This window comes from Streptomyces sp. CA2R106 (assembly GCF_037034245.1).
Taxonomy (GTDB): Bacteria; Actinomycetota; Actinomycetes; order Streptomycetales; family Streptomycetaceae; genus Actinacidiphila.
Map to the genome: position 1 here is coordinate 1 of NZ_JBAGKC010000003.1, position 113,963 is coordinate 113,963.

Sequence of the window (113,963 nt, forward strand, 5' to 3'; positions counted from 1 at the left end):
GCAACCCGCGGCAAACCCGGTACGGCGAAGGCAGGCAAGCCCACCCGATCGGCATACGGCAAACCCCGTGCGACGGGGGCAAGGCAGCCGGGCCGGTCAGCGTACGGCAGGCCCGGCGCGGCGAGGGCGAGGCAACCTGCGGCGGCCCGCTGCGGCGAGGGCAGGCAGCCCGACCCGGTCAGCGTACGGCGGCCCCGGTGCGACGGGGGCAGGGCAGCCGGGCCGGTCAGCGTACGGCAAGCCCGGTACGGCGAGGGCAGGACAACCTGCGGCGGCCCGGTACGGCGGGCAGACTGGCCGATCTGGTCGGCGCACGGCGGCCCTGGCGGGCCCCGGTGCGGGGGGCGGCGTTGTGATTGACTTGGGCCATGTCCTTGTCCGCGCTGGTCTCCGCCCGGGTGTGCCGGTGAGCGCCGAGCCGGCCGCGGCCGCCCGGCCGCGCAACCGCAGGCAGCTCATCGTGGAGGCCGCCGGCCGGGTCTTCAGCGAACGCGGCTACCACGCGGCCTCGATGGAGGAGATCGCCGCCGGTGTGGGCATCACCGCGGCCGCGCTGTACCGGCACTTCCCGAACAAGTACACGCTCTTCGCGGAGTGCGCGGGCGGCCTGGCGGACGGGCTCGTCGCGGCGCTGGCAGCGGTCCCGGACGAGGCGGGCCTTGCGGAGGTGCTGACCGCGCTGGCCCGGGTGACGGTGGCGCACCGGGCCTCGGGCGGGGTGTACCGGTGGGAGGCGCGGTATCTGGCAGGCGAGGACCGGCGGCGGCTGCGGGCGAAGTTCGACGCCGTCGTCGGCCGGGTCGCCGGGGCGGTGCGGCGCGACCGGCCGCTGCCGGACGAGAAGCTGCGGGCGGTGGCGGCGCTGGGCGTGATCGGCTCGGTGACCACGCACCGCACCCCGATCGCCCAACGCCGGTTGGAGGACGCGCTGGTGCACTCCGCGCTCGGCGCGGCGCGCACCGATCCGCGCGCGGCCGTCGCGGGTGCGCGGCCGGTCAGCCTGCCGGTGCAGCCGGTGCCGCGCACCCGGCGCGCGGAGATCCTGGCGGCCGCGGTGCCGCTGTTCGCGCGGGACGGGTTCGCGGGCGTCTCCAACGGGCAGATCGGCCAGGCGGCGGGGCTCGCCCCGTCCGCGCTCTACCGCCACTACCCGGGCAAGGTCGACATCCTGGTGGCGGCGTGCCTCCAGGCGGCGGAGCTGCTGGCGCAGGCGGTCAACCACAACCTGCACGGTGTTCGCGAGCCGCGCGCGGCGGTGGCGGTGCTGGCGGCGACGTATGTGGCGTACAGCTTCGAGAACACCGAGCTGACCCGGGTCGCCGAGGCGGAGGTGCGCGGTCTGCCGGACGACGTGCGGGAGCCGGTGATCCTCGCGCAGCACGAGCACATCGCGGTGTGGGAGCGGCAGTTGCGGTCGGCGCGGCCGGAACTGGACCCGCGGCAGGCCCGGTTGCTGGTGCACGCGGGCCTGGGGGTGGTGGTCGAGGTGGGGCGGCTGCTGCGGTGGCGGGACACCCCGGAGCACCGGTCGGCGGTGACCGCGCTGGTGGTGGGCGCGCTGGGCGTGTGAGGCGGCGGGGGTGAAGCGGCCGGGGGTGAAGCGGCGAGTGTGAAGCGGCGAGCGCCCCGCGGCCGGGTGGCCCCTGGCCGCGGGGCGCCGCCTTCGCGGCCTTGCGTGTTGCGACGTGCGTGCTGCGGCGAGCGGCTCAGGACGGCCGGTTCGCCGACGGCAGCACGATCGGCGTCTGGGTCGCCGAGGTGCCGTTGTTGAGGAAGAGCATCGCGACGCCGCGGATGAACTGGTCGAACAGGTAGTAGTTCACCGGCGGGACGCCCGCGGTGCCCTCGCGGAAGGCGACGTACAGCGGCCAGCCGATCTCGATGATGCCGCGGGAGACCAGGTCGTGCGGCAGCTTGAGCCAGTTGGCGTAGGTGTCGCCGATGAGGTAGCGGACCATCTCGCTGACGAAGCCGGTGTCGACGCCGAGGACGGGCGTCTCGACGTATCCGAGCAGGGTGGACGCCAGGCTGTTGCCCTCGGTGGTGGCGGCGAGGTCGGGCCAGAGCATCTGCTCGGCCTGGGCGACGGCGTCGGACCAGGTCGCGGGGATGAACTGGTCCTGCACGCCGAGCAGGCTGAGGGCCACCTGCCAGGCGTGCAGGTCGGCGTTCTGCTCGGCGGTGGACAGCTTGATGTTCCACTTGGCCAGGTTCAGGTGGGTGAAGGTGCCGGTGGAGTGGAACGTGCGCAGGATGTCGCCGTTGCTGATGGGCGAGGGCTGGTCGGCGCTCGCCGCGAACTGCGGTGAGGTCGGCAGCAGGTTGCGTACGGTGGCGTGCACCAGGCGGGTCTTGTTCGCGGTGACGACGAAGTGGCCGTCCGGGCTCCATGCGTCGGCGGCGGCCATGTCGTAGCCGAAGGTGAAGGTCTTGGCGGCGCGGGCCTTCATGTCGGCGCCGCCGGCGGACCAGTAGACCGCGCGGGCCTCGCGCGGGATGACGGTGCTGAGGATGCCGCTGCCGAGGCTCAGTGACAGGAACAGGTACAGGCTGATCCGCTTGTAGAGCTCCTCGGACGCGGCGAGCAGGGTCGGGTCGGCCCACGAGGGGACCTTGTTGACGCCCTGCAGGTAGGACGTGACGTAACTCGGCATGCCGGACGGCAGTGCGTCGCTGTTGTCGACCCACTTCTGCCAGGCGGTGTTGACCGAGGCAGTCGCGCCGTCGGCCAGGATCTGGGCCGCCACCTGGTCCGCGGCGGGGTCCCACACGGTGAACGGGTCGGTGACGGTGTCGGTCTTGGCGATCGAGCCGGCGGACGACCACGACCACGCTCGGGGGACGTTGAGGCCCACGGCGGCCAGGCCCATGGCGGCACCGACTGAGAGCATGCGCCTTCTACTGAGATTCTCCATTTACTTACCAACCTCCAGGCAGCCAGGCAGTGCCTTGAACCGTGGCCGGTGAGCCGCTGACTCGGACGGAACCAGCGCACTTCAAGGTTGTCCGACGACGCGATTTTCGATTAACATAGCGAGCTGTGTCGGGGACGGCAAGATGTGTTTCGACGCTGTTTCCCGCAGTGGCGCGACGCACCGCCGCCCCACCGGTCCGGTACCTGAAGGAGCCCCGCATGAGTACGGAACAGGACCAGGTGGCCCCAGCGCCAGCGGACCGGGCGGCGCCCGGCGCGCGCCCCGCGTGGGTCGGCGACGAGCTGATCGCCCGGTGGACGGGGTGGGTCTGCCGGGACGGCGCGCGGCCCGGACGGGAGGCGGAGACCTGCGCGCCGGCCCTCGCGCCGTACGACCTGGCGCCGACCGCCGCCGTCCCCGCGTGCGATCCGCAGGACGTCGCGGCCGCCGTCACCGGGGCCCGGGCCGCACAGCACGCGTGGGCGGCCACTTCCCCGCGCCGCCGCCGCGGCCTGCTGCTCGCCTTCCACGACCTGCTGCTGGCCCGGCAGGAGGAGGTGCTCGACCTGATCCAGTGGGAGACCGGCAAGGCGCGGCTGCACGCCTGGCAGGAGGTCGCCCAGGTCGCGGCGATCGCCCGGCACTACGCGCGGCGCGGCGCGCGCTACCTGGCGCCGCGCCGGGTACGGGGGATGGTCCCCGGCCTGACCCGGGTCGTGGAGGCGCGGGTGCCCAAGGGGGTCGTCGGCATCGTCTCCCCCTGGAACTACCCGCTCTACCTCGGGGTCGGCGACGTGCTGCCCGCGCTGTGCGCGGGCAACGCGGTGGTCTCCAAGGCCGACGAGCAGACCGCGCTGACGATGCTGTGGACGCGCGCGCTGATGGCCGAGGCGGGGCTGCCGGCCGGTCTGTGGCAGGTCGTCACCGGCGACGGGCCCGTGGTCGGCTCGGCGCTGGTCGACCGCGCCGACTTCGTCTGCTTCACCGGTTCGACCGCGACCGGCCGCGTGGTCGCCGAGCGCGCGGCACGCCGGCTGGTCGGCGCCTCGCTGGAACTGGGCGGCAAGAACCCGCTGATCGTGCGCGCCGACGCCGACCTCGCCGCCGCGGCGGCCGGCACCGTCGCGTCCGCCTTCGCCAACAGCGGCCAGATGTGCATCCACACCGAGCGCGTCTATGTGCACGCCTGCGTCCACGCCGCCTTCCGCGACCTACTGGTGGCGGCGACGCGCGCGCTGCGGCTGGGCCAGGGCTACGACTACGGCGCCGATCTGGGGCCGCTGGTCTCCGCGGCGCAGCTGGCGTCCGTCACCGCCCACGTCGAGGAGGCCGTCGCCAAGGGCGCGACCGTCCTGACCGGCGGGCGGGCCCGGCCCGACGTCGGACCGCTCGCCTACGAGCCCACCGTCCTGGAGGGGGTCACACCCGCGATGGCCGTGTGCGCCGAGGAGACGTTCGGCCCCGTGCTGTCGCTGTACTCCTACGCCACCGACGCCGAGGCGGTGGAGCTGGCCAACCAGGGCGACTACGGGCTGTCGGCGTCGATCTGGTCCAGGGACACCCGCGCGGCCCGGCGGATGGCGCGGCTGGTGCGGTGCGGCGCGGTCAACATCAACGACGGCGCCGCCGCGGCGGCCGGCAGCATCGAGGCCGGCATGGGCGGCATGCGCGACAGCGGCGCCGGCCGGCGCCACGGCGCCGAGGGCATCCGCAAGTTCACCGACGGCCAGACGCTCGCCGAGCAGCGCCTGATGCCGCTCGGCCCGCCGCCGGGCAAGCCGGTGGCGGACTTCGTGCGCCGCACCAACGGCCGGCTCGCGCTGCTGCGCCGGCTGGGCGCGCGGTGAGCGGCGCCGAGCGCGCCGTCCGCGCACGCTGGCTCGCGCTGCGCGCCGCCACCGGTCCGATCCAGTTCCGGGAACTGGACGCGCTGTGGGCGCGGCTCGCGGTGGTGCGGGCCGAGGCGGTGCTCGGCGCGTGGCGGGGCTTCGTCTTCCCCACCGGCCACCCGGTGGAGGGCGTGCTGGAGCGCAGCCGCTGGCACGGCAAGCACTTCCTGGCGCTGGACGACGCCAAGCCGCTGATCTGCCGGGCCGGCGACGGCAGCCTGTACTCCGACACGGCCGGCGGCCGCGGCGAGGCCAGCTTGTGGAACGTGGAGTTCCGCGGCGAGGTGACCGCCACGATGGTCTACGACGGCATGCCGGTGCTCGACCACTTCAAGCAGCTCGACGAGGGCACCTTGATGGGTGTGATGAACGGCAAGCGAGCCGGGGCGCCCGCCGCCGGGCGGCTGCTGTACTTCGGGCTGGAACGCGAGTGGCACGCCCGGGCCTTCACCCCTCCGTCTCCCGTCTCCCGTCTCCCGGATCTGGAGTTCTGATGACCGATGTGATCACCGCCCGGCGCTCCCTGTACGACGACGACCACGAGGCCCTGCGGGAGACGGTGCGCGCCTTCGTCGACAAGCACGCCGTGCCCCACGCCGACCGGTGGCGGCAGGAGGGCCGCGTCGACCGCTGGCTGTTCAGGGAAGCCGCCAGGGCGGGCATCCTCGGCTTCTCCATCCCGGAGGAGTACGGCGGCGCCGGGGTCGGCGACTTCCGCTTCAACGCCGTGATCGGCGAGGAGTTCTCGCGGCACCCGGTCTCCGACGGCATGGCGGGGATCTCGCTGTCCAACGACATCGTCATCCCCTACTTCACCGACCTCACCGACGAGGAGCAGCGGGCCCGGTGGCTGCCGGGCATCGCCGCCGGGGACCTCGTCGTCGCGGTCGCGATGACCGAGCCCGGCACCGGCAGCGACCTGGCCGGCATCGCCACCACCGCGGTCCGCGACGGCGAGGAGTACGTGGTCAACGGCAGCAAGGTGTTCATCTCCAACGGGCAGAACGCCGACCTGGTCGTCACCGCGGTGCGCACCGGCCCGGACCGGCACCGCGGGATCAGCCTGCTGGTCGTGGAGAGCGACCGCCCCGGCTTTTCCCGCGGCCGCAACCTTGAGAAGGTCGGGCTGCACGCCCAGGACACCAGCGAGCTGTTCTTCTCCGACGTGCGGGTGCCCGCCGCCAACCTGCTCGGCGCGGAGGGCTCGGGCTTCAAGGCGCTGATGCGCAACCTCCCCCAGGAGCGGATCTCCATCGCCGCCGGCGCGGTCTCCTCGATGGAGGGCGTGCTGGAGCGCACCGTGGCGTACGTCAAGGAGCGCAAGGCGTTCGGCCAGGCGATCGGGTCCTTCCAGAACACCCGGTTCCAGCTCGCCGACATGGTGACGACCGCCCGGGTGGGCCGCGCCTACGTCGACGACCTGCTCGGGCGGCACTCCCGGGGCGAGCTGAGCGCGGTGGACGCCGCGGCGGCGAAGTTCTGGGCCACCGAGCGGTACGTCGACGTCGTCGGGCGCTGCCTTCAACTGCACGGCGCCTACGGCTACATGCTGGAGTACCGGATCGCGCACGACTACCTCGACTCGCGGATCTCCACCATCTACGGGGGCACCACGGAGATCATGAAGGAGATCGTGGGCCGCGACCTGGGCCTGTAGCACCGGCGCCCTTGCCGCCCCTTCGACCACTTCGACAGCTACCTAACGTTCGCTAGACTTCGTCGCGACGGGTCGGCCCGGCAGCGACGAGGAGCAGGCGCATGGCGACGAAGACGACCGGCGGCGGGTCCGGGGCGGACACGGCTTCGGCCCCTGCCGCGGACCCGGCCGGGCCCGTCGGCGACTGGCGGGAGTTCGCGCCGCTGGACCTGCATCCCGTGCTGGCGGCCGCGCTGGCGGAGTTCCGCGAGCACGGCTACCACGGCACCTCCGTGCGGGACGTCGCCCGCCGGGCGGGCATCACCGTGCCGACGATCTACTACCACTTCGCCAACAAGCAGGGGCTGCTCGTCGCGCTGCTGGAAGGCGCGGTGGGCGAGGTGCTGCAACGGGCCCGGCTCGCCGACGCGGAGGCGGGCGGACGGGTGCTGGAGCGGTTCTCCAACGTCGTCGAGTGCGTGGTGCTGCACATGACCCACCGGGTGGCGACGGCGGGGCTGGACTGCGAGCTGCGCTACCTGGAGCCGGCCAACCGCCGGAAGTACGCGGCGCTGCGCAAGGAGTTGGAGGACCTGCTGCGGGAGATCGTCGAGGAGGGCGTGGCGCAGGGGCTGTTCGAGGTGGACCGGGCGCCGGACACCACCCGGGCGCTGCTGGGCATGTGCCAGGCGGTGACGGGCTGGTACCGCGAGGGCGGTCCGCTGCCGCCGGCGGAGATCGCCGACCGCTACGCGGCGATCGCCCTGCGCACGGTGGGGGCGCGGGTGCGGCCGGTGCCGCGCGCCCGCACCGCACGGGCGATGTGAGGCCCGGCGGACGTGACGGCCGGTCAGAACACCAGGACCGGCTTGACCGCGGCGCCCGAGCGGGAGTCGGCCGCGGCCCGGTCGATGTCGGCGAAGGGGTAGGGCGTGACGATCTCCTCCAGCGGCAGGCGTCCGGCGGCCCGCAGCGCCAGCAGGCGCGGGATGAACTCCTGGGGGCGGGCGTCGCCCTCGACGCAGCCGCGCACGGTCTTGCCGCCCCACAGCAGGTCCTCGGCGTCCAGGGTCAGCCGCGGCTCGCCCAGGCCCACCAGGACCAGGGTGCCGGTGCGCGCCAGGGCCCGTACGGCCGGGGCGATCACATCGGGACTGCCGGTGGTGTCCAGCGCGTGGGTGGCTCCCCCGCCGGTCAGGTCCCGTACGGCGGCGACGACGTCGCAGCCGGCCGGGTCGAGCGCCGCGGTCGCGCCCAGCCGCAGCGCCAGGGCGCGCCGGCCCGGTACCGGGTCGACGGCGACGATCGTGCCGGCGTCGGCGGCGCGCGCGGCCATCAGCGCGGCGCAGCCCACCGCGCCGGCGCCGTAGACGGCGAGGCGGGCACCGGGCGCCGGGCGCAGCACGTTGAGCACCGCGCCCGCGCCGGTCTGCACCCCGCAGCCCAGCGGCGCGGCGGTCACCAGGTCGGTGCCGGGGGCGACGACCACCGTGTTGCCGGCGGACGCGAGCGCGTGGGTGGCGAAGCTGGACTGGCCGAAGAAGGCGCCCGCGACCGGGGTGCCGTCCTGGTGCAGCGTGGGGGTGCCGTCCGGGCGCGGGCCGGGCGCGTTGAGCCGGCCCAGGCGGGCGCAGTAGGCGGGGTGGCCGGCCCGGCAGGTGCCGCAGGCGCCGCAGTGCCGGTAGCTGAGCACCACCCGGTCGCCGGGGTGGATGCCGGTGACGCCGGCGCCGGTCTCCTCGACGACGCCGGCGCCCTCGTGCCCGAGGACGTAGGGGCCTTTCGCCGGCGGCAGCAGGGCGCGGTAGTGCAGGTCGGTGCGGCAGATGCCGCTGGCCGCCATGCGGACGAGCACTTCGCCCTCGCGGGGCGCGTCGAGCGTGACGGTCTCGAGGGAGAACGGCTGCTCGGGGTGGCGGGAGAGTGCGGCGGTGATCTCCATGCGGGGCTACTGCCTTCCTGGGGTGCCGTGCCGGGGTGCCGTGCCGGGGTGGTCCGGCGCCTTGGGGCCGTCCTACGGTCCGGCGCGGCGCGTGCGCGGGCCGGGTGCCGGTCACCGTCCGCGCCCGAGGGCGGCGCGTCCGGCCCGGACCAGGGCCGGCACCGACGCGCCCGCGCCGGCGAAGCCGTCGCCGACGGTGACGCCCTTGAGGTGGCGGGCGTGCACGCCCTCGGCGATCACCGCGATCTTGAAGTGGGCCAGGGCCCGGTAGAAGGGCAGCGCGCTGAGGTCGCGGCCGCGGCCTTCCAGCACCCATCCGGCGCCGGTGCGCCGGGCGGTGGTGGCCAGTTGGGCGGGGTCGGAGCCGGCGCCGGGCGCGGGTTCGGTCATCGCGAAGCAGGACCGTATCTCCCCCGCGGCCAGCGGTTTCAGGAAGCGGTCGCGCTGTCGGGGTCGGCGGCCTTCGCCAGCAGCAGCATGTTGCCCTCGTCGGGGGCGGCGCAGTGCAGGGCGAGCGGGCCGAGCAGGCTGTACCCGGCCTCCTCCAGGACCACGGACTGCCCGCGCAGGTCCAGGCCGAGGCCGCCCAGGTCCTTGGGCGCGGTCGGCGCGAAGAGCCCGGCGGCGCGGGCGGCCCGCTGGAGCCGGCGGCGCAGGGCGTCGTCGGGGAGGCCCGCCTGGCGCAGCAGCTCCTGCTCGGCGGGCAGGACCACCGCCCGGACGAAGTCGGCGGTGCGCTCGCGGAGTTCCACGAGATCGGGCTCAAGGGTGAAATCGATCGCCATACGGACCTCGCGGCTGTCGGAGGGGCATCTACCTAACGCTCGTTCAGCTCGTTCAGACGCTAGAAGCCGCTGGGGCGAGCGGTCAATACACCGGGGCCCGATCGCCCAGAGATCACGCGGGATATCACCGCAATACGGCTGATCGGCGCTCGGGATCTCCGCGCCGCGACCTGGTCGGTCGGCGAGCTCACCGTCCCGGACCTAACGATCGTTAAGCCAGGTGCCCCCGGCGGGGGGCCGCCGTACCCGGTGCGGTGTCAGCCGGCGCGGACGCCGTCGATGAAGCGGGCGGCGAGGTCCAGCCGCTCGGCGAGGGTGGCCGGGGTCTGCTGGAAATCGATGAACAGCTCGTGGACACCGGCCTGTTCGGCGGCGCGCGCGTAGGCGACGTACTGGCCGAGGGTGCCCTGCGAGGGGACCTGGTCCGGGTCGGCGGGCGTGCGGGTCAATGTCGGGTTGATACGCAGCGCCATCCGCAGGCCGGCGCCGTCCCGCCCGACCCGGTCCGCCTCGTCCAGGATGGCCGACCACTGCGCCGTGAGGCGAGGCAGCGGCATCCCCACCGGCAGCCAGCCATCGGCACGGCGCGCGAGCCGACGGATGCCGACGGGGCTGAACGCGGCCAGCAGGACCGGAGGCCGCGGGCGTTGGCGCGGGCGCAAGCCGACAACGGTCCCCGGCACGGTGAACAGCGGCCCGTCGTGCGCGAACTCGCCGCCGGCCCAGTAGGCGTCCAGGATGTCGAGCGTCTCGTCCAGCCGGGCGCCCCGGCCCCGCCAGGGCACGCCGACCGCGGTGTACTCCTCGGGCATCCAGCCCAGGCCCAGCCCGACGTCCAGCCGGCCGCCGCTGAGCAGGTCCAGGGTGGTCAGCGACCGGGCGAGCATGATCGGGGCGTGCCACAGCCCGTTGAGGGTGCTGGTGCCCAGGCGGACCCGGCCGGTGTGGGCGGCGGCGAGCGTCAGGCTCACCAGCGGGTCCATGAAGTTCTCGTAGGACCGCGGCATCACCGGGTCCTTGCCCGGGTAGGGCACGCTGGGCGTGCGGGGCGCGAGCACCCGGTCGCCGGTCCACAGCGAGTCGTACCCCAGCTCCTCGGCGGTACGGCTGACGGTGGTGATCGCCTCCGCGTGGGCGTCGGCGCCGAAGGTCGGGAGGGCCAGGCCCAGTCGCATGCGGGGTGTCCTTCGGGTCGGGGGTTGGCGAACATGTGCGGGAAGCGCCTTCCACACATGTTTCTCCCGGACGGCCGACAGCTCAAGGGCGTACTGGACGCCCTCCATGAGGGGACGTCCGCACGCGTGCAACCGCCTTGAGGGGTGGCTTTTCCACGACCTCCTTCGGCTCGGTTCGGGGACGGGCGCCGGTGGTCAGTTCAGGGGCGCCGCGTCGCCACGGGGGCCGTCGGGCGGCGGGGTGTCGGGGGGTGCGCCGCGTTCGAGGAAGCGGCGGAATCCGCGCCCGGCGAGGACCAGGAGGTGGCGTGAGGGGGTTCCGCCCGGGCCGCCGCTCCACGGCGGCTCGTGCCGGACGCCGGAGACACCGGCGCCGGGGGGTGCAGTCGGGTCACTCGGTGGTACGGCCGCGGGGGGCGGCACGAGTGCGGACATGCTGGTGGGGGTCCTTTGCTCGGCGGTGCGCGGGACCCACCTGCGCGGGAGGGGTGACGCGCAGGTGGGCCGGTCCGGGCGGGCGGGCGGCGGGTGCGGGAAAAGCGGGGGGGTAGCGGGGGAACGCGGGGAAAGCCATCGGCGAACGGCTTTCCCCGCACGGCCGCTTACGAGTCTGCCGAACGGGAAAGCCCGGCCCGCGCCGACACGTGCGAGATCCGTATACCTAGAATCGCGGGCGCTCCCCGCCGGATTCCCTCCTCGGTAGTCCAGGCGGCGCGGACCGGACCGGCCTCGGACGGTCCGCGGCGGGCCCGCATCGGCGCGTCGAGGGACCGTTTCGATCAGGGACGCTCGCCCGTCGGCGGATTGGCGCCATCTCCCCCGGCCCGGCAGCCGCACCCTCTAGCCTGGACCGAACGCAATGCGTCAGCGTCCGCGTACGCACCGCTTAAGGAGTACAGCAGCGTGAGCATGGCCACACGATTCGGCCAGATCCGGTCCGGGCTGCCGAGCGCGGTCACCTCCTTCGTCGGGCGGGACACCGAACTCGCCGACGTCCGGCGCCTGTTGGACGAGGTGCGGCTGGTCACCCTGATCGGCCCGGGCGGGGTCGGCAAGAGCCGGATCGCGCTGCGCGCGGCGGGCGACCGCGCCGGGGAGTACCCGGACGGCGTGTGCCTGGCGGAGCTGTCGGGCCTGCAGCAGGGCGAGCTGCTCCCGCAGACCCTGGCGGACCTGCTGGGCATCCGCGACCCGGGCGACCCGCTCGCGGCCGTCGTGGACCACCTGAGCACCCGCCGGATGCTGATGGTGCTGGACACCTGCGAGCACCTGGTCGACGAGTGCGCGCTGCTGGTCGACCTGATCCTGCGGGAGACCCCGCACGTCCAGGTGCTGGCCACCAGCCGCCAGCCGCTGGAGGTCCCCGGCGAGCACACCCTCACCGTCCCGCCGCTGGACGTGGAGTCCGGCGACGCGGCGCTGCTGTTCACCCAGCGGGCCGCGGCCATCGTCCCCGGTTTCCGGATCACCGACGACAACCGCGACGACGTCCAGGCGCTGTGCCGCCGGCTGGACGGCATCCCGCTGGCCATCGAGCTGGCGACGGTGCGGCTGCGCGCGATTCCGCTGGACCAGCTCGCCGCCCGGCTGGAGGACCGGTTCCGGGTGCTGACCGGCGGCCGCCGCACCGCGCTGCCCCGCCACCAGACGCTGCGCACCGCCATCGGCTGGAGCCACGAACTGTGCTCCCCCGAGGAGCGGTTGGTGTGGGCGCGGCTGTCGGTGTTCGCCGGCACCTTCGACCTTTCGGCCGCGGAGAAGGTGACCGCGGGCGGCGACATCTACCAGGAGGAGGTCATCGAGCTGCTGATCAGCCTGGTCGACAAGTCGATCGTGCTGCGGGTCGACGCCCCCTCGGGTGTCCGCTACCGGCTGCTGGACACGATGCGGGAGTACGGCGCGGAGTGGCTGGAGCGCACCGGCGAGCAGGAGGCCACCAGCAACCGGCACCTGGCCCACTACGCCGAGACGGCCGCGGCCTTCGAGCGCACCGCGTACACCGACCGCCAGGTCGACGAGGTGCAGCAGCTGGCCCGGGACTGGGCCAATGTGCGCACCGCGCTGGAGCGCGCGCACGGCGCCGGCCAGGGCGATCCGGTGGAGGCGCTGCGGCTGACGGTCCGGCTGGTCCCGTACTGGCTGTGCACGTCGCGCTTCAGCGAGGGCCGGCTGTGGTTGCAGCGCAGCCTGGAGCGGGTCGGCCGGCCGCTGCCGGAGCGGGCCGAGGCGCTCGCGCACCACGCCCACCTGTCGTTCGTGCAGGGCGACCGGCCCGCGGCGCAGGACGCGGTCCGGCAGGCGCTGGACCTGGCCGGCCGGCTCGGCGACGACCGGCTGCTGGGCTACGCGCACCAGGTCGCGGGCCTGGGCCACCTGCTGGCCGGCCAGGACGCGGAGGCCGACGGGCACTTCGCCCGCTCGCGCGAGCTGACGCTGCGCAGCGGGTACGAGCTGGGGATCGGTTTCGTGCACATGCACGACGCGATGATCGCCGCCTTCACCGGGGACTCCGAGCGGGCCATGGCCGCCGACCGCGCGTACCGCAAGGAGTTCGGGGCCAGCGGCGAGTCGTTCTTCCGGTCGTTCATCCAGGAGTTCATCGGGCTGGCGCTGTGGGTGCAGGGGCGGCCCGCGGAGTGCGGGCCGGTGATCCGCCGGGCGATCCGCCTCAAGGCCGAGCAGGACGAGGCCGACGGCATCGCGACCTGCCTGGAGGTGCTGGCGTGGGAGGCCGCGGCCGCCGGGCGCCCGGTGCGGGCGGCCTGGCTGCTGGGCGCGGCCGACGCCTACTTCCGGGCCGGCGACGTGATACTGATGTGGGGTCGGGAGAGCCTGGGCCGGGACCACCAGCGGATCGTCGCGCAGGTCACCGAGCAGCTCGGGCAGGCGCGGTTCAGCGAGCTGTTCCGCCAGGGCATGGAGCTGGACGACGAGCTGGCGGTGACGCTCGCCGCCGAGGACGCCGAGGAGCCGCTGCCGGAGCAGCCGGCCGGTCCGGGCGGGCCGGCCGGTGCGGACGCCCTCACCCGCCGGGAGCGGGAGATCGCCGAGCTGATCGGCACGGGCATGTCCAACCGCGAGATCGCCGAGCAGCTGGTCATCTCCAAGCGGACGGCGGACTCGCATGTGGAGCACATCCTCAACAAGCTGGGCTGTTCGCGCCGCGGCCAGATCGCCGCCTTCCTGGGCTCCGCGCCGGCCACCGCCGCCGCTCCGGCCACCGCCGCCGCGCCGGCCGCCGAGGGCGCGCTCCCCCGGCCGCCGGCCCCGCGCACGCCCGCGCAGGAGTCCGACGCGTCCGCGGCCGGGGGCGGCGCCCGGTAGCGACCGTTCCGGTCCGGGCCGGGCCGCCCCGGGCGGTGCGAAGTGGGCCCGTTTCCCGCCTGCGGGGCCGGTTCCGTGCCTGGTCTGGGCGCGGGGCGTGGCCGATACTTGGCGCGTGACCGACACGGTGCGCACCAGCGAACTGCCCACGCCTGTACGGGAGTTACTGACCGGCCGGTTCGCCTGGTTCCTCGCGGGGCGGACGGTGGACCTGGCCGGCTCCTCGATGACCACGGTGGCGCTGTCGCTCGCCGTGCTCCAGGCCACCGGCAGCGCCTCGGACCTGGGCGTGGTCCTCGCGGCGAACATCGTGCCGAACCTGACGCTGCTGCTGGTGGGCGGCACCGTCGCGGACCGGATGCGCCGAAGACGGCTGCTGGTCGCCGCGAACCTGATCTCGGGCGCGCTGCTGGCGGGGATGGCCGCGCTGCTGCTCGCGGGCGCCTACCACCTGCCCGCGCTCGCCCTGCTGTCCTTCGGCACCGGCGCCGTGTCCGCCTTCACCGCGCCGGCGCTGCGCGGGATCGTGCCCGAACTGGTGCCGCGCCACGACCTGTTCCGTGCGAACGCGCTGCTGGCCAGCAGCCAGAACACAGTACGGATCGTGGGGCCGGTCGTGGCGAGTGTGCTGGTGGCGACCGCGGGCGGCGGGTGGGCGCTGGCGGTGGACGGCCTGAGCTGCTGGATGGCGGCGCTGGCCTTCCTGCGCCTGCCCGGCGGGAGCCGGCCGCCGGCCTCGGGGCAGCGGCTCCTGCGGGAACTCGCCGACGGCTGGGCGGTCTTCAGGTCGCTGCGCTGGGTGGTGCTGATGGCCATGTCCTTCGCGCTGGTCAACGCCTTCAACGTCGGCCCGTGGAACGTGCTGGGGCCCGAGGTGGTGATGGGGCAGGACGGCGCCGTGGGGTGGGGGGCGGTGCAGGCCGTGCGGGCGGCGGGGCTGCTGGTGATGAGCGTGGTGGCGGTCCGGCTGGTCTTCCGGCGGCCGCTGCGGGACGGCCGGATCTGGGGCGCGCTCGCCGGGCTGCCGCTGCTGGCGCTGGGGTGGTCCGGCACGGCGTGGGTGGTGGCGCCCGCGGCGTTCGTGGGCGGGCTGGGGTTCTCGGTGGCGGCGATCACCTGGGAGAGCACGTTGCAGGAGGCGGTGCCGCAGCAGAGCCTGTCCCGGGTCACCGCCTACGACGACCTGCTGTCCTTCCTGGCCATTCCGCTCTCGCAGCTCCTGGCGGGGCCGCTGGGCCGGGCGGCCGGGGCGAGGGAGGTCTGCACGCTGTGCGGGATCGGCTGCATCGCCTCCTGCGTCCTGCCGCTGCTGGACCGGCAGGTGCGCACCATGGAGTCGTGAGCGGTGCCGCGGTCGGTGCCGCGGGCGGTTGCGAAGATCGGCGGGCAGCCGTCAGGCTGGAGCGAGTTCGGTGCGGGAGACCGCCGCGGGCCTCCACCGCGGCGGCGCCGCCGACCAGCGAAGGGCCCGCAGATGGTGAAGTCCGGCAACCCCTGGGTGCTGGCGTTCGACGAGCCGCCCGCGCACGCGCCGGTGCGGCTGTTCTGCCTGCCGTACGCGGGCGGCAGCCCGCACGCGTTCGGTGCGTGGGCCGCCGCGCTCGCCCCGCACGTCGAGGTGCTCGCGATCGCGCCGCCCGGCCAGGGCCACCGCGTCTACGAGGAGCCGTACGAGCAGTGGCCGGCGCTGCGGGACGACGCGTTCGCCGCGCTCGCACCGCTGCTGGACCGGCCGCACGCGTTCTACGGGCACAGCCTCGGCGCGCGGCTGGGCTACGAACTGGCCCGGCTGGCGGCCGAGAAGTGCCCGGGGGCGACCCGGCGGCTGTTCGTCAGCGGGTGCCGCAGCCCCCGGTGGCCGCAGCAGCGGCCGTATCTGCACGAGGAGCCGTACGACGGGTTCGTGGCCGGGCTGCGGGAGCTGGGCGGCACCCCGCAGGAGGTGCTGGACCACCCGGCCCTGATGCGGACGCTCTTCCCGTCGCTGCGCGCGCAGATCCGGCTCGCGGAGCTGTGGCAGGACGAGCACGACGGGCCGCTGCCCATGCCGGTCACCGCGATGTACGGGCGGCAGGACCGGACCGACGGCGAGGCCGCCATGCGCGGCTGGGCGCGGGTCGGCGGCCCAGGCAGCGAGGTGCTCGGCATGGACGGCGGGCACTTCTTCCTGGACACCGACCCGGCCAGTGTGCTGGCGGTCCTGGGGGCGCGGTTGCGCGAGGTGTGAGCCGGGGCCCGGCGCCCGGGTAGTGGGTCGGCGCCGGTGACGACGCGTCAGGCACTGCCGCCGGTGCGGCGGTTGCGCAGGCGGGGCACGAGGCGCAGGGCGGCCGCGGCGGCGAGTGCGGCCGCGGCCAGGATGCCCGCGATGAGGGCGGCCAGGTGCCCGCTGCTGCTGCCGGTCTTCGCGGTATCCGCGGCGGCGACGTCGGTCGCGGTGTCCGGGCGCTGTCCCGGGCCGCTCGTGCCCGGGGCGGCGCCGGACGCGGTGGCGGACGGGGTGCCGGAGGCGGCGGCCGTACTGGCGCCGGTGCTGGGTGAGGTGCTGGGGGTCCGGGTCGCCGTGGCGGGGACGGAGGTGCCCGGGTGCGCGGAGGCGCTGCTGCCGTGGCCGCCGGTGCCCGGGGCGGACGGGGAGCCGGGGGCGGCGGGCGGGGTGGTCTTCGTGGCGGACGGGGTGACGCGGAAGGCCGCCACGGCGCCGGACTGGCCTGCGTTCAGGGCGCAGGGCACGTCGACCTTGCCGACCGCAACGAGGTCGCCGCTTGCGTCCTCGGGGACCAGGTGCAGGGTGAAGTCGCCCGCGCTGACCGTGCCGTGGCCCGGTGCGGTGAAGCCGAGCGCGGGGGCGGTGCCGGTGGCGGGGATGGCGAAGGTGCCCGACGCGGGCACCGTGGTGGGCGTGATGGCCAGGTGGACGGACACGGTCCTGGTGCCCTGCGGCGCGGCGACGCTGGTCCGCGCGTCCACGCTGCCCTCGATGACGCGCACGCCGAGGACCTGGCGCAGCCCGGCGGTGAAGGCGCCGTCGACGTCGGCCGCGGCGTGTACGGCGAAGCGGGGGCTGGAGGTGCCGGCGGCGACCGACGACGGGAAGTCCGCCGAGATCCGCGCGGTGATCTGCTGACCCCCGATGTAGGGGAAGGTGCAGGTGTAGTGCAGGGTCGCGGCCACCGGTGCGGCGGCCGCGCTCCCGGCGCCCGGGCCGGCGACGGCGGCGCCGGCCGCGGTGAGCGCCGCGCCTGCCGCTAATCCGATCCGCCGCCGCGGACTGCCCGCGCCGTAGCTGGAATCCATGGGTCTGCCTCCTTATGAGACGCGTGGCCGTGGTCGTGTGCCTGCCCGGCGGCCGGGGGTGGGCGGGCGCGGGTCAGGCGCCCGGCGCCACCGCGGGTGCGGTGTCCGGCCGCCCTGGGCGCCGCTTCCCATGGTCTTCCCGGAAGGCGTGGCCGAGCTGGCTCTGGATGCGGCTGTGGCGGAACTGGTACACCGCGCCGACCTGGCGCAGCACGCCGCGCCGGTGGGCGTCGTCCAGGAAGGAGACCAGCGCCCAGGGCAGCCGTCCGGTCAGCGGCAGCCAGATGCGGGACAGCGCCACCCACTGGCCCCACGCCGTCATGCACACCCCGTATCCGAGTCCGGCGCCGAAGGCGGCCTCCAGGCCGAAGACGACGCCGACCTCCAGTCCGCGTACCGGCCCGTCGACGATCCCGTTGAGCAGGCCGGCGGCGGGGCCGATGGCCAGCGCCCACACCAGCAGGTGGTAGGCGACGTTGCGGCGGTCGATGCCGAGCAGGTCGGCGGGGCTGACCACGGACTCGGGGCGGACCGGGGCTTCGAGCACCGCGGTCAGCGCGAACACCAGCCCGGCGCCCAGGCCGAGTTCGGCGATGAACACCACCCGGGCCAGCGCTCCCCCGCCCTGCCCGTCGTCCAGCCCGAGCGGCCCGACGAGGCCCTGGTCGATGAGTTCCAGCGCGGCGGCGACCGACAGCCCGCACAGCAGGCCGACCGCGACGCGGACCCGGACCCTGCGGCCGGTGCGCCGCAGCCGCCCGCCGCGCCGGCCCCACCCGGTGAACCTGATCCGCACCGGCGACGGTTTGAGGCCGTCGCGCGCGGTCGCGTACCAGTAGACCAGCCCGAACAGCACCGCGGCCGCGAGGCCGTGCAGCACCCCGACGGCCAAGCCGCGCAGCAGCGCGAACACCGGGCCGTGGGAGGTCGCGACCAGGTCCACCGGGATGTTCCCGACACCGGCGGTCACCCCGAAGGCCGTGCCGGCCAGCAGTCCGACGATCACGGTCCGCGCCAGCCGGCTCATGCTGGTGCCCAGCTCCCACCACGCGATGTCCTGCCGCTCGCCGTCCAGGGCGGCCAGGTGGTGCGCGATGTAGCCCAACCAGCGCTGGGCGTCGGCCAGTTCCCACTGCCGCTCGGTGCCGCGGCGCGCCGCGGCCGGGCCGCCCGCGTCAGGGCGCTGCGGGGCGCGGCGCCGGTAGACGGTCGGTACGAAGCCGGCCAGCAGGTGGGCCTCGATCGCGGCGGCGTCGGGGAAGCGCGCGGTGTCGAGCAGTTCGGCCGGGTCGCGGTCGGGGTTGTCGCTGTACATCGTCCGCGCCAGCGCGATCATCAGCGGGGTGCTCAGCGCCTCGGTCAGGTGGGCGCCGGCCGGGCCCCCGGCCCGCGCCCGGTCCAGCACGTCGTTCCAGCCCCGCGGCGCGGCGGGGTCGAGCGGTCCGGGCGGCACCGGCACGGTGCGGGGCAGGTAGTCGCGCAGGTCCGAGGGTTCCAGGTCGCAAAGCTCGATGACGACGGCCGACGCGAGGGGCGCGCGGGCCGCGGCCACCGCCCCGGCGAACTCGTCGCGGCGGCTGGTGAGCACCAGCGGCAGCACCGTGCGGTTCAGTTCCTGGAGTGCCTCGCCGCGCAGTTCCTCCGCGATCTCGTCGAAGCCGTCGAGCACCGGCAGGATCAGGTCGGCGTCGAAGAGGTCGGCGGCGAGCGGCTTGCCGCTGGGCAGCACCCGGGCCAGGTGCGGGTGGTCGCGGACCAGCCGGTCGACCAGCCAGTCCCGCAGGGCGATCGCGGTCGGGTCCCAGGAGCCGAGGCTGAAGATCACCGGCACCCGCTGGGCGTCCTCGCGCGTGTCCAGCAGGTCCAGGGCGAACCGCACCGCCAGGATCGACTTGCCCGAGCCGGCCCGGCCCAGCACCACCAGCCGCCCGGAGCCGATCCGCCGGTAGACGCCCGCGACCCGGCGCAGGTCGCCGCTGAGGTCGATGTCCGGCAGGGCGTCGCCGGGGGCGGTGCCCTGCGCGTTCTCCGTCCGGTCGGCGAGGCCGGTCGCCACGTGCTGCCAGCGCACCGGCAGCGCGTAGGGGTGGTGCACCCGGCGCTGGGCCTCCTCCTCACGCCAGCGGCGCTTGCTCTCCCGGGCCAGCCCGTCCGCCTCGTCGGCCAGCGGGCCCGGCACCCGCGCCCCCGCGGGTGCGGCCTGCTGCGCCGGTACGGGCGGGGGTTCGTCGCCGGAGCCGATGGAGGCCGCCATCAGACGGCGGCGGTCCTCGGGGCCGGCCTCCAGCGCGTCGGCGAGGCGGGCGAAGGTGCCGCTGCGGTGGTCGAAGGGCTTGTCGTTCTCGATCCGGCCGATGGTCCGCTCGCCCAGCCCGGCGCGCTCGGCCAGCTGGAACTGCGTCATCCCCGCCTGCTTGCGCAGCCGACGCACCAGCGCTCCGAGTGTCTCCGCCACCACGTCGCCCTTCGTCTCCCCCCGTGACCTGGCCCCTCGCTCCGGGACGGTGAGCCTACCCCGACCGCCGCCCACCCGGGAGCAGGTGTTCCGGCCGCCCGTCGAAAGGGTGAACGGCCCTGGTAGGTATGGGCGTTGGACCGGCCCGGGCGCAGGTCGGGGGCGGCGGTCAGGGGCAGCGGTCGGGGGCGGCGGTCAGGGGGACGGCGGAGCCGCCGGGCGGCTGTCGCGGGTCGCGTCGCGGCAGGAGACCCCGGTGCGCATGTTGCCGGTCGCGCCGCCGATCACCGCGTCGAGCCGGTCCCGGGTGCGCAGCAGGTCGGTGACGCGCCGGTCGACCTCGGCGCGCTCCTGCGCGAGGCGGCCGAGCAGTTCGGGGGTGGCGCGGCCGTCGACCACGCACGGCAGGAGTTCCAGGATGGTGCGGCTGGACAGCCCGGCGGCGTACAGCTCCTGGATCAGCCGGACCCGGTCGACGGCGCTGTCGGGGTAGTGGCGCTGGCCGCTGGGGCTGCGCTCGGCGGTGAGCAGCTGCTGCTCCTCGTAGTAGCGCAGCGCCCGGACGCTGACACCGGTCCGGGCGGCGAGGTCTCCGACACGCATGGCTGCTCCTTCCGCGGCCGCGGGCGCGCCGGCGGCTTGCCTCTCACGCCGACGTCAGGTTTTAGCGTAACCACGCCTCGCCGCATTCCGTGCGCGGCCGGGGTCCGCACCGAGGAAAGGCCCTCCCATGCCCACGTACGCCGCGACCGGTCTGACCGGTCCCGCCCTGGTCCCGACCGTGTCGGTCAGCCCCGTCGCGCTGCCCGCGCCGCACCGCGGCGCGGACCTGCCGGTCCGCGTCACCGCGCCGGTCACCGGCAGCGGCCTGCCGGTGGTGCTGTTCGCCCACGGCTTCGGCTCCGACCTCGACGGCTACGCGCCGCTGGCCGCCCACTGGGCCGCGGGCGGCTTCGTGGTGGTCCAGCCGACCCACCTGGACGCACGGCGGTTGGGACTGGCGCCGGACGACCCGCGCCGCCCGGGCCTCTGGCGGCAGCGCGTGCAGGACATGCGGGTGGTGCTCGACGCGCTCGGCACCCTGGAGGCGGCGGTACCGGGCCTGCCCGGGCGGGTGGACCGCACCCGGATCGTGGCGGCCGGGCACTCCTTCGGCGGGCAGACCGCGGGCCTGCTCATGGGCCTGCGGGTGACCGACCCGCTGACCGGCGAGGTGCCGGACCTGTCCGACGCGCGGGTGACGGCCGGTATCCAGATCGCCACCGCCGGGCGCGGCGGCGACACGCTGACGCCCTACGCCCGCGAGCAGTTGCCGTGGCTGCGCGAGCAGGACTTCTCGGCGCTGGCCGCGCCCTCGCTGGTCGTCGCCGGCGACGCGGACGAGCTGCCGCTGTCCACCCTCGGCCCGGCCTGGACCACCGACCCGTACACGCTGGCCCCGGCCGGCCGCAGCCTGCTCACGGTGTACGGCGGGCGGCACTCGCTGGGCGGCATCTCCGGCTACGCGGCGGCCGAGACCACCGACGAGAACCCGGACCGGGTCGCGCTCGTGCAGCACGTCACCCTGGCCTACCTGCGGGAGGTGACCGGCGCCGGCCATGACGACTGGGCCGTGGCCCGGGCCGCCCTGGCCGGCGCGTCGCATCCGCTGGGCCGGCTGGAGTCCAAGTGACCCCGGGCCCGGCCCGCCCGCCTCACTCCTCGATCGGCCCGAGGTCGGCGGCCTCGCGCAGGGCGACGGTGGTCCGGGCGGCGGCGTGCAGTTCCAGCACCACGACCTCGTTGGCGCCCGCGCGCAGCACCGGCGCCGGCACGTAGAGGGTGGTCTGCGGACCGCGGGACCAGAAGCGGCCGAGCGGGAAGCCGTTGACCCACGCGTTGCCCTTGGTCCAGCCGGCCAGGTCGAGGTGGGTGTCGGCGGGGGTCTCCACGTCGAACACGCCGCGGTGGAAGGCCGGGCCGACGACCGGGCCGACGGCGGCGGCGAACTCCAGGCGCTCCAGGTCGGCGGGGGTGAGCGGCAGCGGGCGGCTGGTCCAGCCGCGCAGTACCTCGCCGTCCAGCCGGGCCTCGCCGAGCAGGCCCTTGCGGTCGTGCAGCGCCTGGCCGTAGTTGACCCGGCCCTGGTTCTCCACCAGCACCTCCAGGCGGGCGCCGGCCCGCGGCACCGTGAAGGCCAGGGCCGGTTCGTGGCCCTCGCGCTCCAGGACGCCGGCCGGCTGCCCGTCGACGAAGACCTGGGCGCGGTCGCGGACGGCGTCGAGCGTGAGCACCGCGGGGCCCGGCGCGGGCAGTTGCGCCTGGTAGAGCACGAAGCCGAAGTCCTGGCCGAGTTCCTCCATGGTCAGCGGGCGCGGGCCGGCCACCGCCTGGCCGAGCAGCGGCGCCTGCGCGAGCAGCGGGGCGGTGCGGTCCAGGGTGACGCCCAGGGCGCTGAGCTTCTTCGCCGGCAGCGGCGCCGGCTCGTCGGGGACGGGGGCGTGGCGGGCGATGACCTCGCGGAAGGCGGCGTACTTCGGCGTGGGGTCGCCCGCCTCGTCCAGCGGCGCGTCGTAGTCGTAGGAGGTGACGGTGGGCCGGTAGGTGTGCTTGTCGTTGGCGCCGTTGGTGAAGCCGAAGTTGGTGCCGCCGTGGAACATGTAGAGGTTCACCGAGGCGCCGGCGGCGAGGATCGCGTCGAGTTCGGCGGCGGCGCCGGCCGCGTCGCGTACGACGTGGACGCCGCCCCAGCGGTCGAACCAGCCGTTCCAGAACTCGGTGACCATCAGCGGGCCCTGGGGCTGGTGGGCGCGCAGCGCGGCCAGGCCGGTCGCGGCGCGGCTGCCGAGGTTGACGGTGGCGAGCACGCCGGGCAGGGCGCCGCGGGCGAGGTCGCCGGGCTGGTCGCAGGTGAACAGCGGCACGTCGATCCCGCCGGCCAGCAGCAGGTCGGCGATCCGGCGCAGGTGGCCGGTGTCGTCGCTGTAGGCGCCGTACTCGTTCTCGACCTGGACGGCGATGACCGGGCCGCCGCTGGTGGCCAGGTGGGGGGTGACGGCCGGCAGCAGCGCCTGGAAGAAGTGCTCGACGGCGGCCAGGTAGGCGGGGTCGTTGGTGCGCAGGCGGATGTCGGGCTCGGCCAGCAGCCAGGACGGCAGGCCGCCGCCCTCCCACTCGGCGCAGATGTACGGCCCGGGGCGCAGCAGGACGTGCAGGCCCTCGGCGGCGGCCAGGTCGAGGAAGCGGGGCAGGTCGAGGATGCCGGTCAGGTCCAGCTCGCCGCCCTTGCGGGGCTGGTGGAGGTTCCACGGCACATAGGTGTCGATGGTGTTCAGGCCCATCAGGCGGGCCTTGCGCAGCCGGTCCGCCCACTGCTCGGGGTGGACCCGGAAGTAGTGCAGGCCACCGGAGATGATGCGGAACGGTTCGCCGTCGAGGCGGAAGCCGTCGGGTTCGATCCGCAGTTCCTTGGGCATGGTGTCCTGCTCCTTCCGTGGAGCGTAGTCGAAGCAAGGGGGCGATGGTTGCGTAACCATCACCGGGGTGGGGCAGGCCGGGCGCGCACGGGGGCCGGGCGGCGCCTGCTGGGGGTGTCGGGGCGGTTCGGGGCGGGTGCGGCTCAGCAGGCGCTGGGCGGCGGGGCGGTGCTGGCGCGGGTGACCAGCCGGGTCGGCACCAGCGTGGTGCCGGTGGCCTCCCGGTCGTCCCGTATCTGCTTCAGCAGCTCCTCCACGCAGCGCCGCCCGACCTCGGAGAAGTCCTGGTGGACGGTGGTGAGCGGGGGCAGATAGGAGCCGGCCTCGGGCACGTCGTCGAAGCCGACGACGCTGATGTCCTCCGGCACCCGGCGGCCGTGCTCGTGCAGGGCGCGCAGGACGCCGAGGGCCATCTGGTCGTTGGAGACGAAGACGGCGGTGCAGTCCGGTTCCTGGGCGAGCTGGAGCCCGGCCTGGTAGCCGGAGTCGGCCGTCCAGTCGCCGCGCAGCGGCTCGGGCACCTGGCGGCGGCGGGACTGGAGGGCGGAGCGCCACGCCTCCACCCGGCGTTCGGCGGAGTAGGAGTAGGACGGGCCGGCGACGTGCCAGACGGTGTCGTGGCCGAGTTGCAGCAGGTGCTGGACGGCGGCCTGGGCGCCGCCGACCTGGTCGGTGTCGACGACCCGGTAGCGGTCGCCGGCGTTGGAGTCGGCGACGACGGCCAGCGCGCGCGGCGGCAGCGTCACCGTGGAGGCGTCCAGCAGGTGGGCCTCCATCAGCATGATGATGCCGTCGACGGCGAGTTCTCCCATCCGGGTGAACGCGCCGCGCACGCTGTCCTGGGTGGCGGCGGCGACCGGCAGGAGGGTGATGGCGTAGCCCTCGGCCGCCGCGGAGGTCGCGATGGCCTCCAGGGTGCGGGTGTTGCCGGTGGTGGAGATGTTGAACAGGATGACGCCGATGGTGTGGAACCGGCCGCTTTTGAGGGCGCGGGCAGCGGAGTTGGGCCGGTAGCCCAGCTCCTTCATCGCGGCCAGCACCTGCTCGCGGGTGGCGTCCACGACGCCGGGGGCGCCGTTGGACACCCGCGAGACGGTCTGCGCGGAGACCCCCGCGAGCCGGGCCACGTCCGCCATGGACGCGCTGCGGCGGCGCCGTCCGCCGGCCGCCGGCCCGGTCCGGAGCGGGGCGCTGCCGCCCTGCTCGGCTGTTTCGCTCTCGGTCACTTGCTGCCTGCACCTTCACCCGCTGGCCGGGCTCTTACGAATGGCCGATGTCACAGTCTACGGATGGCGCCGGCGCCCGGCCGGGGCGGCCGCCTTCGCGGGCCGCTCCGGCCGCTGCGGAGCCCGCCGTTCGGGCCGGGCTCCGCAGCACCGCTGCCGACGTGACGTCACTTCACGGTGAAGCCCTGCTCCTTGCCGTAGGCGATGGACTTGTTCTGCCATGCCTCGAGCGCGGACTTCAGCGGGGTGCCGGAGGTGTACGCCTTGCCGACGGAGTCGTTGAAGACGGAGTTGGCGTAGACCTGGTAGGGCAGGTAGGTCCAGCCGGACACCACGTTCTTCGCGGACTGGGCGAAGATCTTGTTCGCCTGCTGGCCGCCGAAGTACGGGAACTTCTGGTCCTGGAAGGACGCGGAGTTCAGGTCCGCGGTGGTGGCCGGGAAGGCGCCGGCGTCGATGCGGGTCTTCACCCCGGCGCCCTGGTTGGCGTACTGCAGGAAGGCGTAGGCCAGGTCCTTCTTGCTGCCGGCCTTCATCACCGCGAGCGAGCTGCCGCCGTTCTCCGCGCTGGCGTTGGCGCCGGACTGCCACTGCGGCAGCGCGGCGACCCGCCAGTCACCCGCGGCGTCCTTGACGCCGGAGGCGAAGTTGGCCGGCATCCAGGCGCCGGTCGCCAGGGTGGCGATGGTGCCGTCGCCCAGGCCCTTGTACCACTGGTCGGTCCAGCCGGTGGTGGGGGCGAGCAGGTGCTCGGAGATCAGCTGCTGCCACACCTTGGTGTAGGTGGCGGTGCCGGAGTCCTTGGAGAAGTCGACCGACACGTTGCTGCCGTCGACGGTGTACGGCTTGCCGCCGGCCTGCCAGATGAGGCTGGTGGTCTCGCCCGCGTCACCGGTGTCGTTGGCGATGTACGCCTTCGGGTTGGCCTTGTGCAGCTTGCGCGCGTCGTCGAGGTACTGCTGCCAGGTGGTGGGCACCGGCAGGTCGTACTTGTCGAAGACCTTCTTGTTGTAGAACAGCGCCATCGGGCCGGAGTCCATCGGCAGCGCGTAGACGCCACCGTCTACGTTGACCGAGTTCCACGGGCCGGTGGAGTAGGTGCTCTTGAGGTCCTTCGCACCGTAGCTGCTCAGGTCGGTGAGGGACTTCGACAGCGCGAACTGGCCGAGCGCGTAGTACTCGATCTGCGCGACGTCCGGGACGCCCTTGCCGGCCTCCACCGCGTTCTGCAGCGCGGTGTACTGGTCGTTGCCGGTACCGGCGTTGACCAGGTTGACGTGGACCTTGGGGTACTTCTTCTCGAAGTCGGTGACGACCTGCTTCAAGGTGGGCTCCCAGGCCCAGACCGTGATCGTCCCTCCCTTGGCCAGCGCGGACTTCACGTCCGAGGCGGACGTCTTGCCGCCGGACGAGCTGGAGCCGGACGAGCCGCAGGCGGCCAGGCCGACGGAGGCGGCGCAGACCAGGGCCACCGCCCCGGCGTAGCGGGAGAGCTTGGTTCTCATTGTTGTCACTCCGTTGTGCGTGATGAGGGTGCTGAGGCGTGAGGACGTGCTGGTCCTGGGGTGGCCCGGGCGGGTCACTCCTTGACGCTTCCGGCGGCCAGGCCGGACTGCCAGTAGCGCTGGAGGAGGAGGAAGGCCGCGATGAGCGGGATGATCGTCAGCAGCGAGCCGGTGATCACCAGGTTGAAGACGGGCTGGCCGCCGGCGGTGGCGGCCTGCGCGTTCCAGGCGTTGAGGCCGATGGTCAGCGGGTACCAGTGCGGGTTCTTGATCATGATCAGCGGCAGGAAGTAGTTGTTCCACGTCGCGACCACGGTGAACAGCAGCACCGTGACGATGCCGGGGGCCAGCAGCGGCAGGGCGATCCGGAAGAAGGTGCGGATCTCGCCCGAGCCGTCCATGCGGGCGGCCTCCAGCAGCTCGTCGGGGATCGCCTCGGAGGCGAACACCCACATCAGGTACAGGCCGAACGGCGAGATCAACGACGGGATGATCACCGCCCAGGGGGTGTCGGTCAGCCCGAGCTTGCTGAACATCAGGAAGGTGGGGACGGCCAGCGCCGCGCCGGGCACGGCGACCGCGCCGATGACGACGGCGAAGACCGCGCGCTTGCCGGTGAAGTCGAACTTCGCCAGGCCGTACCCGCCGAGCACCGCGAGGAACGTCGCGCCGCCCGCGCCGACCACCACGTACAGCAGGGTGTTCAGCAGCCAGCGGACGAAGATGTGGTGGTCGTAGGTGAGCGTCTGGTGGATGTTGTCCCACAGCGCGAAGTGGCCGCTGAACCACAGGCCGAAGGAGCTCATCAGCTTCGGCTGGGTCTTGCTGGCGTTGATGACCAGCCAGGCCAGCGGGACCAGCGTGTACAGCACCACCAGGGAGGTGAGCACCGTCATCAGCACGCTGCGCCGGGGCTTGTCGGAGGAGTAGCCGCGCCGCTTGGGGCGGGGTCGCACGCGCAGCGGGACCGGCTGGTCGCGGCGGGCGGGGGCGGTGTCGGCGGCCACGGTTCAGTTCTCCTTGCGCATGCCGCGCAGCTGCACGGCGTAGGCGACGATCATGGTGACGATCCCCATGAGGATCGCGACCGTAGCGGCGTAGTTGTGCTGGCGGCCGCCGAAGGACAGCGAGTACGTGTAGAGGTTCGGCGTGAAGAACGTGGTGATCGCGTTCGGCGCCAGGCTCTTGAGGATGCTCGGCTCGTTGAACAGCTGGAAGCTGCCGATGATCGAGAAGACGGTCGCGATCACCAGGGCGCCGCGGATCGCCGGGATCTTGATCGAGCGGATGACCCGCCACTGGCCGGCGCCGTCGATCGCGGCGGCCTCGTACAGGGAGGAGGGGACCACCCGCAGGGCCGCGTAGAAGATCAGCATGTTGTAGCCGACGAACTCCCACGTGACGATGTTGCCGATGCTCAGCAGCACCCAGTGCGGGCCGAGCGGGTCGGGGATCGAGGTGTGCAGGTGGTCGTTGATGCTCTGCACCAGGCCGAACTGCTTGCCGTACATGAAGCCCCACATCAAGGTGGCGACCACGGCCGGCACCGCGTAGGGCAGGAAGATCGAGATCCGGAAGAAGTTCTTGCCGTACAGCCGGCCGCTGTCCAGCGCCAGCGCCACCAGCAGGGCGATGCCGAGCATGATCGGCACCTGGACGACCAGGAACAGGCCCACCCGGCCCAGGCCCGACCAGAACTCGTGGTCGTGCAGCGCCTGGGTGTAGTTGTCCAGGCCGACGAAGTGGTTGCCGCCGATCAACTGGTTGCGGTACAGGCTCAGGTAGATCGAGTAGGCGATCGGGGCGAGGAAGACCAGCGCGAACACCGCGACGAACGGGGCCACGAAGCCCCAGCCGATCCAGCGCCTGCTGCGCGCCGGCCCCCGGGGGCGAGAACGCGCGGGCGCCGGGCCGCTCCGCGCCGTTGCGGGTGCACTACTGGCCATGTCGAAATCCCCTGACGTCTTAGCAGACGATCGTGTCCGTCGTCGCACGCCGATGGTTACGCAACCATTGCGCATCTGGCAACCCTTGGCGGGCATGAAATTTTCCACATTCGCTCCAAAGCGGACAAAATCTCGTGCGTTTTGCTCGTCGAGGGCGCCTCAGCACTCCCCCGAGGCGCCACCAGGCCCTCTTGACAAGGGGCTTCACCGGCGGTCCGAGCCCATCCGGGGCGCCGGGCGCGGCCCGGGTCCGCCATCGTCCTTGGGGTGTCGCGTGGCGGCGGAAGCGGCAACGTCCGAGGTCACAGGGTGCGGGGCCGCGCGGGCGGGCTCGGGGGCGAATGCGGCCCGGCCGTGATGGTTGCGTGATCATCGTGGAATGGCGGCAGCGGCGAGCACGGGCGAATGTCCGTTATATGACCGTGATAGAGCGGTGATACGACGGCGATACGACCTCGGCCGGGCACAGGGGGCGCCGCCGGAAGTGCGTTCCCGGGGCAGCACAAAGGCCCGACCGCTCCCCCGATCACCGCCCTGACGAGGGGCGTTGCCTCACCGGCGACCGGAGCCGGGGTGAAGTCGGGGATGCGGTCGAGCGGTTGACGAGAGGTGTTTACGCAATCATCCCTATTGCGGCCGCCGCGTCAGGTGCGGGCCGCGAGGATCGGTTCGCTGTACCTCAGTTGATGCTGTTCATCGGCGGAATCGGCGTCTGCGTGTGGTTGTACGGCAGCAGTGCGTCCCGGTCGGGCGCACCCCGCCGGTGGGCGTCCGGGTCGTCGTACTTCGCCATCCGCCGCCGCTGCGACATCATGTCCAGCACCCGGCTGCCCTTCCGCGCGAGCCACTCCTTCATGGTCCCCCCCGTTTCCTCGATGTGCCGATCACCCGCGTCATACCCGCCGCCGGCCCCGGCAACCCTGCGCGGCCGACCTCATGCGCGGGGCATGGTCGCGAACACCCAGCGGTTGCCCTCCAGCGCGTCGTTGGGCTCGGGGAGCGGGCCGCGGCCGTGCTCGCGGGTGAACTCGAACGGGGTGCGGACCGAGGTGTGCCAGCCCCTGGCCGCGAGCGCGCCGGCGGAGTCGGGGCGCTGCTCGCGGGCGAAGAGGCCGAGCAGGTCGATGCCGATCTGCCGGTGGGTGGCGACGTAGAGCGGGCTGGTGCGGTACTCCAGCAGGTCCGGTTCGAGCTTGACCTCGAAGGCGACCGCGCTGCCGGGGGCGGTCAGGTGGTCCACGGTCTCGATCAGGGCGGTCTCGGCGGCGCCGGGCAGGTAGAACAGCAGCCCTTCGGCGAGGAAGACGCTGGGGGCGGCGGGGTCGAAGCCCGCGGCGGTCAGCGCGCCGGCCCAGTCGCCGCGCAGGTCCGCCGGGACGGGGACGCGGGCGGCCCGCGGGGTGGCGGCGAGCCCCGCGAGCACCTCGTGCTTGAACGCGAGGACGCCCTCCCGGTCGAGTTCGTAGACGGTGCAGCCCTCCGGCCAGTCGAGCCGGTAGGCGCGCGAGTCCAGCCCGGCGCCGAGCAGCACCACCTGCCGGGCGCCGCCGGCGTGCACCGAGCTGAGCAGGAAGTCGTCCAGGACCCGGGTGCGCAGCCCGAAGTAGCGGGCGAAGCGGCCCCACAGCGGGTCGGCGTCGCCGTCGGGCACCTCACCGATGCGCAGCGGCCAGTCCGCGCAGGCGGGTGCGGCGCGCACGAAGTGCTCGGCGAAGACGTCCTGGGCGAGGCTGTCGCGGCGGTGGGTCTCGATCGCGCGGGAGGCGGCGACCAGGAGCGCGGTGCGGCCGACGCCTCCCTCGACGTCTCCCCCGGCGCTGTGCCGGAGTGCGGTGCTGGCCATATGGGTGCTCCTTAGGGGGTGAACGGACGGGCGGGCGGAGGTGCGGGCGGGGCGGGTGTACGGCGCTGCGGCCTGGGCGTACGGCGGCGGGCGCCGGGCGCGTACGGTTCAGCGGCCGCGGCCCTCCGGGATCAGCACGGGCTTGACCACGCGCCCCGCGTCGCAGTCGCGTTCGGCGTCGTTGACCGCGGCGAGCGGGTAGCGGCGGATGAGCCGGTCGAAGGGGAAGCGGCCGGCGCGCCACAGCCCGATCAGCCGCGGGATGAGCACCCCGGGCACCGCGTCGCCCTCGCAGATGTGGGAGATCCGCCGGCCGCGGTCCAGCGCGCCCACCTCCAACGGCAGGGTGCGGTGCAGCCGTGCCACCAGCCCGAGGTGGCCGGTCGGGCGCAGTGCCCACAGCGCGTTGTTGATCAGCCGGGCCGAGGCGGTGGTGTCCAGGGCGCAGCTCGCGCCGCCGCCGGTCAGCCGCCGGATGCGCCCGGCCAGGTCGGAGGCGGTGGCGGGCAGCGCGGTCGCGCCCAACTGCTCGGCGAGCGCGAGCCGTTCGGGGTGCCGGTCGACGGCGACCACATCCGCCCCGGCGGCGACCGCGGCCATCACCGCGGCCAGGCCGACCGCGCCCGCGCCGAGTACCGCGACGCTGTCGCCGGGTCCGGCCCGGAAGGTGTGGAAGACCGCGCCCGCGCCGGTGAGGAAGCCGCAGCCGAGCGGCCCGAGCAGTTCGACCGGCAGCGCGGGGTCGACGCGTACCGCGTTGCGGGCGGCGACCACCGCGTACTCGGCGAACGCGGACTGGCCGAACCAGCGGGGGGCGAGCGTGCCGCCGGCGGCGTCGGTGAAGCGCGTCGCGTGCTCGCGGCGGCCGCCGAAGAGGTTGAGCGCGGCGAAGGAGTCGCAGTAGGCCGGCGCGCCGCTGGCGCAACTGCGGCACCGGCCGCAGGAGTCGAAGCTGAGCACCACGTGGTCGCCGGGGTCCAGCCCGGTGTCGGGGCCGCCGGTCTCCACCACGACCCCGGCGCCTTCGTGGCCGAGTACGGCGGGCAGCGGGGAGCGGCCGGCCGATCCGCGCACGGCGAGGTCGGTGCGGCACATCCCGCACCCGGCGATCCGGACCAGGACCTCGCCGTCGGCGGGCCCGGACCGCAGCACCACCTCCTCCACGGCGAACCGGCTCTCGTACGAGCGCAGCACCGCGGCGTCGAACGTCAGCGCCACGCGGTCACCCCTCCCGCGCCGGGCGGTGCACGACGAACGGCTGGAGGTTGCCGTACAGCCCCCAGGGGCCGCCGGCCACCCCGACGCCGCTGTCCTTGGTGCCGGCGAAAGGCTGGGCCAGGGACAGTTCGGCGTGGTGGTTGATCCAGGCGGTGCCGCACTCCAGCCGCTCGGCGACCTGCTCGGCGCGGTCGGTGTCGGTGCCCCACACCGAGCCGCCGAGGCCGTACCCGGTGGCGTTGGCGGCCTCGACCGCCTCGTCCAGGTCGCGGTAGGCCAGCACCGGCAGCACCGGGCCGAACTGCTCCCCGGTCACCACCGGGCTGTCCGGCGGCACGTCGGCCAGCACCGTCGGGGCGTGGAACCAGCCCGGCCGGTCCAAGGGCCGCCCGCCGGCCGCCGCCCTGGCGCCATCGGCGAGCGCCCGGGCGGTGACCTGGTGGACGTGCGCCAGTTGCGCGGCGTTGTTCAGCGGTCCCAGCCGCACCGCGGGGTCGAGCCCGCTGCCGACGACGGCGGTACGGGCCCGCTCGGCGAGCGCGTCGACCACGCGGGGGTAGAGGCGGGCGGGGGCGTAGACGCGTTTGACGGCCATGCAGACCTGGCCGCAGTTGCGGAAGGCGGCCCAGAACAGCCGGTCGGCGATCGCGTCGACGTCCGCGTCGTCCAGCACGATCGCGGCGTCGTTGCCGCCGAGTTCCAGGGTGACCCGGGCCAGTGATCCGGCCGCGCCCGCGGCCACCGCCCGGCCGGTGGCGACCGAGCCGGTGAACGTGACGTGGCGGATGCCCTGGTGGGCGGCGAGCCGCGCGCCGAGCGGCTCGCGTCCGGTGACGACGGTGAGCACGTCCGGTGGCAGCACGCCGTCGAGCACGCTCGCCAGCAGCCGGGTCGAAAGCGGCGTGTACGGGGAGGGTTTGAGGATGACGGTGTTGCCCGCGGCGAGCGCGGGCGCCAGTTTCGCCGCGGCCAGCTGGATCGGGAAGTTCCACGGGACGATCGCGGCGACCGGCCCGAGCGGGCGCCACCGGAGCTGGCTGCGCACCGGGCGCCCGTCGCTGATCGGCTGCGGCTGGGGGGCGAGTTCGGCGAAGTAGCGCAGCCGCGCCACGGTGCGGGTGACCTCCGCGTACGCCTCCGCGAGCGGCTTGCCCTGCTCGCGGGTGAGCAGCGGGGCGAGGTCGGCGGCGGCGCCCTGCACCGCGTCGGCCGCGGCGCGCAGGGCCTGCGCGCGGGCGGCGGCGTCGGCCCGCCAGCCGGGCCAGGCCGCCCTGGACCGGGCCACGATCCGGTCCAGTTCCGCCGGGTGCTGGTCGGGCGCGTGGTCGAACACCTCTCCGGTCGCGGGGTCGTGGACGGCGAGGGTGCGGGGCCGCCGGGCGCGGGCCGCCAAGGGGGGTCCGTCTCCCGGCCCGGCGCCGGTACGGGCACCGGCCGCCGCAGCGGCCACCGGTTCGGATGCGGCGCAGGAGCAGGGTCCGGACGCGGATGCGGAGCCGGCGGGGGCGCCGGGCCCGGGCTCACCACCGGTCCCCGCCCCGGGAACGCCCTGGCCCGTCGCCCCACCACGGGCGCCGGTTGCGCGGAAGGCCTCGGCCGCAGGCTCGGGGCGGACCCCGGGACCGGATTCGGCGCCAACCGCGGGCGCCGCCCGGGTCCCCGCCACGGGATCGGGTGCGGGCTCGTGGCCGGGAGCGGGTGCGGCGGGGAGCAGGGTCGCCTCGTCGGGCGGGTGCGTCGCCATGGGCGCGGTCAGCTCGCCGCGGCGGCGGTGGTGGCGTGCTCGCGGGCGTGCCGGTTCATCTCGGCGCGGAAGGAGGCCACCAGGCGGGGCTGAATCCTTCCCGTGTTGCGGTCGCCGCCCTCGCACACGGCGCCGCGCACCCCGACGATGTCGGTGCCGATGCGGGTGAGGGCGCCGAGGTCGCCGGCCTTGACGCTGCCGGCGAGGGCGGCGAGCAGTCCGGCGTCGTGGGAGCGGCGGACGAACTCGGCGCAGGCTTCGTGCGGCAGGTGGTCGAACAGGCCGCGGCCGTCCTTGATCGCGGTGTCGAGCATGGCCGCGTCGCAGCCGGCGCGCCGGGCGACGTCGGGCAGCGCGAGCGGGTTGACGCAGCCGATCCGGTGGGCGTCGGCGTATCCGGAGGCGACCACGAGCGCGTCGGGGCGGTACTCCTTGACCGCGCGGACCACGCCGCTCATCACGTCGACGGCCTGCTCGGGCGTGGTGCAGCCGAAGAGGCCGACCTTGATGTAGGAGGCGCCGGAGACGACCGCGCCGAGTGCGGCCTGTGCGACGGTGCCGGGCTTGTAGGGCACGTCGCCCACGGTCGCGGAGACCGGCTTGTCGGCAGGCACGGCCTCGCGGATCTCCCGGATCACCCACGGGTAGTTCGCGCCGAGCGATCCCTCGTCGGGCTTCTTCACGTCGACGATGTCGAGGTGTTCGGCGGCCCTGGCGCAGTCGAGGGCCTCCTCGACGCTGTCCGGGGAGATGAGCAGCAGCAACGCGGACTCCTTGGCTCGCAGCGGTCATCCGCCGCGCAGCTGTCCGGCGCGGCCTGCTCATCATCACCGCGCCCCGGCCCGCTCCGGCAGAGCGCTCGGCACCTGTACGGGTCACTGCCCCGGCGGGCCCGCGCCCCCCGAACGCGCCGCCCACGCCGCCGGTCCGCGACCCGCCGCGCCGCGCCCGGGGCTGGTCAGGGCGGGTGGGCGGGCCGATGTTTCAGCCTCAGCCGAGTTCGGCGGTCGCGGCCCGCAGGTCCTCCAGCGCGGCGAGCGCGTAGGGCGCGAGTTCGGGCGCGTCGTCCTCGCGGCCGGTCTCCGACCAGCGGGCGTAGCCGCGCTTGAAGGCGAGGATGCCGACCTCGGCGGCGAGTTGGGCGGTGGTGTCGGGTATGCCGCGCCCGCGCAGCGCGGTGGCCATGGCGGCGGCCAGGCCGACGCTCTTGAGGGCGTCGCGCTCCTGGAGCTCGGTGCTGGCCGCGACGGCGGCCTTGATCCGGGGGCCGAGGTCGCGGTTGGCCGGTCCCATGGCGTCCGAGGCGCGGGCCAGGCCCGCGGCCACCGCCTGGAGCGGGGTGGCGTCGGCGGGGGCGTCGGTGATGCCGTCGGCCAGCAGCCGGCTGAGGGTCTCCTGCCCGGCGACCAGCAGTTCGCGCTTGTCGGCGAAGTGCCGGAAGAAGGTGCTCTTGGTGACGCCGGCGCGCTCGGCGATCTGCGCCACCGTCGTCGCGTCGTAGCCCTGCTCGCTGAACAGGTCCACGGCCGCGACGACGAGTCGCTGGGTCGCACCTGGTTGCCATCTAGCCATGACACCAGGATAAGGCGATGGGACTGTTGTCCCATCACGGTGTATCGTCGATGACGGGACAACGGTCCCATCACTTTGAGGGAGAGTTCATGCACGTCTTCGTCACCGGCGGCACCGGAACCATCGGGTCCGCCGTCGTCGCCGAACTGCTCGACCACGGGCACAGCGTCCTCGCGCTGGCCCGCTCCGACGCCTCCGCGCGCACCCTCCAGGACGCCGGCGCCTCGGTGCTGCGCGGGGAGCTGGCGGACCTCGACACCCTGCGCTCGGGCGCCGCGCAGTCGGAGGGGGTGATCAGCCTCGCCTTCGGGCGCGACTACGCCAGCCCCGAGGCGCTCACCCGCGGTATCGCCGAGGAGAGCGCCGCGGTGGCCGCGCTCGGGCAGGAGCTCCTCGGCAGCGACCGCCCGATCGTGGTGGTCTCGGGCACGCCGCTGGCCGCGGGGCGCCCTGCCACCGAGGCCGACCCGCTGCCGACCGACGGGCCGGTGGGCGGCCGCAGCCGCACCGTGAACGCGCTGCTCGACCTGGCCGAAAGCGGCCTGCGCAGCTCGGCGGTCCGCATGCCGCGCACGGTCCACAACAACGGCGCGGGCGGGTTCGCCGGGCTGCTGGTCCAGGCCGCCCGCCGCAGCGGCGTGGCCGGCTACCCCGGCGACGGCACCCAGCGCTGGCCGGCGGTGCACGCGCGCGACGCCGCCGCCCTGTTCCGGCTCGCCCTGGAGTCGGCGCCGCCCGGCACCGCCTGGCACGCGGTCGACGACGAGGGCGACGCCGTGCGGGACATCGCGGAGGTCATCGGCCGGCGCCTGGGGCTGCCGGTCCAGCCGGTGCCGCAGGAGACCTTCGGCCCGTTCGGCCCGATCTTCGCCGCCGACCAGCCGGCCTCCAGCGCCCACACCCGACAGGCCCTGGGCTGGGAGCCGAAGCACCCGAACCTGCTGGCCGACCTGGAGAACATCCAGCCCTGAGCCCCGCCCGCGCCCGCCCGCCCGGCCCGGTAGGCACCCCGGGCCGGGCGCCGCGCGCTACCCCTCGCCGCCGCGTGCGGCCAGGTACTCCGTCAGGCCCGCGCCGGTGAGCGGGTAGTAGTCAGACAGCCGCCCGCCCTCGTCGAGCCGGCGGCGGGCGAAGACCTCGCGGTCCTGGTGCGCGAGCGCGTCCTCCCCCAGCGGCACCGCGTTCGGCTGCGGCACCGCGACCGCCCCGTCCTCGTCGGCGACGATCACGTCCCCCGGGGTGACCAGCACCCCGCCCACGCCGACCGGCACATTGAACGCCGACGGGAACAGCTCCGTCTGCGAGGCGTAGTGCGGGGTCACCCCGGTGCACCACACGGGCACGCCCAGCGCGCGGATACGGGCCGCGTCGCGCACCCGCCCGTCCACCACGATCCCCGCGCCGCCGCGCAGCTTGAAGTAGCGCACCAGCATGTCGCCGAGGCAGCCGGTGAAGTGGCTGCCGTAGGCGGACACGACCAGCACGTCGCCGGGCTGGATCGACTCCAGCACCCCCCACAGCGCGGTCTTGCGCTCGATGTCCTCCTGCTCAGCGCCGGAGAAGACGTCCTCGCGCTGCGGCAGGAACTGCAGGGTGACCGCGCCCCCGACGACCGTGACGTCCGGCTCGCGGTGCAGCGGCACCGGGCCGTCGATGAAGGTCCGCGTGATGCCGCTCTGGTGGAGTTTCGCACAGGCGGTCGCGGCGCTCACCCCCTTCAGCGCCGTGAGCATCCGCTCGGTCGGCCGGACGTAGCTCGCGGTGTGCACCGGCGCCCGCATCGAGCCGTACGTCCGCATGTCCCCTGCTTCCGGCGCTCCCTGATCCCCTGTCGGGTTCATCCCGCCACGCCTTTCCGCGCACAGCTCTGCACGCAACCCTCAGTGACATTATCGCCTATCGATGGTAGATAACAGCCGACCGACAAGAGCTGTCAACCACGGCAGGAGACTTCAGTGCCCACGCCATCCATCGAGTGGTTCCGGGCCGCGCGCTTCGGACTCTTCGTCCATTTCGGGCTGTACAGCATGGCCGCCCGGCACGAGTGGGTGCGCAGCCGGGAGGCCATGTCCCAGCAGGCGTACGACCGCTACCTGGAGCACTTCGACCCGGACCTGTTCGACGCGGGCGAACTGGCGCGGGCCGCCCGCGAGACCGGGATGCGGTACGCGGTGCTGACCACCAAGCACCACGACGGCTTCTGCCTGTTCGACTCCGCGCTCACGGACTACACCTCCGCGCGGGCGGTCGGCCGGGACCTGGTGGCCGAGTTCGCCGACGCGATGCGGGCCGAGGGGCTGCGGGTGGGCCTGTACCACTCGCTGCTCGACTGGCACCACGGCGACTTCCCCGTCGACCGGCACCACCCGCTGCGCGGCACGCCCGCCGAGCGCGAGCCCCGCGACCTGGCCCGCTACCGCACCTACCTGCACGGCCAGGTGCGGGAGCTGCTGACCGGCTACGGCCCGATCGACCTGCTCTTCTTCGACTTCAGCTACCCCGGCATGGGGCCAGCCCAGTGGGGAGCCGAGGAACTGCTCGCCACCGTGCGGGAGTTGCAGCCGGGCATCGTGGTCAACGACCGGCTCGGCACCGGCGGCGACTACGTGACCCCCGAGCAGTACCAGCCGGACGCGCCGCTGGAGCGCGACGGCGTGCCGGTGATGTGGGAGGCGTGCCACACCCTCAACGGGTCGTGGGGGTACGACCGGGACAACCACGACTACAAGGACCCGGCGCTGCTGGTGCGGATGCTGGTGCAGTCGGTGGCGTGCGGCGGCAACATGCTGCTCAACGTCGGCCCGACCGGCCGCGGCGCACTGGACCCGCGGGCGCGGCGCACCCTGCGGGAGATCGCCGAGTGGATGCGGCCGCACGCCCGGGCCGTGCACGGCGCGGGCCCGAGCGCGTACGAACCCCCGCCGGGCGCGCTGTACACCCGGGCCGGCGACCGCCTCTACCTGCACCTGCCGGTGTGGCCGCTCAAGCACGTCCATCTGCGCGGGCTGGCCGGGCGGGTGCGCTACGCGCAGTTCCTGCACGACGGCTCGGAGGTCCGCTTCCAGCAGCTGGACGGCGCCCAGCACGAGCACAACAACCTCGCCCCGCCCGGCCGCAGCGCCGACACGCTCACGCTGACCGTCCCGGTCACCCGTCCTGACGTGCTGCTTCCGGTGATCGAGCTGGTCATGACGGAGGAGTCGTGACCGCGGCGGAACGGCCGGGCGTCCTGCGGGCAAGCGCTTGCCGCACGACTCTTGAACATGCGCGGCACCGCACCTAGCATCAGTAATCGATAGACGATAATCCTCGGGAGTGAGGGTTCCTGCGGCCCCATCCGGGCCGTCGGGCCACCGCCTCCCGCGGGCGCGGCCCGGACCTGACCCCGGCGCCGCGCCCCGGGCAGCGGAACGTCATCCGGGTCCCGTATCCGGGTCTTCCGCCGTTTGTCGACCCGCCGACCTCGTGTGCCCGCGATCTCGGCCGTTCGTGATCCATGACTACGCAACGGAGCGTGTCCCGAAATGAGAAAGATCTGGCGCCGCACCTGCGCTCTCGCCGCGGCCCCTCTGGTAATGGCATCGGCCGCGGCCTGCGGCGGCAGCGGTTCCGGGAGTTCCGCCGACGGCACGACGCTGCGCGTCATCGTCAACATCACCCCCAACCTCACCGAGCAGTACTGGAACACGCTCTTCGACCGGTACGAGAAGGCGCACCCGGGTACGAAGGTGAAGCTGGAGCTGACCGGCACCATCTCCGCGAACGCCAAGCTCACCCAGGACCTGGCCGCGGGCGACCCACCGGACATCGCCCAGCAGATCACCCCGACCGCCGACGACGCGGACCTGTACACCGACCTCAGCGACCAGCCCTGGACCGCCAAGACCCCGCTCGCCGACCAGTACGCGATCGGCGGCAAGCGCTATGTGGTGGGCGTCGGCGAGCAGATCCAGTCGCTGGTCTTCTACAACAAGGCCGCTTTCACCAAGGCAGGCGTGGACGCCTCCGCCATCAAGACGATGGCGCAGTTCACCGCCGCCATGGGCAAGTTGAAGGCCGCCGGCTACACCCCGCTCCAGACCGCCGGGCAGTGGGTGACCGGCGCCCAGTTCTCGATGATGGCCGACGCCGGGGTGATGACCGCCGACCCCGACTGGACCGTCGAGCGCAAGGACAAGAAGGTCAGCTTCGCCGACAGCGGCTACACCGCCTACTTCCAGGACTACAAGAACTGGATCGACGCCGGGTACCTCAACAAGAGCGCGCTCGGACTGACGTACGCGGACGGCCAGACGGCGTTCCTGAACGGCAAGTCGGCGATGTACATCATGGGTTCGTACTTCGTGCCGGCCGCGGACCAGGCGAAGAAGAGCGACGGGATCGGCGTGTTCACGATGCCGACCGACGGCGCCTACCCCTCCGGCCAGTTCGGCAACATCTCCGACCCGTACGTGGTGGTCAACCGCTCCAAGCACAAGGCGGCGGCGATCGACTTCGTCAAGTGGCTGGTCACCGACCCGGCCGCGGTCAAGAGCCAGCTGGCGGCCGACGGCAACCTGCGGCAGGGCTTCACGTACCCGATGTCGAGCCTGGGCACGGCGGTCCAGCAGATCCTGGACAAGGCGCCGTCGGTGATCGTGAAGTCCGGTGAGCGCCAGCCGCTCAGCGGCTACAGCGACCAGCTCAACACGACGGTCCAGTCGCTGTTCTCGGGCAAGTCCGCGAAGAGCGCGGCGTCCGGATTGGACAAGTGGTGGAACTCGCAGAGCTGACCCGGCGGGGGCAGCGCTCCGGCGCGCCCCCCGCCCCCGACGCGCCGGCCCCGAAGGGACCGGCGACCAGCCGGCAGGCCGCCCGGCTGAAGGCGGCGGCGGTCTCGCTGGCCATGATCGGCCCGGCGGTGGTGCTGTACACGGTGCTCACCGTCGTGCCGGTCGGCGTGGCGGTCTATCTGAGCCTGACGAACTGGAACGGCTTCTCCTCGGCCGACTTCATCGGCCTGGACAACTACCGGCACCTGTTCGACGACCCCAACTCCACCCAGTCCTGGTACGTCACGGCGCTGATCGCCGCGGTCGGCACCGTCTTCGAGGTGGGGCTCGGCCTGGCCTACGCGCTGATCCTCAAGGGCCGCTCGCGCGGCAACTCCTTCTTCCGCGCGGTGGCGTACTTCCCGCACGTGATCAGCGCGCTGATCCTGGGCTACCTGTGGGCGGCGATCCTCGGCACCAACGGCGCCATCAACAACACGCTGGCGAAGTTCGGGTTCGGCCCGGTCGGGTTCCTCTTCGACGAGCACATGGCGCTGATGTCGCTGATCGGCGTCATCGTGTGGGCCGGCTTCGGCTTCAACGTGGTGCTGTTCGTGGCGGCGCTCCAGACGGTGCCCGCCGAGCTGCTGGAGGCCGCCGCGATCGACGGCGCGAACCGGCGGCAGACGAACCTGCGGGTGGTGGTGCCGATGATCGCGCCGGTGGTCACCATCGCCACCGTGCTGAACCTGGTGGGGCTGATCCGCGCCTACGACATCGTGGTCAGCCTGACCGGGGGCGGTCCGGCCGGCTCCACCCAGACGTTCTCGTATCTCATTCTGGCCCGCTCCTTCGAGGGCACCAAGGTCGGTTACGCGACTGCTCAGGCGGTGTTCCTGATGGTCGTCTCCGCCGTGCTGGCCCTCGTGGTGACGGCACTGCGCAACCGCCAAGACCAAGCAGCGACAGGTTAGGAGGCGGCGATGGCCGTGCTGGAGGCGGCGACCGAGGAAAGGCGCAAGGGCCGGCGGGGCGGGGGCGGCACGCTGTCCCTGGCGGAGCGGCGGGAGGCGCGCTCCCCGCTGCGGTGGGTGCTGCTGGGCCTGCTGTTCGTGGTGATGGTGGTGCCGCTGTACCTGCTGGTGGTCAACAGCTTCAAGTCGCAGGACGACATCCTGAACAACCCGTTCTCGCTGGTACCGGGCCGGCTGACGCTGTCCCACCTGTCGGCGGCGGTGCACAGCCCGCAGTACAACGTCATCGGCGGCTACGGCTTCACGCTGTTCCTGGTCGTGGCGGTGGACGTGCTGTGCATCGCGCTGGCCGGGCCGGCGGCGTACGCGATCGCCCGCAGCCTGAAGCGGCGCACCCAGCTGGTGCTGCTGTACTTCCTGGCGGGCACCTTCATCCCGGGGGCGGCGGTGATCATCCCGGTGATCTACGTGCTGCGCGACCTCGGGCTCGCCAACACCGTCACCGGGCTGGTCGCCCACGACGTGGCGTCCACGCTGCCGGTGAGCATCTTCCTGTTCGTCGGGTTCATCCGCACCATCCCCGTCGACATCGACCACGCGGCGACCATCGACGGCGCGGGCCGCTACCGCACGTTCTGGACGATCATCTTCCCGCTGATGCGCCCGGCGGTGGTGACCGTGCTGATCCTCAACTCCATCGGGATCTGGAACGACTTCATCAGTCCGCAGATCCTGCTCAGCCCGTCGTCGGGCCACTACACGGTGACGACGGCCATCTACGCGGGGATCAGCCAGTACTCGACCGACCTCACGAAGGTCTTCCCGAACCTGCTGCTCGCCGTGGCCCCCGTGGTCATCTTCTTCCTCTACATGCAGCGCCACATCATCAGCGGTCTCACGGTCGGCGCGGTCAAGGGATGACGCCGCCCGTCCGGTTCCCATCGGTCCCGTCAGGAGTAAGGACAATGGAGTGCTGAACATCCTGTACAGATCACGTATATCGGGCACGAGGGCCCGCCGGGGCCTGCTGTCCGCCGCGGCCGGCGCCATCGCGGTGCTGTCGATGGCCGCGGCGGCCTCGCCGGCCGCCGCCCAAGGCCACCGGCACGCGGCCGCCACCGGCCAGACCTACTACGTCGCGCCGTCGGGCAGCGACACCGCCGACGGGCTGGCCGCCGCCACCGCGTTCCAGCACATCCAGAAGTGCGCGGACGTGATGGTCGCCGGCGACACCTGCCTGATCGAGTCGGGCACCTACCGCGAGACGGTCACCCCGGCGCACTCGGGCAGCTCGGGCCTGCCGATCACCTACCGCGCGGCCCCCGGCGCCGACGTGACGATCAGCGGGACCTCCGCGCTGAGCGGCTGGAGCCAGGTGACGGGCGCGGATGTCACCGCCATCGCCCAGAGCGACCCCTACGCGCAGGACTCGCTGTTCAGCGACGCGGTCGCCGCGGGCCATGTGTGGAGCACCGACGTGGACCTGGGCAGCGACCCGACCACGGTGCAGGTCTTCACCGACCAGGCGATGGACATCGAGGCGCAGTGGCCCTACCCGGGCCTGGACCTGCTGAACCCGGCCATCGAGCACGCCGGCGCCGGCAGCGCGGACGCCACCATCGACGACGCCGCGCTGACCCGGCCGGCCGGCTACTGGAACGGCGGCCGGGCGCTGACCGGCTACTGGTACGTCTCGGCGACCTCCACGGTGGCCGCCTCGGACACCGGCTCGGTGACGCTGTCCGCGGCGCCGCCGTGCGTGCACAAGGTGGTGCCGACCGACACCCGCTACGCGCTGTCCGGGAAGATCGGCGAACTGGCCAACCCCGGCGAGTGGTTCTACGACCCGGCCGCGCACCGGCTGTACCTGTACAGCACCGACAGCCCCGCGCAGCACACGGTGGAGGCGAAGGCCCGGCAGCGCGCCTTCGACCTGACGAACGCGTCCTACACCTCGGTGGTGGGCCTGAACCTGTTCGCGTCCACCATCACCACGGGCTCGACCAGCACCCACGACACGCTGGACACGCTCACCGGCACCTACCTGTCGCACTACACCGACATCACGCAGGGCGCCACGGACTGCGGGTCCAGCGTGGACCGCGGGGTCGGTGACACCGGGATCGTGCTCAACGGCACGTACAACACCATCGTGAACAGCGACCTGTCGCTGAGCGCCGGCAACGGCATCGCGCTGGCCGGGCAGAACAACACCGCGACCGACAACATCATCCACGACGTGGACTACATGGGCACCTACGCGGCGGGCATCGCCGTGATGGGCAACTCCCAGACGGTGCTGAACAACACCATCTACCGGGTCGGCCGCAGCGGCATCAACCTCCAGTGGGGCACCACCAGCGGGCTGACCGCCGGCAAGGACCGGATCGCGTACAACGACATCTCGCAGTACGCCCGGCTGAGCCTGGACACCGCGGGCATCTACACCTGCTGCGGCGCGGACATGATGGGCACCTCGGTGGACCACAACCTGCTGCACGACGGCACCCCGACCCCGGGCGTCACCCCGTTCGCGGTCGCGGGCGTCTACGCCGACAACGGGCAGAGCGACCTGGTGATCGCCGACAACGTCGGCTGGAACAACCTCCAGGGCACGGTGATGCTCAACGGCCTGGGCTCCGGGTCGTACAACAACGGCGTGTACAACAACACCGGCGGCATGACGATGATGTACGTCAAGGGCACGGACCAGTCGACCGGGACGAAGATCTACAACAACATCGGCCCGATCACCGGCTCCGACGGCGCCACGGACGGCGGGCTGGTGATGTCGAACAACCTCGACACCGCCACGACCGACCCGCTCTTCGTGGACGCGGCCGACCACGACTACGAACTGACGGCCGCCTCGCCGGCCCGCAACGCGGCGATCCCGCTGGCGGGCGTCAACGACGGCTCGACCGACGCCGTCCCGAGCCTGGGCGCCTACCAGTACGGGGCGGCCAAGTGGACGGCGGGCGCGCGCCGTTAGCAGGTCGCGCGGCTGAACCGACCGTGCCCGGGCCGCACTTCCGGCCCGGGCACGGTCGTGCTGCGGGCTGCGGCTGCGGCTGCGGCTGCGGCTGCGGGCATGCGTCGGCCCCGGGGCGCGCGTGCTCCCCGGGGCCGAACGTGCTGCTCAGGCGCGGGACTTGGCCGCGGACCTGCCGGACTTGGCGCCCGCGGGCTTGGCGGGTTGCTTGGCCGCGCGGGCGTCGGGGACCGGGCCGCGCCCGGCGGCGTGGTCGGCGAACGCCTCGGCGGCCGCCTCCGCGTCGCCGGCGCGCAGCAGGCCCACCAGCCGCCCGTGCTCGTCGGCCATCGCGTGCCAGTCGCCCTCGAAGAGCGGGTCGGCGATGGCCCGCAGGGTGCGCAGGCTGGGCTCGATGACCTCCCACATGCGGGCCAGGAACGGGTTTCCGGCGCTCTGGCTGATCAGCGTGTGGAACTCGATGTCGGCGTCGCGGAAGCGGCTGACGTCATTGGTGGCGACAGCGGCGTGCATCTGCTCGACCAGGGCGTCGAGCGCGGCGAGCTGCTCGGGTGTGACGTGCTGCGTGGCGAGCCGCGCGGCGAGCCGCTCCAGCGGTTCGCGGACCTGGCGGGCGTACTCCGCGTCCTGCGAGGAGATCTCGACGACGAAGTGGCCGCGGCGCGGCACGTGCATCAGCAGGCCCTCCCGGGCCAGCTGCTTGACCGCCTCGCGCACCGGCGCCTGGCTGACCCCGAGTCTGCGGGCGATCTCGGACTCGACCACCCGGTCGTTCGGCCCGAGTTCGCCGTCGACGATGGACTGGCGGAGCAGCCCGTAGACCTGGTCGGAGATCAGGGTCTTGCGGAACCGGTCCTTGTTGGTGGCCAGCGTGGAGACGAACTCAGCCGACGGGTTCGATGCCATGATTCCCAATCCTGCTTCGTGGGGGCGGGTCCGTCCAGGGTACGCGTTTTCATCGTCTATCGATGGAAAACCGCCCACTGCCGCGTAACCGCTGTGACACCCCGGAGCGATCGGCCCTCGCCGCACCATGCGCGCGGTGGAAGGGCGCCGGGGTGTTCATCTATCGCCTATCGATCAGTCAAATCGAATCAGGGGCGCCGGACACTGTCAACCGCCCAGCCCGTACACGCGTACGGCGGTGCCGTGCAGCACCTCGCGCCGCTCCCGGGCGGGCAGGTGGGCCAGCCCGGCGCGGGCGGCGGCCAGCGACTCCTGCCGGGTGCCGCGCGGCAGGCAGATCGGCCAGTCCGAGCCGGCCAGGCAGCGCGCCGGGCCGACGGCGTCGACGACCTGCCGGACCAGGCGGGAGACGCGGTCGGCGGGCACGCCGTGCTGCTGGGTGAGCAGGCCGGAGATCTTGACGTGCACGCCCGGGTGCGCGGCGGCGTACGCCAGGTCCTCGTACCAGGGCCCCGGGTCGGCGTCGAGGTGCGGCGGGTTGCCGAGGTGGTCGACGACCACGGCGAGCCCGGGGTGGCGCGCGGCCGCCTCGGCGGCGGTGCGCAGCGCCCGCTCGCCCAGGTTGAGTTCGAGCACGACGCCGGCCTCGGCGAGCACCGGGAGGAGGGCGCGGGCCTGCGGCGGGGTGTCCGCCCAGCTCCGGCCGCCCATCCGCATGCCGCCCGGGCCGCTCGCGCCCCACTCCTCCAGCAGGGCACGGAAGCGTTCGGGGCCGGCGCCGCCGTGCACATGGAGGTTGCCGACGTAGCCGGCGACCAGGTCCGGGCGGGCGGTGCGCAGGGCGCGCAGGGTATCGGTCTCCCCCGCGTCGCCGCGGGACGCCTCGACCAGCACGGTGCCCTGCACACCGGTGCCGGCGGCGGAGGCGGCCAGGTCGTCGGCGGTGAAGGGCCGGTGGTGCGGGGAGTCCGGCCGTATCCAGGGGAAGCCGCGGCGCGGGTCCCACAGGTGGGCGTGGCTGTCGATCATGGTGTGCTCCCTGGTCAGGCGGGTGGGCGGCGCTGCCGGCGGCCGGCGGTGGCAGCCCCCGAGGCGGTCTTCGCGGTGCCGCGGCGGCTCTTGACACGGCAGCCCCCGCAATGAAGTCTAGAAATCGGCTATCGATGAACGATTATGGGAGGTCGGGTGTACCCGATGCTCGGGGTTGAAGCAATCGACGGCGGGCCGGCCGCGCGGGCGGCGGGCCGATGACCGTACCCGGCGCCGCGCGCCAACCGGAGCTGACCGCCACCCGCCGCGTCACCGAGGTCCCCCGGTGGGCCGCGCTGGAGCGGGAGCTGTTCGCCGTACAGGACAAGGCGTGGCGGGTCTTCGCCGACCGCTACACCGAGGGCGACGGCCGCCTGGTCTTCCGCGACTCGCTCGGCGAGGGCCTGGACGACCGGGACGGCGTGGACGACTTCTACGAGCCGTTCTTCAACTGGCCGACGCTGTACCTGCTCGGCGGCAGCACCGACCTGCTGGCCGCCGCACGGCAGCACTGGCGCGGGGTGACCGCGCAGCTCACCGAGATGGGCCTGGTCACCGGCGGTCTGGAGCGCGGCTACGACTGGTTCCACCAGGGCGAGGGCATGCTGCTCTTCTACGGCCTGTGCCTGGCCGACCCCGGTGACGCCGAACTGCGCGAGCTGGCCTGCCGCTTCGCCGACGTCTACCTGCCCGGCGGCCCCAACTACGACCCGGTGCACCGGGTGATCGGGGCGCCGCACAACGGCGCCGGCGGCCCGCGCCCGGGCTTCAGCGACCACGACGTGTACTTCCCGTGGAGCCTGGCGCTGCGCCCGTACGGCCTGCCGCTGGACTGGGGCACGGGGGTGTCCTCCTTCGACGAGCTGGCCGCGGACCCCGCGCGGGCCCGCGCCTACGGGCGGGTGATGTGGGACCGGATGGGCCGCGGCGACACCCTGGTCAACCTCGCCTCCACCACGCTGGCCACCAACGCCTGGCTGCTGGGCGGCGGGCGGCGGTACGCCGACTGGGTCGCGGAGTACGCCGGAGTCTGGCGGGAGCGGCTGGCCGGGCGCGAGGTGCTCCCGGACAACGCCGGGCTCGACGGCGAGGTCGGCGCGTACCTGGAGGGCCGCTGGTACGGCGGTCACTACGGCTGGTCGTGGCCGCACGGGCTGTCGTCGGTCGCCTCGGCCGCGATCGTCGGCGCGGTCAACGCGGTGGCGGTGACCGGCGACGACTCCTACCTGGAGCTGGCCCGCAACCCGCTGGACGCGGTGCTGCGCCACGCCGAGCAGCGCACCGCCGACCAGATGGGCACCCTGGGCAAGCGGTGGCAGCCGCACCTGGCGACGATCCCGGGCGAGCGGACCTTGATGGTCCCGCAGCGGCACAACGACTCGGGCTGGTTCGACTTCACCGTGATGCCCACCCAACTCCCGCTGGCGCTGTGGCACTTCAGCCGCGACCCGGCGGACGCGGCGCGGATCGAGCAGCTGCGGGCGGGCGCGCGCTGGGACTGGGCGGAGGTGCACGTCCAGCGCACCAAGGACGAGTGCGGCCATGAGGAGCCCTGGCACGAGTTCCTCGGCGGGCGCAACGCGGACTTCCCCGAGCGGATGCTCGCCGGCGCGCTCCAGGTGTGCGCGCAGCGGCTGGCGCAGATCGAGGGCGACAGCGTGGACCCGGCGGTCGGCCCGGACGCGCTGGGCATCCACCACTGGCAGAACCTCAACCCGGTGGTCACCGAGGCGCTGCTGCAACTGACCACCGGCTCCCCGCAGGTGCTCTACAACGGCGGCCTCGCGCAGCTGCACGTGCGCTACCACGACGCGCAGGAGCAGCGGCCCGGGCTGCCTCGGGACGTCGCGGCGCTGGTGCGCGACATCCGCCCGGAGCACACCGTGGTGGAGCTGGTCAACACCGGTACGGCGCCGCGCACGCTGCTGGTGCAGGCGGGCTCGTTCGCCGAGCACGTGCTGCACTCGGTGCGCGCCGACGACGGCGACACGCTGCCGGTGCGGGGCCGCTACGTCAAGGTGGCGCTGCCCGGCGGCAGCCAGGTGCGGCTGACGCTGGCGATGACGCTGCGCGGCGCCGAGCCGGCCCGTACCTCCCCCTGGCAGGAGGCCCGGTGAGCGCCGCGACCGCGCCGCGCGGCGCCGGTACCTCGCTGCCGTTCGCGCTGCCCCCGCTCGGCCTGGGCACCGCCCCGCTGGGCGGGCTGTTCGAGGAGGTCGCCGAGCAGGACGCGGCCGACACGCTCCGGGCCGCCGCTCAGGCGGGCATCGGCTACTTCGACACCGCGCCGCGCTACGGGCACGGCCAGGCCGAGGACCGGCTCGGCCGGCTGCTGGCCCCGGCCGGGGTCACCGACCCGGTGATCTCCACCAAGACCGGCTGGCTGCTGCGCCCGCGGGCCGACGGCTCGGGCACCGACGTGGTCGCCGACTGGTCCGAGCGCGGCATCCGCGCCTCGCTGGAATCCAGCCTGGAGCGGTTGGGCCGTTCCTTCGTCGACATCCTCTACCTGCACGACCCGGACGACTACGCCGAGCAGGTCCGCGCGGAAGCGTACGCGGCCGTGCGCCGCCTGCGCGACGAGGGCCTGGTCAGGGCGATCGGGTTCGGCATGAACCACTGCGCGCCGCTGGCGGAGTACGTCGCCGGCTACGAGGTGGACGTGGTGCTGATCGCGGGCCGGTTCTCGCTGCTCGACCACGACGCGATGGACACGCTGCTGCCGCTGTGCGCGCAGCGGGGCACCGCCGTGGTGGTCGGCGGGGTCTTCAACACCGGGCTGCTCGCCGACCCCTCGGACGGCGCGATGTTCAACTACCGGCCGGTGCCGGCGCGGGAGCTGGCCCGCGCCCGGCGCTGCCAGGAGATCTGCGCGGACTTCGGGGTGCCGCTGTCCGCGGCGGCCGTGCAGTTCCCCTACCTGCACCGGGCGGTGACCTCGGTCGTCGTCGGCTGCCGCTCGGCCGCGGAGGTCGCCGCGAACGCCGGGGCGGCGCGGCTGCCGATCCCCGCCGAGCTGTGGGAGCGCCTGGCCGACGAGGGCTTCGTACCGCGGCAACTGCTGCCTTAGGCGCGGCCCGCAGGGTCCTCGCCGCCGCGGCGGCGAGGACCCTTCACAGCGCGATCAGGCCCGCGGCCGTGGGGGTGAAGCCGCAGGACCCGAGGTAGAACGGCGCCAACCGCTCCTCGAAGTCCACGTGCAGCCACCCGCACCCCGCCCCGCGCGCCCGCCGGACCGCCTCCTCGACCAGCCCCGCCCCGACCCCCGTCCGCTGCCGGCCCGGCGCCACGACCGTGTCGAGCACGAACGCGTGCTCCCCGCCGTCCCAGACCACGTTCACGAACCCCACCAGCTCCCCCGCCTCCCGCGCGCACACCCACCCCAGGCTGTGCCCGCACACCCGCCCCCACCAGTCCGTCGCCCCTGCCTCGTGCCCGAAACCGGCCGCGTGCAGCGCCTCGACCTCGCCGTTGCCGAACTGCCCGCGCCACTCGTATGCGATCCCCATCCCGTGAGCCTAAGCCGTGTCTGGCAAGGAGCGTCGTCCCGCCCAAGGGGCGGGGGCCGACGGGGCTGGTGCTCCCCCATGGCCTCCTGCACGGGAGGCCCCCGATCGCAAGGCGGAGGGTGGGGGTCCCTCCCGGGCGAAGCCCCGGGAGGGACAGAGCGCAGCGGGCCGCGCCGACGACCGGCAACGCTGGGGCCCCTCCCGCCGAAGGCAAGGGGAGAGCGCGTGTGCCAGGCCCCGCCGGCTGGGGGCGCCCCCATGCCCCCTGGCCATGGGGGCGGGATCGGTCGGACACGGTCCAGGGGCAGGCGGTCAGGCGGGGTCGGGGCGCAGGTGGGTGGCGGCTTCGCGCAGGGCGGCCAGCACCGGGCGGATCAGGGGGTGGTCCTCGGCGCCGCGGCGTACGGCGGCGAAGACGCGCCGGGTGGCGGGGCTGCCGGCGACCGGGCGGACCTGGACGTCGGGCAGGTGGACGCCGCGCAGCGCCGAGCGCGGCACCAGGGCGACCCCGGCGCCGACGCCGACCAGGGCGGCCACCGCCCGGAAGTCGTCGGAGGAGTGCGCCACGCGCGGCTGGAAGCCGGCCAGTTCGCAGGCGAGGGTGACCACGTCGTGGCAGGGGTTGCCCGGGTAGGGGCTGACCCAGTTCTCGTCGGCGAGGTCCTCCACCCGGACCCGTTCGCAGCCGCCGAGGCGGTGGCCGCGCGGCAGCACCGCGTCGAAGGGCTCCGCGTACAGCGCGACCCGGGACAGCCGCCGGTCGTCGTCGCGGGGCGCGCCGCGGTACTCCACGGCGACCGCCGCGTCCGCGTGGCCGTCCAGCACCATCGCCAGGCTCTCGTCGCCCTCCGCGTCGCGCACCCGGACCCGTATGCCTGGCGACGAGCCGGCCAGCGCGGCCATCGCCCCGGCGAGCACGGTGGCGATGCCGGTGGCGAAGGACGCCACGGTGACGGTGCCGGCCGCGCCGCCGGCGTAGGCGGCGAGTTCGGCCTCGGCCCGCTCCAGCTGGGCCAGGACGGTACTGCTGTGGGTGACGAGGATCTCCCCCGCCGCGGTCAGCCGGACCCCGCGCCCGTCGCGCACCAGCAGCTGGTGGCCGACCTCGGCCTCCAGCGTCGCGAGCTGCTGGGAGACCGCCGAGGGCGTCAGGTACAGCGCGGCGGCCGCGGCGGTCACCGTACGGTGGTCCGCCACGGCCCGCAGGGTACGCAGTCGGCGCGTGTCGATCACCTGGTCATCCTGCCAGGGCCGCCCGGGCGGCCACGAACGCGGTGACCGCGCGCTCGACGTCCTGCGCGGAGTGCGCCGCGGACAGCTGCACCCTGATCCGGGCCCTGCCGTGCGGTACCACGGGGTAGGAGAACCCGATCGCGTAGACGGAGTGCTCCAGGAGCAGGTCGGCGAGCTGTCCGGCGCGCTCGGCGTCGCCGATCATGACCGGCACGATCGGGTGGTCGCCGGGCGCGAGGTCGAAGCCCTCCTGGGTCATCCGGGCCCGGAACAGCGCGGTGTTCTCCTGGAGCCGGGCCCGCAGCGCGGGGCCGGGGCCGGCCGGCGAGTCGTCCTGGAGCAGGTCGAGCACCTTCAGGGAGGCGGCCGCGATGACCGGGGCGAGGGAGTTGGAGAACAGGTAGGGGCGGGAGCGCTGGCGCAGCAGCGCCACGATCTCGGCGCGGGCGGCGACATAGCCGCCGGAGGCGCCGCCGAGCGCCTTGCCGAGGGTGCCGGTGAGGATGTCGATCCGGTCGGTGACGCCGTGCAGTTCGGGGGTGCCGCGGCCGCCGGGGCCGACGAAGCCGACCGCGTGCGAGTCGTCGACCATGACCATCGCGCCGTAGCGGTCGGCGAGGTCGCAGATCTCGTCCAGCGGCGCCACGTAGCCGTCCATGGAGAACACGCCGTCGGTGACGATGAGTTTGCGGCGCGCGCCGTCGGCCTCCTTCAGCCGCTGCTCCAGCTCGGCCATGTCGCGGTTGGCGTAGCGCAGCCGGCGGGCCTTGGACAGCCGGATGCCGTCGATGATGCTGGCGTGGTTGAGGGCGTCGGAGATCACCGCGTCGTGCTCGTCGAGCAGCGTCTCGAAGACGCCGCCGTTGGCGTCGAAGCAGGAGCTGTACAGGATCGTGTCCTCGGCGCCGAGGAACTGCGACAGCCGTGCCTCCAGCTCCTTGTGCACCTCCTGGGTGCCGCAGATGAAGCGGACGGAGGCCATGCCGTAGCCCCAGCGGTCCAGGGCGTCCTTGGCGGCGGCCACCACGTCGGGGTGGTCGGCCAGGCCCAGGTAGTTGTTGGCGCAGAAGTTGAGCACCTCGCCCGGGCGGCCGCCGGCGGTGACGTCGACCGTGGCGCTCTGCGGGGTGCCGATGACGCGTTCGGGCTTGTGCAGGCCCGCGGCGCGGATCTCGTCGAGGGTGGCGCGCAGGTCGGCGCGGACGGAGTCGAACACGGGGGTCTCCTCGGGGCGTACGGCAGCGGACGTAAGGCAACATGTGTAAGAAAACGGGCGCGCCGCAACGGACGTACGGCAACAGGCGTAAGGGAACGGGTGTATCGAGGGGTCAGGCGGTCCAGTCGAGGATGACCTTGCCGCAGCGGCCGCTCGCCGCCTCGTCGAACGCCTCGTCGAAGTCCTGGTACGGGTAGCGGCCGGTGATCACCGGGCCGAGGTCGAGGCCGCCCTCCAGCAGCACGGACATCGCGTACCAGGTCTCGTACATCTCCCGCCCGTAGATCCCCTTGAGGGTGATCATCGAGGTGACGATGCGGGCGAAGTCGACCGGGAACTGCTCGGTGGGCAGGCCGAGCAGGGCGATCTTGCCGCCGTGCGTCATGTTCGCCACCATCGTCCGCAGCGCCTCGGGGCGGCCGGACATCTCCAGGCCCACGTCGAAGCCCTCGCGCAGCCCGAGGGCGCGCTGCCCCTCCTCCACGCTGGAGGTGCGCACGTCCACCGCCAGGCTCACCCCGACCCGCCGGGCCAGTTCCAGCCGGTAGGGGCTGACGTCGGTGATGACCACGTGGCGGGCCCCGGCGTGCCGGGCGACGGCCGCGGCCATGATGCCGATCGGGCCGGCGCCGGTGATCAGCACGTCCTCGCCGACCAGCGGGAAGGACAGCGCGGTGTGCACCGCGTTGCCGAACGGGTCGAAGATCGCGGCGACATCGGGGTCCACCGGGGTGCGGTGCACCCAGACGTTGGCCGCCGGCAGCGTGACGTACTCGGCGAAGGCGCCGTCCCGGCCGATACCCAGGCCCACGGTGGAGCGGCACAGGTGCCGCCGCCCGGCCAGGCAGTTGCGGCAGGTGCCGCACACCAGGTGCCCTTCGCCGCTGACCCGGTCGCCCGGGGCGATGCCGCTCACCCCCGGCGCCACCTCGACGACGTCCCCGACGAACTCGTGGCCGAGCACCAGCGGGGTGCGCACCGCCTGCCGCGCCCACCCGTCGTACGCGCGGATGTGCAGGTCGGTGCCGCAGATGCCGGTGCGCAGCACCCTGATCAGCACCTCGCCCGCGCCGAGCACGGGCTCGGGCACGTCCGTGAGCCACAGACCGGGCTCCGCCTTTGCTTTGACCAGTGCTTTCACGGCGGACTCCTGAGCCTCAAAAAGGGTTGCGGGGGTGCCATCGGCGCGGCGCGGCCGCGGTGGCGCTCCCACTGTTCCCCCGACGCGGCGCCGGGTCCATCGAGGGTTTCTTAAGCCCGCCCGAAGCTGGGCTTCATGATCGGCCCGCCGCACTGTGCAGCCGCCCGGCCGGCCGTCGACGCGCGGGCGGCGGCTGCCGGCGGCCGCCGCCCGCTCCCCGGGCGAGCGCCCCCGGGGAGGCGCGGGTGGCGCGAGCGGCGCAAGTGAAGATCGGCGCGCGGTCATTGACAGGCCATCAGGGTCCGCGTTCTACTCGTGCCTCGTGCAGATTGGCAACGTTGTCAGTTTGTCGGACCCACGACGCCGCTGTCGATCGAGGACGCCAGTCCCTGGCACACCCCTGTGTGACGCACGTATCGCGGAGGCAACCGATGGTCAGACGACGGCGCCCCGACGGGCCCCGTTTCACCAGCAGATTCCGTCATCGCCTCGCCGTGGTGTCCCTCCTGGGCATCGCGGCGCTCCCGTTCCAGTCCCTGGCCGGCGCCCAGGCGGCGTCCGGTCCGCAACTCGTCGCGGACCCGGCGGCGTTGATCAACCCGCTGATCGGCACCTCGGGCGCGGTCAACACCTTCCCCGGCCCGGACACGCCGTTCGGCATGATGCAGTGGAGCCCGGACACCACGCCCGACCGGACGCAGGGCGGCGGCTACGAGTACAAGGACAGCAAGATCTCGGGCTACAGCCTGACGCACGTCTCCGGCCCCGGCTGCGACGTCGCCGGCGACGTACCGATCCTGCCGGTCACCGGCGCCCTGTCGGGCAACCTGTCGAACACCTCGGCGCAGTTCAGCCACGACGACGAGCAGACCGGCGTCGGCTACTACGGCGTCACCGACGCGAGCGGGATCAAGACCGAGCTGACGGACACCACGCGCGCGGGTCTGGGCCGCTTCACCTTCCCGGCCGGCTCGACCCAGTCGAACCTGCTGCTGAAGCTGAGCAGCGGCGCCTCGCAGGTGGACGGCACCCGGGTGAAGGTGGTCAGCGACCACGAGGTGAGCGGGTCGGTCGACAGCGGCCACTTCTGCGGCGCCGCCAACCGCTACACGCTGCACTTCGACATCACCTTCGACCACCCGTTCACCGCCAGCGGCACCTGGGTGGGCAGCACCATCAACGCCGACGCCACGAAGCTGAGCGAGGGGCGGCCGGAGCAGAAGCTCGCCACCCACGCGAACACGCCGCTGCACGAGCAGCACTTCACGGTGCCGGGCACCACCGCGCCCAAGGTCCACCCCAGCGGCAGCTCCGCCTCCTCGTCCGCCGCGAAGGGCACGGCGTCGACCAAGGGCGCCGCCTCCGCCGCGGACGCCCCCGTGACCGGCGCCAACGGCATGTACCTCACTTTCGACACCGCGCGCGCCGCCACCGTGACCGCGGCCGTCGGCATCTCCTACACCAGCGACGACAACGCCGCCTCCAACCTCAAATCCGAGGTCAAGGGCTGGAACTTCGACGCCATGCGGCAGGCCAACCACACCGCGTGGAACAAGGTCCTGGACAAGGTGCGGATCGGCGGCGGCACCCACGACCAGCAGGTGCAGTTCTACACCGCGCTCTACCACGCGCTGCTGCACCCGAACGTCTTCTCCGACGACAACGGCCAGTACATGGGCATGGACGACCAGGTCCACACCCTCGCCAAGGGCCAGCAGGCGCAGTACGCCAACTACTCCGGCTGGGACACCTACCGCTCCCAGACGCAGCTGATGGCGATGGTCGCCCCCCAGCAGACCGGTGACATCGTCACCTCGATGCTCAACGGCTACGACCAGACCGGTCTGCTGCCCAAGTGGGCGTCGAACAACGGCGAGAGCTACGTCATGGTCGGCGACCCGGGCACCGCAATCATCGCCGACGCCTACGCCTTCGGGGTGCGCAACTTCGACACCGCGCACGCGCTGTCGGCGATGGAGCACGAGGCGACCGTGCCCAACCAGGACCGCCCCGGCGAGGCGGTGCGCGACGCGAAGGGCTACCTGCCGCTGGACGGCACGTACTCCTGCTGCAACTTCTACGGACCGGTCTCGACCCAACTGGAGTACGACAGCGCGGACTACGCGCTCGCGTCGTTCGCCAAGTCGCTGGGCAAGACCGCGGACTACACGAAGTTCGCCACCCGGGCGCAGGACTGGATGAACGTCTTCAACCCGCAGACCGGCTACCTCCAGGCGAAGAACTCCGACGGGCAGTTCGCCGGCGGCTTCACCCCGGGCACCTCGAACGGGTTCGTGGAGGGCACCTCGGCGCAGTACACCCCGATGGTGCCGTTCAACATCGAGCAGCTGGCCACCGCGCGCGGCGGCACCGCGGCGTACGGGTCGTACCTGGACAGCCTGCTCAGCGACATCGCGAACCCGTCGGGCACCAACGCCGATCTGAGCAACGAGCCGAGCCTGGAGATCCCCTGGGAGTACAACTACCTGGGCCAGCCGTGGAAGACGCAGGCGGCCGTGCGCACCGCGCAGCAGGACCTCTACTTCAACGCGCCGGTCGGGTCGTTCGGCAACGACGACCTGGGCGCGATGAGCTCCTGGTACGTGTGGTCGTCGCTGGGGATGTACCCGGAGGCGCCGGGCACCGACACGCTGGTGCTGGGCAGCCCGGTCTTCCCCGTCGCGAAGGTCACCGTCGGCGGCCGGCAGGTCACGATCGACGCGCCCCAGGCCGCGACCGACGCGCCGTACGTGCAGTCGCTGGACGTCAAGGGCAAGGCGTGGCAGAAGTCGTGGCTGACCTTCGGGCAGTTCGCGCAGGCCGGCACCCTGGACTACACGCTGGGCACCAAGGCGAACACCTCCTGGGGCGCGGCGGCCGCCGACGTCCCGCCGTCCGACACCACCGGCGGCGGCCGGGTGCTGGCGGCGACCGGGCCGAGCAGCGACGGGCTGATCGTCGCGCCGGGCGGGTCGGGTGACGCCACCCTCCAGCTGACCAACCTCGGCGACAAGGCGGTCACCGCCGACTGGAGTGCCTCCGCGCCCTCGGGGGTCACTCTCGGCGCGTCCTCGGGCACCGTCACGGTGCCGGCGGGCGGCAGCGCGCAGGCGAAGGTCGCGGTGAGCGCGGGTGACAAGGAAGGCACCTACGCCGTGGCGTTCGCGGTGACCGACCACGGCAGCGGCGCGGCCCTGACGAGCGCGTCCCTGCGGGTGTCGGTCGCGGCGCCCGGGGAGCTGTGGCCCTACGAGACGAACGAGGGCGTCTACCCCGACGGCACGCACTTCTCCGGCGGGTTCGACGACGGCGGCTGGGCGTACTCGCAGGACGCGCTCGCCGCGAACGGGGTGACCAGCGGCTCGACGGTCAGCGCCGACGGGCTCGACTACACCTGGCCGACCATCACCTCAGGGCAGCCGGACAACCTGGAGGTAGCCGGCCAGACCCTGCCGGAGCCGGCCGGCACGCAGGGCGCCTACCTCGGGCTGCTCGGCGCGGCCGCCAACGCCCCCACCGACGGCAGCGGCGTACCCGGCGACCTGACGGTCACCTACACCGACGGCAGCACCACGAAGGCGTCGGTCGCCTTCTCCGACTGGACCCTCAACGGCGGCGGCACCAAGCCGGTCGCCGGCGACACCACCGCTGTCACCACCGACTACCGCGACACCGGCAGCGGCGGCAAGGACACCGTGAAGGCGTATGTCTTCTCGGTCAAGGTCCCCATAGACGCCGCCAAGACCGTCGCCTCCGTCACCCTGCCGGTCACCTCCGCGTCCGGCACGGTCCACCTCTTCGCCCTCACCTTCGCGAAGTAGCCCTTCCCCTCCTCCAATCCCCCGGGCGCGCTCCCACCAGGAGCGCGCCCGGGCCGTGCCGGGGGCACCCAGGGGTCAGGGGAGCGCGGCGGTCAGGTCGACCTCAACCAGTTGTCCGGCGAAGCCGAGGCGGGTGACGCCGAGGAGGGTGCTCGCGGTGGTGAAGGCCGGGCCGAGCGCGGAAGCGGTCAGGCGCCGCCAGGCGGCGCCGAGGGCGTCGGCCTGTTCGGCGCACACGTAGACGACGGACCGGACGACGTCCTGGGGCCGGGCGCCGACGGCCGCGAGCGCGGTCAGCGCGTTGGCGGCGACCTGGTCGACCTGGGCGTCCAGGGAGCCGGCGCCGACCAGTGAGCCGTCGGGGGCGAGCGGGCACTGCCCGGCGAGGTAGGCGGTGCGGCCGGCTTCGGCCACGGTGACGTGGTGGTAGCCGGGGGTCGGGTGGAGCCGGTCGGGGTTGAGGCGGGTGATCTTCGCAGGCATGGCCGCGAGTCTGGCGAAGCCGCCCGCCGCGCGCACCTGGTTTCCCGCGGCGTACGGCCGGGCGCGAACGGTCGCGGCGGTGCGGCGGGGGCGGACGGGCTGCGGCCCGGCCGCGGTCCGCGGCCGGTGCGGCCCGGGCCGCGCCCTCGACCTCGAACTGCCGCTGGAGCAGGCCGCCGAGGGTTGCCGCACCCCTGGCGGGGGCGCTCCCGCCGGTGGGCGCGGGCGGCGAATCCGGTTGCGTCCGGCCCGCACCGCCCCGGCACACTACCGGCATGACGACCAGCCACCCGCCGTACCTGCCCGCGCAGCGGGCCCTGCGGCACGTCGCGGCGCGCTCGGCGGGCGGCCCGGTCGACCCGCGGCTGCGGGTGACGCTCAACTTCCACCCGGACCGGGTGCACCAGGGCCGGCACATCCTGTCCGGGCTGGCCGCCGACGGGGTCTACCGCTCGCAGTTCGCCACGGGCACCGGCAACGGCGGCCTCACCGCGTACCCGGGCGGTGACCGCTGGCACTGGGAGAGCCGGATCTTCGGCGGGGCGTACGACGAGGCGCCGAACGAACAGCGGCCGGTGTACGGCGCGCTGGACTTCCGCGGGCGCACCACCGGCGGCGCACCGCGCTTCGGCTCGGCGCACTTCCGGCTGTCCGCAAGCGCCCTGGCGCGCGCCACGTTCTGCTACCCCGACAGCTCCACCGACCCCGCGGACTTCGGGGTCGCGGAGCGGATGGCGCTGGTGGCGCTGGCCGCGGCGGACCGCCGGGACGCCCTCGACGACTACGTGGAGGCGCACGTGCACGGCCCGGTGCTGCTGGCGCGGGACGTCGAGGCGCTGGTGCTGGACTCCTGCTACCGGGGCACCGAGGTGGAGGAGCTGGCCCGGGCGCTGCCGTGCCCGCTTCAGTGGCACGCCGGCTTCCGGCTGACGGTGGCGGAGCTGCGGCGCCACCCGGACTTCCGGGGGCCGCGGTTCGTGGCGCTGGGCGCGCGGATCGCGGTCGGCGGGCGGCTGGACCCGTCGGTCATCGCGGCGGCGGCCGCGAGCGGCGAGCACGACCCGCAGGACCTGAAGAAGGTCTGGCACTGCCTCGCCCGGTTCGGGGCGCCGCCCGCGCCCTGACCCGCGCGCCCGGCACCGGCGGCGTCCGTACGGGCGCGGGGTGGGCGGCACCTCGGCGCCTTTTTGCCGTTTCGGCACGCACCTTTGCCCCTGGCGCCGCGGCGGGCGGACGGTGGGCGCATGAGCGAAGAACGGATGGCAGAGGTGGCCGGCGTCGACGGCACCGGCTGGGACGTGGTGGTGGTCGGCGGCGGCGCGGCCGGCCTGTCGGCGGCACTGACCCTCGCCCGGGTGCGCCGGTCGGTCCTGGTGGTCGACTCCGGCGAGCCGCGCAACGCCCCGGCCGAGCGGACCGGCGTGCACGGCCTGCTCGGCCGCGAGGGGGTCTCCCCGCTGGAGCTGCTGCGCACCGGCCGCGCGGAGGTCGCCTCGTACGGCGGCCGGGTCGTCGCGGGCCGGGTGACGCGGATCGTGCGCGACGGCGACGGATTCGACGTCCGGGCCGAGGGCGCGCGGGTGCGGGCGCGGCGGCTGCTGGTGGCCACCGGGCTGGTCGACGAACTCCCGGACGTGCCGGGGCTGGCCGAGCGGTGGGGCCGTGACGTCCACCACTGCGTGTACTGCCACGGCTGGGAGGTCCGCGACACCGCGATCGGCGTGCTGGGCGCCTTCCACCAGGCGCTGATGTTCCGCCAGGTGTCGGACGACGTCACGCTGTTCCGGGACCCGGGTACCGAACTGTCCGACGCGCAGTGGGAGCAGTTGGCCGGGCTCGGCGTCGCGGTGGTCGACGGCCCCGTGGCGGGGCTGCGGATCGACGGGGAGGACCGCCTGTCGGGGGTGCGGCTCGCCTCGGGCCCGGTGGTGCCGGTGCGCCATCTGGCGGTCATGCCCTACCTCGCGGCGCGGGCGTCGTTCCTGGACGGCCTGGGCCTTGCGCTGCGGGACCACCCGATGGGCGTGGGGCGCCAACTCGCCGTCGACGCCGCCGGGTTCACCGGTGTGCCCGGGATCTGGGCGGCGGGCAACGTCAGCGACCTGGTCGCGAACGTCGCGGCGGCCGCGGCCGCGGGAGTCGCCGCGGCGGCGGCGATCACCATGGACCTGGTCACTGCGGGAGCCGAGCGCGCGGCGGCCGGGCGGGCGCGGCCCCGTACGGCCGCGGACGACGCCGTGTTCGGGCCGGCGTCCGAGGCCGAGGTGGCGCGCCGGGTGCTGGGCACCGCCGCGCACGGGCTCCACCTGCCGCCGCCGGCCGCCGCTCCCGACGCGTGAGGCGCCGCATGCCGGCGAGCGCCGCCTGACCAGCGGCGGGCCTGCGTGCCGGCGCAGCCAACGGCCGGTCGCGCAGCGCCAGTTGTCCGGCAGCCGCCCGGGCCCGCGTTGGTAGGATCATCCCGCGACGGGCACAGCGCCGGACCGGGGGGACGGCTGCGGGCCCGGTGCACCCGCTGCCGAGGCGTGAGGGGGAGGAATGGCACGCTTGCACGGAACACGGCCGGTCACGGCGGCGCTGCCGCCCGGCCGACCGGTGCGACCCGCCCCCACGGGCGCGCTGCTCGGCGGGATGCGCGCCGGCGGCACCGCGTACGGCACACTGGACGACGCCGGCCGGCGCGGCAAAGCGCCCGTCGCCAACACCTCCAGACGGAGGCCGGGTTCGTGGTGCTGAAGCACGCGCGAGACCGACCGCCCGGCGCCGCCGAGGGACCCGACGGGGGGTGACCGGTGACGGTGAGGGGTACCCGGCTGTTGCGGCGGGTGTGGCCTGGGTGGCGGCAGGATGTCACCCGGCTGCGTTACTGTGCGGAAATCACGTGATGGTCGGGTAATGGGTACATGTCGGCGAGCAGGATGCGGTGACGGTTGGTGAGACGGTGGATCGGCGCACGCTCGGGCCGGGGGGCGGACGAGGGCCGGGGAGAGCGGGCCGGGGCGGGCGCGGCACCCGGTAGCGGTCCCGGCGCGGCAGGCGGGGCGGACGCGGTGGACCCGGATGCCATCCATGTCGAGGAGATCGACGGCGTCCACGTGGTGCGTACCGCGGGCGAGCCCGCCCTCGACCCGATGTCGGTGGCCGAACTCGGCTACGCCATGGCCGTGCAGGACGGCACCACGATCACCATCGTGGTCGGCACCGAGAGCGACCGGGCCTGGACGGGCCTGGAGGAGGTGCTCGACGGCCAGCGGCCCGGCTCCTTCCACGAAGTGCTGCTGGTGCTGTCGTACGCCGCGGTGGCGCGCGGGGGCCGGCCGGCCGTGGCGCGCCGGATCGTCGAGCGGTGGGGTGTACGGGTGATCGCGCCGGACGGCGCGGCGCTGCTGGTCCCGGGCGGGTCGCTGTTCGTGCCGGGCCGCCCGGCCGAGCCCGGCGAGGGCGCCGCGGACCCCGGCCGCGGCTGGTGGCGGTTCGCCCCCGGGAGCGAACCGCGGTCGATGGGGCGGCAGTTGCCCGCGCCGTCCTGGCAGGCGGAGCTGGACCGGCTGGCCGGGAGCGTGACCGGCGAGACCGTGGTGCACCGGATTCCGGCCGGGCTGGCCGTGCGCCCGCTGGACGCGCCGCCGCCGCTGCCGGGCGACCTGGCGTTCGCGGTGCCGGTCGGTCCGGACCGGCCGGTGGTGCTGGTGGGGGCGCCGGGCGACGAGGTGGAGCTGACCGCCCATGACGTGGTCGGCGCCCTGGCGCTGCTGCCGCCGCCGCTGCGCCCGGCGGTGCGGCTCGCGCCGGGCGGCAACAGCGACCTGCTCCAGGCCGCGCAACTGGCCGCCGACACCTTCGCCGTCGACGTGGAGGTGCTGACCGGCGCGCCCCTGATGACCGACAACCTGACCCCCGACGGCGACACCCACCAGGTGCGCACCGTGCTGATCGGGCGGGACGGCACGCCCGCGTGGCGGCCCTTCGTCGAGGCGGTCGTGTGCCGACCGCGCGGCGACGGCCCGCCCCGGCCGCCCCTGCTGCTGCGCTGGCAGCCCCCGCTGCGGGGCATCGGCACCGCGCGCACCGGGGTGCTGCGGCTGTCGGACTCCTGGCAGGTCGCGGTGACCCGGGCCGGGCTGCGGGTCACCCGGGTCAGCGGCAGCGCGCCCGCGCTCGCCGAGCGCCCGGTGGACGCCGACGCGCCCGCGATCGAGATGGGCACCCCGGGCCGGCCGATCGGCCCGGAGGCGCTGCCCGCCCTGCGCACCCTCCTGGCCGCGCTCAGCCCCGAGGTGCGCGAACGCGCCGTGCTCCACCTGTACGGCGACTGCGGCACCGAGCAGGCCCGCGAACTCAGCCGGCTGCTCACGGAGTTCGGCGTCAAGCGGCTGCGGACCAAGCCCCCGCAGCAGGCCCCGCGCCTGCCGGTCGCCCGCACGTCCCTGCCGCCGGCCGCCGCGCGCGGTGCGGCGCCCAAGGCACCGGCCCCGCCGCACGACGCGCCCCCGCCCGTGCTCGGCGCCCCGCCGCCGGCCGCCGCGGCGGCACCCGGCCCGCGAACCGCCGCGCCCGCGCCGGCCGTCGAGGCGGCCCGCACCGCAGTGCCGGCGCCGCCGGCCCAGCCCGCTCCCATACCGGCGCCCGCTCCCGTACCCGCGGCGCCGGTCCAGCCGGCGACCGCCGTGCCGGAGCGGACGGAGCCCCGCCCGGCGGCCGCCGCGGCACCTGAGATGCCGCCGCTGCCGGGGCAGGACGTCCTCGGCGCCGACGGCCCCGCGGCCAAGGCGCGCGGTACGAAGCCGCCCGCCTTCGTACCGCCGTCGATGCCGCGGCCGGTGCGCTCGATCGGGCTGGGGCACCGCAGTTCCGCGGCCGAGCGGGACGCCTTCCGGGAGATGGTGCCGCCGGAGGTCTGGCGCAAGCAGGAGAAGGCGGTCGAGCGGATGCTCGGCCCCGCGCTCACCGGGGAGATGGCCGAGTGGGCGCCGAACCCCGTGGACGTGCTGGCCGTCCACCTCTACCTGACCACGTCGGACGGCCCGCTCGGCCACCAGGCGCTGACGGCCGCCCTGCGCGCGGGCGACCGGGGCGTGCTGCCCTACGCCGCCTGCCTCGCGTCGGGGCTGGGGCGCATGCGGCCGTACGAGGGGCCGGTGTTCCGCAGCGGTGACGCGCTGGCGCCGGAGCGGACGGCCGCGGGCCGGCAGTTGCGCGCGCCCGGCCCGGTCAGCGCGCTGACGGTCAACCTGCGGGGCCCGTCGGAGACGACCCGGTACGCGATCTGGTCGGAGAGCGGCCGGCGGGTGCACCTGGAGCGCTCCCGCGGCGGCGAGGGGGAAGGCGCGGACGAGGTGCTCTTCGCCCCGGGCACCACCTTCCGGGTGCTCGGGGTGCGCGAGGTGCGCGGCTCGGACGTGGTGCTGCTGCGGGACGCGTCGGGGCCCGCCTCCGGTTCGGCGCCGGAGCTGGACCGGGCCGCGCTGCGCGCGCTCGCCGAGGCGCTGGACGAGGGTGTGCCGTCCGGCAGCAAGGGCCGGGTGCGCAGCTGGCCGGCGCGCTGCTCGGGACCGGCCGGCTGGGAGTGAGCGGGATGGGAGTGGGCGGGAACGGCCGCCGGGCGGGCGGCCGTTCGTCAGCTCCTGCGCCCGCGGGCCCGGGCCCCCGCACGCCCGCGGGGGCCGCTCACTTCAGGCGCCAGCGGAAGTCGTCCTTGGTGTTCGTGCTGCACCCGTACTGCTCCAGCCGGGCGTCCTCGCGGCCGGTGCCGACGCCGGGCACATCGACGCACAGGCCGCTGGCGTAGTCGCGTATCCAGTAGGTGCCGTCCGGGCGGGGGTCCAGCCACCACAGCTGGTTGTCGTTCTTCGTCCGGTTGCAGGGGTACTCCTCGATCTGCGTGCCGGCCGGCTCGGCACCGTAGTTGGGCAGGTCCATGCAGAGCCCGTCCTTGTGGTTCACGATCACGAACAGGCTCGCGCCGCCCGGGCCGCCGGTCTTGTACGCCACCTGGAGGTCCCAGAGCTGGTTGTCGCCGGAGGTGCCGTCGCAGTCGTACTGGTTGACCGGGCCGTCGCTGGTGCCGTTGCCGTAGCCGGGGACGTCGGCGCACAGGCCGGTGGTCACATTGAAGAGCAGCACCTGGGACGCGCTGGACGCGGCGTTCGCCCGTGCCCGCAGGTCGGCGGCCGACGTCGTCTTCTTCGCCGTGGGCGTCGCCGTGGCCTTGGGCTTGGCGGTGGCCTTGGCCTTCGGCGCGGTCGTCGCGGGGGCGCCGGCGGGCGTGGTCGCGGTGGCGTGGGGGTGCGCGGACGCCTTGTCGGAGGCGTGCGCGGAGGGCTTGGCGCTGTGCGCGGTGGTGGTGGGGGCGCCGACCGGCAGCGTCTGCGGGGCGGCGTCGTTGCCCGATGCGACGTCACTGGCCTGGGCGGTGGGCGCGGAGCCGTGGTGCGCGGAGGTCACGGCGTACTGCAACGCGCCCGCGAGCGCCACGACGACGCCCGCGGCGACCAGGATCGGCAACGACCGCCCCGCCGACCGCCGCTGCCTGGGCGGCGCGCCGCCCGGTCCGGCCGCGCCGCCCGCTTTGGCCCCGGCCGTGCCCGGCGTACCCGTGCCCGGCGTGCCGCCGGACGCGGAGGTGCCCGCAGCACCCGCAGCACCCGCCGCACCGCCGGCGCCGCGTGCCCCGCTCGCCCCGGCCGCCTCCCCCGCCTTCGCCGGCCCGGCCGCCGCGGGCGCGCCGCTGCTGGACGCGGTCCGCACGGGCACCGACCGCGGCGGCGCCGCCCTGGGCGGCTCCGTTCCCGAGCCGGCGCCCGACCCGGCACCCGAGCCCGCGCCCGGCGGTGTCGCCCCGGGCGCGGCCGGCGGGGACCCGGTGGGCGCGGTGGGCGCGGTGGGCAGCACGACCGCCCGTCGTACGGGTACCACCGGCGCGTCGTCTTCGCCGTCCGTCCCGGGGCCGTCGGAACCGGTGTCGCGCGGCGGCCGTGAGGTGGGCATGCGTCGTCTCCGTAAGGTCTCAGGCGGCCCGCGCGGGGCCGTACGGCGCTGGCCGCGGCCGTCGACCGGCCGCGGTTCGGCGCCATCCTCCCCCACGGCGGGCCGCCCCGGCCCGGGAACCCGCCGACTCCGCGCCCTGCGGCCCGGCTCCGGCGTGCACGCCCCCAACAGCCCCGGCGGCGCACCGAGATGACGCCCTTGCGCCGGAGCGTAGTCCCGGCCTGCTCAGCGCGCGGCGGCGGGGTACCGCAGGCCGTCGTAGAGCAGCTCGGTGATCCGCGCGGCGTCCTCCCGCCAGGCGCCGGTGGCCCGCAGGTTGCAGACGCCGCCCATCGCGCGCAGCACCGTCCGGCCGTCGACGTCGGCCCGTACAGTGCCCTGCGCGGCGCCCGCGGCGAGCAGGTGGTCGAGGCAGCCGGCCATCCGCGAGCGCGCGTCGTCGAAGACCGGCGAGTCCGTCGCCATGATCCCGGCGAGCGCCCCGGCCATGCCCTTGCCGACCGCCGCGTGCTCCACGAGCAGCAGCAGGAAGCGGTGCAGGGCCTCGTCCGCCGTGTACCGCTCCAGGAGCGCGTCGGGCGCGGCGCACAGGTCGGCGACCTCCTGCCGGTAGACCTCCTCGACCAGCGCCTCGCGGGTCTCGAAGTGCCGGTAGAGGGTGCCGACCGCGACCCCGGCGCTGCGGGCGATGTCCTCGATGTGTGCGTCTTCGTCCCCGCTGCCGGCGAGGAACGCCTCGCGCGCCGCGGCGAGCAGGGCGTCCCGGTTGCGCCGGGCGTCGGCGCGCAGGGGTCGTGATGCTGGCAACACTGCCTCCATAAGGTGAATCTGGTTCACTATAGTTACCGGAGTCCGGTTCACCTTATCGAAGGAGCGGCAGACATGACCATGTCCGAAAACGAGCTTGCGGGCCTGCGGGTGCTGGTCACCGGAGCGAGCCGCGGCATCGGGGCGGCCACCGCCCGCCGTTTCGCGGCGGCCGGCGCGCAGGTGCTGACCGCCTCGCGCACTGCTCCCCCGCAGGACTTCCCGGCGACCTTCCTGCCCGCGGACCTCGCGACCGGGCAGGGCGTCGCCGACCTCGCCCGCCGGGTGGTCGACCTCGTCGGCGGTGTGGACGTGCTGGTGGACAACGCGGGCGCGACCACCGGCGCGGTGCCCACCCTGGAGCGCTCCGACGAGCTCTGGCGCCGCGACCTGGACGTCAATCTGCTCGCCGCGGTGCGCCTGGACCGGGCTCTGGTGCCGGGCATGGTGGAGCGCGGCTCGGGCGTGGTCGTGCACGTCTCCTCGATCGCGAGCCGCCTGCCGCAGCCGGCCGACGCCTCGTACGCCGCGGCCAAGGCGGCCCTCAACGCCTACAGCCGCGAACTGGCCACCGCCGTGGGCAAGGACGGCGTCCGCGTGGTGTGCGTGCTGCCCGGGTTCGTGGTCACCGAGGGCGCGGACGCGCACCTGCGGCAGCTCGCCGAGGACCAGGGCGTCGGCCTGGCCGAGATGCGGCAGCAGATCGTGGACCACCTCGGCGTGCCCATGGGCCGCCCCGGCGAGCCCGAGGACGTCGCCGAGATGATCGCCTTCCTCGCCTCCCCCCGCGCCAAGTGGCTGACCGGCGCGCAGTTCCGGGTCGACGGCGGCATCGTGCCCGCGGTCTGAATCCCCTGCCTGTCCCCGAACGCGTCACATCCAGCGAAAGCAGGCCACCCGAATGAAGTTCACCCTGGCCGCGGTGCTCCTGGAAGCCGCCGACCCCGAGCCGGAGAGCGCCTTCTGGCACCGACTGCTCGGCGGCACCCTCATGCGCACCCCCACCCACCACTTCCTGCGGGCCGAGGGGCTGCCGGTGCTCGTCGTCCAGTCGGCGCCGGGCCATCTGCCGCCGCAGTGGCCCGACGGCCGCTCGCAGCAGGTCCACGTCGACCTCGCGGTCGACGACCTGCCGGCGGCCGACCGGCGGGCGGTCGACGCCGGGGCGCGCCGGCTGCGGCCGCCGCACCCGGCGCCGGACGAGCCGGCCACCGGCTCCCGTGTGTACGCCAGCCCGGCCGGGCACCCCTTCTGCCTGCGCGCGGGGTAGGTGCTGCGGCTTCCGGTGCGACCGCCGAAACCGTAAGGCGGCGGAAGGGGTCAGCGGGGCGCGTCCATGCGCTGGGTGCCGACGACCGCCAGCAGGCGCAGCGCCTCCTCGGCGGAGGAGCCCGGCTCGGCGGTGTAGATCACCAGCTGCTGGTCGCGGTCGGCGATGTCGAGGACGTCGCAGTTGACGGTGACCGGCCCGACCAGCGGGTGCTGGAAGGTCTTGCGCAGCGTGGGTTCGACGGCGACGTCGTGGGCGTCCCACAGCTGCCGGAACTCCTCGCTCCCGGCGAGGAGTTCGCCGACCAGCCCGGAGATCTCGGGGGCGTCGGGGTAGCGTGCGGCGGTGGCGCGCAGCCGCTGCGCCGTGTTGCGCGCGAACTCCTCGGCGTCCGAGACGCCGTACAGCCGCTGCCCCAGGCCCCCCGGCCCGAGGAAGGCGCGCCGCGCGAGGTTGCGGTCGCGCGGCGCCACGGCGGAGAAGTCCTCCATGAGCGCGGCCGCGAGGTCGTTCCAGGCCAGCACCTCGGTGGTCGCGGACGTCACGATCGCCGCGGCCTGCGGCAGCCGCCGCAGCAGGTCCAGGATGCTCTGCCGGACCGCGCGCGGCGGCCCGGCCGAGGGGATGGGCGGGGCGCCGGCCAGGTGGTGGAGGTGGTCGCGTTCGGCGTCGGTCAGCCGCAGGGCGCGGACCAGGCCGGCCAGCACCTCGCGCGAGGGGCGCGGGCCGCGGGCCTGCTCCAGGCGCGTGTAGTACTCCGTGGAGATGAACGCCAGCTGCGCCACCTCCTCGCGGCGCAGCCCGGGGGTGCGCCGCCGGGTCCCCGACGGCAGCCCCACCTCGGCCGGGCTGATCCGCTCCCGCCTGCTCCGCAGGAAGGCGGCAAGTTCGTGTCGGTCCATGCCGCCAGTCTCCGCCCCCGCGGCTCCCGTAGCCAGGTACCGCCAGGCCCTGGCTCCGCCCGCGGCCCGCGCATCCCGGCGCCGGCGCCCGCCCGTCCCGCCCGGGTGGGGGCGGGACGGGCGGCGGGGCGCGCGGGCGTCAGGACCGGCTGGGCGCCGGCGGCGGCTCGCTCAGGTCGATCGAGGAGGTCGCGAACTCCCCCGCGAGGCCGAGCGCCTCGTCCTCGCGGATCTCCGCGGCGGTGAGGGTGCCGCCGCCGGCGGCGGCCCGGGGGACGCCGAAGAGCGCCATCAGCGCGGCCACGAGGAAGAACAGCCCGCCGAGGCCGAAGGTCAGGACGAAGGCGCTCTCGGTCGGGAGCGTGACCGGACCGGACGGCAGGCGGTGCGTGGCGACCTGGCTGGCCAGGATCGTGACGACGAGCGCGCTGCCGATGGCGCCGCCAACGGTCCGCATGATCGAGTTGATGGAGTTGGCGACGCCGGTCTCGTGGGCGCCGATGTTCATCACCAGCAGCGCGGGCATCGCGGCGTAGGCGATGGCGATGGCGGCGTTGCAGATGACGACGCCGATGATCATCTCGGCGGTGGTGGCGTGCAGCGCGGCGAGCAGCACCATGCCGACCAGGCCGATGACGCAGGCGAGCAGCAGCACCAGGCGCGGCCCGATCCGGGAGACAAGCCGCCCGGCGAGCGGGCCGGTGAACATCGAGACGACGGCGCCGGGGAGCATGAACAGCACGCTGGTGCGCAGCACCGACGCGTGGAAGCCGTATCCGGCGACCGCGTCGGGGGTCTCGACGAAGTAGGTGACGCCGAGGAAGACGCTGAACATCGCGAAGCCTATGCACAGCGCGGCGATGTTGGTGGCGAGCACCGGGCGGCGGACCAGCAGGTCGAAGGTGACCAGGGGTTCGCGGGTGCGCCGCTGGAGCGCGACGAAGCCGACCAGGACCACCACGGCGGCGGCGAACAGCCCGATGACCTTCGGCGAGCCCCAGCCCCAGGTGTGGCCCTGGGAGAGCGGCAGCAGCAGGCAGACCAGGCCGACGCCGAGGACCGCCGCGCCGCGGTAGTCCACGCGCCCGCCCTGGCCGGGGTGGCGCGGGATCGCGACGGCGGCCAGCGCCAGGACGACCAGGGTCATGCCGACGCACAGCCAGAAGATCCGCCGGTAGTCGGCGTCGCCCTGGGTGAGCAGGCCGGTCGCGACCAGCGCGATACCGCTGCCGACGCCGAGCGCGGAGGCGGTGATCGCCATCGCGCCGGTGAGCTTCTCCCGGGGCAGCGACTGGCGCAGCACGCTGATCGCCAGCGGGAAGAGGCCGAAGCTGGCGCCCTGGAGGACCCGCCCGAGGATCAGCAGCCCGATGCTGTGGGTGACCGCGGCCAGCACGCTGCCAGCCAGCGTGACGACCAGCGCGGCGAGGATGACCCGCCGGTGGCCGAAGACGTCGCCGATCCGGCCGAGCAGGGGGGTCACGGCGGAGGCGGTGAGCATCGTCGAGGTGGTGACCCAGCCGACGGCGGTGGCCGAGGCGCCCAGCTGGGTGCCGATCTCCGGCAGCACCGGGACCACGAGCGTCTGGATCATGGAAAGGAGGAAGACCGCCGCCGCCATGGTCACCACGACAAGGCGCGCCGAGACCACTCCTGCGACCTCGGTCGAGGTTCGTTCATGAGGCATGCACCCACCATAGCGAGCCGACTCGACACATGTCGATTATTGCCGACGCCCGTGGATATTCCGCGCGAGGCCGTAGGCTGGCGGCATGGCAGCAGACACCACCGGCAGCCCGGTCCGGCGCCGCGGCGGGCCGACGAAGGGCGCGCTGCGCGAGGAGCGGATTCTCGACGCGACCCGGCGCCTGGTCACCGAGCGCTCGATGGCCGACATCACCATCGACGACATCGCCGCGGCCGCCGGGATCTCCCGGACGAGCTTCTACTTCTACTTCCCGACCAAGCAGGCGGTGCTCGCCGCGCTGATGGAGCAGGTCTGGGAGCGCTTCGGCCAGACCCACGGGTGGTTCGCCAGCAGCGGGCCGAGCCCGGCCGAACTGCGCGACCAGCTGCGGCGGGTGGCGGAGATGTGGCAGGAGAACAGCAAGGTGCTGGCCTGCGCCATGCCGGGCGGCTTCGCGGTGGGCTACCAGCCGCTGGAGGAGTTCGTCGGCCGCACCAAGCAGCGGTTCGTCGACGGGCTCGCCGACAAGATCCGCCGCGACCGCGCGGCCGGCCTCGCGCCCGAGGGCGTCGACGCCGCCGCGCTCGCCCGCATGGTGGCCGTCGTCCGCGACCACCGGATCTCCGAGATCACCGACCTGCCCGCGCGGCAGCGCGAGGGCGCCCTGGACGAGCTGGCCACGGTCGTCCTGCGGATGATCTACTGACCGGTCCCCTGCCGGCCCGGGAGCATCGACAGGGCCTGGGCGCGCTGTGCGACCAGCCCGTCGTACGTGCCGTCCCGCTCGGCCCAGCGGTGCATGAGGACCTTCTCCACCAGGATCTCGTCCGGGGTGGGCTCCTGGGCGAGCAGCCCCATGACCTCGGTGGCGAAGCCGTCCAGCGGCAGCGCGTGCGGGTTCACCTGCTCCTGGCCCGCGGTGGCCACGGCCGGCGGGACGAGTTCCACGACGCCGACGCCGGTGCCCGCGAGCTGGACCCGCAGCGCCTCGGAGTAGGCGTGCACCGCGGCCTTCGAGGCGGCGTAGGTCGGCATCGGCGGGAAGGGCAGGAAGGCGATCCCGGAGCTGACCGTGATGAAGGTGCCGGCGCCGCGCCCGACCAGGTGCGGGGTGAAGGCGTCGACGACCCGGATTGTGCCCAGCAGGTTGGTGTCGACCGTCGTCCGGGCCGCCTCGAAGTGCGCCGGGTCGCGCAGGTCCTCCAGCAGCATGACGCCGGACATGGTGATCACCGTGTCCAGGTCCGGGTGAAGGGCCAGGACGGCGTCCCGGACGGCCGTGACGGACGCGTCGTCGGTGACGTCGGCCTCGAAGGTGCTGAAGCCCTCGGCGGCCAGCTCGGCCAGGGCGTCCGCGTTGCGCCCGGCGACGGCCACGGTGCTGCCCGTGGCGGCGAACCGCCGGGCCAGCTCCCGGCCGATGCCGGACGTGCCCCCGACGACGAGGACGGTGCGGTGGGCGAGTTCCATGAGATGTCCCTTCGAATCCCGGGGCGCTGGCGGCGGTCAAACCCGCGGCGCCCCTTCTGCCATGGTCGCCGTCGTTCGGCGACGGCGACACCGCAAGTCTCGGCCGGGCGGGCCGGGCCTGGCAGAGCCCCGCACATCCGGGGTCCTGGCAGGGCCCCCTCTGGGGGCCGCCGTCCGCATTACGGTGGCGGTATGACCGGGAGAACCGGACCGGGAGAAGAGGTGGCGGGATGAAGGACGTCGCGTCCGACAACCGGCTGGGCAGCTATCTGCGGGCCCGGCGCGAACTGGTCACCCCGGCGCAGGCCGGGCTGCCGCCGGGCGGGACTCGGCGGGTGCCGGGGCTGCGGCGCGAGGAGGTGGCCCTGCTCGCGGGGATCAGCGCGGACTACTACCTGCGGCTGGAGCGCGGCCGGGACAAGAACCCCTCGGTGCAGGTCCTGGAGTCGCTGGCGCGCGTGCTGCGCCTGGACGACGTGGAGCGGGCCTATCTGCTGGGGCTGGCCGCCGCCCGGCCGCGGGCGCCGCGGCGCAGGCGGCCGGAGCAGGTGCCCGCGCGGCTGCACCACCTGCTGGCGCACCTGACGGTCCCGGCGTTCGTGGAGGGCCGCGCCTTCGACGTGCTGGCGTCCAACTCCATGGCACTGGCGCTGTCACCGCGGCTGCGGCCGGGCGAGAACCGGCTGCGCTCGCTCTTCCTGGACCCCGAGGAGCAGGCGTTCCACCGCGACTGGGCGCAGGCGGCGGCCGGGTTCATCGCCGCGCTGCGCACCACCATCGGCGACGACACCGACAACCCCCGGTTCGTGGAGGTCGTCGGCGAGCTGGCGCTGTCCAGCCAGCGCTTCCGTACGCTCTGGGCCCGGCACGACGTCCGCGAGCTGAACGGCGGCACCACCACCGTGGTGCACCCGGTCGTGGGCGAGATGCGCCTGCACCGCGACAAGCTCCCGGTCGAGGACGTGATCCTCGTCGTCTACTACCCCGACAAGGACAGCGAGAGCGACGAGAAGATGCGGCTGCTGGCCTCCCTGGCCGCCGCCGCGCCCGACACCGAAACTGACACCGACACCGAAACTGCCGCCGACCCCGAAACTGACACCGACACCGACACCGAGGCCGCCGGGCGGCCCGCGCCGGGCGCCGGCGGTGGGGACGTCAGGCCCGGCGGCGCGGGCTGATCACCGTGAACAGGCCCCCGTCGGGGTCGCGCAGTTCCGCGTAGCTGCCCGCGTGGGTGGTGCCCTGGCCGACCAGCTGGCCGCCCAGGCCCCGGGCGGCGGCCACGCAGGCTTCGGTGTCGGGCACCGGGAACTGCACGTCCCAGTGCGGCCGCAGCGTGGGGTCGGGGTCGGCCTCGACGGCGCCGGAGCCGAGCCGGGCCACGACGGCCTCGCCGCTGCGCACCACGACCTCCTCGTGTTCGTAGTCCACGGTGCAGCCGTCCGGGCTGCCGTCGGCCCACTGGAGGACGCCGCCGTAGAAGATCGCGGCCTCGAAGGCGTCGCGGGTGCGCAGCCGCAGCACCACCGGGCCCTGGTCGTGCCAGGTCTCCCAGCCGGCGGGCAGCTTGCCGTCCCACACGCCGAAGACGGCGCCGTCGCGGTCGGCGGCGACCAGGGCGCGGCCGGCGGCGAAGGCGACCGGGCCGAGCGCGACCGTGGCGCTGCGCTCGCGGATGCGGGCGGCGGCTTCGTCCACCTGGGGGACGGAGAAGAACGGCGTCCAGCCGACGGCGACCTGGAGGTCCGCGGCGAGGGCGCCGATGCCCGCGACGGGGCGGCCGTCGCCGAGCGCGAACGCGAAGTGGTCGCCGAGGGTGGTGTTGCGGAACTCCCACCCGAGCACGCTGCCGTAGAACTTCTCGGCGGCCTGGAGGTCGCGCGCGGTCAGGTGGGCCCAGCACGGCGCGCCGCGGGGCGCGTCGCGGGGGGTCGGGGCGGTAGAGGGCGCGGCTGGCTGCTCGCTCGTCACTGTGGTGTCGTTCCGTTCGTGGGACTGGGCACTGCCCGGGGACGGCCTGGTGCGTCGCCTCGCCTTCCCCGGTACGGCGTGATCATGCCTGGTGGTGCGCCCCGGTTCGCGGATCGCGCGCGGGTCGCGGGGCGGCCGGGTCGGTGCCGGGTGCGCGGACGGGTCCGGCCGGCACCGGCGGCGTGTGCAGGACGTTACCGGTTCCGGGCGGTGCGTGACCGGGCGGGGTCGGTCCGGCCCGGGCGGGCGGGCGGACAGCGGTGAGGGCCCGCCGGGTGCGGCGGGCCCTCACCGGGGACCGGGGCGGTGCTCCGGACGGGTACTGCGGCTGCCTCAGTCGCCGTACCCGGCCGGCTCCCGCGGCCGGTCCGGGCGGTCGTACGCCTGCGGCCGGGCGAGGGCGGGCGGGCGCAGCGGGCCGCGGGCGAGCCGGTGCGCGCCGAAGGCGAGCAGGACCGCGAGCAGGCCGCCGCCACCCGTCCACAGCCAGCGCGGCGACCACCAGGTGCCGGCCCAGCCGCCCGAGGGGGCGACGCGCGGGCCGCCCGCGGTGACCACCGGTGCCACCGAGCCGTCGACGGCCTGGCTGCCCGCGGTGCCGTCGGAGGTGGCCTCGACCGCGGCCTGCACCGGCTGGCCGAGGTCGGTCGAGGGCAGGTCGAGCACGGTCACCCGAACGTAGTAGGCGCCGCGCAGCGGGTCGTTCGCCCACGGCTCGGACCAGGAGCGGATGGTGCGCAGGTGGCAGACGAGGTCGACGGAGGCCGCGTCGGCGGCCGCGGTGACGGTCTGGTTGCCGTAGCGGCAGGACTGGTGGCGGCGCAGGCCGTCGTAGACGTCGACCTGCCAGGTGGACGCGCCGTGCCGGGTGGCGGTGGTGGGGAAGGTGACCGTGGCGTGCACGGTGACGTGCTGGCCGGTGTCGGCGGGGAACTGCCAGTACAGGTAGTCGCCCGCCGAGGCGTCGGCGGTCGCGCGCACGCCCTGGTCGATGACGGTCGCGGTGCGGAAGTCGGTGCCGGCCTGGGTGGGCGGCGCGTCGGACCCGGTCGCGGTGGCCGTGGGGTCCGGGGTGGCCGTGGCGTCATCGGCCGCGGCCGGGCCGGTCAGTGCGGTCAGTGCGGCGGCGGCCAGCAAGGTGGCGGCGCCCAGCAGCCGTGCGGTGCGCATCAGCGGGTCCCTCCGGTGTTCATGCGCCAGCGGGCGGCCCAGCCGGTGAGCAGTCCGGCGGCGGCGCCGACGGCGGCGAGCAGGCCCAGCAGCCACCAGCCGCGGCCCAGGCCGTAGAAGGCGACGTCGGAGGGCTGGTCGGGGCTGTGCACGAGGTCGATGGACAGCTCGACCGGCAGCCCGGGGGTGGTCTTCACCGAGGCGGGCGCGGAGAAGGAGTTGCCGACCTGGAGGCACACGGTCTCGGCCGGGGTGTCGTCGTCGGCGTCCGGCTTCGGGTAGCGGATGCCGGCGGAGACGGCGTCGGTGCGGCCGGTGCCGCCCTCGTCGTCGCGGACGATCTCGCGGCCGTGCAGGGTGACGCCGCGCAGCAGCACGCCGTAGTCGGCGTTGACGGTGCGGTCGTCGGAGACGGTGGCGGAGGCGCGCAGTTCCTGGCCGGGCTCGACCTGGACGCGGTACCAGCGGTTCTGGGAGAACGTCTCGCGGTCGGTGTACAGGCCGCGCTTGAGGACCGGTGCGGCCTGGCAGGTGTCGGCGCCCTGGACGGCGGTGGGGGTGACCGCGGTGTCGGTGGCGCGCTTGACCAGCTGGGTGACCTTGGTGGTGAGCTGCTGGCGGTGCTGGACGGTGGTGTAGGTGCCGCCGGTGGCCTCGGCGATGCAGCTGAGCTGGCTGCGGGTGTGGGTGTCGGGCACGAGGCCGAGGGTGTCGATGGTCAGGTCGACGCCCTGGGCGGCGATCTGCCGGGCGACGTCGCAGGGGTTGGCGGCGCAGGTGTCCTCGCCGTCGGTGATGAGCACCAGGCGGTGGGTGCCGCCTCCGCCCTTGATGTCCTGGGCGGCGGCCAGCAGCGCGGGGCCGATCGGGGTCCAGCCGGTGGGCTGGAGGGTGGCGACGGCACTCTTGGCCTGGTCGCGGTTGAGGGCGCCGACGGGGTAGAGCTGCCGGGTGTCCTTGCAGCCGGTCTTGCGGTCGTCGCCGGGGTAGTTCGCGCCGAGGGTGCGGATGCCGAGGTCGACGTCCTGGGGGGTGGAGTCCAGCACGTCGTCGAAGGCCTGCTTCGCGGCGGACATCCGGGACTGCCCGTCGATGTCCTTGGCGCTCATCGAACCGCTGACGTCCAGGACGAGTTCGACCTTGGCGGTGGCCCCGGGCACGGGCTCCCCCGCATGGGCGGTGGCCGGCACGAGGCCGCAGGCCAGTGCGGCCATCAGCCCGCAGGCCGTACCGGCGGCCAGTAGCTTTCGGATGATCATCGCACTGATCGTAGTGAGGGTCGGCCGAATCCCGAAGTCGCCTGGTCAGCAAGGTCGTTGGGGCCGCCGGAGCGACTTTGACAGTTCTTTACAACCCGGCCGCGGGCTCTGTCGTCTCTGCTGCCGATTCCGGACGACGGGTTCCGCGAGTCGCCCGGGGAGACCGCCCCGGGAGGGGCCTGGGCACGACAACCGGGGAGACAAGGAGCAGGACATGCGCAGGAGTTCACTCGCCGCCGGGGCCGCCGGGGCCGCGGTGTTCGCGCTGACCGCGCTGGGCGCCGCACCCGCGACGGCCACCGCGCCCCCAGCCGACGCCTCGGGCACCCCGATGTGCGCCACCGCGCAGCTCAGCGCCGCCCTCGGCGGCGGCGACGCGGGCGCCGGCAACCTCTACCGCTACCTGGTGCTGACCAACACCGGCACCGCCACCTGCCACCTGACCGGCTACCCGGGCCTGTCGATGCTCGACGCGAACGGCACGCAGATCGGCCGGCCCGCCACGCGGGACGCCCGCACCTACTCCGCGGTCGTGCTGCGGCCCGGCGGCTCGGCGAGCGACACCATCCACACCGTCAACCACCAGGGCACCTGCCTGCCGGCGTCCACGAAGCTGAAGGTCTACCCGCCGGGGAACACCGCGTCGCTGACCATCCCCGGCGTCATCACCGACTGCTACGACACGTTCGCCATCACCCCGCTGGCCGCGGGCACGGGCGGCAACGACGGCGGCACCCCGACGTCCGCGCCGACCGGGGCGCCCACCGCCGCGCCGACCACGGGCACCAGCGGCGGGGCGCAGGTGCCGACGGTGCCCTCGGGCGCCCCCGACACGGGCCTGGCGGCGACCGGCTCGCACAGCAGCGACTCCACCGTGCTCGCGGCGACCGGCGCGGGTGTGGCCGCGCTCGGTGCCGCGGGCGTCGCGGTGGCGCTGCGCCGCAAGGTGCGGGCCGGCCGTTGAAAGGTCCGGCCGGCGTGACCGCCGTACGCCAGGGGGCCGCCGGCCGCCGGAACCGCCGCGGGGGCGCCCTGTGCGCGCTCGCGGCGGGTCTGGCGCTGCTGTGCGGGTGCCAGTCGACCGCGCCCGCGCAGACTCCGTCCGACGGCGGCTCGGTGACGCCCGCCGCCACCGCCCCGGCGGCCACCGCCCCGGGCGCGGGCGGCACTCCGTCGGCGGCGAACGCCCCGGGCCCGATGGCGCGTTCGGTGCCCTCGCGGCTGCGCATCCCGTCGATCGGCGTGGACACCCCCGTCATGGCGCTGGGCCTGGCGTCCGACGGCCAGGTGCAGGTCCCGCCGATCGCCAAGGACGCGCCCGCGGGCTGGTACGACGGCTCGCCGACGCCCGGGCAGCTCGGCCCGTCGGTGCTGCTCGGCCATGTCACGGTGGGCGCCTACGGCGACGGGGTCTTCCTGCACCTGGACCGGATGCGCGCGGGCGAGACCATCGCGGTGACCCGGGCGGACGGCTCGGTGGCGACCTTCTCCGTCGACCGGGTGCAGACCGTCGCGAAGTCCCGTTTCCCGACGTCGTCGGTGTACGGGAACGTCGACCACCCCGAACTGCGTCTCATCACCTGCGGCGGCACCCGGATCAGCGGGGGCGGCGGCTACCCGGACAACGTGATCGTGTACGCCTCACTGGTCTCCGGGGCGTGAGCCGGATGGCGCCCGCCGGTCCGCTCGGCCTCACGGGACCGGTACGGTCGGCGGAGCCACGACGAGAAGCAGGAGGAGCGACCATCCGGTCTCAAGAGCGCGCCGCCTCCGAGCTGTTCGCGGCCCTGTACCCGCGGCTGGCGGGCTGGGTGCGCAAGCTGGTGGACGACGACGGGACCGCGCACGAGATCGCCGCCGAGGCGTTCACCCGGCTGTGGGCGCGCTGGACGAAGGTGGAGGAGCCCAGCGGCTTCCTCTACGTGACCGCGGCCAACCTGGTGCGCGACCACTGGCGCAGACTGGAGCGCGAACGGCGCGCGCTGCGCCGGGTGAAGACGGAGGAAGCGGTGAAGCAGCAGCCGGAGGCGGCCGACCCCACGGTGCGGATGCTGGTGCAGTCGCTGCCGGAGCGGCTGCGCGACCCGGCGCTGCTGTACTACTTCGCCGACCTGCCGGTCCGGGAGGTGGCGGCCCTGCTCGGCCGCCGGGAGGGCACCGTCAAGGCCGATCTGCACGCCGCCCGCGAACACCTGCGCGCCAAGCTCGGGGAGCACCATGACCGGATTTCCTGACGGCCCCGCGCTTCCCCCGGACGGCACCGGCCCCGGCGGGCCAAACGGGCCGGCCCGCGGCGCGGACGGGGCCGACGACCCCCTGGAGCGGCTGCTGCGGCCCGCGGGCGGCTATCTGGCGCCTCCGCCCGGCGCGTTCGAGCGTGTCCGGCGGCGGGCCGCGCGCCGGCGCCGGGTGCGGGCACTGGCCGGCGGCACCGCGGCCGCCGCGGTGGTCGCGGGCGCGCTGTTCCTGACCGGTGTGGTCTCCCCCGGCGGCGACGGGCAGGTGGTCGGCCCGCCCGCCGACCGCTCGCTGGCCAGCAGCGGCCCCGCGCTCTCGCCGAAGCCCACGCACACCGCCGCGGCGCCCAGCGCCACCGGCGGTCAGCGCCCCACGCCGTCCGCGGGCCGGGCGATGTCCACACCGTCGGCGACCGCCACCCCGCCGGGCGCGGCGGGCGGCGCACCGAGCGCTTCCCCGACCACGCCGGATGCCACCCCGATGTGCACCGCCGCGCAGCTGTCGGCGAGCCTGGGCGGCAGCGACGCGGGCGCGGGCAACCTCTACCGCTACCTGGTGATCACCAACACCGGCACGGCGTCCTGCCACGTCACCGGCTACCCGGGCCTGTCGATGCTCGACGCGAACGGCACGCAGATCGGCCGGCCCGCCACCCGCAGGACGCTGGACTACTCCCCCGTCGTGCTCGCCCCCGGGGGCGCCGCCAGCGCCACCATCCACACCGTCGACCAGCAGGGCACCTGCCTGGCCACCTCGGCGCGGCTGAAGATGTACCCGCCGGGCAGCAAGGCGTCCCTGACGTTCGCCGGGCAGGTCACCGACTGCGACGACATGTTCGAGATCACCCCCTTCACCGCGGGCCGGACCGGCAATCCGCCGTCCTGAGCCGCGGCGTACGCCCCGGGGCACGCGGCGCCCGGAGCAGGGCTCGATGCGGTAACGGCAGGTGGGGACCGGCGGGCCGACCGGCCGGTACGGGCCTAACCTGGCGGACGGGGAAGGTGAGGTGAGCGTGCTGCGACGAGGCCGGGCCGGGCGCCCGCAGGAGACGCCGGACGCCCCGCGGACCGACGGGGACGCGTACGGCGGCGCCGTCGTCGGCCCCGAGGGCGCCGAGGGCGGCGCGGACCTGCTCGACGACAGCGGCAGCAGCCGGCTGCCGGCCGGCATGGAGCGGCCGTCGGCGCCGCTGCCGCTGACGGTGCTGCCGTACGCGGTGATGGCCGTGGTGGCCCTGGCCGACGGGATCGGCGGGCAGAGCGTCGGGGTGCTGCCGCTGGTCTCGCTCGGCCCGGCCTTCGCCGGGCTGGTCGGCTCCTGGCAGCGCACCGCGGTGATCGGCGCGCTGGCGGTGGCCGTGGTGTGCGCGCTGGGCGAGGTCGACGGCCTCTTCGGCCAGCGGCGCGGCTTCGCCTCGATCGGCGCCGTGGTCGGGGTGACCGTGGCCGCGGTGATCGCCGCGGTCACCCGGCAGCGGCGCGAGGCGGAGTTGGCGAACGTCCGGTCCATCGCGGAGGTCGCGCAGCGGGTGCTGCTGCGGCCGGTACCGCGCAGCGCCGGGCGGCTGCGGGCGGCCGTGTCGTACACCTCGGCGGTGACCGAGGCGCGGATCGGCGGGGACCTGTACGAGGTGGTGCCGACGCCGGCCGGGGTGCGGGTGGTCATCGGCGATGTGCAGGGCAAGGGTTTGGCGGCGGTGGAGACGGCCGCGGTGGTGGTGGGCGCGTTCCGGGAGGCGGCCCATGACGAGCCGACCCTGGAGGGCGTGGGCGGCCGGGTGCGGCGCGCGGCGGACCGTACGCTGAGCGGCGAGAAGTTCGTGACGGCGGTGATGGCGCAGATCGATCCGCTCGGCCGCACCACGCTGCTGAACTTCGGCCACCCGCCGCCGATGCTGGTCCGCCCCGGCGGGAAGGTGGACTTCCCCGAGCCGCCGCAGTACGCGCTGCCGCTGGGTCTGGGGCTGCGGCCGGCGGAGCTGCCGCCGCCGTTCGAGGTGGACTTCCGCCCGGGCGACCAGCTGCTGCTGTACACCGACGGCGTCACCGAGGCGCGCGATCCGGCCGGGGCGTTCTACCCGCTGGGCGAGCGGGCGCACCTGCTGGCCGACCCCGACCCGCAGCGCGCGCTGGAGGCGCTGCGGGCTGACCTGATCGCGCACACCGGGGGGCCGCTGCACGACGACGCGGCGATGCTGCTGCTGCGCTACCGGGAGCCGCGGGCCGCGCTCGGTCCGGGGCCCGACGGCGTCAGCGGCAGTCCGGGTGGCCCCAGCCGTCCGGGTTCTTCGTGATCGGCTCGCCCGCGGCGTAGGGGCGCCCGCAGCGGCAGCGGCCGGGGTACTTCGCCTTCAGGGTGCGCACCGCGCCCGAGGCGCCGGACACGCCGCCGGCCGGGGCGGCGGCGCCCCCGGCGGCGCGGGCGGCGCCCTTGGGCGGCTTGCGGCTGGCGGCCGGCGCGGGCGGCGGCGCCGGGGAGCCGGCGGCGCTGCCGGCCGGCTGCTGGGCGACGGCGGCCTGGCTGGCGGCCCGGTCGGCGAAGTCGTTGAGCCGGTCGCCGTCGACCTGGTGCGCGGGCACGTAGCGGAACTCGACGGTGCGCCCGGCCAGCAGGTTGTCGATGCGGACCACCAGCTCCTGGTTGGCCACGGGCTTGCCGGCGGAGTTCTTCCAGCCGTTGCGCTTCCAGCCCGGCAGCCAGCTGGTGACCGCCTTCATCGCGTACTGGGAGTCCATCCGGACCTCCAGCGGCACCGCCGGGTCGGCGGCGGTCAGCAGCCTCTCCAGGGCGGTGAGTTCGGCGACGTTGTTGGTCGCGGTGCCCAGCGGGCCCGCTTCCCAGCGCTCGGGCTCGCCCGAGGCGTCGGCCATGACCCAGGCCCAGGCGGCCGGGCCGGGATTTCCTTTGGACGCGCCGTCACAAGCGGCGGTGATGCGGTCTGCCACGCTCCGATCATGCCACCCGGCGCGGGCGGCGCGGACCCGGGCGGGCCGGATGCGGTGCCCGGGGCCGGGCCGGGCGTCACTTCTGCTGGAGGCCGGCGCCCGCGGCGTGCTCGCGGACCTGCTCGGGTGTCAGGTAGGCGCCGGTGTACTCGAAGTCCCGCATCGCGGCCGGGGTGCGGGCCAGGAAGCCGATCCGGACGAAGTCGTCCCCGGCGACCGCGTTGAGCAGCCAGTTGGTCAGCACCCGGGTCTTGGCGACATTGGTGCGCATCGCCGACAGGTGGTAGCCGCGGGCGACGGCCTGCGCGACCATGCCGCGCAGCTCGATGCCGAGCGGTTTGGAGACCGCGTCGCGGCCGCCGAGGTCCACCACCAGGCCGAGGTCGTGGTGCACGTAGGGCTGGAGCGGGCGGCCGCGCAGTGTCGCGATGACGTTGTCGGCCACGGTGCGGCCCTGGCGCATGGCGTGCTGGGCGGTGGGCGGGCAGACCGCGCCCTCCTCGTCCTTGGCGAGGTCGGGTACGGCGGCGGCGTCGCCGAGGGCGAAGACCCCCGAGCGGCCCGGCACGGTCATCTGGGCGGTGACCGCGAGCCGGCCGCGGACGGTCTCCGCGTCGAGCGTGCCGATCAGCGGGCTCGCGGTGACGCCCGCGGTCCAGATCAGGGTGCGGCAGGGCAGCACCCGGCCGTCGGTCAGGGTGACCTCGTCGGGGCCCGCCTTGGCGACGGACACGCCGAGCGAGATGTCGATGCCGCGGTCGCGGAGGATCTGCTGCGCGCTGCGGCCGAGCTTGTCGCCGAGCTCGGGCATGAGCTTCGGCGCGATGTCGATCAGGTGCCACTTGATCTGCCGCGGGTCCAGCCGCGGGTAGCGGCACAGCGCGTTGGTGGTCAGGCGCTGGAGGCAGGCGGCGGTCTCGGTGCCGGCGTAGCCGCCGCCGACGACGACGAACTGCAGGCGCGCGGCGCGCTCGGCCTCGTCGTTGCTGGCGTCGGCGAGGTCGAGCTGCGCGATCACGTGGTCGCGGATGAAGGCGGCTTCGGCGAGGGTCTTCATGCCGCGCGCGTGGTCGGCGAGCCCGGGGATGTCGAAGGTGCGGGTGACGCTCCCGGGGGCCAGCACGATGTAGTCGTACGGCTCGTTGACGATCTCGCCGGTGACGCTGCGGACCACGCAGACCTTCGCCTTGGTGTCCACGCCGATCGCGCCGCCGGGGATGATCCGGGTGCGGTAGCGGTGGCTGCGGCGCAGCGACACCGCGATGGACTGCGGGGTCAGGATGCCGGAGGCGACCTGCGGCAGCAGGGGCAGGTACAGCTGGTAGGAGAACGGCGTCACCAGGGCGAGGTCGGCTTCCTCGGCGCCGAGTCTGCGCTCCAGCCGCCGTACGCACCCCACTCCGGCGAAGCCGGCGCCCACCACGAGGATCTTCGGTCGTGCCACGGTAGCCCTTCCCTTCTGGCGGCCTGGCTTTCGTCCTTGAGCGGTCGCCTGCCCGCGGATCGCGGCTTCGCACTTCCGTCCTACCGCGCACCGGGGGTGTCCGCCAGCGGAGGGAACGGCTGCGCGGCGGGGGTCAGCACCAGGCGCCGCCCGGGTTCGGCGGGCGCGGTCCAGGCGTGCTCGATGTCGGCGAGCGGCACCGCCCGGGCGGCGGCGGTGAGCGTGCCGGCGGCCAGTTCGGCGACCAGGTCAGGCAGTTCGGCGACGATGCCGGCGGCGGTCAGGGAGCCCTGGCCGCTGCCCATGATGCGCAGGTTGGCCGCGCGCAGCACGAAGGAGGGCAGGGTGATGTCCGGCCCGGCCGTCGAGCCGATCTGGACCCAGTCCAGTGCCGCGCTGCGGTCGGTCCTGCGGGTGAGCAGGGCGGGGATGGCCAGCTGGGTGGGGGCGCCCCAGGTGTAATCGATGACCACGTCCACGTCGGCGGCGGCCTCGCCCAGCCGGGCGGCGGCCTGCTCGGGGTCGCCGGCCAGACGGACCAGGGCGGTCGCACCCAGAGCGGTGAGCTGCTCCAGCCGGCTCGTGTCCCGGCCCGCGGCCACGACCCGGGCCGCGCCGAGGCGGCGGGCGACCTGCACGGCCATCTGCCCGGCGCTGCCGGTCGCGCCGAGTACCAGCACGCTCTGCCCGGGCGCGAAGGCGACCCGGCGGCGCAGCGCCACCCACGAGGACATCGCCGGGTTCATCGCCGCGGCGATGACCACCGGGTCGGCGTTCCCGGGCAGGGGTACGGCGCGGCGCGGGTCGAGGAGGGCCTGCTCGGCCATCGTGCCGGGCACGTCGTCGCCGGCCACGAAGTACACCAGGCCGCCGTCGGGCAGCCGTCCGACGGCGTCGACGCCGGGGACCATCGGCAGGCGGCCATCGCTGGTGTAGTGGGTGCCGTCGGCGCCGGAGCGGACTCGTGGGTGCAGTCCGGCGGCGAGCACGTCCACCAGGACCTGGTCGCCGGCCGGCTCGGGCACGGCGAACTCCTCGTAGCGGGGCGGGTGGTCGAACGAACGGACGACGGCGGCGCGCATGGCGGCTCCTTCGGGGCGCGGGGATGCCACGACGCATTAGTACGTGACACCAACCAAATTAGTTGGTGCCACGTACTAGGTCAAGCTACGATGGCGGCATGCCCGATGACGCAGCCGCCGCCACCGCCGCACCGGCCTCCGCAGACCGAGCGCCCGGACACCGGGTGCCCGAAGACGCCGGGACAGCCAGTCTCGGGATCGTGGACAGCCTGGTGCAGCTGTCGTTCCTGGTGCAGGGCGTGCTGGCGAAGGCCGCGGCCGAGCACGGGCTGTCGGTGGTGCAGCTGCGCCTGTTCGGCGTGCTGCGCGACCGCCAGCCCGGCATGCAGGCGCTCGCGCAGCACCTGGGGCTGGACAAATCGAGCATGACCGGGCTGGTCGACCGGGCCGAGCGGCGCGGGCTGGTGCGCCGCACCACCTCGCCGCACGACGGTCGCGCCGTCCTGGTGTCGCTGACGGAGGAGGGGCAGCGGCTCGCCCGCGCCGGCGCCGCGGACGTCGGCCGCCGCATCGAGGAGCTGACCGCGGCGCTCGACGGCGGGCAGCGCGACGAGCTCGCCCGGCTCGCCTCCGCGCTCCTCGCGGGCGCCACGGAGCTGTGACCGCCACCCCGGAGGCGGACCGCGGACCGCGGCCGGACGCGCCCGGGCCAGGCCGCGCGGTCAGGGCCGCGCGGCTCGGTCCTGCACGGTGAGGACGATCTTGCCGCGGTTGAGGCGGTCCTCCAGACGCTCGTGGGCGCGGGCGGCCTCCTCCAGCGGGAAGGTGGCCTCCACGGGCACCCGGTAGGTGCCCGCCGCCACGCGCGCGGCGATCCCGCCCAGGTCGGGCCGGGGGTCGTAGCCGTGTTCGACCAGGCCGGTGAGTTGGAAGCCGTGGATGGACGCGTTCTTCGGGTAGAAGTCGCGGGTGTCCACGGTGCTGGGCCGCAGCGCGACGTTGGCCAGGGAGACGACCCGCCCCGCGAAGGCGACCTGGCGCAGGCTCTGCGCGAAGACGTCGCCCCCGACGGCGTCCAGGACGACATCGGCGCCGCGGCCGCCGGTCAGCCGCAGCACCTCCTCCACGGCGGCCTCGCCCGGGAAGGCCGAGGTGTCCAGGACGGCGTGGGCGCCGAACCCCGCCGCCCAGCTCACCTTCTCGCTGCTGCGGGCGGCGGCGATCACCCGGGCGCCGGCGTGTGCGGCGATCTGGACCGCGGCGCTGCCCACGCCGCTCGCGGCGGCCTGTACGACGACGGTCTCGCCCTCCGCCAGCCGCGCGAGCCGGTGCAGGCAGTACCAGGCGGTGACCCAGGCGATGGGCATCCCCGCGGCCGCGACCGGGTCCACACCGTCCGGCAGCGGGACGACGCGGCCGGCGGGCACCACGGCGAGTTCCGCGTACAGGCCCGCGGCACCGCCGCTCATGGCCATCACACGGGTGCCGGGCGCCGGGCCGGTCACGCCCTCCCCGAGGGCGGCGACGGTGCCGGCCGCCTCCAGGCCGAGGATCAGCGGCAGCGGGCGGGCGCGGTGGTAGGTCCCGGCGCGGGCGAGCGCGTCGGCGCGGTTGACGCCCGCCGCCTCGACCCGGACCAGGACCTCGCCCGGGCCCGGCACGGGGTCGGGCAGCTCGACCGGGGTGAGGACCTCCGGGCCGCCGAACGTGTCGATCCGTACCGCGCGCATGGTGCAGTCACCTGTCTTGTGTCGGTGTCTCAGGCGCGCGGCCCGGCGCCGGGCCGCGCGGCGCTCAGTGAGCTGCCCCCACTGTGTGACACTGCTTCAACGAGTGTCAACTGCTACCGTCGGGGCATGGCGACGACGGGTTCGGCAGCGGGCGCGGCAGGCGGCGGGCGGCGGGGCGGGGGCGGTGCGGGCGGTGCGGGCGGTGGGGGCGCCTCCGAGGTGCCGGACGCGGCGAGCGGCGAGAGCGGGCCGGGCTTCCGCTTCGTGGGCGGCCGGGTGTGCCTGGACTTCGTGGCCACCCTCGGCAAGCGTCACACCGACCCGGTCGAGCGGCTGCCCGAGCCCGCCGCGCTGGCCCGCTGGTTCGACGCTGCCGGGCTGCTGCCCACCGGCGCGGCGGCGCCGCAGGTCGGTGCGGCCGGGCTCGCCCAGGCGAGGGTGCTGCGGGAGGCGCTGAACCGCCTGGTGCGCGCGGCGATGGCCGGCCGGCCGTACAGCAGGACGGACATCGCGGTGGTCAACCGGGTCGCGGTGCTGCCGGATCTGGCGCCGCAGCTCGCGGTGGGCGACCAGGCAGCGGAGGCGGGCGGGGCGGAGGTGCGCTGGCAGCACCGCGGGCCGGTCGCGGGGGCGGCGCTGGCGACGGTGGCGCGCGACGGGGTGCTGCTGCTCGGCGGGCCGGTCGCGGGCCGGGTCAAGGAGTGCGGCAACCCGGTGTGCTCGCTGCTGTTCGTGGACGACTCCCAGGCCGGGCGGCGCCGCTGGTGCTCGATGGAGCGCTGCGGCAACCTCGCGAAGGTCGCCGGGTACCGGGCCCGGGCGCGCCGCAGGGACACGGCGCAGGAGGCGGGCGCCGCGCAGGACGCGGAGGGCGGCCCGCCGCGCTGAGCTGCGGCGATCGGCGCGAGGCGCGGAACAAGCCCTTGACAGCGCGAGCCGTTGCTGATTCGTTGGCAGCAAAGCCGGACCGAACGATCGGTCGGTCCGGCGGTGCGGCTCGGCGTGGAGCGCGAGGGAGAGTGGCATGGGCGGGAGCGTCCCGGACGAACTGCTGGACCCTGCGGAGCGGATGGGGCCCGACGAGCTGGCCGCGCTCCAGTTGGGCCGCCTCCAGGCGACCCTGCGGCACGCGTACGAGCACGTGCCCGCCTACCGGGAGAAGTTCGACGCGGCCGGGGTACGGCCCGAGGACTGCCGGAGCCTGGCGGACCTCGCGCACTTCCCGTTCACCACGAAGGCGGACCTGCGGGCGGCGTACCCGTTCGGGATGTTCGCGGTGCCGATGCGGGAGGTGCGGCGGCTGCACGCGTCCAGCGGCACCACGGGGCGGCCGACGGTGGTCGGCTACACCGAGCAGGACCTCGCGGTGTGGGCGGAGGTGGTGGCCCGCTCGATCAGGGCCGCCGGCGGCCGCCCGGGCCACAAGGTCCATGTCGCCTACGGCTACGGGCTGTTCACCGGCGGGCTGGGCGCGCACTACGGCGCCGAGCGGGCCGGCTGCACCGTGATCCCCGCGTCCGGCGGGATGACGGCGCGGCAGGTGCAGATCATCCGGGACTTCCGGCCGGAGATCATCATGATCACCCCCTCCTACATGCTGACGCTGCTGGAGGAGTTCGAGCGGCAGGGCGTCGACCCGCGCGGCACCTCGCTGCGGGTGGGCGTCTTCGGCGCGGAGCCGTGGACGGAGGGGATGCGCGCGGAGATCGAGGAGCGGTTCGGGATCGACGCGGTCGACATCTACGGGCTGTCGGAGGTGATGGGCCCGGGCGTGGCGCAGGAGTTCGCCGGGAGCAAGGACGGCCTGCACATCTGGGAGGACCACTTCCTGCCGGAGGTGGTGGACCCGATCACGGACGAGGTGATGGCGCCGGGCGAGGGCGGCGAGCTGGTGTTCACCTCGCTCACCAAGCAGGCGCTGCCGGTGGTCCGCTACCGCACCCGGGACCTGACCCGGCTGCTGCCGGGCACCGCCCGCCCGGCGATGCGGCGGATGGCGAAGGTCACCGGGCGGTGCGACGACATGATCATCCTGCGCGGGGTGAACGTCTTCCCCACCCAGATCGAGGAGATCGTGCTGCGCACCCCGGCGGTCGCGCCGCACTTCCGGATCGAGCTGACCCGGCCCGCGCGGATGGACCGCATGGCGGTCCTGGTCGAGGCGCGCCCCGGCGCGGGCCCCGAGCAGCGGGCGGCCGCGGCGGCGGCGATCGCCCGCGGCGTCAAGGACGGCGTCGGGGTGAGCGTCGAGGTCAGCGTGGTGGACCCGGAGACCCTGGAGCGGTCGGTGGGCAAGATCCAGCGGATCAGGGACCTGCGGGAGCCGCGCGAGGCGCCGTGAGCGCTCCGCCCGCCGCCGCGGACAGGCGGCGCAGCGCGACCTCGGCGAGCAGGGCGGCGCCGTCGGGCAGCACGGCGTCGTCGAAGACCGCGTCGGGCGCGTGGTTGCCCGGGGCGGTGGCCGGGTCGCGGCCGGGCGGGCAGGCGCCGAGGCTCGTCATCACCCCGGGCACCTCGGCGAGCACCCGGCCGATGTCGTCGGACACCAGCGCCGGGCGGGCGGCCCGGGTGAAGCGCCCGGCGCCGAACAGGTCGGCCACGGCCCGGCCGACCAGGTCGGCTTCGGCGCGGTCGTTCACCGTGGCCGGGTACCCGGGGGCGTACTCCACCTGTGCCTGGAGCCCGTGGGCCGCGGCGATGCCGCGGGCGGCGTGCCCGGCCTCCTCGGCGAGCCGGGCCAGCGCGGTGTCCGACAGCGCCCGCAGGGTCGCTTCGAGGCTGCCCTGCGCCGGGATGATGTTCGGCCGGGTACCGGCGTGCAGGGCCCCGACGGTGAGGACCACCGGGTCGAACGGGTCGAAGCGCCGGGCCGGCAGCGCGCCCAGCGCGGTGACCAGTGCGGCCAGCGCCGGGATCGGGTCGCGGGCGCGGTGCGGCCAGGCCCCGTGCCCGCCGCGCCCGTGCAGGGTGACGGTCAGGGTGCCATTGGCGGCCAGCGCGGGTCCGGCCGCGTTGCTGAAGACGCCCGCCGGCGCCGACGCGCTGGAGTGCAGCGCGTACGCGGCGACCGGGCGGCTGCCGGTGGTCTCCAGCAGGCCCTCGGCGAGCATGAGCCGGGCGCCGTCGTGCCCCTCCTCCCCCGGCTGGAACATCAGCAGGACGTCGCCGGCGAAGTCCTCCCGCCGGGCGGCGAGCAGGTGCGCGGCCCCGACCAGCATCGCGGCGTGCTGGTCGTGGCCGCACACGTGGCGCGGCCCGCCCGGGAACGGCAGCGCGTCCAGGTCGGCCCGCAGCAGCACCGTGGGCCCCGGGCGTACGCCGGAGACCACCGCCACCACCGAGCTGAGCGCGCTGCCCGGGGTGGCCGCCACGCCCGGCACGTCGAGCGCGGCGAGCACCGCCTGCTGGGTGCGGGGCAGGTGCAGGCCGGTCTCCGGGTGCGCGTGCAGCTGCCGCCGCAGCCGGTCGAGGCCGAGCGAACGGGCCTGCGCCACCAGGTCGTTCATCAGGCGCTGCCCCGCAGCGCGGGCAGCACCGTCTCGGCGATGCGGTAGGACTCCTCCAGCAGCGGGTTGCCGGACAGGATGAAGGTGTCCACGCCCAGCTCCTGGAACTCCCGCAGCCGTTCGATGACCTGGGCGGTGGAGCCGACCACGGCGGTGCCGGGGCCCGGCCGGAACAGGCTCATGCCCGGCCACAGGTTGGGGTGCTTCTCCAACTCCCGTGCGTGCTTGGGCACCCGCCCGCCGTGCTGCCGGAACTGCCGGGCCCAGCCCTCGCCGTCCTTGCTCCCGGGGTCGCCGAGCATCCGGGTGTACGTCGCCTGGCTGGTGACGTCCAGCAGCCGGTCGGCGGCGGCCCACGCCTGCTCCTCGGTGTCGCGCACGATGAGGTGCAGCCGCAGGCCCAGGCGCAGTTCGCGGCCGTGGTGGGCGGCGCGCTCGCGCACCCGGTCGAGCTTCTCCTTCAGCAGGTGCGGCGGCTCGCCCCAGGTGAGGTAGACGTCGACGTGCTGCGCGGCCATCTCGATGCCGGGCGCGGAGGACCCGCCGAACCACAGCGGGGTGTGCACGCCGCCCTGGAGCGGGGCCAGTTCGCGCAGGGCGGCGCCGGCGTTCGTCAGGTCGTAGAAGCGACCCTTGTGGTCGAAGACCTCGCCGGCGGTGAGCCGTTTGACGATGTCCCAGTACTCGGCGCTGAGTTCGTACCGCTCGTCGTGCTCCAGGTTCAGGCCCGCTTGGCGCAGGGCCTCGGTGGAGCCGTTGACGACGTTGAAGCGCAGCCGGTCCGGGCCGAAGAGGTGGGCGAAGGTCAGGGCCATCTTGGCGAGCACGGTGGGCGAGATGAGCCCGGGGTGGACCGCGAGCAGCGGTTTGAAGCTCGGCCGGGTCTGGGCGGCGATCGCGCTGGCCAGCAGCCACACGTCGTACAGGTCGGTGGCGAACAGCGCGCCGTCGTAGCCCGACCGGTCGACGGCGACACCGAGTTGCTGGAGGTAGGCCAGGTCGGTGGTGCGGCGGCCGGCCGGCTCCCAGGGGTAGGCGCCTTCGCGCGGGATGATGTACCAGAGGATCTCGGGGCTGGGCACGGTCACTTCTCCGAGGATGCGGCGGGCGTGGCGGCCAGGGCGCGGGCGGCGGCGGCGTCCAGGCCGGGGTGGCGGGCGTCCGCCACGGTGATGGGGCGGGCCAGGAAGCCCGCGGCGGCGAGGATGTCGGCGGCCTCCTGCTGCTCGGCGACAAAGGCGTCCGAGACCGGCTCCAGCCGCCAGGGCAGTGCCGCCAGTGCCTCCCGCCAGTCCGGCGCGCTGCCGCCCTGGTCGGCCGCGGCGATCTCGGCGGCCTCGTCCAGGTGCTCGGCGGCCCAGCTGTCGGCCGCCCGCAGCGCCTGCACGATGGTCTCGACCAGCTCCGGTCGGGTGTCGGCCAGTTCGCGGCGGGTGAAGAACACCGAGCGGTCGGCGATCAGGTCGCCCGCCTCGGCCAGGGTGCGCAGCCGGCTGTCCCGGCGGGCCGCCGTCAGTTCCGCGCCCTGCGCCACCCACGCGTCGATGCCGCCGTCCAGCAGCCGCGCGTACGAACCGTCGTCCGAGCGCTGGGCGGTGATGTCGGCGCCGTAGGAAAGGCCCTGCAGGGCCAGGGACTTCGCCACGAAGTGGGTCTGCCACGAGCCGATCGCGAGCTGCACGGTGCGGCCCCCGAGGTCCGCGGGCGAGGCGATGTCGCTGTCCGCGCGCACCAGCAGCGCACCGTGCCCGGGGCGCGGCGCGGACACCGCGGCGTACACCAGGTCGTGCCCGTCGGCCTGGGCCGACAGCGGCGGCGTCGACCCGGTCCCGCCGAAGTCGATGGTGCCGTCGGCGAGCGCGCCCGCGGTCGCCAGGCCACCCGCCTGGTGCCACACCACGCTCTCCCCCGCCTCCGCCAGCGCCTCTTCGAGCAGCCCGAGCCGCGACAGGTAGTACAGCGACGGATTGGCCTTGTGGACACCGATGTTGACGGTCATGCGGAACGCTCCTTGGTCACGAGGGAAGTTGAGCCGGTACGTGGTCCGCCGCCCGCCGGACCGTCCGCGGGAGGCGGCTCGGGGGCGGCGGCGGGCGGGGTGGCGGGATGGACCCCGAGGGTGGACAGCAGGCGGGTGCGGAGGGCGGCGAAGCGGGGGTCGGCGCTGTCGCGGGGGTGGTCGAGGGTGATGCGCTCGTCGGAGGCGAGGCGGCCGTCGCGCAGGACGGCCACCCGGTCGGCGAGCCGGATCGCCTCGTCGACGTCGTGGGTGACGAGCAGGACGGCGGGCCGGTGGCGGCGGCAGAGTTCGCCGACGAGCTCGTGCATGCGCAGCCGGGTCAGCGCGTCGAGCGCGGCGAACGGCTCGTCCAGCAGCAGGAGTTCCGGCTCGCGGATCAACGCACGGGCCAGCGCGACCCTTTGGGCCTCGCCGCCGGACAGGGTGGCCGGCCAGGCGTCCTCGTGCCGGTCGAGCCCGACCTCGGCCAGGGCCCGCCGCCCGGTCTCCTTGGTGCGCGCCCCGCGCGGCAGCGCGACCGTGACATTGGCCAGCACCCGCTTGGACGGCACCAGACGCGGCTCCTGGAAGACGACGGTGCGCGACTCGGGGACCAGCACGCTGCCCCCGTCATGGCGGTCGAGCGCGCCGATGATCCGCAGCAGCGTGGTCTTCCCGGTGCCGCTGGCGCCGAGCAGCGCGAGGAACTCGCCCTGCGCGATGTCGAGATCGAGGCCGTCGAGCACGTCGCGGCCGCCGAAGGTACGGCGCAGGCCGCGGATGCGGACGGCGGCGGCGCGGCCGCCGGGCCCGCCGGGTGCCTGGGACGCCTTGGACGTCAGTGGCTCGCTCATCGCGCGGCCCCCTGCGTCCGCCACGGCATGAGCACCCGTTCCAGCAGCCGGGCGCTGCCGTCCGCGACCAGTCCGATCAGCGCGTAGATGAGGATGCAGACCGTGAGGATGTCGGTGCGGCTGTACTCCTGCGCGGTGGACATCAGGTAGCCGATGCCAGCGGTGGAGTTGATCTCCTCGGCGGCGATCAGCGCGATCACGCTGAGCGTCATCGACAGCCGCAGCCCGGACAGCAGCGCGGGCAGCGCCCCGGGCAGCACCACCTCGCGGACCAGCGCCAGCCGGCCCATCCCGAAGCTGCGCATGGCCTCCACGAGTTTGCGGTCGGTGTTGCGCACCCCGCCGGCGGCCGAGACGTACATCGGGAAGCTGGTCGCGACCGCGATCAGCACCACCCGGGCGGTCTCGCCGATGCCGAACCAGACCATGAACAGCGGCACCAGGGACAGGAACGGGATGGTGCGCAGCAACTGCATGGAGGAGTCGAGGAGTTCCTCGCCGAGCCGGGAGAAGCCGGTCAGCACGCCGAGGACGAGTCCGGCCGAGGCGCCGATGAGCAGGCCGAGCCCGGCGCGGGTCAGCGACACCGACAGCGCGTCGCCGAGCTGTCCGCTGGTCCACAGCTCCTTGAACGCGGAGAGCACCTGGCGGGGCGAGGCGAGCAGCGACGGGCTCAGCGTGCCGGAGGCGGACGCCCAGATCCAGACCAGCAGCAGCGCGACCGGGCCGAGCAGCCGCAGGCCCAGGCTGAGCGCGCGCGGCCTGGGCCGTACGGTCTTCGGGCGCGGGGCGACCAGCCCGGGCGCCACCGGGTCGGTGGAGGTGCCGAGGGGGGTGTCGGCGAGCGCGCCGCTCACTTCGCGCTCGCAGTGGTCGTGTCGATGTCGATGACGTACGGCTTGACGTCGAAGACGCCCTTGGTGATCTTCTGTGCGGCGAAGAACTGCGCGACGGTCGCGAAGTGCGCGAGCTGGGTCGCGCCGATCGGCTGGGCGGTGCCGAGCGCCTTGTCGATGGGCAGTTCGACGGCGCGCTGGGCCGGGCTGACGGCTTCGGGGCCCGAGCTGGTCTTGACGTTGAGGTAGGCCGCGGGGTTCTGCTGCTGCTTCAGCCCGGCGTCGTGCAGGTAGGCGTAGAGCGCCTTGACGACCTCGGGGTGCTGGGTGGCGAAGCCGTTGCGGACCGCCCAGACCGCGTAGTTGTCCGAGCCGACCTGGCCGCCGGTGGTCAGGAAGCGGGCGCCGGAGTTGGCGAGGGCGGGGACGGAGTACGTCGCCCAGGTCGACCAGGCGTCCACCTGGCCGGAGTTGAAGACCGGGCCGACCTGGTTGGGCTGGAGGTAGACCCGCTTGACCTTGTCGGCGGGGATGTGGTTCTGCTGGAGCGCCTTGAGCAGCAGGTACTCGCTGGTGCCGCCGTGCCAGACGGCGACCTTCTTGCCGACCAGGTCGCTGACGCTGTTGATGCCGGAGTCCTTCTTCACCAGGATGCCCTCGCCCAGCTCGTCGGGGTCGACGGCGGAGAACAGCTTGAAGCCGGGGGTCTGGGCGAGCGCGGCGATCGCGGAGGTGATGGAGCCCTCGGCGAAGTCCAGCGCGTTGGCGTCGAGTTCCTGCGCGGCGGGGGCGAAGGCGCCCGCGGTGCCGGTCCAGGCCACCTTGGCGTGCACCTTGGCCAGGGCCTTGGCGAGCGAGCCGTCCTTGCGTCCGAGGGCGAGCACTCCGGAGTTGCCGCCGTCGGGGATGCGGACGGTGACGGTCGCGCCGCTGCCGCCGGCGTCCGCGCGGGCCGAACGGGAGGAGGACGAGGAGCAGGCGGCCAGGGACAGCGCGGCGATCAGGGCGGTGAGGGCGAGGGCTGGTTGACGGACGTTCACGGGAGGTCTCCAGGAAGGGGCGTGGCCGCGGGCGGCACGGGTTCAGGGGGTGGCGGGGGCCGGTGCGGCGGCCGTGGCGGAGGTGGCGGCGCCTTGGGCGCGGGCCGCGCGCAGCTCCCGGGCCCGGCGCAGCGGTTCGTGGTCGGCCCAGGCGGCGACGTCGACCGGCTCGGGCAGGAAGCCCTGCGCGGACAGGAACCGCTCCTGCTGGGCGAGCAGCTCCAGCCGCTCCGGGCTCAGGTCGAGCCCGAGGCTGCCCGCGGTGCCCGCGCGGTAGGCGCCGGCCACCCCGTCGGGTCCGGCGCCGGTCTCGGCGCCGAGGATGCGGGCGAGGTCGCCGGGGTGGCCCGCGGCCCACTCGGCGGCGTCGAGCAGCACCGCGAGGAAGCGGGTGACGAGGTCGGGCCGCTCGTCCAGCAGCCGCTGGTGGACGGTGATCGGGCGGGGCGTGCCGTTGTTCACCCGGCTGCGGCGGTCGGGCGCGGCGTCCAGGTCGACGGCGACCTCGGCGCCGTAGCGGCGGGCCGCCTCGACGGCGAGGGCGCCCTTGACGTAGACCGCGTCGACCACGCCGTCCCGCAGCGCCGCCAGCTCCCCCTCCCACTGGCCCTGCCTGACGCCGGGCACGTCGACCAGGCGGGCGTCGTCCAGGGTCAGTCCGGCCAGGCCCAGGGCTCCGGCGTGGCCGTGCAGCGCCATGGCCCGCCAGAAGTCGATCGCGATGTCGTGGCGGGGCACGGCCAGCTTCCGGCCGCGCAGCTGCTCGGGGCCGCGCAGGTCGCTGCCGGCGCGCACCAGGATGGACTGCCGCTCCTCGATCCAGGTCAGCGCGATCACCCGGGTCGCCTCGCCGCGTGAACGCGCCCACAGCGCGGGGACGTTGCCGCCTTCGCGGAAGAGCGCGGCGAGTTCGTGGGTGAAGTGGCTGAGCGGCAGCCCGTCGCCGTCCTTGTCCGCGGCGGCGTCGCGCAGCGAGCGTACGGCGATGCCGTCGGGGGCGAACTCGGCCGCCAGGGTGCCCCGGTCGGCGGCGATGCCGGTGGCGGTGGGCACGGGGCAGCGGGTGAACCAGATCTCGTCCGTTGCGGACATGGGGGCTCCAGGCGGGAGTTGGGCGCGGGAGGCGGCGGACCGGGGCACGGCGTGCACGGGCCTGCGGGGTGCTTCGGCGGGGGCGCCGCGGGGGTCTGACAGGGGGCGCGCGGCCGGGCTCGGCCGGGGGCCGGGCGGGCCCGGGGCACCGCAACGCGGGAAGGGGTACGGCAGCCGGGGTCAGCGACAGCTGGCGCCGCGGGACCTGCCGAGGTCCAGGTACAGCCGCGCGCACAGGGTCGGGCGGAAGGCGCTGAGCAGGCCGGACGTACTGGTCACGGGTGGCTCCCTTCCGTCTTGGGTGTGCGGCGTGCGGTCTGCAACGGAGGCTGGCACACCGATGCCGCCACGGGCAACACTTCCCACGATGTGGGATGCAGTTGTCGGCGAGAGTTCACCGCGGGAGACATGGCGCAATGTTCCGGCAACAGTTGCCAGATGGTGGCAGCCTCCGCATGCTTGGGCCATGACGACGGATGCGCGCCCCAAGGCCGCCGACGCGCCCCCAGGAGCCCAGGCGGTCACCCGCGCGCTGCGGCTGCTGCACTGCTTCCGGGACAACGCGGGCGAGCTGAGCGCCTCCCAACTCGCCCGCCGGATGGACCTGTCGGTGTCCACCGCGCACCGGCTGGCCCGCACCCTGGTAGCGGCCGGCTTCCTGGAGCAGGACGCGCACACCGCCCGCTACCGGCTCGGCCCGTCCGTCGCCGAACTGGGCCAACTCTCCTTGCACCAGCGGGGGATGCACCTGGCGGAGCCCGAACTCGACGCGCTGGCACGGGCCACGGGCACCACGGCCGACCTCGCGATCCGCAGCGGCGACCACGCGGTGATCCTGGTGGGCAGTTCGGTGCACCCGACGGCGGGCCTGGGCCTGCGCCGCCCGCTGCACTCCACCGCCCTGGGCAAGGTGCTGCTGGCGTGGGCGCCCCCGGGCGGGCCCGACCTCGCGGCGCTGCCCCCGCTGCGGGCGCACACCGACCGCACCATCACCGAACTGGACACGCTGCGCGCCGAGTTGGACCGGGCAAAAGCGGCCGGCTACGCGCTCAACGACGGCGAGTCGGCGTACGGGGTGCGCACCGCGGCCGTACCGGTGCTGGACGCCGACGGGCACGCGCACGCCGCGCTCGCGGTGCGCTCCACGCCCGACGTGCTCACCGACGCCCGGCTGCCCTGGTTCGTCGCCCGTGCCCGGGCCTGCGCCGCGGCGCTCGAGGTCCTGCTGCTGCCGCCCGCGCAGCGCCGCTCCGCACTGGCCGACTGACCGGTCAGCCCCGAGCGGCGGGCGGGCCGGGCGGACCGGTCAGCTCGACGGCCAGATGATCATCTGGAGCGCCCAGCCCAGCAGCCCGGCGACGAAGAGCACCACCACCGCCATGATCAGGCTGATCGGCAGGGCGCCCCAGCCGCGGCTGAGCGCCTCGCGCTCCGGGCCGTCCAGGTCCGAGACCCCCGACTCCGCCGGCGGCGTCTCGCCGGGCCGCGGCCGGGCGTCCCCGGAGATGCTCAGCCCCTCGTCGGCCACGTGCGGGTTGCCGTGGGCAGTGGTGGTCGCCATGTCGCCGCTCCGTCCGGTCGCGCGGGTCCGCGGGAGGGACCCCGGGAAGGTCGTACCCCCAGGCGCGTACCCCGGGAAAGCCGGACAAACCACATGAAGCCAACCACCGGGCGCCGTACCGCGCGCCCCCGCGAACGGGTACGGCGCCCGCCCCTCCCCCGTGCAGGGGCGGGCGGACGCCGTACCCGTGGCGCCGGCTGCTCGGCAGCTCAGTCGATGTCGACCGGACCGTCGGACGACGACGACGAGGACGAGGAGGACGCGCCGCGCCCGCCCTTCCCGCCGACCTGCCCGCGCAGTGCCAGCCCGGCGCCGGGCACCTCGCCGCCCTGCTCGCCGCCGAGGTTCTTGCGGACCGAGTCCAGGATCGTCAGCCCCTGGCTGACCAGCCCCGCCGCGATCTCGCTGAGGCCGTCCGCGCCGTTGAGCACATTGACGTTGGCGCCGGACAGGCCCGCCGACGCCTCCTTGACGATCTGCGGCAGCTGGTCGATGAGCATCCGGTCCAGCGCGACCCGGTCGTGCGACGCCGCCGCGGCGGCCTGGATGCGCATCCGCTCGGCGTCGGCCACGGCCAGCACCCTGATCCGCTCCGCCTCGGCCTCGGCCGGCTTGACGATCTCCGCGACCAGCTGCTGCTGGCGCAGCTCGGCCGCGCGCAGCGCCAGTTCGGTCTGCGCGGCGAGCACCTCCTGCTGGGCGTGTGCCTGGGCCAGCGGCCCCGCCTGGGCGGCCTGGGCCTGCGCCCGGTCCACCTCGGCGTTGTACTCCGCCTGCACGACCGCGGTCTGCCGCGCGTACTCGGCCTGGTTGCGCGCCGCGACCTGCTGGGCCTCCACCGACGCCTGGGTGGCCTGGGCCTGCGCGATCTGCGCCTGCCGCTGGATGGCGGCCTTGTGCGGCGCCGACATCGCGTCGATGTAGCCGGTGTCCCCGTCGTCGATCGACTGGATCTGGAGCGAGTCCACCGTCAGCCCGATCTTGGCCATCTCGGACTTGGAGGTCTCCAGCACCTCCGTGGCCAGCTTCTGCCGCTCGGTGACGATCTCCTCGACCGTCATCGAGCCGATGATCGACCGCAGGTGGCCGGCGAAGATCCGGCCGGTCAGGACCGCCATCTGGTCCTGGTCGGACAGGAAGCGCTGCCCGGCGTTGACGATGCTCTCGTGGTCGTTGCCGACCTTGAACGCGATGACCGCCTTGACCGTCAGCGCGATGCCCTGCCGGGTCACGCACTTCTCGGAGACCTCCGCCTCGCACATGGCGAGGGTCAGGAACCGGGTCTTGCGGAACACGGGGAGGACGAACTTGCCGTGGCCGGTCACCACCCGGAAGGGGGCGCCTCCCAACCCCCGCCGGCCGCCCGAGATGAGCATCGCCTCATCGGGCGCGGGTACGCGATATCCCAACATCCATAGTCCCCTTCTGTGCGCGGCCGAACCGGCGCCCCGGGTGCGCACCCGCGCGGCCCACGCGCGGCACGTGCCCCCGTCGCACCCGGCTCAGCCCGCCGGTGCGTCTACTCCGTCGAGCCACTGGATGACATCGACCTGGCGGCTGCCGCGGGATTCCACCACGAGCACGGTCGCCCCCTCGGGCAGGGGTTCGTCCGACCAGGCGAGAAAGGTCTCGGAGCCGCCTCTGACCCGCACCAGGACCTCGCCGGGACCGGCGGGTCCCCGGGTGCCGATCAGCAGTTCCCCCGTGCGGCCGATCACGGCGTCGTCCCGTGCCATCCCCGGCCGCCCCCTTGTCGTCGTGGTGGTGCGAATTCCGACCGTGACCATCCTCCCACCTGGGACCCCCCGGGGATCACCAGCGGTCGCTACGGAATACGCGCGCCGCGCCCGCGCGGTTCCCGCCCGGAGCCGGCAGTTGCCGCCCGCCCGCCGCGGGCGGCTGGAATGATCGGCGGGCCCGGCGGGTTCGGGTGTCTGGCGCACCGGATGCCGCCGGCGCGGTGTGCGCGTGCCGGACGGCACCCGGACGTGCCAGGGTGAGATCAGCGCAGTTCACACAGTGGGAGGCTGGATGTTCCGGAGCTTCAGGGCTCCCTCGCCGGATGATCCGGACCGGTCGCGGGAGCAGGGCCGCCCGGATCTGCCGGACGCGGCGGACCGGGCCGGTCCGCCGGACCAGGACGACGACGCGGACCGCAGCGAGCGCGACCGCGACAGCACCGCGTCGCCCTGGGCGTACATCCGCACCGAGACCGGCAGCGCCGCGGTGCTGCTCGCCGCGACCGTCGCGGCGCTGGTGTGGGTCAACGCGGCGCCGGGCGACTACGCCTCGGTGTGGGCGACCCGGCTGTCGGTGCAGTGGGGCGGCCACGGCGTCGACCTGGACCTGCGCGAGTGGGTCAACAGCGGCCTGATGACGCTGTTCTTCCTGGTGGTCGGGTTGGAGGCGCGGCGCGAGTTCGACATGGGCGAACTGCGCGACCGGCGCCGGATCGCGCTGCCGCTGCTGGCCGGGATCAGCGGCATGGTCGTGCCGGTGGCGATCTACCTCGCGGTGAACTCCGGCGGGCACGCCGGCCACGGCTGGGGCGCCGCGATGTCCACGGACACCGCGTTCGCGCTGGGCATGCTCGCGCTGCTCGGCGCGCGCTTCCCGCGCCGGCTGCACACCTTCATCCTCACCGTGGCCGTGGTCGACGACTTCGTGGCGCTCGCGGTGATCGCGGTCGCCTACAGCGAGCACCTCTCCTGGACCCCGCTGGCGGTCGGCATCGGCCTGCTGGCGGTGGTGGCCGTGATCCGGCGGGCCGGGGTACGGCGCGGCGGCCCGTACGCGGTGCTCGGGATCGCGGCGTGGACGGCGTTCGTGCACTCCGGGGTGGACCCGGTGGTAGTGGGCCTGGTGATCGGCCTGCTGGCGTTCGCGTATCCGGCGCCGCGCGAGGCGCTGGAGCGGGCCAGCGGCCTGTTCCGGTCCTTCCGCGAGCAGCCCACGCCCGAGCTGGAGCGGGAGGCGCGGCTCGGCCTGGCCTCCGCGCTGTCCCCCAACGACCGGCTCCAGCGGCTGTGGCACCCCTGGTCCAGCTATGTGATCGTGCCGCTGTTCGCCCTCGCCAACGCCGGGATCGAGATCAACGGCTCGCTGCTGGCGCGGGCGTACACCTCCCCGATCACGCTGGGCATCCTGCTCGCCTACGGCCTGGGCAAGCCGATCGGCATCGTGGGCTCCACCGCGCTGGCCACCCGGCTCAGCCGGGGCCGGATGCGCCCGCCGGTCGGCTGGGGCGCGGTGACCGGCGGCGGCACCATCGCCGGGATCGGCTTCACCGTGTCGCTGCTGATCGCGACGCTGGCATTCACCGGCCAGCAGCTGGACGAGGCGAAGATCGGGGTGCTCAGCGCGGTGGTCTTCGCGATGCTGAGCACGTCCGTGGTCGCGCTGGTCACCTCGCGGCTGCCGGCGGCCCGGCGGGCGCGGGCGCTGCTGGGCACCGCGCAGTCGGTGGTGGACCTGGCCGAGCCGGTCGACCCGGAGCTGGACCATGTGCGCGGCCCGCTCGACTCGCCGGTGACCGTGGTCGAGTACGGCGACTTCGAGTGCCCCTACTGCGGGCAGGCCGAGGGCGTGGTGCGCGAGCTGCTCGCCGACTTCGGGGACGTGCGCTACGTCTGGCGGCACCTGCCGCTGACCGATGTGCACCCGCACGCGCAGCTCGCCGCGGAGGCGTCGGAGGCGGCCGCGCTCCAGGGCGGTTTCTGGGAGATGCGGGACCTGCTCATCACCAGCCAGGACGAACTGGGCGTGAAGGACCTGCTCCGGCACGCGGACCGGCTGGGGCTGGACGTGGACCGGTTCCGGCACGCGCTCAAGGCCCGCAAGGGCGCCGCGCGGGTCGCGCGGGACGTGGAGTCGGCGGACCTGAGCCGGGTCTCCGGCACGCCGACGTTCTTCATCAACGGCCGCCGGCACCACGGCGCGTACGACATCGCGAGCCTGTCCGCGGCCGTGGTGGCCGCGCGCGACCGGGCGGTGCTGGTGGACGGCGCCGGGCGCCAGGGGTGAACGGCGGCGGCATGCCGACGGCCGGGCCGGGCACGGCGCTGTTGCCGTGCCCGGCCCGGCCGTCGGGGGCGGGCCTCAGGCCGCCCGTACCGCGTGCGGCGGCACCGGTTGCTGGTGGCCGCCACTGGCCATCATCCGGACCTCGCCCTCGGCGCTGATCTCGGCACGCACGATGCCGGTCTCGTCCTCGTAGACGGGGTAGCCGCCCGCGCCCGACGCGTCGGTGCGGTGGACGACGACGACGTCGTCCTCGACGGCGGGGGCCTGGAAGACCAGTTCGTAGACGGCGGGGTACTCCTCCATGGGCACACACCTCCCCAGGGCAGTACTCCATCATCCCGCAGATCGGCGGTTTCCGCCTCCCGGGGCGGGCCGCCGCGGACGTAGGCTGCCGGCATGAACACCGGCGTGGGCGCAGTCACGGGCACGGACGCGGGCACCGGCACGGAGGCAGGCAGCGGCGCCGAGGCCCTGGCGGCGCTGGCGCCCCTGCTGCCGCTGGTGTCGCGCGGCGGCGTCGTGGTGCTGAGCGGGGCGGGGCTGTCCACGGAGTCGGGCATCCCCGACTACCGCGGCGAGACCGGCCGGCGGCGGCGCGGCAGCCCGATGACGTACCAGGAGTTCACCGGCAGCGCGGAGGGCCGCCGCCGGTACTGGGCGCGCAGCCACGTCGGCTGGCCGTCGATCGCCGGGGCCCGGCCGAACGCGGGCCACCGGGCCGTGGCGCGGCTGGCCGCGGCCGGGCTGGTGACGGGCGTGGTCACGCAGAACGTGGACGGGCTGCACGCCGCCGCGGGCACGGCCGACGCGGTCGAGCTGCACGGCAGCCTGCACGCGGTGGTCTGCCTGGACTGCGGGGCCCGCGGGCCGCGGACGGACCTGGCCGAGCGGCTGGACGCGGCGAACCCGGGGTTTCGCGCGCTCGCGGCCCGGATCGCCGCCGACGGGGACGCGGAGCTGCCCGCCGAGCACGTCGCGTCCTTCCGCCCGGTCGGCTGCGCGGTGTGCGGGAGCGGCGTGCTCAAGCCCGACGTGGTGTTCTTCGGCGAGCAGGTGCCGCTCCCCCGGGTGCACGCGAGCTACGCGCTCGTGGACGCCGCGTCGCTGCTGCTGGTGGCCGGCTCCTCCCTCACGGTGATGTCGGGGCTGCGGTTCGCGCGCCACGCGGCCAAGCACGGCACCCCGGTGGCCATCGTCAACCAGGGCCCCACCCGGGGCGACGACCTGGCCGCGCTCCGCCTCGACCTGCCGCTCGGCCCCGCTCTGACCGCGCTGGCCGACCGCCTCGCCCCGGTCGGCTGAGCAGACCCGCGCGCTGGCCCGGGCGGGCCGGGGGCGGCGAATACCAACGCCGTGTTAAGCCTGCGCCGCAGCCGGGACAGCCGCGCCCGGCCGTGCTTCCATGGGCCGCATGACCCCGTTCGTGAAGCGCCGCCACGTGGACTACGCGCGCGTCACGACCACGGGGTGTCCCGGCGCGCGCTGACGTCCGCCGCACCGCCGGACCGTCGCCGTACGCCTCGCGCCGTACGCCTCCGCCGTCGTCAACGCCCCGCCCCGCCCCCGGTGTCCACCCCCGGGGGTACGGCCCCGCGGGCGCCGGTGGCGTACCCGCGCGCACCTCCGCAGCACACCCGCAGCGCCACCCGTACGCGTCCCAGCACAGGGAGAACCATGACCGAGCAGCAGCCCGTCGACGCCGTGACCGCCGGGCACACGCCCGAGACCGCCGTCGCCGCCGCCACCGAGGAGCCGAACTGGTCGTTCGAGACCCGGCAGGTCCACTCGGGGGCGGTGCCCGACCCGGCGACCGGGGCGCGGGCGGTGCCGATCTACCAGACGTCGTCGTACGTCTTCCGCGACACCCAGCACGCCGCGGACCTGTTCGCGCTGGCCGAGCCGGGCAACATCTACACCCGCATCCACAACCCGACCCAGGACGTGTTCGAGCAGCGGATCGCCGCGCTGGAGGGCGGGGTCGCCGCGGTGGCGCTGGCGTCCGGCCAGGCCGCGGAGACCCTGGCGATCCTGACGCTGGCGGGCGCCGGCGACCACGTGGTGGCCGGCTCGTCGCTGTACGGCGGGACGTACAACCTCTTCAAGCACACCCTGCCGCGGTTCGGCGTCGAGGTGTCCTTCGTCGACCCGGACGACGTCGCCGCGTGGCGGGCGGCGGTGCGGCCGAACACCAAGGCGTTCTTCGCCGAGACGCTGGGCAACCCGCGCGGCAACGTGCTGGACGTCCAGGCCGTGGCGGACGCGGCGCACGCCGAGGGGGTGCCGCTGATCGTGGACAACACGGTGCCGACGCCCTTCCTGCTCCAGCCGCTGCGGCACGGCGCGGACGTGGTGGTGCACTCGGCGACGAAGTTCCTCGGCGGCCACGGCACCACCATCGCCGGTGTGGTCGTGGACGGCGGCAGCTTCGACTTCGGGGCGCACGCCGACCGCTTCCCGGACTTCTCCGCGCCCGACCCGAGCTACCACGGCCTCCAGTACTGGCCGGCGCTCGGCCCCGGCGCCTATGCGGTCAAGCTGCGGGTGCAGCTGCTGCGCGACCTCGGCCCGGCGCTGTCGCCGCACTCGGCGTTCCTGCTGCTCCAGGGCGTCGAGACGCTGTCCCTGCGGCTGGAGCGGCACTCCTCGAACGCGCAGGAGCTCGCGGAGTGGCTCCAGGCCCGCGACGAGGTCGCGGCGGTGCACTACCCGGGCCTGCCCTCCAGCCCCTGGTACGAGGCCGGGCAGCGCTACCTGCCGCGCGGCGCGGGCGCGGTGCTCGCCTTCGAACTGCGCGACGGCGCACAGGCCGGCCGGCGGTTCGTGGACGCGGTGCGGCTCTTCAGCCACCTGGCGAACATCGGCGACGTGCGCAGCCTGATCATCCACCCGGCCTCCACCACGCACAGCCAGCTCGACGAGGCGCAGCTCGCGCAGACCGGTGCGACGCCCGGCCTGGTGCGGCTGTCGGTCGGCATCGAGAACGTCGCGGACCTCAAGGCCGACCTGGAAGCAGGGTTCCGCGCGGCCAAGGGCGCGTCCTGACCGTGCCTGGCACGCCGCCGGTCCCCGGCGCCGGATCGCCCGCCGCCGCCCCGGAACCCGCCGGCGCCGGCGGGGTCCTCCCGCCGCCCGCCTCCGGGGCGTGGCGGCCGGGGGACCCGCCCGGGCGGCGGCGCTGGCACCGCGCGGCGGGGCCGCTCGCGCTGGAGGCGGGCGGCGAACTGCCGGAGGTGCGGCTGGCGTACGAGACGTGGGGCCGCCTCGCGCCCGACGGGTCGAACGCGGTCCTGGTGCTGCACGCGCTGACCGGGGACAGCCACGTCGCCGGTCCTGCCGGGCCCGGCCATCCCACGGCCGGCTGGTGGGACGCGCTGGTCGGGCCGGGCCGGGCGCTGGACACCGACCGCTTCTTCGTGGTGGCGCCCAACGTGCTGGGCGGCTGCCAGGGCAGCACCGGCCCGGCCACCGCCCGGCCGGACGGGCGGCCGTGGGGCGGCGCCTTCCCGTTCCTGACCCAGCGCGACCAGGTCGCGGCCGAGGCGGGCCTGGCGGACGCGCTGGGCATCGACCGGTGGGCGCTGGTGGTCGGCGGGTCGATGGGCGGCATGCGGGCGCTGGAGTGGGCGGCCGGCCGCCCGGAGCGGGTCGGCGCGCTGCTGCTGCTCGCCTGCCCGGCGGCGGCCAGTGCCGAGCAGATCGGCTGGGCGTCGGTGCAGCTGCGGGCGATCCGGGCCGACCCGGCCTGGCGCGGCGGCGACTACCACGGCGCCGGGCCGGGCGGCGGCCCGCACGCCGGTCTCGGCCAGGCCCGCCGGCTGGCGCACCTGACGTACCGCAGCGAGCCGGAACTGCGGGCGCGCTTCGGCCGGGACCCGCAGCGCGGTGAACTGCCCTGGCACGGCGGCCGGTACGCGGTGGAGTCGTATCTCGACCACCACGCGGACAAGCTGGTGCGCCGGTTCGACGCGGGCAGCTATGTGGTGCTCACCGAGGCGATGAACGCCCATGACGTGGGGCGCGGGCGGGGCGGCACCGCGGCGGCGCTGCGGCGGGTCACGGCGCCCGCGCTGGTGGCCGGGGTCGACTCCGACCGGCTCTACCCGACCGCGCAGCAGGAGGAGTTGGCGGCGGGCATCCCGGGCGCGGACCGGACGCGGACGATCCACTCGCCGTACGGGCATGACGGCTTCCTCATCGAGGTGGATCAAGTGGCCGCGCTGGTCGGGGAGTTGCTGCCGCCTCCGGCGGCGCGGCGGCCCCCGCGCGGCGTGGCGGGAAGCAGGTGACACGCGTTGACGTGCCGGTTCGCCCGCCCGTACGCTGGCCGTTCGTGATGGTGTGAGGAAGCCGGTGGAACTCCGGCACGGTCGCGCCACTGTGTACCGGTCGCCTCTGGGGGCGTCCGGGAGTCAGATACTCCGCCGTCACGCCGCCCCATTCGAACCGAGGGACGCTGTATCCCCGAAGGAGGCCCCACCCGTGAGTTCTGTGTCCACCCCTTCGTCGACCGAGGCCACGCCGGTTGTCCTGCCCGTCTCCAAGGCGGTGCTCTGGCTGGTCGGCAGCGCGCTCCTGGCGCTGGCCGCCTACTACTTCATCGGCGTCGACCAGGGCGCGGTGTCCGTCTTCGGCCGGGACATGCACATCCACGAGTTCGTGCACGACGCGCGGCACTTCCTCGGCTTCCCCTGCCACTGACGACACCAGGCAGGCGGACAACTCGACATGGAGAAACGACTCGTACTGCGCGGCGTGCTCGCCGGCGCGATCGGCGGGCTGCTCGCGTTCGTCTTCGCGCGGATCTTCGCCGAACCGCAGATCAACCGGGCGATCAGCTACGAGAGCGGCCGGGACGCGGCGCAGAACGCCCTGGACAAGGCCGCGGGCCTGCCGGTCTCCCCGGACGGCCCCGACCTGTTCAGCCGCACCGTCCAGGCCGATGTCGGCATGGGCGTGGGCCTGGTCCTCTTCGGTGCGGCGATGGGCGCCCTGTTCGCGGTGGTCTACACGGTGTGCCTGGGCCGGGTGGGCGGCGTCCGGCCGCGCACGCTGGCGCTGCTGGTGGCCGGCGGCGGCTTCCTCGGCTTCTACCTGGTGCCGTTCGTGAAGTACCCGGCGAACCCGCCCGCGATCGGGCACGAGGACACCATCAAGGCCCGCACCGGGCTCTATCTGGTCATGGTGGTCTGCTCGATCACGCTGCTCGCGCTGGCGGTGTGGCTGGGGCGGCGGCTCCAGGGGCGGTTCGGCACGTGGAACGCCACGCTGCTGGCCGGTGCGGCCTTCGTGGTCGCCATCGGCGTCGTGATCGGCCTGCTGCCCGCGCTGGGACACCTGGCCGCCAACCGCGAGCAGTACGGCAACCACGCCACGGAGACACCTCAGCCGCTGACCGACCCGGCGGGGCGGATCGTCTACCCGGGCTTCCCTGCGGACGTGCTGTTCCGGTTCCGCTTGTACTCGGTGGCCGCGCAGCTGCTGCTGTGGTCGGCGATCGCGCTGGTCTTCGGGCCGCTTTCGGAGCGGGTGCTGAGCGCCTCGCCGACCGGCCGCGCCGCACGGGCGCCCCGGGTCGGCCCGGTGGAGGCGTGAGGGGGCGCCTCGGCGCGCCATCCCGCCCTGCCGCGGCAGGGTGGCGCCGTGCACGGCGATGAGACGAGAGCGGCCCTGGCGGAGCTGGGGCCGTTCTTCGCGGTCGAGAGCGCTGCGGCGGCCGATGCGGCCGGCGGCGGCTCCGGCTGGCGGTCGATGGGCGAGCTGGGCGACGGCAGCGGGGTGCTGGCCGCCCGCGTGGCCGCCGTACGCGGGGTGCTGGCCGCGGGCGGCGGGCAGCAGCCGGACGCGGTCGAGGAGCGGGTGGCCGCGTCCGTGACCCACCTGGGCCTGGTGGCGCGGCTGCTCTCCCCCTACCTGGCGCTGGCCGTGCTGTACGGGCACGTGCCCGGCGCCGTACGGCTGTCCGACCTGCGCTGGCAGCCCGCGCTCGGCGGCCCCTACCCGCTGGCCCTGCCGGGGCTGCCCGGCCGCGCCGCGGGCCCGCCCGCCCCGGCGGAGACCGGGCCCGCGGAGACCGGTGGGGTCGCGGACCTCGGCAGGGTGGCGGGCCTCGGTGGGGTCGCGGACGCGTTCGCGGCGGCGGTCCTCTCCGGCCCGGTCCGCGAACTGACCGCGGCCTGCGCGGACTTCCGCGTCTCCCCGCACGTCCTGCGGGGCAACACCGCGTCCGCGCTCGCCGGCGCCGCCCGCATGGTCGCCGGGGCCCGCCCGGAGGCCGCCGCGCGGGCCCGCGCGCTGACCGGGCTGCTGCTGGCCGGCGGCCCGCTGCGCGGCGCCGGGCATCTCACCCCGGCGGACGCCGGCGGGGGCCACGGCGCCTTCCGGCGGCGCAGCTGCTGCCTGATCTACCGGGCCGCGCCGGGTCACGCCGGGGCGCTGTGCGGCGACTGTGCGCTCTCCCGTGTGCCGGTGCGCCCGGGATGAAGCAGGTCAAAGCGTTGCGGGCATGAGGACCCGGTCTTGTTGCGAGCAACTTGCAACAAGTAATGTGTCGCATCGAGGTGTCCCGCCCCCGGTCGCAAAGGACGCAACGTTGACCTCCATCATCCAGACCCGCCCCGCCGCGGGGTCCCGCCTCCAGCGGATATCGGCGTCGATGTCGCGTGCCGAGTGGACCCGGCTGGGCGGTATGGCCGGCTTCATCGTGGCGCTGCACGTCATCGGCTGGTTCACGCTCGCGGTGATCGTCGCCCCGCACCACTACCGGACGGGCACCGGCGTCTTCGGGGTCGGCATCGGCGTCACCGCCTACACGCTCGGGATGCGGCACGCCTTCGACGCCGACCACATCGCCGCGATCGACAACACCACCCGCAAGCTGATGGGCGAGGGCAAGCGGCCGCTGTCGGTCGGCTTCTGGTTCTCGCTCGGGCACTCCTCGATCGTCTTCGGGCTGTCCTTCCTGCTCTCCCTGGGCATCAGGTCGCTCGCCGACCCGGTGGCGCACGACAACTCCGGGCTGCACGACGTCACCGGCTGGATCGGCACCACCGTCTCGGGCACGTTCCTGTACGCGATCGCGCTGGTCAACCTGCTGATCCTGGGCGGCATCTGGAAGGTCTTCCGGCGGATGCGGCACGGCGAGTTCGACGAGGCGGCGCTGGAGGACCAGCTCAACAACCGCGGTCTGATGAACCGCCTGCTGGGTCGGCTGATGAAGTCCGTGAGCAAGCCGTGGCAGATGTACCCGATCGGCCTGCTCTTCGGCCTCGGCTTCGACACCGCCACCGAGATCGCGCTGCTGGTGCTGGCCGGCTCCGGCGCCGCCTCGGGCCTGCCCTGGTACGCGATCCTGTGCCTGCCGGTCCTCTTCGCCGCCGGCATGTGCCTGCTGGACACCATCGACGGCTCGTTCATGAACTTCGCGTACGAGTGGGCGTTCTCCAAGCCGGTCCGCAAGGTCTACTACAACCTCACCATCACCGGCCTGTCCGTCGCGGTCGCCCTGATCATCGGCACCGTCGAACTGCTCGGCCTGATCTCCGACAAGGCCGGTCTGCACGGCTCCTTCTGGGACTGGATCGGCGGGCTGGACCTCAACATCGTCGGCTACGTCATCGTCGGCCTGTTCTTCCTCACCTGGGCCGTGGCCCTGGCCGTCTGGAAGTACGGCAACATCGAGGAGAAGTGGTCCACCGGCCTGCGCACCGCCGACGCCGGCCCGGAGTAGCGCCCGCCGCTCAGGGCCGCTCCCGCGGTGACCGGTGCGGGGCGGGCCCGGGGTGCGGGCGGGTGGCCAGCAGGACGGTGGCCTCCAGGTCGGGGTCGTGGGCGGTGGCCGCGGTCAGGCCGCCGGCGCGCAGGGCACGCAGGGCGGCGGGGACCTGGGCCCGGCCGGCCTCGGAGAGCAGGGTGCCGCCCGGCGCGAGCCAGGTGGCGGCGTCGCGGGCGACGCGGCGCAGCAGGTCCAGGCCGTCGGCGCCGCCGTCGAGGGCGAGCGGTGCCTCGTGGTCGCGGGCCTCGGCGGGCAGCAGCGGGATGTCGCCGGTGGGCACGTAGGGGACGTTGGCGGTGAGGATGTCCACCCGGCCGCGCAGGGTGGGCGGCAGGGGCGCGAACAGGTCGCCCTCGTGGACCTGGCCGCGGGCGGCCGCCAGATTGCGGCGGGCGTAGCGCACGGCGGCGGGGTCGAGGTCGGCGGCGTGGAGTTCGACGCCGGGCGCGGCCGCGGCGAGTGCGGCGCCGACCGCCCCGGACCCGCAGCACAGGTCCAGCACGACCGCGCCGGGGCGCAGCAGGGCGGCGGCACGGGCGAGCAGGAACTCGGTGCGGCGGCGCGGCACGAACACCCCGGGGCCGACCTCGATCCGCAGGCCGGCGAACCCGGCCCAGCCGACGACGTGTTCCAGGGGCAGGCCGCCCGCGCGGCGCGCCACCATCGCGGCCAGCTCCCGCGGGGTGGCGGCGGCCTCGGTCAGCAGGCCCGCCTCCTCCTCGGCGAAGACGCAGCCGGCGGCGCGCAGTTCGGCGGCGGTGTCGGCCGGGTGCGGCCAGCCGGGGCGGCTGCCGGTGCCGGGGCGGGGCGCGAAGCGGGGTTCGGACATGGGTGGCGGTGCCTTTCGGGAAGCGTGGCGCTCCCTGGGGCCGTGCCGTCGCGCGGGGCGTCGACGTCAGCGGGCGCGGCCGTGCGGTGGGAGCGAGCGTGGTGTCCTGCGGCGGTTGATCGGTCCCACCTCCTCGGCTCGTCGCGGGGCGCGCTGCGGCCGGACCCGGTCCGCGGCGCCGTGCCGGACAACCTACCGTACGACCGCGGCGTTGACGGTGTGCAGGGCGGCGGTGGCGGCCTCGGCGGTGGGGTCGGGCCAGCCGTGCACGGTGAAGGTGGCGTGCTCGCCGGGCAGCAGCGTGGTCAGGCCGCGGTCGGTGTGCGCGGCCGGGCCGAGCCGGTCGGCCTGGAGGAGCAGGTCGCGCAGCAGGGTGCGGGCGGTGACGGTGATCTCGACGGCGGGCACGGCGGGCACGGCGGTGTCGGGGCCGCCGGTGTCCTGGTCGCGGACGGTCAGCGCGAGGTCCCACCGCGGGTGCGGGTAGGCGAAGTCCTTGTCCCGGACGGGGAACCAGTACGCGCGCGCCGCCCCCGGCTCGGTGTCCGTGTCGCCGCCCCGCTCGGCGTTCGGCTCGGCGTCCGCGGTGAGCAGCTGCGCGGTGCTGCCCGCCGCCGGCCGCAGCCGCGGCGGCACCGGCAGGTCGGCGACGGTACGGGCGGCCGCGGTGAAGGGCAGCCGGACCTCCGCGAGCACCTCGCCCCCGACGGTGACCCGGCGCAGCAGCACGCTCCCGGACCAGGCCCGCCCCGCCTGGTTGACCACGGCCAGCACCAGAGCGCCGTCCCCGCCGTCCCCGCCGTCCCCCGCGCGCTCCTGGAAGGTCAGCAGCCGGTCCGCGTACAGCCGCTTCAGCTCGTGGTAGAGCGGCTTGGGCCGCCCGTCGCCGTCGATGGCGGCCCAGGACGTCACCGGCCAGCAGTCGTTGAGCTGCCAGACGACGGTGCCGGCGCAGCGCGGCCAGTGCGCGCGCCAGTGCTCGACACCGGTGGCCACGGCACGTGCCTGGTTGACCTGGGTGAGGTAGTGCCAGGTGTCGAAGTCGGCCGGGACGGGGAAGTGCCGGGCCAGGCCGCGGGCGAGTTTGCCGTTGCCGTCGGCGGCCTTCTGGTGGTGGAGCATGCCGGGCGAGTCGGGGGTGAGCGGTGTGTCGCCGATGGCGCGGCGCACCGTGGCGTAGGCGGGCGGGGCCTGCCAGCCGAACTCCGCGACGAACCGCGGGACGCTGTCGCGGTAGTCGGTGTAGTCGGTCCGGTTCCACACGTCCCAGGAGTGGGCGGTGCCGTGGCCGGGGTCGTTGGGGTGGTGCCGCCAGGAGCCGGACCAGGGGCTGCCGGCCCAGTACGGGCGGGTCGGGTCGGTCTCGGCGACGACCCGGGCGAGGAGGCCCAGGTAGTAGCCCTCGCCCCAGGAAGCGCCGGCGAGTTCGGGCTCCCAGTCCCAGTCGCGGAAGGCCCACAGGTTCTCGTTGTTGCCGTTCCACAGCACCAGCGAGGGGTGCGGGGCGAGCCGGGCGACGTTCTCCCGGGCCTCGGCCTCCACCTCGGAGCGCAGCGGCTGCTCCTCGGGGTAGGCGGCGCAGGCGAAGAGGAAGTCCTGCCAGACCAGCAGGCCCAGCTCGTCGCAGGCGTCGTAGAAGTCGTCGCTCTCGTAGATCCCGCCGCCCCACACCCGCACCAGGTCCACCCCGGCGGCCGCGGCCTGCGCCAGGCGGGCGCGGTAGCGCGGGGCGTCGACCCGGCTGGGGAAGGCGTCGTCGGGAATCCAGTTGACGCCTCGGGCGAACAGGGCGGTGCCGTTGACCCGCAGGGTGAACGCCGAGCCGTGCGCGTCGGGCGCGGTGTCCAGTTCGACGCTGCGGAAGCCGATCCGCCGCTGCCAGGTGTCGAGCGGCTCGGCGCCGTCCAGGACGGTCACCTCGCAGGCGTACAGCGGCTGTTCGCCGTAGCCGCGCGGCCACCACAGCCGGGCGCCGGGCACCTCGCAGCCGACGGTGAGGCGGTCGGTGCCGGGCGCGGCGGTGGTCTCGGCGACGCTGTCGCCGACCCGCAGCCGTACGGTCAGCGGCCGGGCGGCGCCGGCGGCGGTCCGCTCCAGCTCGATCCGCGCCTCGACGCGGCCGGTGCCCTCGGCGACGGTGACCTGCGGCACCACGCCGGCCAGCCGCGCGGTGGACCAGCGCTCGATCCGCACCTGCTTCCACATGCCGGCGGTGACCAGGGTCGGCCCCCAGTCCCAGCCGAAGGAGCAGGCCATCTTCCGGATGTACTGGAAGGGTTCGGGATAGGCGTTGGGGCGCGCGCCGAGCAGCGCGCGGACCCGTTCGGCCTCGGTGTACGCGGAGGTGAAGGCGACGGTCAGCGGGGTGTCCGCGGCCGTGTCGAGCGCGTCGGTGACGTCGAAGCGGTACGCGCGGTGCATGTTGCGGGTGCGGCCGAGCACCCGTGCGCCGAGCCGGACCTCGGCCACGGTGTCCAGCCCGTCGAAGACCAGGTCGGTCCGCTCGTGTCCGGGCGCGGCCGGCGGCAGCGCCGTCTCGTAACGCCAGTCCGCGCGGCCGACCCACGCCACCTCGGTCTCGTTGCGGTCCAGGTACGGGTCCGGGATCACCCCGGCGGCCATCAGGTCGGTGTGCACGCACCCCGGCACCGTCGCGGGCACGCTGCCCCGGCCGGGCACCTTCAGCGCCCAGCCCTCGGCGACCGGCGTGGCGTCCTTCATCCCTGTTCCCCTGCCTGCTGCTGACCGTCCCGGCGACCGCTGCACCGGCGGCGCCCCTGTCCGGCGCGCGTTAAACGGTAAAGCACGGCGGGCGGCCGGCAACAGGGGTGGACCGGTGCGCTGGCCCTGCCGTACCGAACCGGTTCAGTCCGGGCGCGGCGTCGGCGCGGCCGCTGCGAGCGGCCCGGGTGCCTACTTCAGCGCGGCGGCCGCCAGCCGCAGTTCGCGGAAGGCGAGGTCGATGTGGTCGCCGAGGGGGACCGACCCGTCCTGCATCCAGCGGTGGGTGGCCGCGGCGAAGGTGTCCATGCCGACCTGGGCGAGCAGCGGCGCGGTCCGGGCGTCGACCCCGCGGCCGCGCAGCGCGCCGGTCAGAGCGTCGACGAGCAGGGCCCGTTTGGCGAGGGCGCGTTCGCGCAGCGCCGGGGTCTCGTCGATCAGGTGCGCGCCCCGCTCGGTGACGGGCCGGTTGCGTTCGAAGAGCGGCACCGAGTCGCGGAAGGCGGCGCGCAGGGCCGGCAGCGGCTTGGTGCCGTGCGGGACCTGGGCGACGGCTCGGGTGAGGACGTCGCGCAGTTCGCTTTCGCCGTCGAAGAACATCTCGCGCTTGTCGGAGAAGTGCCGGTAGAAGGTCCGCTCCGTGACCCCTGCCCGCGCGGCGATGGCCTCGACGGTGACCTGGTCGAAACCGTGCTCGGCGAACAGGTCGAGCGCGGCTTGCAGCAGCCGCCGGCGTGCCGCTTCTCCGCTTCTTGGCATGGCGACACTCTACCGCCCGGTGTCGGCACCTGCCGGTTTTTGCGTCAGACCCTGACACCATGTAGCGTCAGAATGCGACACTAAACCCGTCAGACTCTGACGCTAAAGATGTCTGGCATGAGACGTGAGGGAGGTCGCCATGGAGCAGCGGTTCGACGGCAGGACCGTGGTCGTCACGGGCGCGAGCTCGGGGATCGGGGTGGGCATCGCCCGGCGGTTCCACGAGGAGGGGGCGTGCGTGGTGCTGGCCGCCCGGCGCCGGGACCGGCTCGACGCGCTCGCGGCGGAGCTCGGCGGGGAGCGGGCCCTGGCCGTGACGACGGACGTCACCAGCCGCGACGACATGGACGCGCTGGCCGAGGCCGCCGCGGAGCGGTTCGGCGGCATCGACGTGCTCGTGTCCAACGCGGGCCTGGGGCTCGGCAAGGAGTTTCAGGACACCACCGCCGCGGACTGGCGCCTGGTGATGAGCACGGACGTGGACAGCTGCTTCCACGGAGCGCAGGCCGTCCTGCCGCACCTGAAGCGGAGCGGCGGCAGCATCGTGCAGATCGCCTCGGCATCCGGGATGGGCGGCGACCGGATGCTCACCGCCTACAACGCGGCGAAGGGCGCGGTGGTGAACTTCACCCGCGGACTCGCCTTCGACCTGGGGCGGTTCGGCATCCGCGTCAACACCGTGGCCCCGTCCCTGACGCTGGGCGCTGAGCATGCCGGGCGCCCGGAGGCCGCGCGGCTGGTCGAGCGGTTCAACGACCGCCGCGCGCTGGCCGGCTACAGCACCCCGGCCGACATCGCCGCCGCGGTCGCGTTCCTCGCCTCCCCCGACGCCCGCTTCATCACCGGTGTCCTGCTCCCCGTCGACGGCGGCATCACCGCCGGCAGCGGCCAGCCTCCCCTGTTCTGAACTCCGGAAAGGACCACGCCCCGTGACCTACGACCTCGACCCCGAACTCGCCGCCGCGCTGGCGGCCCTGCCCAAGGGCCCCAACGGCGCGCTGCTCGACTTCTCCGACATCCCCGCCTGCCGCGCACAGGCGCAGGCCGCGAGCGCCGGGCTGCCGATACCCGATCCCGACCCGCGCGTCACGATCGAGACGCTCGCCGTCCCCCGCGGCGACGGCACCGCACTCGACGTCGTGCTGTTCTCCCCCGTGCCGGCCGACCGGCCGCGGCCGGCGCTGCTGTACTTCCACGCGGGCGGGCAGGTGCTGGGCAGCGCCCACGACCGCGTCGCCCACGCGTACGCCGCCGCCATGGCGCTCGAACTCGACATCGTGCTGGCCGTGGTCGACTACCGGCTGGCACCGGAGACCCAGGCGCCGGGGGCCGCCGAGGACGGCTACCTCGCCTACACCCACCTGGTCGCGCACGCCGCCGGCCACGGCATCGCCCCCGACCGGATCGGGCTGGCCGGCGCGAGCGGCGGCGGGGCGCCCGCCACCGCGACGGCGCTCATGGTCCGCGACCGCGGGGACCGCCGGCCGCGGCTGCTGTCGCTGAACTACCCGATGCTCGACGACCGCGGCGCGACGGCCTCCAGCCGCGAGATCGTCGACCTCGGGGTCTACGACCGCCGGGAGAACGCGTACGCGTGGGCCGCGGTGCTCGGCGACCGCGTCGGCACCGCGGACGTGCACCCCTACAGCGCGCCCGGCCGCGCCACGGACGTCGCCGGGCTGCCGGACACCTTCGTCGCCGTCGCCCAGTACGACGTCTTCCGCGACGAGAACATCGACTTCGCCCGCCGCCTGATCGCCGCCGGCGTGCCCGTCGACCTGCACCTCTACGCGCACACCTACCATGCCTGGGACGTGTTCGCCCCGGCCTCGGCCCTCGCGGGCACCTTCGTCCGCACCTGGCACGACTACCTCCGCCGCCACCTCCACGGCTGAGCCCGTCGGCCGCGGCACGGGGCCCGGGGCCGCCGCCGCGGCACGGCTGCCCGCCGCGGTCCCGCGTTGCGGCCCCGCTGTGCCGCGCCAAGCATGGACGCATGGCCGACGCGGCACCGTTCGACGTGATCAGCGCGGGCCTCGCCGAGGTGCACCGGCAGCTGCTGCCGGTCACGGACGGCGAGGTCGCCTCGTACATCCCGCAGCTCGCGCTCGCCGACCCGGGCGACTTCGGGTTGGCGCTGGTGAGCATGGACGGCCACCGGTACCGGGCCGGGCGCGCCGGGGTGCCGTTCTCCCTCCAGTCGGTGTCCAAGCCGTTCGTGTACGCGCTGGCCCTGGCGGAACTCGGGCTGGAGGAGGTGCGGGCTCGGGTGGGCCTCGAGCCGAGCGGCGACGCGTTCAACGCGATCAGCCTGGAGCGCGGCACGGGCCGCCCGGCGAACCCGATGATCAACGCGGGCGCGATCGCCACCACGAACCTGGTGCCGGCCGGCAGCCCGCAGGAGCGGTTCGGCCGGGTGCTGGAGGGCCTGAGCGCGTTCGCCGGGCGCCGGCTGGACGTCGACGAGGAGGTCTACCGCTCGGAGTCGGCGACCGGCGACCGCAACCGCGCCCTGGCCTACCTGATGCACGCCGCCGGTTCGCTGCGCACCGAGCCGCGGGCCGCGGTGGAGACGTACTTCCGGCAGTGCGCGGTGCGGGTGGACACGGTGGACCTGGCCGTGATGGCCGCGACCCTGGCCACCGGCGGCGTCAACCCGGTGTCGGGGCGGCGCGTGGTGCCCGAGCCGGTCGCGGTGCAGGTGCTCGCGGTGATGGCGACCTGCGGGATGTACGACGCGGCGGGCGACTGGCTGGTACGGGTGGGGCTGCCCGCCAAGAGCGGCGTGTCGGGCGGCCTGGCCGCGGCGAGCCCGGGCCGGTTCGGCATCGCCTGCTACAGCCCGCCGCTGGATTCGACCGGCAGCCCGGTGCGGGCGGTGGCGGCGCTGCGCGAGATGTCCCGCCGGTTCGGGATGCACCTGATGCACGTGCCCGCGCCGGGCCCGGCGACGGTGACCGCGTGCACGACGGCGGAGCACTGGCCGGCGGGCGCGGACCGGCCGCCGGCCGAGCGGGAGCTGCTGGCCCGCGAGGGGCGGCGGATCGCGCTGGTGGCCGCGCGGGGCGAGCTGGACTTCACGGCGGTGGAGCGGGTGCTGTGGGCGCTGGCGTCGGTGGCGCCGCAGCAGCCGGGGTGGCTGGTGCTGGACCTGGCGGAGGTGCTGTGGGTGCGGCCGCCGGCCCGCGCGATGCTCGAAGCGGCGCTGGAGCGGGTCACGGCCGCCGGGCACCGGGTCGCCGTGGTGCCGGGCGCGCAGGCCTACGGGCACGGCGGGCTTGCGTCGGGCGCCCAGGTGTGCGGCAGCCGCGCGGAGGCGGTCGCGTGGGCCGAGGACGGCTTGGTCGCCTCCTCCGCTGGGCTGCGGAAGCCGCCCGATTGATATATCCAGGTAGTGACGGAAATGTCGGAAGCGGACGACTGCTGGAAGACGGCCAGACGGTTCGGGGGCCGCGTCTTCGCAAGCCGCCGGAAAGGTCATCCCATGCCCTCCATGCACCAGCCGCTGACTCCTGCCGCGCTCGCCGACCTGCGCCGCCCGCGCAAGTACCCGGCGGTCTCGGTGCTGCTGCCCACGCACCGCCGCGAACCGGACAACGCGCAGGACGCCGTACGGCTGCGCAACCTCCTGGAGGAGGCGAAGAACGCGGTGCACAGCGACCCCGAGGTGGCCAGGGCGGACCGGATCGACGTGATCGGACGGCTCGACCAGGCGCTGGCGGAGGTGGACCTGGTGTACGCCGAGGACGGTCTGGCGATCTTCGCCGCGCCCGGCGAGCACCACGTCTGGTCGCTGGACCGGCCGGTGCCGGAGCGGGTGCTGCTGGCCCAGACCTTCCTGACCCGCAACCTGGTCGCCGCCTATGCCGCGAGCCGGCCGTTCTGGGTGCTGGCGCTGTCCGCGGACGTGGCGACGCTGTGGAGCGGCGGCCGCCAGCACACCCCGCACCAGGAGGCGGGGCCGTTCCCGGTGCGCCGCGAGCCGATCGACTTCGACCCCGAGCACCAGGAGCAGATCGGCGACACCCCGAGCATCTTCAACGACGAGGACACCCGGACCTTCCTGCGGCAGGTCACCGAGGCGG

Annotated in this window: 98 protein-coding genes, 1 pseudogene and 1 riboswitch (1 of these 100 running past the window's edge); of the genes and pseudogenes, 46 read left to right on the forward strand and 53 right to left on the reverse strand. The window is 74.7% G+C overall.

Features of this window, described 5'->3' with window-relative positions; genetic code table 11:
* The first annotated feature begins 406 nt into the window (after positions 1-406).
* Positions 407-1,570, forward strand: coding sequence for a TetR/AcrR family transcriptional regulator (locus WA788_RS05590; protein WP_335972239.1), 1,164 nt, complete (start codon positions 407-409; stop codon positions 1,568-1,570).
* 136 nt (positions 1,571-1,706) lie between these two features.
* On the opposite strand, the gene WA788_RS05595 is transcribed toward WA788_RS05590, so the two are convergent.
* The gene (locus WA788_RS05595; protein ID WP_443033979.1) at positions 1,707-2,891 is read right to left on the reverse strand and encodes an oxygenase MpaB family protein; all 1,185 of its coding nucleotides are present in this window, start codon (positions 2,889-2,891) and stop codon (positions 1,707-1,709) included.
* A gap of 242 nt (positions 2,892-3,133) precedes the next feature.
* Here WA788_RS05595 and WA788_RS05600 point away from each other — a divergent pair, with 242 nt between their 5' ends.
* From WA788_RS05600 to WA788_RS05615, 4 genes are all read left to right on the forward strand, one after another.
* Positions 3,134-4,762, forward strand: a complete 1,629-nt coding sequence (locus WA788_RS05600) for a succinic semialdehyde dehydrogenase (protein ID WP_335972241.1) — start codon at positions 3,134-3,136, stop codon at positions 4,760-4,762.
* Positions 4,759-5,298, forward strand: a complete 540-nt coding sequence (locus WA788_RS05605; protein WP_443033980.1) for a DUF4334 domain-containing protein — start codon at positions 4,759-4,761, stop codon at positions 5,296-5,298. Before WA788_RS05600 ends, WA788_RS05605 begins: the two co-directional genes overlap by 4 nt.
* Positions 5,298-6,461 carry an acyl-CoA dehydrogenase family protein gene (locus tag WA788_RS05610; protein WP_335972242.1) on the forward strand — a complete coding sequence of 388 codons (1,164 nt, stop codon included), beginning with the start codon at positions 5,298-5,300 and terminating at the stop codon, positions 6,459-6,461. Before WA788_RS05605 ends, WA788_RS05610 begins: the two co-directional genes overlap by 1 nt.
* 101 nt (positions 6,462-6,562) lie before the next feature.
* Positions 6,563-7,267, forward strand: coding sequence for a TetR/AcrR family transcriptional regulator (locus WA788_RS05615; RefSeq protein ID WP_335972243.1), 705 nt, complete (start codon positions 6,563-6,565; stop codon positions 7,265-7,267).
* Between the two features lie 23 nt (positions 7,268-7,290).
* Here WA788_RS05615 and WA788_RS05620 read toward each other — a convergent pair whose 3' ends face one another.
* The 4 genes from WA788_RS05620 to WA788_RS05635 form a co-directional block, all read right to left on the reverse strand.
* Positions 7,291-8,382, reverse strand: coding sequence for an NAD(P)-dependent alcohol dehydrogenase (locus WA788_RS05620; protein WP_335972244.1), 1,092 nt, complete (start codon positions 8,380-8,382; stop codon positions 7,291-7,293).
* A gap of 111 nt (positions 8,383-8,493) precedes the next feature.
* Entirely contained in the window at positions 8,494-8,772 is a 279-nt protein-coding gene (locus tag WA788_RS05625) for a hypothetical protein (RefSeq protein ID WP_335972245.1), read from the reverse strand.
* Positions 8,773-8,810: 38 nt separating this feature from the next.
* On the reverse strand, positions 8,811-9,167 hold the full coding sequence (locus WA788_RS05630) for an acyl-CoA dehydrogenase family protein (RefSeq protein WP_335972246.1): 357 nt from the start codon (positions 9,165-9,167) through the stop codon (positions 8,811-8,813).
* Positions 9,168-9,424: 257 nt separating this feature from the next.
* On the reverse strand, positions 9,425-10,342 hold the full coding sequence (locus WA788_RS05635) for a TIGR03619 family F420-dependent LLM class oxidoreductase (protein ID WP_335972247.1): 918 nt from the start codon (positions 10,340-10,342) through the stop codon (positions 9,425-9,427).
* 909 nt (positions 10,343-11,251) lie between these two features.
* Here WA788_RS05635 and WA788_RS05640 point away from each other — a divergent pair.
* From WA788_RS05640 to WA788_RS05650, 3 genes are all read left to right on the forward strand, one after another.
* Complete coding sequence (locus WA788_RS05640; protein WP_335972975.1) at positions 11,252-13,666, forward strand: LuxR C-terminal-related transcriptional regulator; 2,415 nt, start codon at positions 11,252-11,254, stop codon at positions 13,664-13,666.
* Between the two features lie 115 nt (positions 13,667-13,781).
* Complete coding sequence (locus WA788_RS05645; protein ID WP_335972248.1) at positions 13,782-15,008, forward strand: MFS transporter; 1,227 nt, start codon at positions 13,782-13,784, stop codon at positions 15,006-15,008.
* Between the two features lie 132 nt (positions 15,009-15,140).
* Positions 15,141-15,893 (forward strand): thioesterase II family protein, encoded by a 753-nt coding sequence (locus WA788_RS05650; RefSeq protein ID WP_335972249.1) that lies wholly within the window; start codon positions 15,141-15,143, stop codon positions 15,891-15,893.
* Between the two features lie 47 nt (positions 15,894-15,940).
* Here the strand turns inward: WA788_RS05650 and WA788_RS05655 are convergent, their stop codons facing one another.
* The 3 genes from WA788_RS05655 to WA788_RS05665 form a co-directional block, all read right to left on the reverse strand.
* Positions 15,941-16,963, reverse strand: coding sequence for a DUF6801 domain-containing protein (locus WA788_RS05655; RefSeq protein WP_335972250.1), 1,023 nt, complete (start codon positions 16,961-16,963; stop codon positions 15,941-15,943).
* A 73-nt stretch (positions 16,964-17,036) separates the two neighbouring features.
* Positions 17,037-19,418, reverse strand: a complete 2,382-nt coding sequence (locus tag WA788_RS05660; RefSeq protein WP_335972251.1) for a helix-turn-helix domain-containing protein — start codon at positions 19,416-19,418, stop codon at positions 17,037-17,039.
* Positions 19,419-19,613: 195 nt separating this feature from the next.
* On the reverse strand, positions 19,614-20,021 hold the full coding sequence (locus tag WA788_RS05665) for a MerR family transcriptional regulator (protein WP_335972252.1): 408 nt from the start codon (positions 20,019-20,021) through the stop codon (positions 19,614-19,616).
* 127 nt (positions 20,022-20,148) lie between these two features.
* On the opposite strand from WA788_RS05665, the gene WA788_RS05670 reads away from it, so the two are divergent.
* The gene (locus WA788_RS05670) at positions 20,149-21,090 is read left to right on the forward strand and encodes an alpha/beta hydrolase family protein (protein WP_335972253.1); all 942 of its coding nucleotides are present in this window, start codon (positions 20,149-20,151) and stop codon (positions 21,088-21,090) included.
* A 22-nt stretch (positions 21,091-21,112) separates the two neighbouring features.
* On the opposite strand, the gene WA788_RS05675 is transcribed toward WA788_RS05670, so the two are convergent.
* The 11 genes from WA788_RS05675 to WA788_RS05725 form a co-directional block, all read right to left on the reverse strand.
* Positions 21,113-22,873: a glycoside hydrolase family 35 protein gene (locus WA788_RS05675; protein WP_335972254.1), complete on the reverse strand. Its 1,761-nt coding sequence runs from the start codon at positions 22,871-22,873 to the stop codon at positions 21,113-21,115.
* Positions 22,874-23,016: 143 nt separating this feature from the next.
* A complete protein-coding gene (locus WA788_RS05680; RefSeq protein WP_443033981.1) occupies positions 23,017-24,099 on the reverse strand; it encodes a LacI family DNA-binding transcriptional regulator in 1,083 nt (360 codons plus the stop codon).
* Positions 24,100-24,266: 167 nt separating this feature from the next.
* Complete coding sequence (locus WA788_RS05685) at positions 24,267-25,604, reverse strand: ABC transporter substrate-binding protein (protein WP_335972255.1); 1,338 nt, start codon at positions 25,602-25,604, stop codon at positions 24,267-24,269.
* Between the two features lie 74 nt (positions 25,605-25,678).
* Positions 25,679-26,566 (reverse strand): carbohydrate ABC transporter permease, encoded by an 888-nt coding sequence (locus WA788_RS05690; RefSeq protein ID WP_335972982.1) that lies wholly within the window; start codon positions 26,564-26,566, stop codon positions 25,679-25,681.
* Positions 26,567-26,614: 48 nt separating this feature from the next.
* Positions 26,615-27,550, reverse strand: a complete 936-nt coding sequence (locus WA788_RS05695; protein ID WP_335972256.1) for a carbohydrate ABC transporter permease — start codon at positions 27,548-27,550, stop codon at positions 26,615-26,617.
* Between the two features lie 679 nt (positions 27,551-28,229).
* Positions 28,230-28,406: a hypothetical protein gene (locus tag WA788_RS05700; protein ID WP_335972257.1), complete on the reverse strand. Its 177-nt coding sequence runs from the start codon at positions 28,404-28,406 to the stop codon at positions 28,230-28,232.
* Between the two features lie 78 nt (positions 28,407-28,484).
* On the reverse strand, positions 28,485-29,393 hold the full coding sequence (locus WA788_RS05705) for a class I SAM-dependent methyltransferase (RefSeq protein WP_335972258.1): 909 nt from the start codon (positions 29,391-29,393) through the stop codon (positions 28,485-28,487).
* A 108-nt stretch (positions 29,394-29,501) separates the two neighbouring features.
* Positions 29,502-30,605 carry an NAD(P)-dependent alcohol dehydrogenase gene (locus WA788_RS05710; protein WP_335972986.1) on the reverse strand — a complete coding sequence of 368 codons (1,104 nt, stop codon included), beginning with the start codon at positions 30,603-30,605 and terminating at the stop codon, positions 29,502-29,504.
* Between the two features lie 10 nt (positions 30,606-30,615).
* A complete protein-coding gene (locus tag WA788_RS05715; protein WP_335972259.1) occupies positions 30,616-32,004 on the reverse strand; it encodes an aldehyde dehydrogenase family protein in 1,389 nt (462 codons plus the stop codon).
* Between the two features lie 359 nt (positions 32,005-32,363).
* The gene (locus WA788_RS05720; protein ID WP_335972260.1) at positions 32,364-33,119 is read right to left on the reverse strand and encodes a (5-formylfuran-3-yl)methyl phosphate synthase; all 756 of its coding nucleotides are present in this window, start codon (positions 33,117-33,119) and stop codon (positions 32,364-32,366) included.
* A 226-nt stretch (positions 33,120-33,345) separates the two neighbouring features.
* A complete protein-coding gene (locus WA788_RS05725; RefSeq protein WP_335972261.1) occupies positions 33,346-33,927 on the reverse strand; it encodes a TetR/AcrR family transcriptional regulator in 582 nt (193 codons plus the stop codon).
* Between the two features lie 89 nt (positions 33,928-34,016).
* Between WA788_RS05725 and WA788_RS05730 the strand changes: the two genes are divergently transcribed.
* On the forward strand, positions 34,017-34,898 hold the full coding sequence (locus WA788_RS05730) for an SDR family oxidoreductase (RefSeq protein WP_335972262.1): 882 nt from the start codon (positions 34,017-34,019) through the stop codon (positions 34,896-34,898).
* A gap of 57 nt (positions 34,899-34,955) precedes the next feature.
* Here the strand turns inward: WA788_RS05730 and WA788_RS05735 are convergent, their stop codons facing one another.
* Positions 34,956-35,726 carry a ribonuclease activity regulator RraA gene (locus tag WA788_RS05735; RefSeq protein WP_335972263.1) on the reverse strand — a complete coding sequence of 257 codons (771 nt, stop codon included), beginning with the start codon at positions 35,724-35,726 and terminating at the stop codon, positions 34,956-34,958.
* Between the two features lie 138 nt (positions 35,727-35,864).
* Between WA788_RS05735 and WA788_RS05740 the strand changes: the two are divergent.
* The 5 genes and pseudogenes from WA788_RS05740 to WA788_RS05760 all read left to right on the forward strand — a co-directional run.
* Positions 35,865-37,133 (forward strand): annotated as a pseudogene (locus WA788_RS05740) (alpha-L-fucosidase); the annotation flags it as partial.
* Positions 37,134-37,502: 369 nt separating this feature from the next.
* A complete protein-coding gene (locus tag WA788_RS05745; protein ID WP_335972264.1) occupies positions 37,503-38,699 on the forward strand; it encodes an ABC transporter substrate-binding protein in 1,197 nt (398 codons plus the stop codon).
* Positions 38,678-39,652, forward strand: a complete 975-nt coding sequence (locus tag WA788_RS05750) for a carbohydrate ABC transporter permease (protein WP_335972265.1) — start codon at positions 38,678-38,680, stop codon at positions 39,650-39,652. Before WA788_RS05745 ends, WA788_RS05750 begins: the two co-directional genes overlap by 22 nt.
* Positions 39,653-39,661: 9 nt before the next feature.
* Entirely contained in the window at positions 39,662-40,573 is a 912-nt protein-coding gene (locus WA788_RS05755; RefSeq protein WP_335972266.1) for a carbohydrate ABC transporter permease, read from the forward strand.
* Between the two features lie 49 nt (positions 40,574-40,622).
* On the forward strand, positions 40,623-42,644 hold the full coding sequence (locus WA788_RS05760) for a right-handed parallel beta-helix repeat-containing protein (protein WP_335972267.1): 2,022 nt from the start codon (positions 40,623-40,625) through the stop codon (positions 42,642-42,644).
* A 147-nt stretch (positions 42,645-42,791) separates the two neighbouring features.
* Here the strand turns inward: WA788_RS05760 and WA788_RS05765 are convergent, their stop codons facing one another.
* Complete coding sequence (locus WA788_RS05765) at positions 42,792-43,550, reverse strand: GntR family transcriptional regulator (protein WP_335972268.1); 759 nt, start codon at positions 43,548-43,550, stop codon at positions 42,792-42,794.
* A gap of 207 nt (positions 43,551-43,757) precedes the next feature.
* On the reverse strand, positions 43,758-44,579 hold the full coding sequence (locus WA788_RS05770; protein ID WP_335972269.1) for an amidohydrolase family protein: 822 nt from the start codon (positions 44,577-44,579) through the stop codon (positions 43,758-43,760).
* A 218-nt stretch (positions 44,580-44,797) separates the two neighbouring features.
* On the opposite strand from WA788_RS05770, the gene WA788_RS05775 reads away from it, so the two are divergent.
* Together WA788_RS05775 and WA788_RS05780 are read left to right on the forward strand one after the other, a co-directional pair.
* Positions 44,798-46,696 carry a hypothetical protein gene (locus tag WA788_RS05775; protein WP_335972270.1) on the forward strand — a complete coding sequence of 633 codons (1,899 nt, stop codon included), beginning with the start codon at positions 44,798-44,800 and terminating at the stop codon, positions 46,694-46,696.
* The gene (locus WA788_RS05780; protein ID WP_335972271.1) at positions 46,693-47,649 is read left to right on the forward strand and encodes an aldo/keto reductase; all 957 of its coding nucleotides are present in this window, start codon (positions 46,693-46,695) and stop codon (positions 47,647-47,649) included. Before WA788_RS05775 ends, WA788_RS05780 begins: the two co-directional genes overlap by 4 nt.
* 43 nt (positions 47,650-47,692) lie before the next feature.
* Here WA788_RS05780 and WA788_RS05785 read toward each other — a convergent pair whose 3' ends face one another.
* The 4 genes from WA788_RS05785 to tdh form a co-directional block, all read right to left on the reverse strand.
* The gene (locus WA788_RS05785) at positions 47,693-48,088 is read right to left on the reverse strand and encodes a GNAT family N-acetyltransferase (RefSeq protein ID WP_335972272.1); all 396 of its coding nucleotides are present in this window, start codon (positions 48,086-48,088) and stop codon (positions 47,693-47,695) included.
* A gap of 312 nt (positions 48,089-48,400) precedes the next feature.
* Positions 48,401-49,321 carry a LysR family transcriptional regulator gene (locus WA788_RS05790; RefSeq protein ID WP_335972273.1) on the reverse strand — a complete coding sequence of 307 codons (921 nt, stop codon included), beginning with the start codon at positions 49,319-49,321 and terminating at the stop codon, positions 48,401-48,403.
* 4 nt (positions 49,322-49,325) lie between these two features.
* The gene (locus WA788_RS05795; protein WP_335972274.1) at positions 49,326-50,537 is read right to left on the reverse strand and encodes a glycine C-acetyltransferase; all 1,212 of its coding nucleotides are present in this window, start codon (positions 50,535-50,537) and stop codon (positions 49,326-49,328) included.
* Between the two features lie 112 nt (positions 50,538-50,649).
* Positions 50,650-51,678, reverse strand: a complete 1,029-nt coding sequence (tdh, locus tag WA788_RS05800) for an L-threonine 3-dehydrogenase (protein ID WP_335972275.1) — start codon at positions 51,676-51,678, stop codon at positions 50,650-50,652.
* 494 nt (positions 51,679-52,172) lie between these two features.
* Between tdh and WA788_RS05805 the strand changes: the two genes are divergently transcribed.
* Positions 52,173-55,499, forward strand: a complete 3,327-nt coding sequence (locus WA788_RS05805; RefSeq protein ID WP_335972276.1) for a lectin — start codon at positions 52,173-52,175, stop codon at positions 55,497-55,499.
* A 75-nt stretch (positions 55,500-55,574) separates the two neighbouring features.
* Here the strand turns inward: WA788_RS05805 and WA788_RS05810 are convergent, their stop codons facing one another.
* Complete coding sequence (locus WA788_RS05810; RefSeq protein WP_335972277.1) at positions 55,575-55,982, reverse strand: RidA family protein; 408 nt, start codon at positions 55,980-55,982, stop codon at positions 55,575-55,577.
* Positions 55,983-56,257: 275 nt separating this feature from the next.
* On the opposite strand from WA788_RS05810, the gene WA788_RS05815 reads away from it, so the two are divergent.
* The 3 genes from WA788_RS05815 (at position 56,258) to WA788_RS05825 (ending at position 61,552) form a co-directional block, all read left to right on the forward strand.
* Positions 56,258-57,106 (forward strand): DUF3626 domain-containing protein, encoded by an 849-nt coding sequence (locus tag WA788_RS05815; RefSeq protein WP_335972278.1) that lies wholly within the window; start codon positions 56,258-56,260, stop codon positions 57,104-57,106.
* Positions 57,107-57,226: 120 nt separating this feature from the next.
* A complete protein-coding gene (locus WA788_RS05820) occupies positions 57,227-58,321 on the forward strand; it encodes an NAD(P)/FAD-dependent oxidoreductase (protein ID WP_335972279.1) in 1,095 nt (364 codons plus the stop codon).
* 711 nt (positions 58,322-59,032) lie between these two features.
* Positions 59,033-61,552, forward strand: coding sequence for a hypothetical protein (locus tag WA788_RS05825; RefSeq protein ID WP_335972280.1), 2,520 nt, complete (start codon positions 59,033-59,035; stop codon positions 61,550-61,552).
* 97 nt (positions 61,553-61,649) lie between these two features.
* Here WA788_RS05825 and WA788_RS05830 read toward each other — a convergent pair whose 3' ends face one another.
* Together WA788_RS05830 and WA788_RS05835 are read right to left on the reverse strand one after the other, a co-directional pair.
* A complete protein-coding gene (locus WA788_RS05830; RefSeq protein WP_335972281.1) occupies positions 61,650-62,969 on the reverse strand; it encodes an RICIN domain-containing protein in 1,320 nt (439 codons plus the stop codon).
* A gap of 225 nt (positions 62,970-63,194) precedes the next feature.
* Positions 63,195-63,776, reverse strand: a complete 582-nt coding sequence (locus WA788_RS05835) for a TetR/AcrR family transcriptional regulator (protein WP_335972282.1) — start codon at positions 63,774-63,776, stop codon at positions 63,195-63,197.
* A 75-nt stretch (positions 63,777-63,851) separates the two neighbouring features.
* On the opposite strand from WA788_RS05835, the gene WA788_RS05840 reads away from it, so the two are divergent.
* Both WA788_RS05840 and WA788_RS05845 read left to right on the forward strand, forming a co-directional pair.
* Entirely contained in the window at positions 63,852-64,625 is a 774-nt protein-coding gene (locus tag WA788_RS05840) for an oxidoreductase (protein ID WP_335972283.1), read from the forward strand.
* Positions 64,626-64,677: 52 nt separating this feature from the next.
* The gene (locus tag WA788_RS05845; protein ID WP_335972284.1) at positions 64,678-65,046 is read left to right on the forward strand and encodes a VOC family protein; all 369 of its coding nucleotides are present in this window, start codon (positions 64,678-64,680) and stop codon (positions 65,044-65,046) included.
* Between the two features lie 50 nt (positions 65,047-65,096).
* On the opposite strand, the gene WA788_RS05850 is transcribed toward WA788_RS05845, so the two are convergent.
* Positions 65,097-65,948 carry a helix-turn-helix transcriptional regulator gene (locus WA788_RS05850; RefSeq protein WP_335972285.1) on the reverse strand — a complete coding sequence of 284 codons (852 nt, stop codon included), beginning with the start codon at positions 65,946-65,948 and terminating at the stop codon, positions 65,097-65,099.
* A 139-nt stretch (positions 65,949-66,087) separates the two neighbouring features.
* Positions 66,088-67,635: an MFS transporter gene (locus tag WA788_RS05855; RefSeq protein ID WP_335972286.1), complete on the reverse strand. Its 1,548-nt coding sequence runs from the start codon at positions 67,633-67,635 to the stop codon at positions 66,088-66,090.
* Positions 67,636-67,720: 85 nt separating this feature from the next.
* Between WA788_RS05855 and WA788_RS05860 the strand changes: the two genes are divergently transcribed.
* Positions 67,721-68,341, forward strand: coding sequence for a TetR/AcrR family transcriptional regulator (locus tag WA788_RS05860; RefSeq protein WP_335972287.1), 621 nt, complete (start codon positions 67,721-67,723; stop codon positions 68,339-68,341).
* On the opposite strand, the gene WA788_RS05865 is transcribed toward WA788_RS05860, so the two are convergent.
* Positions 68,335-69,105, reverse strand: a complete 771-nt coding sequence (locus tag WA788_RS05865) for an SDR family oxidoreductase (protein ID WP_335972288.1) — start codon at positions 69,103-69,105, stop codon at positions 68,335-68,337. The two genes, WA788_RS05860 and WA788_RS05865, sit on opposite strands and share 7 nt — an antisense overlap.
* 230 nt (positions 69,106-69,335) lie before the next feature.
* Between WA788_RS05865 and WA788_RS05870 the strand changes: the two genes are divergently transcribed.
* Complete coding sequence (locus tag WA788_RS05870) at positions 69,336-70,286, forward strand: helix-turn-helix transcriptional regulator (protein ID WP_335972289.1); 951 nt, start codon at positions 69,336-69,338, stop codon at positions 70,284-70,286.
* Here the strand turns inward: WA788_RS05870 and WA788_RS05875 are convergent.
* From WA788_RS05875 to WA788_RS05885, 3 genes are all read right to left on the reverse strand, one after another.
* Entirely contained in the window at positions 70,264-71,079 is an 816-nt protein-coding gene (locus WA788_RS05875) for a VOC family protein (protein ID WP_335972290.1), read from the reverse strand. The genes WA788_RS05870 and WA788_RS05875 overlap by 23 nt on opposite strands.
* A 333-nt stretch (positions 71,080-71,412) precedes the next feature.
* Positions 71,413-72,249, reverse strand: coding sequence for a hypothetical protein (locus WA788_RS05880; protein WP_335972291.1), 837 nt, complete (start codon positions 72,247-72,249; stop codon positions 71,413-71,415).
* Positions 72,249-73,508 (reverse strand): VWA domain-containing protein, encoded by a 1,260-nt coding sequence (locus WA788_RS05885; RefSeq protein ID WP_335972292.1) that lies wholly within the window; start codon positions 73,506-73,508, stop codon positions 72,249-72,251. The genes WA788_RS05880 and WA788_RS05885 overlap by 1 nt, the downstream gene beginning before the upstream one ends.
* Before the next feature lie 214 nt (positions 73,509-73,722).
* Between WA788_RS05885 and WA788_RS05890 the strand changes: the two genes are divergently transcribed.
* The 5 genes from WA788_RS05890 to WA788_RS05910 all read left to right on the forward strand — a co-directional run bounded on the left by WA788_RS05890 (position 73,723) and on the right by WA788_RS05910 (position 78,039).
* Positions 73,723-74,472 carry a DUF4232 domain-containing protein gene (locus tag WA788_RS05890; protein WP_335972293.1) on the forward strand — a complete coding sequence of 250 codons (750 nt, stop codon included), beginning with the start codon at positions 73,723-73,725 and terminating at the stop codon, positions 74,470-74,472.
* Between the two features lie 14 nt (positions 74,473-74,486).
* On the forward strand, positions 74,487-75,170 hold the full coding sequence (locus tag WA788_RS05895) for a class F sortase (RefSeq protein WP_335972294.1): 684 nt from the start codon (positions 74,487-74,489) through the stop codon (positions 75,168-75,170).
* Positions 75,171-75,253: 83 nt separating this feature from the next.
* On the forward strand, positions 75,254-75,742 hold the full coding sequence (locus tag WA788_RS05900) for an RNA polymerase sigma factor (RefSeq protein ID WP_335972987.1): 489 nt from the start codon (positions 75,254-75,256) through the stop codon (positions 75,740-75,742).
* The gene (locus tag WA788_RS05905) at positions 75,726-76,631 is read left to right on the forward strand and encodes a DUF4232 domain-containing protein (RefSeq protein WP_335972295.1); all 906 of its coding nucleotides are present in this window, start codon (positions 75,726-75,728) and stop codon (positions 76,629-76,631) included. Before WA788_RS05900 ends, WA788_RS05905 begins: the two co-directional genes overlap by 17 nt.
* A gap of 283 nt (positions 76,632-76,914) precedes the next feature.
* The gene (locus WA788_RS05910) at positions 76,915-78,039 is read left to right on the forward strand and encodes a PP2C family protein-serine/threonine phosphatase (RefSeq protein ID WP_335972990.1); all 1,125 of its coding nucleotides are present in this window, start codon (positions 76,915-76,917) and stop codon (positions 78,037-78,039) included.
* On the opposite strand, the gene WA788_RS05915 is transcribed toward WA788_RS05910, so the two are convergent.
* The 3 genes from WA788_RS05915 to WA788_RS05925 all read right to left on the reverse strand — a co-directional run bounded on the left by WA788_RS05915 (position 77,996) and on the right by WA788_RS05925 (position 81,217).
* A complete protein-coding gene (locus WA788_RS05915) occupies positions 77,996-78,691 on the reverse strand; it encodes a ribonuclease H family protein (RefSeq protein ID WP_335972296.1) in 696 nt (231 codons plus the stop codon). The genes WA788_RS05910 and WA788_RS05915 overlap by 44 nt on opposite strands.
* A 76-nt stretch (positions 78,692-78,767) precedes the next feature.
* Positions 78,768-80,135, reverse strand: coding sequence for an NAD(P)/FAD-dependent oxidoreductase (locus tag WA788_RS05920; protein WP_335972297.1), 1,368 nt, complete (start codon positions 80,133-80,135; stop codon positions 78,768-78,770).
* Between the two features lie 80 nt (positions 80,136-80,215).
* Positions 80,216-81,217, reverse strand: coding sequence for a quinone oxidoreductase family protein (locus WA788_RS05925; protein ID WP_335972298.1), 1,002 nt, complete (start codon positions 81,215-81,217; stop codon positions 80,216-80,218).
* Between the two features lie 98 nt (positions 81,218-81,315).
* Between WA788_RS05925 and WA788_RS05930 the strand changes: the two genes are divergently transcribed.
* On the forward strand, positions 81,316-81,819 hold the full coding sequence (locus WA788_RS05930) for a MarR family winged helix-turn-helix transcriptional regulator (RefSeq protein ID WP_335972299.1): 504 nt from the start codon (positions 81,316-81,318) through the stop codon (positions 81,817-81,819).
* Positions 81,820-81,879: 60 nt separating this feature from the next.
* Here the strand turns inward: WA788_RS05930 and WA788_RS05935 are convergent, their stop codons facing one another.
* Positions 81,880-82,887 carry a quinone oxidoreductase family protein gene (locus WA788_RS05935; protein WP_335972300.1) on the reverse strand — a complete coding sequence of 336 codons (1,008 nt, stop codon included), beginning with the start codon at positions 82,885-82,887 and terminating at the stop codon, positions 81,880-81,882.
* Between the two features lie 126 nt (positions 82,888-83,013).
* Here WA788_RS05935 and WA788_RS05940 point away from each other — a divergent pair, with 126 nt between their 5' ends.
* Together WA788_RS05940 and paaK are read left to right on the forward strand one after the other, a co-directional pair.
* Positions 83,014-83,775 (forward strand): CGNR zinc finger domain-containing protein, encoded by a 762-nt coding sequence (locus WA788_RS05940; protein ID WP_335972301.1) that lies wholly within the window; start codon positions 83,014-83,016, stop codon positions 83,773-83,775.
* A gap of 136 nt (positions 83,776-83,911) precedes the next feature.
* Positions 83,912-85,228 carry a phenylacetate--CoA ligase PaaK gene (paaK, locus tag WA788_RS05945; RefSeq protein ID WP_335972302.1) on the forward strand — a complete coding sequence of 439 codons (1,317 nt, stop codon included), beginning with the start codon at positions 83,912-83,914 and terminating at the stop codon, positions 85,226-85,228.
* On the opposite strand, the gene WA788_RS05950 is transcribed toward paaK, so the two are convergent.
* From WA788_RS05950 to WA788_RS05980, 7 genes are read right to left on the reverse strand one after another with little or no spacing between them, the layout of a single operon-like run.
* Positions 85,194-86,393 (reverse strand): M20 metallopeptidase family protein, encoded by a 1,200-nt coding sequence (locus WA788_RS05950; protein ID WP_335972303.1) that lies wholly within the window; start codon positions 86,391-86,393, stop codon positions 85,194-85,196. The genes paaK and WA788_RS05950 overlap by 35 nt on opposite strands.
* Entirely contained in the window at positions 86,393-87,481 is a 1,089-nt protein-coding gene (locus WA788_RS05955) for an LLM class flavin-dependent oxidoreductase (protein WP_335972304.1), read from the reverse strand. The genes WA788_RS05950 and WA788_RS05955 overlap by 1 nt, the downstream gene beginning before the upstream one ends.
* Complete coding sequence (locus tag WA788_RS05960; protein ID WP_335972305.1) at positions 87,478-88,392, reverse strand: ABC transporter substrate-binding protein; 915 nt, start codon at positions 88,390-88,392, stop codon at positions 87,478-87,480. Before WA788_RS05960 ends, WA788_RS05955 begins: the two co-directional genes overlap by 4 nt.
* Positions 88,389-89,246: an ABC transporter ATP-binding protein gene (locus tag WA788_RS05965; protein WP_335972306.1), complete on the reverse strand. Its 858-nt coding sequence runs from the start codon at positions 89,244-89,246 to the stop codon at positions 88,389-88,391. The genes WA788_RS05960 and WA788_RS05965 overlap by 4 nt, the downstream gene beginning before the upstream one ends.
* The gene (locus WA788_RS05970) at positions 89,243-90,103 is read right to left on the reverse strand and encodes an ABC transporter permease (protein WP_335972307.1); all 861 of its coding nucleotides are present in this window, start codon (positions 90,101-90,103) and stop codon (positions 89,243-89,245) included. Before WA788_RS05970 ends, WA788_RS05965 begins: the two co-directional genes overlap by 4 nt.
* Positions 90,100-91,122, reverse strand: a complete 1,023-nt coding sequence (locus WA788_RS05975) for an NrtA/SsuA/CpmA family ABC transporter substrate-binding protein (protein ID WP_335972308.1) — start codon at positions 91,120-91,122, stop codon at positions 90,100-90,102. Before WA788_RS05975 ends, WA788_RS05970 begins: the two co-directional genes overlap by 4 nt.
* 42 nt (positions 91,123-91,164) lie before the next feature.
* Positions 91,165-92,214, reverse strand: coding sequence for an ABC transporter substrate-binding protein (locus WA788_RS05980; protein WP_335972309.1), 1,050 nt, complete (start codon positions 92,212-92,214; stop codon positions 91,165-91,167).
* 466 nt (positions 92,215-92,680) lie between these two features.
* On the opposite strand from WA788_RS05980, the gene WA788_RS05985 reads away from it, so the two are divergent.
* On the forward strand, positions 92,681-93,481 hold the full coding sequence (locus tag WA788_RS05985; protein WP_335972310.1) for an IclR family transcriptional regulator: 801 nt from the start codon (positions 92,681-92,683) through the stop codon (positions 93,479-93,481).
* A gap of 39 nt (positions 93,482-93,520) precedes the next feature.
* Here WA788_RS05985 and WA788_RS05990 read toward each other — a convergent pair whose 3' ends face one another.
* The 3 genes from WA788_RS05990 to WA788_RS06000 form a co-directional block, all read right to left on the reverse strand.
* Positions 93,521-93,775, reverse strand: coding sequence for a DUF6480 family protein (locus tag WA788_RS05990; RefSeq protein ID WP_335972311.1), 255 nt, complete (start codon positions 93,773-93,775; stop codon positions 93,521-93,523).
* 209 nt (positions 93,776-93,984) lie between these two features.
* A complete protein-coding gene (locus tag WA788_RS05995; RefSeq protein WP_335972312.1) occupies positions 93,985-95,187 on the reverse strand; it encodes an SPFH domain-containing protein in 1,203 nt (400 codons plus the stop codon).
* A gap of 90 nt (positions 95,188-95,277) precedes the next feature.
* Positions 95,278-95,511 carry an NfeD family protein gene (locus WA788_RS06000; RefSeq protein ID WP_335972313.1) on the reverse strand — a complete coding sequence of 78 codons (234 nt, stop codon included), beginning with the start codon at positions 95,509-95,511 and terminating at the stop codon, positions 95,278-95,280.
* Between the two features lie 295 nt (positions 95,512-95,806).
* Between WA788_RS06000 and nhaA the strand changes: the two genes are divergently transcribed.
* The gene (nhaA, locus tag WA788_RS06005) at positions 95,807-97,798 is read left to right on the forward strand and encodes a Na+/H+ antiporter NhaA (protein WP_335972314.1); all 1,992 of its coding nucleotides are present in this window, start codon (positions 95,807-95,809) and stop codon (positions 97,796-97,798) included.
* 75 nt (positions 97,799-97,873) lie between these two features.
* Here nhaA and WA788_RS06010 read toward each other — a convergent pair whose 3' ends face one another.
* The gene (locus tag WA788_RS06010) at positions 97,874-98,101 is read right to left on the reverse strand and encodes a DUF6296 family protein (RefSeq protein WP_335972315.1); all 228 of its coding nucleotides are present in this window, start codon (positions 98,099-98,101) and stop codon (positions 97,874-97,876) included.
* A gap of 93 nt (positions 98,102-98,194) precedes the next feature.
* Between WA788_RS06010 and WA788_RS06015 the strand changes: the two genes are divergently transcribed.
* The 7 genes from WA788_RS06015 to WA788_RS06045 all read left to right on the forward strand — a co-directional run bounded on the left by WA788_RS06015 (position 98,195) and on the right by WA788_RS06045 (position 105,524).
* The gene (locus tag WA788_RS06015) at positions 98,195-99,100 is read left to right on the forward strand and encodes an NAD-dependent protein deacetylase (protein WP_335972316.1); all 906 of its coding nucleotides are present in this window, start codon (positions 98,195-98,197) and stop codon (positions 99,098-99,100) included.
* Positions 99,101-99,472: 372 nt separating this feature from the next.
* On the forward strand, positions 99,473-100,840 hold the full coding sequence (locus tag WA788_RS06020; RefSeq protein WP_335972317.1) for a bifunctional o-acetylhomoserine/o-acetylserine sulfhydrylase: 1,368 nt from the start codon (positions 99,473-99,475) through the stop codon (positions 100,838-100,840).
* Positions 100,841-100,842: 2 nt separating this feature from the next.
* A complete protein-coding gene (gene metX / locus WA788_RS06025) occupies positions 100,843-102,084 on the forward strand; it encodes a homoserine O-acetyltransferase MetX (protein WP_335972318.1) in 1,242 nt (413 codons plus the stop codon).
* A riboswitch (cobalamin riboswitch) is annotated at positions 102,083-102,238 on the forward strand. Its footprint overlaps the gene before it by 2 nt.
* A gap of 39 nt (positions 102,239-102,277) precedes the next feature.
* The gene (locus WA788_RS06030) at positions 102,278-102,496 is read left to right on the forward strand and encodes a CbtB domain-containing protein (RefSeq protein WP_435130679.1); all 219 of its coding nucleotides are present in this window, start codon (positions 102,278-102,280) and stop codon (positions 102,494-102,496) included.
* A gap of 27 nt (positions 102,497-102,523) precedes the next feature.
* Complete coding sequence (locus WA788_RS06035; RefSeq protein WP_335972319.1) at positions 102,524-103,390, forward strand: CbtA family protein; 867 nt, start codon at positions 102,524-102,526, stop codon at positions 103,388-103,390.
* A gap of 48 nt (positions 103,391-103,438) precedes the next feature.
* Positions 103,439-104,278: a (2Fe-2S)-binding protein gene (locus tag WA788_RS06040; RefSeq protein ID WP_335972320.1), complete on the forward strand. Its 840-nt coding sequence runs from the start codon at positions 103,439-103,441 to the stop codon at positions 104,276-104,278.
* Positions 104,279-104,450: 172 nt separating this feature from the next.
* Positions 104,451-105,524 carry a HoxN/HupN/NixA family nickel/cobalt transporter gene (locus WA788_RS06045; RefSeq protein WP_335972995.1) on the forward strand — a complete coding sequence of 358 codons (1,074 nt, stop codon included), beginning with the start codon at positions 104,451-104,453 and terminating at the stop codon, positions 105,522-105,524.
* A gap of 10 nt (positions 105,525-105,534) precedes the next feature.
* Here WA788_RS06045 and WA788_RS06050 read toward each other — a convergent pair whose 3' ends face one another.
* The 3 genes from WA788_RS06050 to WA788_RS06060 form a co-directional block, all read right to left on the reverse strand.
* Complete coding sequence (locus WA788_RS06050; RefSeq protein WP_335972321.1) at positions 105,535-106,398, reverse strand: putative protein N(5)-glutamine methyltransferase; 864 nt, start codon at positions 106,396-106,398, stop codon at positions 105,535-105,537.
* A gap of 192 nt (positions 106,399-106,590) precedes the next feature.
* A complete protein-coding gene (locus WA788_RS06055) occupies positions 106,591-109,119 on the reverse strand; it encodes a glycoside hydrolase family 2 protein (RefSeq protein ID WP_335972322.1) in 2,529 nt (842 codons plus the stop codon).
* 192 nt (positions 109,120-109,311) lie between these two features.
* Positions 109,312-109,878 carry a TetR/AcrR family transcriptional regulator gene (locus tag WA788_RS06060; RefSeq protein WP_335972323.1) on the reverse strand — a complete coding sequence of 189 codons (567 nt, stop codon included), beginning with the start codon at positions 109,876-109,878 and terminating at the stop codon, positions 109,312-109,314.
* Positions 109,879-110,017: 139 nt separating this feature from the next.
* Here WA788_RS06060 and WA788_RS06065 point away from each other — a divergent pair, with 139 nt between their 5' ends.
* The 4 genes from WA788_RS06065 to WA788_RS06080 all read left to right on the forward strand — a co-directional run.
* Positions 110,018-110,785 (forward strand): SDR family NAD(P)-dependent oxidoreductase, encoded by a 768-nt coding sequence (locus WA788_RS06065; RefSeq protein WP_335972324.1) that lies wholly within the window; start codon positions 110,018-110,020, stop codon positions 110,783-110,785.
* Positions 110,786-110,807: 22 nt separating this feature from the next.
* The gene (locus WA788_RS06070; RefSeq protein ID WP_335972325.1) at positions 110,808-111,773 is read left to right on the forward strand and encodes an alpha/beta hydrolase fold domain-containing protein; all 966 of its coding nucleotides are present in this window, start codon (positions 110,808-110,810) and stop codon (positions 111,771-111,773) included.
* A 101-nt stretch (positions 111,774-111,874) separates the two neighbouring features.
* A complete protein-coding gene (glsA, locus tag WA788_RS06075; RefSeq protein ID WP_335972326.1) occupies positions 111,875-113,260 on the forward strand; it encodes a glutaminase A in 1,386 nt (461 codons plus the stop codon).
* Positions 113,261-113,371: 111 nt separating this feature from the next.
* Positions 113,372-113,963, forward strand: partial view of a baeRF3 domain-containing protein gene (locus WA788_RS06080; RefSeq protein ID WP_335972998.1) — the 5' portion only. Its footprint extends 506 nt past the window's final position; 592 of the gene's 1,098 nt are visible here — the first part of the coding sequence; its start codon is at positions 113,372-113,374; the stop codon falls past the right edge of the window.

Bases quoted from the DNA above. Each gene is read 5' to 3' on its own strand.
- WA788_RS06020 (WP_335972317.1), top strand. From the start codon at position 99,473: ATGACCGAGCAGCAGCCCGTCGACGCCGTGACCGCCGGGCACACGCCC.
- WA788_RS05695 (WP_335972256.1), bottom strand. From the start codon at position 27,550: ATGGCCAGTAGTGCACCCGCAACGGCGCGGAGCGGCCCGGCGCCCGCG.
- WA788_RS05940 (WP_335972301.1), top strand. From the start codon at position 83,014: ATGGCGACGACGGGTTCGGCAGCGGGCGCGGCAGGCGGCGGGCGGCGG.
- WA788_RS05810 (WP_335972277.1), bottom strand. From the start codon at position 55,982: ATGCCTGCGAAGATCACCCGCCTCAACCCCGACCGGCTCCACCCGACC.
- WA788_RS05990 (WP_335972311.1), bottom strand. From the start codon at position 93,775: ATGGCGACCACCACTGCCCACGGCAACCCGCACGTGGCCGACGAGGGG.
- WA788_RS05600 (WP_335972241.1), top strand. From the start codon at position 3,134: ATGAGTACGGAACAGGACCAGGTGGCCCCAGCGCCAGCGGACCGGGCG.
- WA788_RS05910 (WP_335972990.1), top strand. From the start codon at position 76,915: ATGGAGCGGCCGTCGGCGCCGCTGCCGCTGACGGTGCTGCCGTACGCG.
- WA788_RS06060 (WP_335972323.1), bottom strand. From the start codon at position 109,878: ATGCCAAGAAGCGGAGAAGCGGCACGCCGGCGGCTGCTGCAAGCCGCG.
- WA788_RS05820 (WP_335972279.1), top strand. From the start codon at position 57,227: ATGAGCGAAGAACGGATGGCAGAGGTGGCCGGCGTCGACGGCACCGGC.
- glsA (WP_335972326.1), top strand. From the start codon at position 111,875: ATGGCCGACGCGGCACCGTTCGACGTGATCAGCGCGGGCCTCGCCGAG.
- WA788_RS05595 (WP_443033979.1), bottom strand. From the start codon at position 2,891: ATGCTCTCAGTCGGTGCCGCCATGGGCCTGGCCGCCGTGGGCCTCAAC.
- WA788_RS05845 (WP_335972284.1), top strand. From the start codon at position 64,678: ATGAAGTTCACCCTGGCCGCGGTGCTCCTGGAAGCCGCCGACCCCGAG.
- WA788_RS06045 (WP_335972995.1), top strand. From the start codon at position 104,451: ATGTCGCGTGCCGAGTGGACCCGGCTGGGCGGTATGGCCGGCTTCATC.
- WA788_RS05635 (WP_335972247.1), bottom strand. From the start codon at position 10,342: ATGCGACTGGGCCTGGCCCTCCCGACCTTCGGCGCCGACGCCCACGCG.
- WA788_RS05770 (WP_335972269.1), bottom strand. From the start codon at position 44,579: ATGATCGACAGCCACGCCCACCTGTGGGACCCGCGCCGCGGCTTCCCC.
- WA788_RS05685 (WP_335972255.1), bottom strand. From the start codon at position 25,604: ATGAGAACCAAGCTCTCCCGCTACGCCGGGGCGGTGGCCCTGGTCTGC.
- WA788_RS05735 (WP_335972263.1), bottom strand. From the start codon at position 35,726: ATGCGGACGTACGGCTCGATGCGGGCGCCGGTGCACACCGCGAGCTAC.
- WA788_RS05730 (WP_335972262.1), top strand. From the start codon at position 34,017: ATGCACGTCTTCGTCACCGGCGGCACCGGAACCATCGGGTCCGCCGTC.
- WA788_RS05885 (WP_335972292.1), bottom strand. From the start codon at position 73,508: ATGATCATCCGAAAGCTACTGGCCGCCGGTACGGCCTGCGGGCTGATG.
- WA788_RS05650 (WP_335972249.1), top strand. From the start codon at position 15,141: ATGGTGAAGTCCGGCAACCCCTGGGTGCTGGCGTTCGACGAGCCGCCC.
- WA788_RS05700 (WP_335972257.1), bottom strand. From the start codon at position 28,406: ATGAAGGAGTGGCTCGCGCGGAAGGGCAGCCGGGTGCTGGACATGATG.
- WA788_RS05995 (WP_335972312.1), bottom strand. From the start codon at position 95,187: ATGTTGGGATATCGCGTACCCGCGCCCGATGAGGCGATGCTCATCTCG.
- WA788_RS06035 (WP_335972319.1), top strand. From the start codon at position 102,524: ATGGAGAAACGACTCGTACTGCGCGGCGTGCTCGCCGGCGCGATCGGC.
- WA788_RS05880 (WP_335972291.1), bottom strand. From the start codon at position 72,249: ATGCGCACCGCACGGCTGCTGGGCGCCGCCACCTTGCTGGCCGCCGCC.
- WA788_RS05705 (WP_335972258.1), bottom strand. From the start codon at position 29,393: ATGGCCAGCACCGCACTCCGGCACAGCGCCGGGGGAGACGTCGAGGGA.
- WA788_RS05985 (WP_335972310.1), top strand. From the start codon at position 92,681: ATGACGACGGATGCGCGCCCCAAGGCCGCCGACGCGCCCCCAGGAGCC.
- WA788_RS05765 (WP_335972268.1), bottom strand. From the start codon at position 43,550: ATGGCATCGAACCCGTCGGCTGAGTTCGTCTCCACGCTGGCCACCAAC.
- WA788_RS05640 (WP_335972975.1), top strand. From the start codon at position 11,252: ATGGCCACACGATTCGGCCAGATCCGGTCCGGGCTGCCGAGCGCGGTC.
- WA788_RS05905 (WP_335972295.1), top strand. From the start codon at position 75,726: ATGACCGGATTTCCTGACGGCCCCGCGCTTCCCCCGGACGGCACCGGC.
- WA788_RS06000 (WP_335972313.1), bottom strand. From the start codon at position 95,511: ATGGCACGGGACGACGCCGTGATCGGCCGCACGGGGGAACTGCTGATC.
- nhaA (WP_335972314.1), top strand. From the start codon at position 95,807: ATGTTCCGGAGCTTCAGGGCTCCCTCGCCGGATGATCCGGACCGGTCG.
- WA788_RS05775 (WP_335972270.1), top strand. From the start codon at position 44,798: ATGACCGTACCCGGCGCCGCGCGCCAACCGGAGCTGACCGCCACCCGC.
- WA788_RS05865 (WP_335972288.1), bottom strand. From the start codon at position 69,105: ATGGAACTCGCCCACCGCACCGTCCTCGTCGTCGGGGGCACGTCCGGC.
- WA788_RS05665 (WP_335972252.1), bottom strand. From the start codon at position 20,021: ATGCGTGTCGGAGACCTCGCCGCCCGGACCGGTGTCAGCGTCCGGGCG.
- WA788_RS05725 (WP_335972261.1), bottom strand. From the start codon at position 33,927: ATGGCTAGATGGCAACCAGGTGCGACCCAGCGACTCGTCGTCGCGGCC.
- WA788_RS05950 (WP_335972303.1), bottom strand. From the start codon at position 86,393: ATGAACGACCTGGTGGCGCAGGCCCGTTCGCTCGGCCTCGACCGGCTG.
- WA788_RS05930 (WP_335972299.1), top strand. From the start codon at position 81,316: ATGCCCGATGACGCAGCCGCCGCCACCGCCGCACCGGCCTCCGCAGAC.
- WA788_RS05655 (WP_335972250.1), bottom strand. From the start codon at position 16,963: ATGGATTCCAGCTACGGCGCGGGCAGTCCGCGGCGGCGGATCGGATTA.
- WA788_RS05620 (WP_335972244.1), bottom strand. From the start codon at position 8,382: ATGGAGATCACCGCCGCACTCTCCCGCCACCCCGAGCAGCCGTTCTCC.
- WA788_RS05890 (WP_335972293.1), top strand. From the start codon at position 73,723: ATGCGCAGGAGTTCACTCGCCGCCGGGGCCGCCGGGGCCGCGGTGTTC.
- WA788_RS05870 (WP_335972289.1), top strand. From the start codon at position 69,336: ATGAAGGACGTCGCGTCCGACAACCGGCTGGGCAGCTATCTGCGGGCC.
- WA788_RS05670 (WP_335972253.1), top strand. From the start codon at position 20,149: ATGCCCACGTACGCCGCGACCGGTCTGACCGGTCCCGCCCTGGTCCCG.
- WA788_RS06050 (WP_335972321.1), bottom strand. From the start codon at position 106,398: ATGTCCGAACCCCGCTTCGCGCCCCGCCCCGGCACCGGCAGCCGCCCC.
- WA788_RS05935 (WP_335972300.1), bottom strand. From the start codon at position 82,887: ATGCGCGCGGTACGGATCGACACGTTCGGCGGCCCGGAGGTCCTCACC.
- WA788_RS05610 (WP_335972242.1), top strand. From the start codon at position 5,298: ATGACCGATGTGATCACCGCCCGGCGCTCCCTGTACGACGACGACCAC.
- WA788_RS05675 (WP_335972254.1), bottom strand. From the start codon at position 22,873: ATGCCCAAGGAACTGCGGATCGAACCCGACGGCTTCCGCCTCGACGGC.
- WA788_RS06015 (WP_335972316.1), top strand. From the start codon at position 98,195: ATGAACACCGGCGTGGGCGCAGTCACGGGCACGGACGCGGGCACCGGC.
- paaK (WP_335972302.1), top strand. From the start codon at position 83,912: ATGGGCGGGAGCGTCCCGGACGAACTGCTGGACCCTGCGGAGCGGATG.
- WA788_RS05925 (WP_335972298.1), bottom strand. From the start codon at position 81,217: ATGCGCGCCGCCGTCGTCCGTTCGTTCGACCACCCGCCCCGCTACGAG.
- WA788_RS05850 (WP_335972285.1), bottom strand. From the start codon at position 65,948: ATGGACCGACACGAACTTGCCGCCTTCCTGCGGAGCAGGCGGGAGCGG.
- WA788_RS05965 (WP_335972306.1), bottom strand. From the start codon at position 89,246: ATGAGCGAGCCACTGACGTCCAAGGCGTCCCAGGCACCCGGCGGGCCC.
- WA788_RS05860 (WP_335972287.1), top strand. From the start codon at position 67,721: ATGGCAGCAGACACCACCGGCAGCCCGGTCCGGCGCCGCGGCGGGCCG.
- WA788_RS05755 (WP_335972266.1), top strand. From the start codon at position 39,662: ATGGCCGTGCTGGAGGCGGCGACCGAGGAAAGGCGCAAGGGCCGGCGG.
- WA788_RS05855 (WP_335972286.1), bottom strand. From the start codon at position 67,635: ATGCCTCATGAACGAACCTCGACCGAGGTCGCAGGAGTGGTCTCGGCG.
- WA788_RS05615 (WP_335972243.1), top strand. From the start codon at position 6,563: ATGGCGACGAAGACGACCGGCGGCGGGTCCGGGGCGGACACGGCTTCG.
- WA788_RS06065 (WP_335972324.1), top strand. From the start codon at position 110,018: ATGGAGCAGCGGTTCGACGGCAGGACCGTGGTCGTCACGGGCGCGAGC.
- WA788_RS05830 (WP_335972281.1), bottom strand. From the start codon at position 62,969: ATGCCCACCTCACGGCCGCCGCGCGACACCGGTTCCGACGGCCCCGGG.
- WA788_RS06055 (WP_335972322.1), bottom strand. From the start codon at position 109,119: ATGAAGGACGCCACGCCGGTCGCCGAGGGCTGGGCGCTGAAGGTGCCC.
- WA788_RS05745 (WP_335972264.1), top strand. From the start codon at position 37,503: ATGGCATCGGCCGCGGCCTGCGGCGGCAGCGGTTCCGGGAGTTCCGCC.
- WA788_RS06010 (WP_335972315.1), bottom strand. From the start codon at position 98,101: ATGGAGGAGTACCCCGCCGTCTACGAACTGGTCTTCCAGGCCCCCGCC.
- WA788_RS05630 (WP_335972246.1), bottom strand. From the start codon at position 9,167: ATGGCGATCGATTTCACCCTTGAGCCCGATCTCGTGGAACTCCGCGAG.
- WA788_RS05815 (WP_335972278.1), top strand. From the start codon at position 56,258: ATGACGACCAGCCACCCGCCGTACCTGCCCGCGCAGCGGGCCCTGCGG.
- WA788_RS05960 (WP_335972305.1), bottom strand. From the start codon at position 88,392: ATGACCGTCAACATCGGTGTCCACAAGGCCAATCCGTCGCTGTACTAC.
- WA788_RS05840 (WP_335972283.1), top strand. From the start codon at position 63,852: ATGACCATGTCCGAAAACGAGCTTGCGGGCCTGCGGGTGCTGGTCACC.
- WA788_RS05625 (WP_335972245.1), bottom strand. From the start codon at position 8,772: ATGACCGAACCCGCGCCCGGCGCCGGCTCCGACCCCGCCCAACTGGCC.
- WA788_RS05785 (WP_335972272.1), bottom strand. From the start codon at position 48,088: ATGGGGATCGCATACGAGTGGCGCGGGCAGTTCGGCAACGGCGAGGTC.
- WA788_RS05980 (WP_335972309.1), bottom strand. From the start codon at position 92,214: ATGTCCGCAACGGACGAGATCTGGTTCACCCGCTGCCCCGTGCCCACC.